The sequence below is a fragment of the Ferrovibrio sp. MS7 genome (assembly GCF_038404985.1).
Classification (GTDB): Bacteria; Pseudomonadota; Alphaproteobacteria; order Ferrovibrionales; family Ferrovibrionaceae; genus Ferrovibrio; species Ferrovibrio plantarum.
Map to the genome: position 1 here is coordinate 168988 of NZ_JBBKBA010000004.1, position 115343 is coordinate 284330.

Annotated in this window: 99 protein-coding genes, 5 tRNA genes and 1 pseudogene (2 of these 105 only partly in view); 41 read left to right on the forward strand and 64 right to left on the reverse strand. The window is 64.5% G+C overall.

Annotation, left to right across the window (positions count from 1 at the left end):
• The 3 genes from V6B08_RS21350 to V6B08_RS21360 form a co-directional block, all read right to left on the reverse strand.
• On the reverse strand, positions 1-408 hold the start of the coding sequence (locus tag V6B08_RS21350) for an LLM class flavin-dependent oxidoreductase (protein ID WP_341984775.1). Its footprint begins 624 nt before the window's first position; only the first 408 of its 1032 coding nucleotides appear in the window; it begins with the start codon at positions 406-408; its stop codon lies off the left edge, out of view.
• Positions 405-1538 (reverse strand): S-methyl thiohydantoin desulfurase family protein, encoded by a 1134-nt coding sequence (locus tag V6B08_RS21355; protein ID WP_341984776.1) that lies wholly within the window; start codon positions 1536-1538, stop codon positions 405-407. The genes V6B08_RS21350 and V6B08_RS21355 overlap by 4 nt, the downstream gene beginning before the upstream one ends.
• Positions 1539-2161: 623 nt before the next feature.
• Positions 2162-2238 (reverse strand) — tRNA-Arg (locus tag V6B08_RS21360).
• Between the two features lie 396 nt (positions 2239-2634).
• Here V6B08_RS21360 and V6B08_RS21365 point away from each other — a divergent pair.
• Positions 2635-3873, forward strand: coding sequence for a hypothetical protein (locus V6B08_RS21365; RefSeq protein ID WP_341984777.1), 1239 nt, complete (start codon positions 2635-2637; stop codon positions 3871-3873).
• 88 nt (positions 3874-3961) lie between these two features.
• Here the strand turns inward: V6B08_RS21365 and V6B08_RS21370 are convergent, their stop codons facing one another.
• On the reverse strand, positions 3962-4684 hold the full coding sequence (locus V6B08_RS21370; RefSeq protein ID WP_341984778.1) for a formylglycine-generating enzyme family protein: 723 nt from the start codon (positions 4682-4684) through the stop codon (positions 3962-3964).
• A 72-nt stretch (positions 4685-4756) separates the two neighbouring features.
• Positions 4757-4831: transfer RNA gene (locus tag V6B08_RS21375), tRNA-Val, on the reverse strand.
• 122 nt (positions 4832-4953) lie between these two features.
• Here V6B08_RS21375 and V6B08_RS21380 point away from each other — a divergent pair.
• Entirely contained in the window at positions 4954-5400 is a 447-nt protein-coding gene (locus tag V6B08_RS21380) for a PAS domain-containing protein (RefSeq protein ID WP_341984779.1), read from the forward strand.
• A 141-nt stretch (positions 5401-5541) separates the two neighbouring features.
• Here V6B08_RS21380 and V6B08_RS21385 read toward each other — a convergent pair whose 3' ends face one another.
• Together V6B08_RS21385 and lon are read right to left on the reverse strand one after the other, a co-directional pair.
• The gene (locus V6B08_RS21385) at positions 5542-5814 is read right to left on the reverse strand and encodes an HU family DNA-binding protein (protein WP_341984781.1); all 273 of its coding nucleotides are present in this window, start codon (positions 5812-5814) and stop codon (positions 5542-5544) included.
• Positions 5815-5857: 43 nt separating this feature from the next.
• Complete coding sequence (lon, locus tag V6B08_RS21390; protein ID WP_341984782.1) at positions 5858-8269, reverse strand: endopeptidase La; 2412 nt, start codon at positions 8267-8269, stop codon at positions 5858-5860.
• A 126-nt stretch (positions 8270-8395) separates the two neighbouring features.
• Here lon and V6B08_RS21395 point away from each other — a divergent pair, with 126 nt between their 5' ends.
• Positions 8396-8701, forward strand: coding sequence for an antibiotic biosynthesis monooxygenase family protein (locus V6B08_RS21395; protein ID WP_341984783.1), 306 nt, complete (start codon positions 8396-8398; stop codon positions 8699-8701).
• 563 nt (positions 8702-9264) lie between these two features.
• Here the strand turns inward: V6B08_RS21395 and clpX are convergent.
• The 5 genes from clpX to V6B08_RS21420 all read right to left on the reverse strand — a co-directional run bounded on the left by clpX (position 9265) and on the right by V6B08_RS21420 (position 13934).
• Positions 9265-10527, reverse strand: a complete 1263-nt coding sequence (gene clpX / locus V6B08_RS21400) for an ATP-dependent Clp protease ATP-binding subunit ClpX (RefSeq protein WP_341984784.1) — start codon at positions 10525-10527, stop codon at positions 9265-9267.
• Between the two features lie 332 nt (positions 10528-10859).
• Positions 10860-11492 (reverse strand): ATP-dependent Clp endopeptidase proteolytic subunit ClpP, encoded by a 633-nt coding sequence (clpP, locus tag V6B08_RS21405; protein WP_341984785.1) that lies wholly within the window; start codon positions 11490-11492, stop codon positions 10860-10862.
• A 114-nt stretch (positions 11493-11606) separates the two neighbouring features.
• Positions 11607-12932: a trigger factor gene (tig, locus tag V6B08_RS21410; RefSeq protein ID WP_341984786.1), complete on the reverse strand. Its 1326-nt coding sequence runs from the start codon at positions 12930-12932 to the stop codon at positions 11607-11609.
• 96 nt (positions 12933-13028) lie between these two features.
• A tRNA-Leu gene (locus tag V6B08_RS21415) sits at positions 13029-13113 on the reverse strand.
• A 116-nt stretch (positions 13114-13229) separates the two neighbouring features.
• On the reverse strand, positions 13230-13934 hold the full coding sequence (locus tag V6B08_RS21420; protein ID WP_341984789.1) for a glycosyltransferase: 705 nt from the start codon (positions 13932-13934) through the stop codon (positions 13230-13232).
• A gap of 127 nt (positions 13935-14061) precedes the next feature.
• Here V6B08_RS21420 and V6B08_RS21425 point away from each other — a divergent pair, with 127 nt between their 5' ends.
• A complete protein-coding gene (locus V6B08_RS21425) occupies positions 14062-15312 on the forward strand; it encodes a SulP family inorganic anion transporter (protein WP_341984790.1) in 1251 nt (416 codons plus the stop codon).
• On the opposite strand, the gene V6B08_RS21430 is transcribed toward V6B08_RS21425, so the two are convergent.
• The 4 genes from V6B08_RS21430 to V6B08_RS21445 are packed head-to-tail and all read right to left on the reverse strand — an operon-like array spanning position 15280 to position 20275.
• The gene (locus V6B08_RS21430) at positions 15280-16710 is read right to left on the reverse strand and encodes an NAD(P)H-hydrate dehydratase (RefSeq protein ID WP_341984792.1); all 1431 of its coding nucleotides are present in this window, start codon (positions 16708-16710) and stop codon (positions 15280-15282) included. The genes V6B08_RS21425 and V6B08_RS21430 overlap by 33 nt on opposite strands.
• Positions 16711-16732: 22 nt before the next feature.
• Positions 16733-18133, reverse strand: a complete 1401-nt coding sequence (locus V6B08_RS21435) for an amidase (RefSeq protein ID WP_341984793.1) — start codon at positions 18131-18133, stop codon at positions 16733-16735.
• The gene (locus V6B08_RS21440; protein ID WP_341984794.1) at positions 18130-19503 is read right to left on the reverse strand and encodes a cytochrome P450; all 1374 of its coding nucleotides are present in this window, start codon (positions 19501-19503) and stop codon (positions 18130-18132) included. Before V6B08_RS21440 ends, V6B08_RS21435 begins: the two co-directional genes overlap by 4 nt.
• Positions 19504-19507: 4 nt before the next feature.
• Positions 19508-20275 (reverse strand): SDR family NAD(P)-dependent oxidoreductase, encoded by a 768-nt coding sequence (locus tag V6B08_RS21445; RefSeq protein ID WP_341984795.1) that lies wholly within the window; start codon positions 20273-20275, stop codon positions 19508-19510.
• A gap of 142 nt (positions 20276-20417) precedes the next feature.
• Here V6B08_RS21445 and V6B08_RS21450 point away from each other — a divergent pair, with 142 nt between their 5' ends.
• The gene (locus V6B08_RS21450; protein ID WP_341984796.1) at positions 20418-21473 is read left to right on the forward strand and encodes an alcohol dehydrogenase; all 1056 of its coding nucleotides are present in this window, start codon (positions 20418-20420) and stop codon (positions 21471-21473) included.
• Positions 21474-21481: 8 nt separating this feature from the next.
• On the opposite strand, the gene V6B08_RS21455 is transcribed toward V6B08_RS21450, so the two are convergent.
• On the reverse strand, positions 21482-22576 hold the full coding sequence (locus tag V6B08_RS21455; protein WP_341984797.1) for an FIST signal transduction protein: 1095 nt from the start codon (positions 22574-22576) through the stop codon (positions 21482-21484).
• Between the two features lie 132 nt (positions 22577-22708).
• On the opposite strand from V6B08_RS21455, the gene V6B08_RS21460 reads away from it, so the two are divergent.
• Complete coding sequence (locus tag V6B08_RS21460; protein WP_341984798.1) at positions 22709-23170, forward strand: DUF2147 domain-containing protein; 462 nt, start codon at positions 22709-22711, stop codon at positions 23168-23170.
• A gap of 95 nt (positions 23171-23265) precedes the next feature.
• Here the strand turns inward: V6B08_RS21460 and V6B08_RS21465 are convergent, their stop codons facing one another.
• Entirely contained in the window at positions 23266-25407 is a 2142-nt protein-coding gene (locus V6B08_RS21465) for an ATP-binding protein (RefSeq protein WP_341984799.1), read from the reverse strand.
• A 124-nt stretch (positions 25408-25531) separates the two neighbouring features.
• On the opposite strand from V6B08_RS21465, the gene V6B08_RS21470 reads away from it, so the two are divergent.
• Positions 25532-28060 (forward strand): ATP-binding protein, encoded by a 2529-nt coding sequence (locus tag V6B08_RS21470; protein ID WP_341984800.1) that lies wholly within the window; start codon positions 25532-25534, stop codon positions 28058-28060.
• 6 nt (positions 28061-28066) lie between these two features.
• On the opposite strand, the gene V6B08_RS21475 is transcribed toward V6B08_RS21470, so the two are convergent.
• The 3 genes from V6B08_RS21475 to V6B08_RS21485 form a co-directional block, all read right to left on the reverse strand.
• Positions 28067-28438 (reverse strand): response regulator, encoded by a 372-nt coding sequence (locus V6B08_RS21475; protein WP_341984802.1) that lies wholly within the window; start codon positions 28436-28438, stop codon positions 28067-28069.
• Positions 28439-28539: 101 nt separating this feature from the next.
• Positions 28540-29103 carry a transcription elongation factor GreB gene (gene greB, locus V6B08_RS21480; RefSeq protein ID WP_341984803.1) on the reverse strand — a complete coding sequence of 188 codons (564 nt, stop codon included), beginning with the start codon at positions 29101-29103 and terminating at the stop codon, positions 28540-28542.
• Positions 29104-29173: 70 nt separating this feature from the next.
• Positions 29174-29250: transfer RNA gene (locus V6B08_RS21485), tRNA-His, on the reverse strand.
• A gap of 145 nt (positions 29251-29395) precedes the next feature.
• Between V6B08_RS21485 and V6B08_RS21490 the strand changes: the two genes are divergently transcribed.
• Positions 29396-29890 carry a hypothetical protein gene (locus V6B08_RS21490; RefSeq protein ID WP_341984805.1) on the forward strand — a complete coding sequence of 165 codons (495 nt, stop codon included), beginning with the start codon at positions 29396-29398 and terminating at the stop codon, positions 29888-29890.
• On the opposite strand, the gene V6B08_RS21495 is transcribed toward V6B08_RS21490, so the two are convergent.
• From V6B08_RS21495 to V6B08_RS21550, 12 genes are all read right to left on the reverse strand, one after another.
• Positions 29874-30671 carry a hypothetical protein gene (locus tag V6B08_RS21495; RefSeq protein WP_341984806.1) on the reverse strand — a complete coding sequence of 266 codons (798 nt, stop codon included), beginning with the start codon at positions 30669-30671 and terminating at the stop codon, positions 29874-29876. The genes V6B08_RS21490 and V6B08_RS21495 overlap by 17 nt on opposite strands.
• Before the next feature lie 3 nt (positions 30672-30674).
• Positions 30675-32360: a hydantoinase B/oxoprolinase family protein gene (locus tag V6B08_RS21500; protein ID WP_341984808.1), complete on the reverse strand. Its 1686-nt coding sequence runs from the start codon at positions 32358-32360 to the stop codon at positions 30675-30677.
• A complete protein-coding gene (locus V6B08_RS21505; RefSeq protein ID WP_341984809.1) occupies positions 32357-34393 on the reverse strand; it encodes a hydantoinase/oxoprolinase family protein in 2037 nt (678 codons plus the stop codon). The genes V6B08_RS21500 and V6B08_RS21505 overlap by 4 nt, the downstream gene beginning before the upstream one ends.
• A gap of 26 nt (positions 34394-34419) precedes the next feature.
• Positions 34420-35121, reverse strand: coding sequence for an ABC transporter ATP-binding protein (locus V6B08_RS21510; RefSeq protein ID WP_341984810.1), 702 nt, complete (start codon positions 35119-35121; stop codon positions 34420-34422).
• Entirely contained in the window at positions 35121-35882 is a 762-nt protein-coding gene (locus tag V6B08_RS21515; protein WP_341984811.1) for an ABC transporter ATP-binding protein, read from the reverse strand. Before V6B08_RS21515 ends, V6B08_RS21510 begins: the two co-directional genes overlap by 1 nt.
• The gene (locus V6B08_RS21520; RefSeq protein ID WP_341984812.1) at positions 35879-37774 is read right to left on the reverse strand and encodes an ABC transporter permease; all 1896 of its coding nucleotides are present in this window, start codon (positions 37772-37774) and stop codon (positions 35879-35881) included. The genes V6B08_RS21515 and V6B08_RS21520 overlap by 4 nt, the downstream gene beginning before the upstream one ends.
• Before the next feature lie 86 nt (positions 37775-37860).
• Positions 37861-39069 carry an ABC transporter substrate-binding protein gene (locus V6B08_RS21525; RefSeq protein ID WP_341984813.1) on the reverse strand — a complete coding sequence of 403 codons (1209 nt, stop codon included), beginning with the start codon at positions 39067-39069 and terminating at the stop codon, positions 37861-37863.
• A 59-nt stretch (positions 39070-39128) separates the two neighbouring features.
• A complete protein-coding gene (locus V6B08_RS21530) occupies positions 39129-39728 on the reverse strand; it encodes an amino acid synthesis family protein (RefSeq protein ID WP_341984814.1) in 600 nt (199 codons plus the stop codon).
• On the reverse strand, positions 39725-40600 hold the full coding sequence (locus tag V6B08_RS21535; protein ID WP_341984816.1) for a UPF0280 family protein: 876 nt from the start codon (positions 40598-40600) through the stop codon (positions 39725-39727). The genes V6B08_RS21530 and V6B08_RS21535 overlap by 4 nt, the downstream gene beginning before the upstream one ends.
• Positions 40597-42048: a 6-hydroxynicotinate reductase gene (locus tag V6B08_RS21540; RefSeq protein WP_341984817.1), complete on the reverse strand. Its 1452-nt coding sequence runs from the start codon at positions 42046-42048 to the stop codon at positions 40597-40599. The genes V6B08_RS21535 and V6B08_RS21540 overlap by 4 nt, the downstream gene beginning before the upstream one ends.
• Positions 42045-44771: a molybdopterin-dependent oxidoreductase gene (locus V6B08_RS21545; RefSeq protein ID WP_341984818.1), complete on the reverse strand. Its 2727-nt coding sequence runs from the start codon at positions 44769-44771 to the stop codon at positions 42045-42047. Before V6B08_RS21545 ends, V6B08_RS21540 begins: the two co-directional genes overlap by 4 nt.
• Before the next feature lie 4 nt (positions 44772-44775).
• Entirely contained in the window at positions 44776-45642 is an 867-nt protein-coding gene (locus V6B08_RS21550; protein ID WP_341984819.1) for an FAD binding domain-containing protein, read from the reverse strand.
• 317 nt (positions 45643-45959) lie between these two features.
• Between V6B08_RS21550 and V6B08_RS21555 the strand changes: the two genes are divergently transcribed.
• Entirely contained in the window at positions 45960-46793 is an 834-nt protein-coding gene (locus V6B08_RS21555) for a ferredoxin--NADP reductase (RefSeq protein ID WP_341984820.1), read from the forward strand.
• Between the two features lie 105 nt (positions 46794-46898).
• Here V6B08_RS21555 and V6B08_RS21560 read toward each other — a convergent pair whose 3' ends face one another.
• The 4 genes from V6B08_RS21560 to V6B08_RS21575 all read right to left on the reverse strand — a co-directional run bounded on the left by V6B08_RS21560 (position 46899) and on the right by V6B08_RS21575 (position 50157).
• The gene (locus tag V6B08_RS21560; protein WP_341984821.1) at positions 46899-47405 is read right to left on the reverse strand and encodes a MarR family winged helix-turn-helix transcriptional regulator; all 507 of its coding nucleotides are present in this window, start codon (positions 47403-47405) and stop codon (positions 46899-46901) included.
• A gap of 153 nt (positions 47406-47558) precedes the next feature.
• Positions 47559-48119 (reverse strand): histidine phosphatase family protein, encoded by a 561-nt coding sequence (locus V6B08_RS21565; protein ID WP_341984822.1) that lies wholly within the window; start codon positions 48117-48119, stop codon positions 47559-47561.
• Between the two features lie 11 nt (positions 48120-48130).
• Positions 48131-48955: an MBL fold metallo-hydrolase gene (locus V6B08_RS21570; RefSeq protein WP_341984823.1), complete on the reverse strand. Its 825-nt coding sequence runs from the start codon at positions 48953-48955 to the stop codon at positions 48131-48133.
• A 32-nt stretch (positions 48956-48987) separates the two neighbouring features.
• On the reverse strand, positions 48988-50157 hold the full coding sequence (locus V6B08_RS21575; RefSeq protein WP_341984824.1) for a M20 aminoacylase family protein: 1170 nt from the start codon (positions 50155-50157) through the stop codon (positions 48988-48990).
• Between the two features lie 197 nt (positions 50158-50354).
• On the opposite strand from V6B08_RS21575, the gene V6B08_RS21580 reads away from it, so the two are divergent.
• From V6B08_RS21580 to V6B08_RS21590, 3 genes are all read left to right on the forward strand, one after another.
• Complete coding sequence (locus tag V6B08_RS21580; protein ID WP_341984825.1) at positions 50355-51965, forward strand: DEAD/DEAH box helicase; 1611 nt, start codon at positions 50355-50357, stop codon at positions 51963-51965.
• 74 nt (positions 51966-52039) lie between these two features.
• Positions 52040-52282: an Lrp/AsnC ligand binding domain-containing protein gene (locus V6B08_RS21585; RefSeq protein ID WP_341984826.1), complete on the forward strand. Its 243-nt coding sequence runs from the start codon at positions 52040-52042 to the stop codon at positions 52280-52282.
• A gap of 18 nt (positions 52283-52300) precedes the next feature.
• Complete coding sequence (locus tag V6B08_RS21590) at positions 52301-53038, forward strand: sulfite exporter TauE/SafE family protein (RefSeq protein ID WP_341984827.1); 738 nt, start codon at positions 52301-52303, stop codon at positions 53036-53038.
• Positions 53039-53045: 7 nt separating this feature from the next.
• Here the strand turns inward: V6B08_RS21590 and V6B08_RS21595 are convergent, their stop codons facing one another.
• Both V6B08_RS21595 and V6B08_RS21600 read right to left on the reverse strand, forming a co-directional pair.
• A complete protein-coding gene (locus V6B08_RS21595) occupies positions 53046-53798 on the reverse strand; it encodes a glycosyltransferase family 2 protein (RefSeq protein WP_341984828.1) in 753 nt (250 codons plus the stop codon).
• An 83-nt stretch (positions 53799-53881) separates the two neighbouring features.
• The gene (locus V6B08_RS21600) at positions 53882-57046 is read right to left on the reverse strand and encodes an Rne/Rng family ribonuclease (protein WP_341984829.1); all 3165 of its coding nucleotides are present in this window, start codon (positions 57044-57046) and stop codon (positions 53882-53884) included.
• Between the two features lie 596 nt (positions 57047-57642).
• Here V6B08_RS21600 and V6B08_RS21605 point away from each other — a divergent pair.
• The 10 genes from V6B08_RS21605 to V6B08_RS21650 all read left to right on the forward strand — a co-directional run bounded on the left by V6B08_RS21605 (position 57643) and on the right by V6B08_RS21650 (position 68148).
• On the forward strand, positions 57643-58812 hold the full coding sequence (locus V6B08_RS21605; protein ID WP_341984830.1) for an N-acetylmuramoyl-L-alanine amidase family protein: 1170 nt from the start codon (positions 57643-57645) through the stop codon (positions 58810-58812).
• Between the two features lie 76 nt (positions 58813-58888).
• On the forward strand, positions 58889-61366 hold the full coding sequence (locus tag V6B08_RS21610) for a penicillin-binding protein 1A (RefSeq protein ID WP_341984831.1): 2478 nt from the start codon (positions 58889-58891) through the stop codon (positions 61364-61366).
• A gap of 109 nt (positions 61367-61475) precedes the next feature.
• Positions 61476-61550, forward strand: a tRNA-Val gene (locus V6B08_RS21615).
• Between the two features lie 148 nt (positions 61551-61698).
• A complete protein-coding gene (locus tag V6B08_RS21620; RefSeq protein WP_341984832.1) occupies positions 61699-62046 on the forward strand; it encodes a type II toxin-antitoxin system Phd/YefM family antitoxin in 348 nt (115 codons plus the stop codon).
• A gap of 10 nt (positions 62047-62056) precedes the next feature.
• Entirely contained in the window at positions 62057-62707 is a 651-nt protein-coding gene (locus tag V6B08_RS21625; RefSeq protein WP_341984833.1) for an ATPase, read from the forward strand.
• A gap of 40 nt (positions 62708-62747) precedes the next feature.
• Entirely contained in the window at positions 62748-62948 is a 201-nt protein-coding gene (locus V6B08_RS21630; RefSeq protein ID WP_341984834.1) for a hypothetical protein, read from the forward strand.
• Positions 62949-63043: 95 nt separating this feature from the next.
• Positions 63044-64081 (forward strand): TRAP transporter substrate-binding protein, encoded by a 1038-nt coding sequence (locus tag V6B08_RS21635; protein WP_341984835.1) that lies wholly within the window; start codon positions 63044-63046, stop codon positions 64079-64081.
• A gap of 101 nt (positions 64082-64182) precedes the next feature.
• Positions 64183-66069, forward strand: a complete 1887-nt coding sequence (locus V6B08_RS21640; protein WP_341984836.1) for a TRAP transporter large permease — start codon at positions 64183-64185, stop codon at positions 66067-66069.
• Between the two features lie 9 nt (positions 66070-66078).
• Positions 66079-67146: a LacI family DNA-binding transcriptional regulator gene (locus tag V6B08_RS21645; protein WP_341984837.1), complete on the forward strand. Its 1068-nt coding sequence runs from the start codon at positions 66079-66081 to the stop codon at positions 67144-67146.
• A 3-nt stretch (positions 67147-67149) separates the two neighbouring features.
• Entirely contained in the window at positions 67150-68148 is a 999-nt protein-coding gene (locus tag V6B08_RS21650; protein ID WP_341984838.1) for an NAD(P)-dependent oxidoreductase, read from the forward strand.
• On the opposite strand, the gene V6B08_RS21655 is transcribed toward V6B08_RS21650, so the two are convergent.
• The 4 genes from V6B08_RS21655 to hutH all read right to left on the reverse strand — a co-directional run bounded on the left by V6B08_RS21655 (position 68145) and on the right by hutH (position 71432).
• Positions 68145-68606 (reverse strand): DUF3237 domain-containing protein, encoded by a 462-nt coding sequence (locus tag V6B08_RS21655; protein ID WP_341984839.1) that lies wholly within the window; start codon positions 68604-68606, stop codon positions 68145-68147. The genes V6B08_RS21650 and V6B08_RS21655 overlap by 4 nt on opposite strands.
• 44 nt (positions 68607-68650) lie before the next feature.
• Complete coding sequence (locus tag V6B08_RS21660; RefSeq protein WP_341984840.1) at positions 68651-69106, reverse strand: PAS domain-containing protein; 456 nt, start codon at positions 69104-69106, stop codon at positions 68651-68653.
• A gap of 198 nt (positions 69107-69304) precedes the next feature.
• The gene (locus V6B08_RS21665) at positions 69305-69826 is read right to left on the reverse strand and encodes a glycoside hydrolase family 108 protein (RefSeq protein WP_341984841.1); all 522 of its coding nucleotides are present in this window, start codon (positions 69824-69826) and stop codon (positions 69305-69307) included.
• A 64-nt stretch (positions 69827-69890) separates the two neighbouring features.
• Complete coding sequence (gene hutH, locus V6B08_RS21670; RefSeq protein ID WP_341984842.1) at positions 69891-71432, reverse strand: histidine ammonia-lyase; 1542 nt, start codon at positions 71430-71432, stop codon at positions 69891-69893.
• Positions 71433-71771: 339 nt separating this feature from the next.
• On the opposite strand from hutH, the gene V6B08_RS21675 reads away from it, so the two are divergent.
• Positions 71772-74219: a methyl-accepting chemotaxis protein gene (locus tag V6B08_RS21675; RefSeq protein ID WP_341984843.1), complete on the forward strand. Its 2448-nt coding sequence runs from the start codon at positions 71772-71774 to the stop codon at positions 74217-74219.
• Positions 74220-74222: 3 nt separating this feature from the next.
• On the opposite strand, the gene V6B08_RS21680 is transcribed toward V6B08_RS21675, so the two are convergent.
• Complete coding sequence (locus V6B08_RS21680) at positions 74223-75623, reverse strand: aspartate ammonia-lyase (RefSeq protein ID WP_341984844.1); 1401 nt, start codon at positions 75621-75623, stop codon at positions 74223-74225.
• A 42-nt stretch (positions 75624-75665) separates the two neighbouring features.
• A complete protein-coding gene (locus V6B08_RS21685; protein WP_341984845.1) occupies positions 75666-76541 on the reverse strand; it encodes an SDR family oxidoreductase in 876 nt (291 codons plus the stop codon).
• Positions 76542-76620: 79 nt separating this feature from the next.
• On the opposite strand from V6B08_RS21685, the gene V6B08_RS21690 reads away from it, so the two are divergent.
• From V6B08_RS21690 to V6B08_RS21710, 5 genes are all read left to right on the forward strand, one after another.
• A complete protein-coding gene (locus tag V6B08_RS21690; protein WP_341984846.1) occupies positions 76621-77394 on the forward strand; it encodes an SDR family oxidoreductase in 774 nt (257 codons plus the stop codon).
• A 155-nt stretch (positions 77395-77549) separates the two neighbouring features.
• Positions 77550-78062 carry a putative pterin-binding protein gene (locus tag V6B08_RS21695; RefSeq protein WP_341984847.1) on the forward strand — a complete coding sequence of 171 codons (513 nt, stop codon included), beginning with the start codon at positions 77550-77552 and terminating at the stop codon, positions 78060-78062.
• A 5-nt stretch (positions 78063-78067) separates the two neighbouring features.
• On the forward strand, positions 78068-79543 hold the full coding sequence (locus tag V6B08_RS21700; protein WP_341984848.1) for a sensor histidine kinase: 1476 nt from the start codon (positions 78068-78070) through the stop codon (positions 79541-79543).
• A gap of 24 nt (positions 79544-79567) precedes the next feature.
• Positions 79568-80581, forward strand: a complete 1014-nt coding sequence (locus tag V6B08_RS21705) for an alpha/beta hydrolase (RefSeq protein WP_341984849.1) — start codon at positions 79568-79570, stop codon at positions 80579-80581.
• The gene (locus V6B08_RS21710) at positions 80578-81045 is read left to right on the forward strand and encodes an HPP family protein (protein WP_341984850.1); all 468 of its coding nucleotides are present in this window, start codon (positions 80578-80580) and stop codon (positions 81043-81045) included. Before V6B08_RS21705 ends, V6B08_RS21710 begins: the two co-directional genes overlap by 4 nt.
• Before the next feature lie 276 nt (positions 81046-81321).
• On the opposite strand, the gene V6B08_RS21715 is transcribed toward V6B08_RS21710, so the two are convergent.
• Positions 81322-81627: a hypothetical protein gene (locus V6B08_RS21715; RefSeq protein ID WP_341984852.1), complete on the reverse strand. Its 306-nt coding sequence runs from the start codon at positions 81625-81627 to the stop codon at positions 81322-81324.
• A gap of 138 nt (positions 81628-81765) precedes the next feature.
• Positions 81766-82548, reverse strand: coding sequence for an HpcH/HpaI aldolase family protein (locus V6B08_RS21720; protein WP_341984853.1), 783 nt, complete (start codon positions 82546-82548; stop codon positions 81766-81768).
• 168 nt (positions 82549-82716) lie between these two features.
• Here V6B08_RS21720 and V6B08_RS21725 point away from each other — a divergent pair, with 168 nt between their 5' ends.
• The 3 genes from V6B08_RS21725 to tkt all read left to right on the forward strand — a co-directional run bounded on the left by V6B08_RS21725 (position 82717) and on the right by tkt (position 87312).
• Complete coding sequence (locus V6B08_RS21725) at positions 82717-83289, forward strand: chemotaxis protein CheW (RefSeq protein WP_341984854.1); 573 nt, start codon at positions 82717-82719, stop codon at positions 83287-83289.
• 216 nt (positions 83290-83505) lie between these two features.
• A complete protein-coding gene (locus V6B08_RS21730) occupies positions 83506-85182 on the forward strand; it encodes a methyl-accepting chemotaxis protein (protein WP_341984855.1) in 1677 nt (558 codons plus the stop codon).
• 114 nt (positions 85183-85296) lie between these two features.
• Positions 85297-87312, forward strand: coding sequence for a transketolase (gene tkt, locus V6B08_RS21735; protein WP_341984856.1), 2016 nt, complete (start codon positions 85297-85299; stop codon positions 87310-87312).
• 137 nt (positions 87313-87449) lie between these two features.
• On the opposite strand, the gene V6B08_RS21740 is transcribed toward tkt, so the two are convergent.
• The 4 genes from V6B08_RS21740 to V6B08_RS21755 are packed head-to-tail and all read right to left on the reverse strand — an operon-like array spanning position 87450 to position 90736.
• Positions 87450-88178 (reverse strand): ABC transporter permease, encoded by a 729-nt coding sequence (locus V6B08_RS21740; protein ID WP_341984857.1) that lies wholly within the window; start codon positions 88176-88178, stop codon positions 87450-87452.
• A 16-nt stretch (positions 88179-88194) separates the two neighbouring features.
• Positions 88195-88947, reverse strand: a complete 753-nt coding sequence (locus tag V6B08_RS21745; protein WP_341984858.1) for an ABC transporter permease — start codon at positions 88945-88947, stop codon at positions 88195-88197.
• Positions 88944-89765, reverse strand: coding sequence for an ABC transporter ATP-binding protein (locus tag V6B08_RS21750; RefSeq protein WP_341984859.1), 822 nt, complete (start codon positions 89763-89765; stop codon positions 88944-88946). Before V6B08_RS21750 ends, V6B08_RS21745 begins: the two co-directional genes overlap by 4 nt.
• Positions 89762-90736: an ABC transporter substrate-binding protein gene (locus tag V6B08_RS21755; protein ID WP_341984860.1), complete on the reverse strand. Its 975-nt coding sequence runs from the start codon at positions 90734-90736 to the stop codon at positions 89762-89764. The genes V6B08_RS21750 and V6B08_RS21755 overlap by 4 nt, the downstream gene beginning before the upstream one ends.
• 271 nt (positions 90737-91007) lie before the next feature.
• Between V6B08_RS21755 and V6B08_RS21760 the strand changes: the two genes are divergently transcribed.
• From V6B08_RS21760 to V6B08_RS21780, 5 genes are all read left to right on the forward strand, one after another.
• On the forward strand, positions 91008-92507 hold the full coding sequence (locus V6B08_RS21760) for a glycosyltransferase family 39 protein (RefSeq protein ID WP_341984861.1): 1500 nt from the start codon (positions 91008-91010) through the stop codon (positions 92505-92507).
• A 111-nt stretch (positions 92508-92618) separates the two neighbouring features.
• Positions 92619-94400 carry an ABC transporter ATP-binding protein gene (locus tag V6B08_RS21765; RefSeq protein WP_341984895.1) on the forward strand — a complete coding sequence of 594 codons (1782 nt, stop codon included), beginning with the start codon at positions 92619-92621 and terminating at the stop codon, positions 94398-94400.
• 6 nt (positions 94401-94406) lie between these two features.
• Positions 94407-95135, forward strand: a complete 729-nt coding sequence (locus V6B08_RS21770; RefSeq protein ID WP_341984862.1) for a lysophospholipid acyltransferase family protein — start codon at positions 94407-94409, stop codon at positions 95133-95135.
• A 2-nt stretch (positions 95136-95137) separates the two neighbouring features.
• Positions 95138-96115 carry a tetraacyldisaccharide 4'-kinase gene (lpxK, locus tag V6B08_RS21775; RefSeq protein WP_341984863.1) on the forward strand — a complete coding sequence of 326 codons (978 nt, stop codon included), beginning with the start codon at positions 95138-95140 and terminating at the stop codon, positions 96113-96115.
• A complete protein-coding gene (locus tag V6B08_RS21780) occupies positions 96108-97004 on the forward strand; it encodes a lysophospholipid acyltransferase family protein (RefSeq protein WP_341984864.1) in 897 nt (298 codons plus the stop codon). Before lpxK ends, V6B08_RS21780 begins: the two co-directional genes overlap by 8 nt.
• On the opposite strand, the pseudogene metH reads toward V6B08_RS21780, so the two are convergent.
• The 4 genes and pseudogenes from metH to V6B08_RS21800 form a co-directional block, all read right to left on the reverse strand.
• A pseudogene (gene metH, locus V6B08_RS21785) lies at positions 97005-99716 on the reverse strand (methionine synthase); the annotation flags it as partial. It abuts the gene before it with no gap.
• Positions 99659-100765 carry a homocysteine S-methyltransferase family protein gene (locus tag V6B08_RS21790; RefSeq protein ID WP_341984865.1) on the reverse strand — a complete coding sequence of 369 codons (1107 nt, stop codon included), beginning with the start codon at positions 100763-100765 and terminating at the stop codon, positions 99659-99661. The pseudogene metH and the gene V6B08_RS21790, both read right to left, overlap by 58 nt.
• Positions 100762-101682, reverse strand: a complete 921-nt coding sequence (gene metF, locus V6B08_RS21795) for a methylenetetrahydrofolate reductase [NAD(P)H] (RefSeq protein ID WP_341984866.1) — start codon at positions 101680-101682, stop codon at positions 100762-100764. Before metF ends, V6B08_RS21790 begins: the two co-directional genes overlap by 4 nt.
• Positions 101679-102671 carry an ArsR/SmtB family transcription factor gene (locus V6B08_RS21800; RefSeq protein ID WP_341984867.1) on the reverse strand — a complete coding sequence of 331 codons (993 nt, stop codon included), beginning with the start codon at positions 102669-102671 and terminating at the stop codon, positions 101679-101681. Before V6B08_RS21800 ends, metF begins: the two co-directional genes overlap by 4 nt.
• Positions 102672-102910: 239 nt before the next feature.
• Between V6B08_RS21800 and V6B08_RS21805 the strand changes: the two genes are divergently transcribed.
• Positions 102911-103498 carry an MlaC/ttg2D family ABC transporter substrate-binding protein gene (locus V6B08_RS21805; RefSeq protein ID WP_341984868.1) on the forward strand — a complete coding sequence of 196 codons (588 nt, stop codon included), beginning with the start codon at positions 102911-102913 and terminating at the stop codon, positions 103496-103498.
• 16 nt (positions 103499-103514) lie between these two features.
• Here V6B08_RS21805 and phoB read toward each other — a convergent pair whose 3' ends face one another.
• The 8 genes from phoB to hutG form a co-directional block, all read right to left on the reverse strand.
• Positions 103515-104234 carry a phosphate regulon transcriptional regulator PhoB gene (gene phoB, locus V6B08_RS21810; protein ID WP_341984869.1) on the reverse strand — a complete coding sequence of 240 codons (720 nt, stop codon included), beginning with the start codon at positions 104232-104234 and terminating at the stop codon, positions 103515-103517.
• Position 104235: 1 nt separating this feature from the next.
• Positions 104236-104955 (reverse strand): phosphate signaling complex protein PhoU, encoded by a 720-nt coding sequence (gene phoU, locus V6B08_RS21815; RefSeq protein ID WP_341984870.1) that lies wholly within the window; start codon positions 104953-104955, stop codon positions 104236-104238.
• Between the two features lie 26 nt (positions 104956-104981).
• Positions 104982-105761 carry a phosphate ABC transporter ATP-binding protein PstB gene (pstB, locus tag V6B08_RS21820; RefSeq protein WP_341984871.1) on the reverse strand — a complete coding sequence of 260 codons (780 nt, stop codon included), beginning with the start codon at positions 105759-105761 and terminating at the stop codon, positions 104982-104984.
• A 57-nt stretch (positions 105762-105818) separates the two neighbouring features.
• On the reverse strand, positions 105819-107147 hold the full coding sequence (gene pstA, locus V6B08_RS21825) for a phosphate ABC transporter permease PstA (protein ID WP_341984872.1): 1329 nt from the start codon (positions 107145-107147) through the stop codon (positions 105819-105821).
• A complete protein-coding gene (gene pstC / locus V6B08_RS21830) occupies positions 107140-108522 on the reverse strand; it encodes a phosphate ABC transporter permease subunit PstC (RefSeq protein ID WP_341984873.1) in 1383 nt (460 codons plus the stop codon). The genes pstA and pstC overlap by 8 nt, the downstream gene beginning before the upstream one ends.
• Positions 108523-108607: 85 nt before the next feature.
• Positions 108608-109651 carry a PstS family phosphate ABC transporter substrate-binding protein gene (locus V6B08_RS21835; RefSeq protein WP_341984874.1) on the reverse strand — a complete coding sequence of 348 codons (1044 nt, stop codon included), beginning with the start codon at positions 109649-109651 and terminating at the stop codon, positions 108608-108610.
• Between the two features lie 183 nt (positions 109652-109834).
• Positions 109835-111241 carry an ATP-binding protein gene (locus V6B08_RS21840; RefSeq protein ID WP_341984875.1) on the reverse strand — a complete coding sequence of 469 codons (1407 nt, stop codon included), beginning with the start codon at positions 111239-111241 and terminating at the stop codon, positions 109835-109837.
• A complete protein-coding gene (hutG, locus tag V6B08_RS21845) occupies positions 111238-112041 on the reverse strand; it encodes an N-formylglutamate deformylase (RefSeq protein WP_341984877.1) in 804 nt (267 codons plus the stop codon). The genes V6B08_RS21840 and hutG overlap by 4 nt, the downstream gene beginning before the upstream one ends.
• 206 nt (positions 112042-112247) lie before the next feature.
• Here hutG and V6B08_RS21850 point away from each other — a divergent pair, with 206 nt between their 5' ends.
• From V6B08_RS21850 to soxZ, 4 genes are all read left to right on the forward strand, one after another.
• Positions 112248-112919 (forward strand): TerC family protein, encoded by a 672-nt coding sequence (locus V6B08_RS21850; RefSeq protein WP_341984878.1) that lies wholly within the window; start codon positions 112248-112250, stop codon positions 112917-112919.
• Between the two features lie 174 nt (positions 112920-113093).
• Positions 113094-113735: a TerC family protein gene (locus V6B08_RS21855; protein ID WP_341984879.1), complete on the forward strand. Its 642-nt coding sequence runs from the start codon at positions 113094-113096 to the stop codon at positions 113733-113735.
• A 90-nt stretch (positions 113736-113825) separates the two neighbouring features.
• Complete coding sequence (locus V6B08_RS21860; RefSeq protein WP_341984880.1) at positions 113826-114287, forward strand: thiosulfate oxidation carrier protein SoxY; 462 nt, start codon at positions 113826-113828, stop codon at positions 114285-114287.
• Between the two features lie 9 nt (positions 114288-114296).
• Entirely contained in the window at positions 114297-114626 is a 330-nt protein-coding gene (gene soxZ, locus V6B08_RS21865) for a thiosulfate oxidation carrier complex protein SoxZ (RefSeq protein ID WP_341984881.1), read from the forward strand.
• A 158-nt stretch (positions 114627-114784) separates the two neighbouring features.
• Here soxZ and V6B08_RS21870 read toward each other — a convergent pair whose 3' ends face one another.
• On the reverse strand, positions 114785-115343 hold the 3' portion of the coding sequence (locus V6B08_RS21870) for a response regulator transcription factor (protein WP_341984882.1). It continues 434 nt past the right edge of the window; only the last 559 of its 993 coding nucleotides appear in the window; its start codon lies off the right edge, out of view — the gene reads right to left on this strand; its stop codon occupies positions 114785-114787.

Below are 115343 nucleotides of genomic sequence, written 5' to 3' on the forward strand. Positions count from 1 at the left end.
GACAACTTCACCCTTGTAGGTAACCTCTTCGCCAGTAGAGAACTGGCGGATAAATTCGATTGCTTCCCGGATCGCGCGGGCGGGTTTGGCGCGCGGGACGCCCATTTCAGTGAACCCCGAAACACCGGCGCCCAGGCCCAGGATGGCACGGCCATGGGAAATGTCATCGAGCGTGTGAATGGCCATGGCGGTGAGAGCCGCATGGCGGGAATACGGATCGGTGACGCACGGACCGATATTGATTTTCTCAGTCTTTGTGGCGATCAGGGTGAGCAGCGAATAGACCTCGCGATAGAAACGCTCGTCGGCAATCCAGACATCGGTGAAGCCGAGCTTCTCTGCTTTGACCGCCAAATCAGAGAGAGTGTGCGGGTCGCTGAGACCTGCCATCAGAAGGCCGAGCGTCACTGTCTTTCCTCCACTGGGACATAATCGATGTCGAAGCCGTAATGCCGGGGGCCATGTGCTGCGACGATCTCGGGAACCCGAAGCTGCTTTGGCGCAGGCGTTGCGATGATGGAAACATCCATGCCTTCCTGGATGTTCGTGTTGGTGTCCGACTCGCCGGTTCGGCTATCATGAATGGTGATGAGGTCGGGGGACGTGGCTTTCACTTCGCCATCGATCCAGAGAATGTGATTCTCGTTTTTCAGCCAGATGCGGGCTTTGCTACCGTTCGGCGCCTCGATGTAGAGGTCGCCATACATGTAACCGTCGCGTGATTCCCAGACTTTCTTGACGATACGGCCAGAATGCAAAATGTAGCCGTTGAGATATTCGGCAATGCGCTTCACCGGATCCTCACCTGCCTGGCGCGCCGCGGAAATGGTGCGGCCGAGGTTCAAGGCACGTGTCAGATTGCCGCCGATGGCATGCTTCTTCAGCGTCCTGCCATCGACAACGAAGGCCGCACGGGCACATTGCGCTTTCATATCGGCCGCCTTCGTGACCGTACTGATGGCCTTGCCCAGGCGTTCGCCCAGCACGCTCGAATTGCAGCCGGTAACGGTCAGCGACATGCCCCAGGGATCGGCATAGGAGGCCGGGGCGAACGGAACGCCAGCGAGCGCGATCAGGTTTTGCGACATCTCTGGAATGGCCTTGCCGGCGCAATCGCAGTCGACCATGTCGATGCCAGCCGCCATGGCCGCAGCCAGCGGCGTGGTGGAGTTGCCAGCGCCCAGCTCGATGGGATAGACGCCTGTGACCGTCTTGCCGAGATGGGCTTCCAGCGTACGGAGGGCCAACACCATCGGCGGGGTCGTCAGTTGCTTGGTGGGGTAGCCGTTGGATACCAGCTGCTCCTCGGTCATCGGTGGGACCGGCGCAATCGAGCCGATACCTGACAGCGAGCAGAAGAGCTCATCGTCGCCAACCGTATCCAGGTCACGCCAGCGAGGGACCACCCCCTTCTCGATCAGGGGCATCAGGGCGTCTCGGCCGGCATCGATACGACCACCGCCGCCGGTGCCGTAAATAGTCAGTCCACTGATGAAATCTTCAACATCCCGGGGGCTGGTAAGTTGTCCGTTGGGCATAGCCTGTCTCTCAAATAGGGACAATGTCTTATATGTAGAGACATTAATCGCGCCAAATTCGAAGAGTCAAGCTGAATGAACGTTAGGTTCCCCTATAACGATGCCCTGCTCCAAAAAAACCAGATCGCTCTTAGCCTGGCCCCCACACTCCATCCTTTGCGCCGCGCAAAACAAGCGCACGCAGCCCGCGCCACCGCTCAAGCCTCGCGCGATCTTTTTGGCAGCGGACATCCCATCCGCCAATAAGCGGGCCGCACCCGTATCGGCCGCTATCGGCAATTCATCCCGTCAGCCGCAGCGAACCTGATCAAGTCTGGCTGGCGCAAACGCGCCGTCAGTCCATCACTGCCCCGCCCAAGAGCGGGGAATTTATGGAACAACTCCCGCTCAAAGAATGAGGCCGCCCGGGGCATCAAGTCATACTTGCAGCAGGGTTTGCGAGGTGGTCGGCGGAGCCGTCAAGGCGTCTTAAGAACGACGCGAAAAGAGGGTGAGCACGCGCCCCGTTTTCGAAAAATTTTTCGGATCGGTCTCGGGATTTTGCGAAAAATCCCAGACAGGCCCCGAGGCCGCCCCGCCACCTCGGCTGAAGGCAGTCAAATAATTGATCAAAAAAGGGAAAATGGCGCGCTCGAAGAGATTCGAACTCCTGACCCCCAGATTCGTAGTCTGGTGCTCTATCCAGCTGAGCTACGAGCGCGTGACGCGGTGTGCCGCGACGGGGCCGGACCCTACTCAAACTCGCCCCCCGATGCAAGCCTCTCGCGGAGAGCTTTCCAGAGGCCCGCAAGTCTCGGATTTTCAAGGAAGAAGGTGCTTGCCTGGGCGATGCGCCTTTCGTTAGTATGCGGGCCAGTCCGTCTCCAGCCTGCAAGCTGGTGGCGAAATGGGGGTTGCCTCAGGATTGAATCGCGGTGGGAGCGCCATTGTCATGGCGGTGCCGCCGCATTACCGGTCCTGAGCAAGCTGTAACGCAAAAACGACTATGAACGTGAGACGGCGCGGCATGTCACATCCTGTTGTTCTCGAGGCCCCTGTTGTTCTCGCAACCGAGATTGGGCGGGCGCCAGCGAAGCCGGTTGCGGCACAGCGTGGCTTGCGCTTGGTTTCCGCCCTCGCTCTGGTCTCGCTGCTTTCCGCCTGCTCCTATGTCACCGATGAATTGTGGCCCTCGCTGACCGGCGAGGAACCGACCGGCCGTCCGCTGGCGACGCAGCAGATCGCGCCTGCCGCAGTTGAGGCCAATCCGCAGCCGACCTTGAGCATGCCGCAGCAGCAGGTGGCGCAGCTTCCTCCCGCCCCCGCCCCGGGTGGCCCGGTGATGGGCAGCACCGGCTATCAGCCGATTGGCGTCACGCCCGGCCAGCCGACCGGCACTTTTGTCGGCCAGAAGGTGCAGCAGATGCGCGCCGAACTGCAGCAACTGCAGCAGGCCGTATCGCAGCGCAGCCAGCAGGTGCAGGCGGTGCGCGGCTCGGCCACCACGAATTCGCAGCGCTACCATGGCACCGTGGCGGCGATTAACACCCGCCTGCAGATGGGCACCACACCGGGCAACCCGATCCTGGTGAACCAGTGGAATCAGGCCCAGGCCGATCTCGACCGCATGGCCACCGATGTGGCGGCGATGAATAGCTTGAGCAATGAAGTCGCCGCCGATTCCGCGATGGCGACCTACCTGCTGCAGGCCACCAAGTCGACCTACTCGATTTCCGGCGCCATCGACGAGGATCACCGCCAGCTTGCCGTGCTTGAGGATGAGACCTCGAAGACCGTGGTGCAGATCGACCGCCTGCTCGGTGAACTCTCCGAGGATGTGGCGCGCCAGACCGCCTATGTCGGCACCGAGCGCGGCAACCTCACCACCGTCGCCACCGCGATCAAGAGCGGCGAGGCCCTCGGCCCGTCGCTCGGCACCCGCGCCTTCGCCGCCGCCACCATGGCCGGTGGTCAGCCGCTTGGCTTCGCCTCGCCTGGCGGCGCGATAAGCGGTGCTGTCACCACCGGTGCGCTGCCGGTGGTTGGCACCGATGGCCGCACGCCGCTGGTGGTGATCCGCTTCGACCGTGCCGATGTGCCCTACCAGCAGGCGCTGTACAACGCCGTGACCAAGGCGCTGGAGCGTCGGCCGCAGGCGCAGTTCGATGTCGTCGCTGTCGCCGCCGGCCAGGGCAATGTCGCCCAGGTGGCGAGCAACCAGAACCAGGCCCGCCGCAATGCTGACCGCGTGGTGCGCAGCCTCGCCGATATGGGCCTGCCGGCCAGCCGCGTGACGGTTTCCGCCGCCGGCAACCCGCAGAGCGCCGCCAACGAGGTTCACGTCCTCGTCCGCTAAACTCCGCGCTTCGGCACTGAAAAAAGAAAAAGCCCGCCATTGGCGGGCTTTTTTTTATGCTCGATCATCGAGGCTCAATCGCCCCTGCTCAATCATAGGCGCAGCGGAAACCGATATAGACGGCATAGAATGACGCCGGCTTCCATTGCATCGCCTCGGCGCGGGTCTGCTCGGCGCCATACCACCAGGAGCCACCGGCCGTGAGGGCTTCCCCGCCCTGCCCGTCATTGCCAACGCCGCGGCGATCCGCGAGCCATTCCCAGGCATTGCCGCCCATGTCGTAAAGACCGTTCACGCCGCGCTTCGATTGCGCCACCGGCCAATGCCGCTGCCGCCCATTGTTCATGCCCTCAGGCGTATCGCCAACGGGATAGACATAGGTGCGGCCAAGTACGAAGCCATCGCCCGGCTCGTCGCGGCTTTCGGTATAGGCGGCCTGTTTCCATTCCGCCGCTGTCGGCAGGCGGCCGCCCTTCGCGTGGCAAAAAGCATCAGCCTCGGCCCAGGTGACATGCACGGCCGGTTCGTTCTCGCCCGCCACCGCACCGAAAGGCTGTGCCCAGGTCCAGCCCGGCCGCCGTGTCCAGCCGCCGGCATATTCGAAGCCGCCGCCCTCAGCTTCGGCCATGCTGCGGCGCTGGCGCGCTGCCATGTAGGCGCGGAAGGCGGCAACCGTGACTTCGGTACGGTCGATGCTGAAACTGCCGATGCGCTGGCGCCCGAACTCGACGGCTTGCTCTGCCCCCTGCGCAGCAGCCGGCAGCATCAACACCGCGATCACGCCCATGACGATGATTTTATGCCGTCGCATCCAAGTCCCCAGCCGCTGTAATCCAGCATGCATGACCGGGAATGGTGGCGAAAAAATGGTAGGCTGCAAGTCTGGTGGGCGGTGAGAGGGTCGAACTCCCGACATCCTCGGTGTAAACGAGGCGCTCTACCACTGAGCTAACCGCCCGCGCTGCAGACGGCCGCTTATAGCAGGCGGCGCCATTGCTGCAAAGGTGCTGGGGCTGCAAAGGTGCCGGGGGCAGCAAAGGTGCTGGCGCGTTGGGGCGAATTCGTCCAAGCTGCGGCCCGATGACCGCACGTGATCTGAGCCTGCTGCCGCCTGACCTGAAAGCCTTCCTGGATCTTTGGGAGAGCAAGCGCCGGGGCCGTGCCATGCCTCAGCGCAGCGACTTCACGGTGGAGGAGTTCACGCCTTGGCTTGGCCGCCTGCATCTGGTGCGGGTGGAAGGCGAGAATGGCGAGGATGGCCGCTATATCGTCTTTGCCACCAGTTCAGCCGAGCGCTATGGCCGCGAGATGACCGGCAAGCTGATGAGCCAGTTCGAACCCGCCGAGATGGCGGAACGAGCCATGGAGGATCATCGCCGCATCCTCAATGCCCGCGGCCCGGTTCATAGCGAGATCAACGACACCTTCGGCCCGATCCTGATGCATTGGAGCCGCCTGGCGGTGCCCTTGAGCGACGACGGGCAGCGGATCGACCGCTACCTGGTGGCGTTGCATTATCATCTCTGAGAATTCCGCCGCCTGGCGCAGCCCGGCACCGGCCTAAAAGCCCCGGGCCCGCGAAACAGCTTTGTCATGCCATCAACGGCAACGGGCAGCGCCATGATGGCACTGCCCGTTGTGTTTCCCGTCGATGAAAGCTGGTGCGGCTTAGCCGACCGCTTCCTTGAGGCTCTTGCCGGCGCGGAACTTGGCCTGACGCGTTGGCGGCAGGTCGATCCTCTCGCCGGTGCGCGGGTTGCGGCCCGGGCTTGCCCGCCGGGTGCCGACGAAGAAGCTGCCGAAGCCGACGATGCGCACCTCTTCACCACGCTTGAGCGATTCCGTGATCAGGTCGAACACGGACTCAACAGCCCGTTCCGCCTGCTCCTTGCTCAAGCCGGTCGCCTCGCGCACTTGCACCATCAGATCCTGCTTATTCACGCCGCCTCCGTTTCCCGTCTAGTTCAGGCCGAAGCCGTTGAGTTCAGTGCTTGATCACGCCGTGCTCGCCTTCGGCCTCCGGCTCCACCGGGGGCCGCTTGTCGAGGTCCTCCGTGTCGGACCATTCGATGGCGGTCAACGGCTGGGTGAGCGCTTCGCGCAACACTTCCTCGCAAGTCGACACCGGCAGGATCTCCAGCCCCTTCTTCACATTGTCGGGGATTTCGACCAGGTCCTTCTCGTTTTCCTTCGGGATCAGCACCTTCTTGATACCGCCGCGATGCGCGGCCAGCAGCTTTTCCTTCAGGCCGCCGATCGGCAGCACGCGGCCGCGCAGCGTCACCTCGCCGGTCATCGCCACGTCCTTGCGCACCGGAATGCCGGTGAGCACCGAAACGATGGAGGTGACCATGGCGACGCCGGCAGACGGGCCGTCCTTCGGCGTGGCGCCTTCCGGCACGTGGATGTGGATGTCGCGGCGGTCGAAGACCGGCGGCTTGACGCCGAAGGCGATGGCCCGGCTGCGCACATAGGAGCGCGCTGCCTGCACCGATTCCTGCATCACTTCGCCGAGCTTGCCGGTGATGGTCATGCGGCCCTTGCCGGGCAGCATCACCGCTTCGATGGTCAGCAGCTCACCGCCCACTTCAGTCCAGGCCAGACCGGTGGTGGTGCCCACCAGATCTTCCAGCTCGGCCTCGCCGTAGCGGAACTTGCGCACGCCGGCATACTTCTCGAGATTCTCCGGCGTCACCTTCACGCTCTTGGCTTCGGTGGAGAGAATCTCCTTCACCGCCTTGCGCGTCAGGTTGGCGATCTCGCGCTCCAGCGAGCGCACCCCGGATTCCCGCGTGTAGTAGCGCACCAGGTCGCGCAGGCCGTCATCCGAGATCGACCACTCGCCCTTCTTCAGGCCGGCTGCCTTGATCTGCTTCTCGATCAGATGCTTCTTCGAGATTTCGATCTTCTCATCCTCGGTGTAGCCGGGGATGCGGATGATCTCCATGCGGTCCAGCAGCGGCTGCGGCATGCGCAGGCTGTTGGCGGTGCAGATGAACATCACGTCCGAGAGATCGTAATCGACTTCCAGGTAATGGTCGTTGAAGCTGTTGTTCTGCTCGGGGTCGAGCACTTCCAGCAGCGCCGAGGACGGATCGCCGCGGAAGTCCTGGCCCATCTTGTCGATCTCGTCGAGCAGGAAGAGCGGATTGGTGCTCTTGGCCTTCTTCATCGACTGCACGATCTTGCCGGGCATCGAGCCGATATAGGTGCGGCGGTGGCCGCGGATCTCGGCCTCGTCGCGCACGCCGCCGAGCGACATGCGCACGAAGTTGCGGCCCGTGGCGCGCGCAATCGACTTGCCAAGCGAGGTCTTGCCGACGCCGGGCGGGCCGACGAGGCAGAGGATCGGGCCCTTCAGTTTCGACGAACGCTGCTGCACCGCCAGGTATTCAAGGATGCGCTCCTTGACCTTCTCCAGGCCATAGTGATCGTCGTTCAGCACGCTCTCGGCGTTCTTCACGTCCTTCTTCACCTTGGTCCGCTTCTGCCACGGGATGGTCAGCATCCAGTCGAGGTAGTTGCGGATCACGGTGGCTTCGGCCGACATCGGGCTCATCGAGCGCAGCTTCTTCAATTCGGCCTGCGCCTTCTCGCGCGCCTCCTTGGTCAGCTTGGTCTGCTTGATGCGGGTTTCGAGTTCGGCCAGCTCGTCGCGGCCATCCTCGCCCTCGCCCAGCTCCTTCTGAATCGCCTTGAGCTGTTCGTTGAGGTAATACTCGCGCTGCGTCTTCTCCATCTGGCGCTTCACGCGCGAGCGGATCTTCTTCTCCACCTGCAGCACGCCGATCTCGCCTTCCATCAGGCCATAGACGCGCTCCAGCCGTTCGATCACGGCAGCGGTTTCCAGCAGCTCCTGCTTCTCGGCGATCTTCACCGTGAGATGCGAGGCGACGGTATCGGCCAGCTTGGAGGAATCCTCGATCTGGTTCAGCGAGACCAGCACTTCCGGCGGGATCTTCCGGTTCAGCTTCACATACTGCTCGAACTGGTTGATCACCGAGCGCACCAGCGCCTCGACCTCGCGCTGCTCGCCCGGCACATCGGGCAGCGGCTCGGCATAAACCTGGAAGAAATCCGGGTTCTCGGCGTATTTCACGATCTTGGCGCGCTGGCCGCCCTCGACCAGCACCTTCACGGTGCCGTCCGGCAGGCGCAGCAATTGCAGCACGGAGGCAATGGTGCCGACGGTGTGGATGTCTTCCGGCTGCGGGTTGTCCTGGCCCGCATTCTTCTGTGCCACCAGCAGGATCTGCTTATCGTCCTTCATCACATCTTCAAGCGCCTTCACCGACTTCTCGCGACCGACAAAAAGCGGCACGATCATGTGCGGGAAAACCACGATGTCGCGGAGCGGCAGAACCGGATAAAGCTGGGCACGGGGGGAAGTGGGCATGCGAAATCTTTTTGCTACTGGGCCGCTGGGGAAATCCCTGCGGCAACCGTTAGTGGGTAAGATGGGAGCTTGCCGTGGTTCCGTCAAGCCATGGTCCCCACACCCCACTTCACCGGACCGTTACTGATGATTCTCGAATCGGCGTTGCTCCACATACGGAGCGGAATGGAATCGGATTTCGAAAAGGCGATGGCAGAGGCCGCGCAGTTCATCCGGCAAGTTCCTGGATTCAAAGGGCTGGAAGTGCGGCGCGGGATCGAACGCCCCGGCACTTACCTGCTGCTGGTGCGCTGGGCCAGCCTGGAAGCGCATACCGTCGGTTTCCGCCAGTCACCACACTACCGCGAGTGGCGCGCCCGATTGCACGGCTATTACGAACCATTCCCCTTGGTGGAACACTGGGCCGAACCGGTGGTGGAGGCAGAGGCGTGAGCCACGGAGATGATGGGAGGAAAATCCTGAAGGGTTGCGCGGCATCGTTGCTAAATCCCTGAAAAGATTGCGCCGCGCGGCTTATTTTTCCTTATTCCTCCTTATTCCTCCTTATTTTTCCTTATCTCGGCTTATTTCTTCTTATTCCACCTTATTCGCGCTTAAGCGTTTGGATCGAATGGGGGAAATTCAGGAACATTATACCGTGAGACCGGCCCAGCGTCAAAACCAAATGGGATTCATTGTACGCGCGCGCGAGTGACGGCCCCTGAACAACATCGTCATGCGCGGGCTTGACCCGGGCATCTCGTGCCGCCTGGCCTGAGATGCGCGGATCAAGTCCGCGCATGACGATAATAAAGTACGCTGGCCACTCCCTCTCCTATCATCCCCGCGAAAGCGGGGATCCCATTGTTTTCAATCCGAAATGGAACCCTCGCTTTCGCGAGGGTGACGAAGAGAAACAGGGAGTGACGGAACACAGAGAGCGTGGGCCTCAAAAACGAAATGCCCGGCTTGTGGCCGGGCATCGCGTGAAGTCTTGGTCAGGGAGAGCCGGGCGTTTAGGCGCCGACATCCTCGCGCTTGCGGTCGGCGTAGATCAGCAGCGGCTTGGCGCGGCCTTCCACGACTTCCGGCGAGATCACCACTTCCTCGACGCCTTCCATGTTCGGCAGGTCGAACATGGTATCGAGCAGGATGCCTTCCATGATCGAGCGCAGGCCGCGGGCGCCGGTCTTGCGCGCAATGGCCTTGCGCGCGACGCCGGCCACGGCCTCGTCGGTGAAGGTGAGGCGCACGTCTTCCATGTCGAACAGGCGCTGATACTGCTTCACCAGCGCGTTCTTCGGCTTGGACAGGATATCAACCAGCGCGCTCTCGTCGAGATCGTGCAGGGTGGCGATTACCGGCAGACGGCCGATGAATTCCGGGATCAGGCCGAACTTGAGCAGGTCATCCGGCTCCACTTCGGCCAGGATGTCGCCGGAGCGGCGCTCGTCCGGGCCGCGCACTTCGGCGCCGAAGCCCATCGAGGTGCCCTTGCCGCGCGCCGAGATGATCTTCTCCAGGCCGGCGAAGGCGCCGCCGCAGATGAACAGGATATTGGTGGTATCGACCTGCAGGAATTCCTGCTGCGGATGCTTGCGGCCGCCCTGCGGCGGCACGGAAGCAACCGTGCCTTCCATGATCTTCAGCAATGCCTGCTGCACGCCCTCGCCCGACACGTCGCGGGTGATCGAGGGGTTGTCGGACTTGCGGCTGATCTTGTCGACTTCGTCGATATAGACGATGCCGCGCTGGGCGCGCTCGACATTATAGTCGGCGGACTGCAGCAGCTTGAGGATGATGTTCTCCACGTCCTCGCCGACATAGCCGGCCTCGGTCAGCGTGGTGGCATCCGCCATGGTGAAGGGCACTTCCAGGATGCGGGCCAGGGTCTGCGCCAGCAGGGTCTTGCCGCAGCCGGTGGGGCCGACGAGCAGGATGTTCGACTTGGCGAGTTCGACATCGTTGCCCTTGGCGCCGTGGCCGATGCGCTTGTAGTGGTTATGCACCGCCACAGCCAGCACCTTCTTGGCCAACGGCTGGCCAATCACGTAATCGTCCAGAACCTTGCAGATTTCCAGCGGCGTCGGCACGCCGTCACGGGTCTTCACCAGCGCGGACTTGTGCTCCTCGCGGATGATATCCATGCAGAGTTCGACGCATTCATCGCAGATAAAAACGGTGGGACCGGCGATGAGCTTGCGCACCTCGTGCTGGCTCTTGCCGCAGAAAGAACAGTAGAGAGTGTTCTTGGAATCGCCGCCGCTGAGCTTGGTCATGCCTACTCCGTCTTCTGGCCGACACCGGACGAACCGGGCCCCGCCCTGCCCGCCGGGAAACACCGACGGGGCTTCATCGAATCACCATAATAAGGAAGCACTTCGCGTCACACAACGCCCGGCTCCGCTGCCGCGCGCCCTACACCAGCCACGATACTAGTCACGGTGGGGTTAGACAGGAATTAACGCGGACCGGCGGAATGGCAATCGGCTGAACTGATCCGTCAAGCCGCCCTGCGGGCAAGCCCGGAATTGCATGCAACCGCCGAATCGGCAGCCATGCCAGCTTGGCGGCAATCTGCCTAATTCCCAGGCTTAAATCCGGGGCCGGCTTACTTCTTGGCGTCGTCCGGCACAACCCGCTTATCGACCACTTCGTCCACGATGCCGAATTCCTTGGCCTGCAGGGCGGTCATGAAATTGTCCCGTTCCATTGCCGCTTCGATCGCGGCGAGCGGCTGGCCGGTATGGCGGGCATAGATATCGTTGAGGCGGGCGCGGAGCTGCAGGATCTCGCGGGCGTGGATTTCGATATCCGCCGCGGCACCCTGATAGCCGCCGGACGGCTGGTGCACCATGATGCGGCTGTTCGGCAGCGAGTAGCGCATGCCCTTCTCGCCGGCGGCGAGCAGCAGCGAGCCCATGGAAGCCGCCTGGCCGATGCACAGCGTCATCACCTTCGGGCGGATATACTGCATGGTGTCGTAGATCGCCAGGCCGGAGGTGACCAGGCCGCCCGGGCTGTTGATATAGAAGGCGATTTCCTTGTTCGGGTTCTCGGCTTCGAGGAACAGCAACTGGGCGGTGATCAGCGAGGCGACCCCGTCATGCACCGGACCGACCAGGAAGATGATGCGCTCTTTCAGCAGGCGGGAATAGATGTCGTAAGCCCGCTCGCCCCGATTGGTCTGTTCGATGACCATCGGAACCAGCGTATTCATGTAGGTGTCGATCATCTTGTCCATAGACGCCTGTCCGGTCGGCTCGCGTTGATTCGAGCTATGTTGCCTGGAGCACAATAGTGGGGCAGCAAACGCCGCTCGGCAACTGCCGCCCCCTATTGTTTAACGCCCCTGGTCTTAACCCTGGGCTTCTTCCGCCGCCTTGGTCAGCTCTTCCTTGCTCACCGGCTTCTCGGTAACCGAGGCCATCTCGACGATGAAGTCGATGACCTTGTCCTCGAAGATCGGGGCGCGCAGGCTGGCGGAAGCTTCCGGGTTCTTCTGGAAGTATTCCATCACCTGGCGTTCCTGGCCCGGGAAACGGCGGGCCTGCTCGATCATCGCCTTGGTGACTTCCTCGGGCTTGACCTCGATATTGTTGCGGCGGCCAACCTCGGAGAGCAGCAGGCCGAGGCGGATACGGCGTTCGGCGATCTTGGTGTATTCCGCCTTCAGCTCGTCCTCGGTCTTCTTCTCTTCCGCCAGCTCGGCCTTGAAGCGCGCCTCATCCGAGGTCACTTCCTTCCAGATCTGGTCGAATTCCAGTTCCACCATGCCCGGCGGCACGTCGAACTGATTGGCTTCAGCGAGCTGGTCGAGCAGGCTGCGCTTCATCTGCAGGCGCGACAGGCCCTTGTATTCCTGGCCCAGGTCGCGCTTCACATTCTCGCGCAGTTCCTGCAGCGAGCCGAGGCCGAAGCGCTTGGCGAATTCATCATCCACGGTGGCCTGCTGGCCGGCCTTGACTTCGCGGATGGTGCAGGCGAATACGGCGGCCTTGCCGGCGAGATCGCTGTTGCCGTAATTCTCCGGGAAGGTGACGTTCACGGTCACCGGCTCGCCCACGGCCTTGCCGATCAACTGATCCTCGAAGCCCGGAATGAAGCTGTTGGAGCCCAGCACCAGCGGATAGTTTTCCGCCGTGCCGCCGTCGAACTTCACGCCGTCCACGCTGCCTGAGAAATCGAGCAGGATCTGGTCGCCCTTCTCGGCGGCGCGCTCGACCTTCTCATAGGTCTTCTGGTTCTCGGCGATCTTGGCGACGAATTCGTCGACCTCGGACTCGCCGATCTCAACCGTCATGCGCTCCAGCTTGATCTGCTTGAAGTCGCCCGGCTCGATCTCCGGCAGCAGCTCGATGGTGAGCGAGCATTCCAGGTCCTTGCCCTCCTCGAAGGAGGTGATCTCGACCTTCGGCTGCATCGCGGGCTTCAGGCCCTTGCCTTCGATCGTATCCTTGAGCGCGGAATTGACCTGCTCTTCCATCGCCTCGCCCAGCAGGGCGCGGCCATACTGCTTCTTGACCAGGGCGGCCGGCGCCTTGCCCGGGCGGAAGCCCGGCATGTTGACGCGCTGGCGAAGCTGCTCGAGCTTCTCGGACACGACGGCATCAAGGGCGGCGGCGTTGATCACCACCTTGTATTCGCGCTTCAGGCCCTGTGCGCTGACTTCCGTAATCTGCATGGTCTCAACACCTGTGGTTCAGAATTCCGTGGCTCTGCGATCCCGGCGGCAGGGCTTACAGGCTGCATTTTTCAGGCAGGCTGTCGGGCCGGCGGGTGGTGCGGGCGGAGGGATTTGAACCCACACGCCTTGCGGCACGGGAACCTAAATCCCGCGTGTCTACCAGTTCCACCACGCCCGCTTCCCCAAGGTCCGGGACCGCGCCGGCTGGGCCGGCACGAGGGCGCAGTCTATAGCATGGGCATAAGCCCCAGGATAGGGCTTTCGGGGCTTTTGCAGCGGCCTTGAGCGAAAAGCTCAACCGCCTGATTTGGCGGGCTTTTTGGCCTTGCTCTGGTCGCAATGGAGCATCGCTTCGCGCTCAGCCAGCCACTCGGCGGCATAGCCGCAGTCGCGGAAGTCGTCATAGAACGGGCCGCCGGACGTGTAATGCAGGTTGCCGACATCGTTGCTGGGCGGGTCATAATCGACCAAGTGGTTCCAGCGATGCGGGATTTCGCCGATCCGGGCGTCGTCCTTGAGCCACTTGAACTGGTGCAGTTCCAGGCCGGTGGCACTGTTGACGTAATCCGGCGTCAGCGCCCGGCATTCGGCGCAGTTGAACAGCATGACGCTGGACCAGTTCTTCTTCTCGTATTTGGTCTGCACCTTTTCGAGGAATTTCACTTCCTCCTTCGGCACATGGTCGTGCTTCACCACCTGCACGGCATAGGCCGGATCGCGCAACGCCCACAGCTTGGCGATGTCGTCCTGGAACAGCATGTCGTCATCCGTGAACAGCGCCCAGCCCTGGAAATCGCACAAACTCGGCACCAGGAAGCGCGAGAAGGAAAAGTCGGTGGATTGCAGCTCATGGCGCGGCCGCGTGTAGATGCCGTCAAGCTGGTTCAGCGCCAGATAGGTGAAGCTGACCGGCTGCGAGGCACGGCTGGCGATGCTGTGGGCGGCCACCGAGGAGGCCACCGGCGCGGAACGGCTGTAACCGAGAAAGACCCTGATCATGGCGCTCATCCTGCGACAAAAAGCCCATACAATTGGTTAAGAATTCCGCTTTCCAAAACCTGGTTTCGGGAGGAAGATGGAAAGTAGTGCGGTAATATCATACCGCCGCTAATATTGAGTTAAGCCCATGCTCGTCCCCAAACTTGTCACCGTGCTGCGCGACGGCTACGGCCTGGCCGCATTGCGCAAGGATGCCTTGAGCGGCCTCACCGTCGCCATCGTCGCCCTGCCGCTCGCCATGGCGATTGCGATTGCCAGCGGCACCACCCCGGACCGGGGCCTGGTCACCGCCATCGTCGCCGGCTTCATCATTTCGGCTTTCGGCGGCAGCCGGCACCAGATCGGCGGCCCCACCGCCGCCTTCGTCATCGTGGTCTATGGCGTGATCCACCAGCATGGCTATGACGGCCTGCTGCTGGCCACCCTGATGGCCGGTGGCCTGCTGCTGCTGGCCGGCCTGTTCCGGCTCGGCAGCCTGATCCGCTTCATCCCCCATCCGGTGATCACCGGCTTCACCGCCGGCATCGCCATCACCATCCTCTCGACCCAGGTGAAGGATTTCTTCGGGCTTCAGATCGCCGAGGTGCCGGCTGATTTCATTGCCAAGCTCGCCGCCTTCATTGCCGCCGCGCCGAGCTTCAGCCCCCTCACCTTCGCCATCGCCGCCCTGTCGCTCGGCATCATCATCGCGCTGCGTCGCTGGCGCCCAACCTGGCCCGGCTTCCTCATCGCCATCACTGTCGCGACCCTGCTGGTGCAGCTTCTGCATCTGCCCGTCGAGAGCATCGAGAGCCGCTTCGGCGCCATTCCCGCCAGTCTGCCGCTGCCGGCCCTGCCGCAGATCAGCGGCGCCCGGCTGCTGGAATTGCTGCCCTCGGCCTTCACCATCGCCCTGCTCGCCGGCATCGAGAGCCTGCTTTCCTGCGTCATCGCCGATGCCATGACCGGACGGCAGCATCGCTCCAATATCGAACTGATCAGCCAGGGCCTGGCCAATATCGCATCTCCCTTGTTTGGTGGTTTGCCCGCCACCGGCGCGCTGGCGCGCACCGCCACCAATATCCGCGCCGGCGCCCATGGCCCGGTTTCCGGCATGCTGCATGCCGTGTTCCTGCTGCTGTTCATGCTGGTGTTTGCGCCACTGGCCGGGCTGTTCCCGCTCGCCGCACTGGCCGCCCTGCTGGTGGTGGTGGCCTGGAACATGAGCGAATGGCACCAGATCAAGCAGACCGCGCGCGGCCCGAAAACCGATTTCGCCGTGCTGCTGATAACGCTGGCGCTGACCGTGCTGCTCGACCTCACCGTTGCCATCGTCGTCGGCACGGCACTGAGCTATGGCCTGAAGCTACTGCCGCAAACGCCGCAGCACCGGGCGTAACGCTTCCGGCAGATCATCGGCGATCAGGCCGGGGCCGCTCTCAGAAGCCGCCGCGCCATGCAGCCACACGGCGGCGCTCGCCGCCATCAGCGGCTTCATGCCCTGGGCCATCAGGCCGGCGCAGAAACCGGCCAGCACATCGCCGGCGCCGGCGGTGGCGAGATCGGGCGGCGCGTTGTCATTGATCACCGCGAAGCCATCGGGCGAGGCAATCACCGTGTCGGCGCCTTTCAGCACCAGCACCGCTTTCGCCCGCGCCGCCGCCTGCCGCGCGCGCGCAAGCTTGTTGGTTTCAGCGGCAATATCGGGAAACAGCCGGGCGAATTCGCCGTCATGCGGGGTGAGCACCGCCGGCCCCTGGATGGCCGCGAACAAAGCCGCCGGGTCGTCGGCGAATACCGAGAGCGCATCGGCATCGAGGACGCAGGCGCGTCTGGTTTTCAGTGCCGCCAGCACCGCCGCGCGGGTCTCGGCATCGGTGCCGTTGCCGGGGCCGAGCAGCAGGGCGTTGCGGCGTGGATCATTCAGGGCGGCGATGAAATCATCGGTGCGCATCAGGGCATCGGGCGGGCCATGCAGCGGATCGGGGCTGGCAATGGTGCAGAGCCCGGCGCCGATGCGCAACGCGCCGCGTGCCGCCAGCCGTGCCGCCCCTGCCTGGCGCCCGCCGCGCACCAGCACATGGCCGCGCGCGTATTTATGGCCATCGAGGCGCGGGCGCGGCAGCACGGCCTGCCAGAGCCCCGGCTCGTTGCGCGCCTGGCGCGGCTTGATGCTGTCCAGCACCCCGGCGGAGATGCCGATATCGGCCAGCGCAATGGCGCCGCAATGCACCCGGCCGGGCAGCAGCAGATGGCCGGGCTTGAGGCGGAAGAAGGTGATGGTGCGGTCAGCACGGATCGCCAGCCCCAGCGGCTTGCCGTCATCGCCATGCAGGCCGCTCGGCAGATCGACCGCCACGATGGGCTTGCCCGACGCATTCGCCGCCGCGATAAGCTGCGCCGCCATGCCTTCCGGCGCACGCGACAGGCCGGCGCCATAGAGCGCGTCGACGATCACGTCGCAGGCCGAGAAATCCGCCTGCTCCGGCGTCAGCACCAGGCCGCGCCATTGCTGCGCCATCGCCGCCGCATCGCCTTTCAGCGCAGCGCGCTCGCCCAGCAGCACCAGCCGCACCGGCCAGCCGGCACGGTCCAGCAGCCGCGCCGCGACGAAACCATCGCCGCCATTGTTGCCAGGCCCGCACAGCACCAGCACCGGGCCGAAGGCATAGTTGAGCCGCACCGCATCGGCCACCGCCGCACCGGCATGCTCCATCAAGGTCAGGCTCGGCACACCGCTGGCAACGGCGAGGCGATCGGCCTCGGCCATTTCCGCAACGGTGAGCAGCGCGCTCATGGCAGTAAGACCGGCATGGCCGTCAGACCGGCGGGCGCTTGGTATGCCAGTCGGTCGCCGCCTGATAGGCGGCACCGGCTTGCAGCACCAGATCATCGCGGTGCATCGGGCCGACGAATTGCAGGCCGACCGGCAGACCACCGGAGGTGAAGCCGCAGGGCACCGAGAGCGCCGGCTGCTGGCTCAGGTTGAACGGATAGGTGAAAGGCGTCCAGGCGGTCCAATAGGCATCGCCCATCGCCTTCGGCGCCAGCCGCCCGGCCTCGAAGGCCGGCACCGCCAGGCTAGGCGTCACCAGCAACGCATATGTCTCATGGAAGCGGCGCATCGTCACGCCAAGCCGTGCCCGTGCCGCCACGGCATCGAGATACTGCGCCATGCCAATCGCCGAGCCACGCCGGAAGGTTTCCTGCAAGCCGGGATCGAGGTCAGCGAAATGCTTCTCAGGCAGCGCCTTGAGCGCGTTATAGGCGCCGGTCCACCAATGGGTGTGGAAGCAATCGGTGGGATCGCCGATATCGGGATCCACTTCCTCGATGATGGCGCCTAGATCGGCCAGCACGCGCACGGCTTCCTTCACCTTTGCTGCCACTTCCGCATCGACGCGGGCAAAGCCGAGCGTCGGGCTGTAGGCGATCTTGAGGCCCTTGATGCCGGCGCCGAGCTTGGCGGTGTAATCCACATCCTCCCAGGGCAGGCTGAACCAGTCGCGCGCATCGGGCCGCGCCAGTTCGCGCAGCATCAGCGCCGCATCTTCCACGCTGCGGGCCATCGGCCCGAGATGCGCCACGGTGCCGAACGGGCTCAACGGCCAGGCCGGCACGCGACCGAACGACGGCTTGAGGCCGGTGATGCCGGCAAAGCCCGCCGGAATGCGGATTGAGCCGCCGCCATCGGTGCCGATGGCAAGCGGACCCAGGCCGGCGGCAACCTGCGCCGAGGCACCGCCGGACGAGCCGCCCGGCGTGGTATCGAGATTCCACGGATTGCGCGTGATGCCGGTGAGCGGTGAATCCGTCACGCCCTTCCAGCCGAATTCCGGCGTCGTGGTCTTGCCGAGCAAAACGCACCCGGCTTCGCGCAGCCGCGCGGTGGCCGGCGCATCGTCGTTCCACGGCTGGTTCGGATCGACGCTTTTCGAGCCGCGCAAGGTCGGCCAGCCCTTGGTGAGGATGATGTCCTTGATCGAGGCCGGCACGCCGTCGATCGGCGACAGCGGCTGCCCGGCGCGGTAGCGGGCCAGCGACGCCTCGGCATCGCGCAAAGCGGCTTCCTCGTCCACCAGATTATAGGCGTTCACCTTCGGGTTGACGCGGCCGATCCGCACCAGCAGCGCGCGGGTCACTTCTACCGGCGACAGCGTGCCCTTGGCATAAGCTTCCGCCATCGCCGCCGCCGAGAGATAACAGATATCGTCGCTCATCGCTTGCTCGCTATCATGGGCAGGCCGGGCTGCGGCCTGAGGGTGATCTTGGCAATCGGTTCGATCTTCGCGCCCGGTACCAGGTCGAAGCGGAAGCGCCGCGCCAGGGTGGCGAGGATCAGCACCGCTTCGGCCATCGCGAAGGCCATGCCGATGCAGATGCGCGGCCCGGCGCCGAATGGCAGGTAGACGAAGCGCGGCCGCGCGGCGGCCTGGGGGGCCGCAAAGTTTTCCGGGTTGAAACGGTCCGGTTCAGCCCAGTAGCGGCGGTGGCGGTGCATCAGCCAGGGCGAGACGATCACCGCCGTACCCTTCGGGATGTCGATACCCATGGCGTGATCGTCCTTGAGCGCCACGCGCGAGGTGCTGTGCGCCGGCGGGTAGAGCCGCATCGCCTCCTCGATCACCATGCGCGTATAGGGCAGCTTCTCGATATCGCCCCAATCGGGATCGCGGCCCGGCAATACACTGTCGATCTCGGCCCACAATTTCGCCTGCACGGCGGCATCCTGGCTCAGCAGATACCAGGCCCAGGCCAGCGCCGTGGCGGTGGTCTCATGTCCGGCGAGGAAGAAGGTCGCCATGTGGTCGCGCACTTCGCGATCATCCATGGCACTGCCGTCCGCTTCGGTATCGCGGGCAGACAGCAACAGGCCGAGCAGGTCGTCACCGGCCGGCTGGCCCTTGGCGATCAGCATGCGGCGGCGTTCGATCAGGCCGTTGATGATGCTGTCCATCTGGCTCAGCGCGGCGCGGCCCTTGGCGGCACCCTGGCGCGGGAACCAGGACGGCAGCCCGAGCAGGTCCGGGATGCTCGGCCGCACCGTCACCTGATAGGCATCCATCGCCGCGCCGACCTGCGACACATCGGAGGCCGGATCGGCGCCGAACATGCTGCGCGCGATGATTTCCAGCGTCACATGCATCATGGCTTCCGCCATGTCGAACCGCTGGCCGCTCTGCAACGCATCGCCAAGCGCGGCGGCGCGTTCGGTCATCAGCGGCGCGAAGGACTGGATGCGCCGCGGCGAAAAAATCGGCGCCATCAGGCGGCGCTGACGCTTCCAGTCCAGCCCCTCGCTGGTCAGCAGGCCATTGCCGAGGCCAGGTTCGAGAATGCGCTGACCAAGCGGATCGCGCACGTAATTCGCCACGTTGTCGAGCATGACATGGCGGATCAGGTCCGGGTGATTGGCCAGCAGCACCCGGCGCATGAACATCTTGTAGTGGATGTAGTCGCGCTCGTAGGCTTCCTCGCTCCAGGCCGCCACCACATTGTCGCGGATGGTGCGGATCACCTTGAACAGATTGCGCCGCTGCAGCGGCTGTGGCTTCACCGGCATGAAGTCTGCGGCATCTACCACGGCCATGGCGTTATCCGAACAACGTGGTGGTCATGCCGCCATCCACCACCAGCAAATGGCCGTTGACATAGCCACCGGCCGGCGAAACCAGATACAGCGCCGAACCGGCCAGTTCCGCCGGCTGACCCCAGCGCCCGACCGGCGTGCGGTTGTTGACGAAGGCGACGAATTCCGGCCGCGCCATCAGTTCGGCATTCAGCTCGGTTTCGAAATAGCCCGGCGCGATGGCATTCACCGTCACGCCCTTCGGCCCGAGTTCGGCGGCCAGCGCCTTGGTGAGGCCGAGGATGCCGTGCTTCGACGCGGTATAGGCCGGGATCGTGGCGCGACCCAGCACCGAGAGGATCGAACCGATATTGACGATGCGGCCATAGCCCTGCTCGGCCATCTTGAGGCCGGCGGCCTGCGACAGCACGAAAGCGGCGGTCAGGTTGGTATCCAGCACCTGGCGCCATTCCTCGAGCTTGTACTCGGCGAGCGGCTTGCGGATATTCATGCCGGCATTGTTGATCAGGATATCGAGATGTCCCTGCTCGGCGGCGATGCGGTCCACCGCCGCCTTGGCGGCTACACTGTCCATCACATCGAAGGCGGCGATGCCGGCCTTGATGCCTTCCTGGCGCAATTCCGCAGCGCGGGCTTCCAGGGTATCGGCATGGCGGCCATTCAGCACCACGCTGGCGCCGGCCTGGCCGAACAGCCGGGCGATCTCGAGGCCGAAACCACGCGAGGCGCCGGTGATCAGCGCCACTTTTCCATCGATCCGAAACGCCTGCACGCCCAGTTCCCCCTAACAGCTTCCCTAACGACTTTTCTAACAGACAGTTTAGCGTTTTGCGCGCTTTACACCAGCGCCCAGCGCTCGCTAGACTCAAGGCCAGTGCTTACCCAGGGTCAAGCAAAAGAGAAGAGGAAACATCGTGCTGCGCAGCTATCAGGTCGCCGAATTCGCCAAGCCGCTGACATTCAGTGAGCGCCCCCTGCCGGAGCCGACCGGCGCCCAGGTGCTGGTGAAGATGGACCGCTGCGGCGTCTGCCACAGCGACCTGCATATCTGGGACGGCTACTGGGACCTCGGCGGCGGCAAGAAGATCATCGCCGCCAATAATGGCAGCCTGCTGCCGCTGACCATGGGCCACGAGATCGTCGGCACCGTGATCGCCAAGGGCCCGGAAGCCACCGGCGTCGAAATCGGCCAGCGCCGCCTGGTGTTTCCCTGGATCGGCTGCGGCGTCTGCGCGGTGTGCAAGGAAGGCGCCGAGCATCTCTGCGCCGGCAAGGCACAGGCGCTGGGCGTGTTCCTCGATGGCGGCTTCGCCAGCCATGTGCTGGTGCCGGCGGCGCATTACCTGCTGGATTACGGCACCCTGGATACCAACCTTGCCTGCACCTATGCCTGCTCCGGCCTCACCGCCTATTCGGCGCTGAAGAAAATCGGCAAGCTGCCCGATGGCCAGAACCTGCTGATCGTCGGCGCCGGAGGTGTCGGCCTCAACGCCATCGCCATGGCCAAGGCGGTGACCGGCCAGGCGCCGATTGTCGCCGACCTCGATCCGGCGAAGCGCGAAGCGGCGCTGAAACTCGGCGCCAAGCAGGCGATTGATCCGCGCGAGGACGGCATCGGCCGCACCGTGATGAAGGCCACCGGCGGCATGGCTGGTGCGGTGGATTTCGCCGGCTCGCCGCAGAGTTTCGATTTCGCCTATGGCCTGCTGCGCAAGGCCGGCCATCTGGTCAGCGTCGGCCTGCTCGGCGGCCAGACCACGCTGTCGCTGCCGCTGCTGGTGATGAAGGGCGTGACGATTTCCGGCTCCTATGTCGGCAGCCTGGAAGAACTGAAGGAACTGCTGGCCCTGGCCCAGGCGCAGCATCTGCCGGCCCTGCCCATCGAGGTGCGGCCGCTGGATGCGGTGAACGGCGCGCTGGAGCAGCTCAAAGCCGGCGGCGTGGTTGGCCGCATTGTTTTGAGCAACTAGAGCTTGCTCTATAGAAACAGCGTCAGCACGCCGGTATAGCCATAGAGGCGCGCGGCGGCAATTTCGCCGCCGCAATACATGCCGAGCAGCGGCAGGCCGGGAAACGCAGCCGCGATGCGCGCCAGTTCACCCGGTTCCTGCACGAACTGGTCCTGGCTGCGTGCCATGCAGGAAAAATAGATCGCGCCGCGCGGCTCGGTACCACCGCAGCGGCGCTTGAGGTCGGCCAGCATACGGTCCATGTCGCGACCCGCGCTCTCGACATCGCGGCGGCAGAAGAACAACTGATCGCCCTCCTCCACCAACGCGCCAATGGCCAGGGCGCCGGCCTGCGGATCGATGCCCATGATGTTGCGCACCAGATAATCCGGGCGATCCGAACCGCCGATCGGCAACGCCACCATCAGGCCTGAGCCGAGCCGGCGCAGATCCTGCATCGAGCGGATATTGAAGGCTTCCTGCAATGCCTCATAGGCCGGGCGGTGATCAAGCTCCAGCAGCATGTTGCCTTCGGCGGCGGTGATGGTGAGTTGCGGGCCGGCCTGGGTGCAGCCCTGGCTCAGGCCCGTGAGGATCGGCTGCGCATCGGAAAACACCACGCCGGAAAGGCCACTCTCCACCAGGCCACCGGCCCATTGCGGCCGCGCCTCGCGCGAGGCCACCAGACCGCCGACCAGATACGCATTCGAGGCCTCGCCGATATCCTGCAGGATTTCCGGCAACGCCGGCACATGCGGATCGGCATGCACGATGCCGAGCCAGCCCGCTGGAATCCGGTTCGCCTGGGTGAATAATTCCGCGCTGCCTTCAGGCACGGTACCGAGCAGGCAGGCAACGGCAGGCTCATCGCAATATTCGCGGCTGCCGGCAGCGATGGAATGACTCACGGCACCGAGCAGATTGCTGATGCCGGTGGCCTCCGTGATGCGACGCAGCACCTGTGGCATCTGCGCGGCGAGATGTTCGGTGACATAGACAAATCCGATATTGGCGCTGTCGCCAACCGGCATCACCTGCAGCAGACTGCCATCCACCGCCATGCGCCAATCCGCCGCCGTGGCGGCACCGAGACGGAATTTGGAACCGATGGCCTGTTCAGTCATGGTGCTGCTCCTGGCATGGCGCCGCTCCTGGTGGAGTGACACCACTATATACTATCGTTTCAGCCCTGGCCCAGCCTTGACGCGAAAAAGTGATTGCGCTCGGATGGCAACAAATCATGCCGGGATGACACCATGCGCCGCCTTCTTCTCCTTGCCGCAGCCCTGCTTTGCCTCGCTTCGGCGCCGGCGGAAGCCGCCGACTTATCCTCGCCGATGGGACGCTGGCGAACGATTGATGATGAAACCGGCAGCGAACGTTCGATTGTCGACATCGCCCTGGTCGGCGGTGAATTGCAGGGCCGCATTGTCAAAATATTTCTGCGCCCGGATGAAAAGCCTGATGCGGTTTGTGACAAATGCGAGGGCGAGCGCAAGGACCAGCCGATCATCGGCATGACCTTCCTCTGGGGCCTGAAGCCGGACGGCAGCAGCAAGACGGAATGGGCCGGCGGCGCCATCCTCGATCCGAAGAACGGCAAGGTCTACAACGCCAAGGCCGCATTGGCGGATAACGGCCAGACGCTCCGTGTGCGTGGCTTTATCGGCACGCCGCTGCTGGGCCGCAGCCAGGTGTGGAAACGCGAAGCCGAGTGAATTGCATGAGATACCCGCATCAAGTGCGGGTATGACGACAATTATTTTTAAGCGTCTTGCCCGGGCCAGCCCATCGGGCATCTCATATCCACCGTTCAACGCGGCCCGAGATAGCCCCATACCGTGGCAAGGAAACGATCCACCTGGATCGGCTTGGTCAGGTAGTCGTTGAAGCCGGCGGACGAACCGCGCTCCAGCGAACGCTTGTCGGCATCGGCGGTAAGCGCGATCACCGGCGTATCAACCAACGATGTGTCGGCACGCAGTTGGCGCAACACCTCGAAGCCATCCATATCCGGCAGGTGAATATCGAGCAGGATCAGATCCGGCCGCTCCTGCTGCGCCATGGTGACACCGTCACTGCCCTTGTCGGCGGTGAGCAGCAGCAGATTCGGCACCGAGGCCAGCATACGCTTCACCAGCAGCACATTGGCCGGATTGTCCTCGATATACAGCACCCGTCCGGTGGTGTTCTGTGCGAAATGCAACGGCCGGGCCGGCAGCGCGGTCATCGGCGGTGGTGGCGCGGTTCGGGCGAAGCGAACCCAGAAACGGCTGCCCTTGCCCGCCTCGCTCTCGAAACCGATATCGCCCTGCATGAATTCCGCCAGGCGCTTGGCGGTGACCAGCCCGATGCCGGTGCCTTCGACCGCGCTGCCCTCGCGCCCCAGCCGGTTGAAGGCCTCGAAGACCTTGCCCTGCTGTTCGATAGGGATGCCAACGCCATCGTCGGCTACATAGAATTCGATACGGCCATCCGGCACCACACGGCAGCCGATCTCGATATGCCCGCCATAGCGGCCATACTTCGCCGCATTGGAAATGAAATTGGTGATGATCTGGTTGAAGCGCGTCAGGTCAATCAGCACATGCGCATTCTCGGGCAGTTGCTTCACCTCGACATTCTGGCCGCGCCCCTCGGCTAATGCCCGCGCGATACGGCTCAGATCGGTGAGCAGGCTATTGGCTTCGATGCTCTCCATCGACAGCGTGACGCGGCCTGCCTCGATCTTGGCCAGATCAAGTACCTGTTCGATCAGTGCCAGCAATTGCCGGCCGCTGCCCTCGATCATGTGGATGAATTCGCGCTGCTGTTCGGTCAGGCTGTCGCGCGTACCCATGGCCAGAAGCTGCGCAAAGCCGAGCACGGAATTGAGCGGCGTGCGCAACTCGTGGCTCATCGAGGCAAGGAAGCTGGACTTGGCAAGATTGGCCGCCTCGGCCTGCTCGCGTGCGACACGAAGCTGTTCCTCGGCATGGCGCTGCTGCGTGATATCCACCACCACGCCATCCCAGATGATCGAATCATCGGGGCCACGGCTGGGGCGGACATAATTGCGCACCCATTTCATCGGGCTGCCATCGGCGGGGTGGATACGGGAGTCCACCGCCAGCGGCCGCAGATTCTGGTCCGCCGCATCAACCTGGGCGAGATAGCGCGCGCGGTCGCCCGGCTCCACCACGGCGGAGAGCAGGTTGGGATCGCGTTTGATCGCCGCCGGCTCCAGGCCGAACAGCGCCTTGGCGCCAGAACCGACGAAGGGATAATGCAGGCTGCCATCCGGCCGCTGTATCCGGCGATAGATCATGCCAGGGAAATTGTCGGAAATACCCTTCAGATGCCGCTCGAGGTCGCGGCGTTGCGCCAGCAGCAGGATGCCGCCGCCGAGGATCAAGGTGCCGATCGCCACTTCCACGGCGAAACCAAAGCCATTTGCGATCAGCAGGCTCTTAGCCAGCGGCGCATCCAGCAGCATCAGCACGAGATAGCTGGTCAGGGCCGCCGGACCGATCAGCAGCGACAGAAAAAGCAGATGGCGGAAACTCGGCCGGGCGCGGCCATCGGCTTCGCGCGCCATATGCCAGATCAGCATGCCAACCAGCGCGGTGATATAGACCGAGACAACGCCACCATAAACACCGACGCCCCCGAGCCAGGCCCGATAGGCGGCGGCGGCCGTGGCCGCGATCAGGCCGGCGATGGGACCGCCGAGCAAGGCGCCGAGGCCGACAGCGACATGGCGCGCATCCCAGACCAGGCCATTGCCCTGGGCCGCCGGCATCTGCATGGAAAGCAAGGCAGCGACGGCGAATATCACACCAAGACATATCGTATGCAGATTGCGGCGGCGCGCCAGACGGCTGGCGGAAAGCGCGTCATGCAGCAAGGCGACGACCAGGAACAGCACAAGTGTGCCGGCGAAGCTGCTGATGCTATCTGAGTGTATCGGCACCATTCCACCAGTATAGAGTGTTGGTTGCCGGCGGCCAATCCGGCTGTTCCATTCATGGTGCGTCCGTTCCCGGAGTATCCTGCGGCCCTGCTTGCCCGGCTGGCGGGTGCGGCGTAGGGTGGCTGCCATGTTGGAGAAACAACACGGACCGGCCACCATTCTGCCGGAACCCAGCCGCTGGGAGCGGCTGTGGCGTGGCGCCGTGCCCACCCTGGTGATCTCCGTGGCGCTGGCTGCCAGCTTCTACGGCCATGCCCTGTTGCGCGACCGCGCCGAGGATCGCGCTACCGCCAATCTGCGCCTCGACACCGCCGCCATGGGCGATGCCCTGGAGGACCGCGCGGCCCGGGCGAAGCATATGTTCCAGGCGGTGACGGCTTTCTTCCACGCATCGCAGACCGTATCGGCGGAAGAATTCGCCAGCTTCGTCACACTGATCCATGCCAGCGGCAATGTGCGCGGCGTGGATTTCATCAGCTACCTGCCGGCAAATCAGATTCGCGCCGGGCAATACGCGCCGCTTTATGCCAATGGCTTCGAACTGCAGCGCCGTATCGACACCGCAACACCGGCGCTGCTGGAAATATGGCGCGAGACCATCGACCGTGCGCTGAGCAACGGCCAGGCCGTCACCATGCTGCCCCTGGGTCTGCCGGCGCAGTCCAATCCACAGCCAAACCAGGGCGTCTTGTGGGCGCGGGCAGTCTCCAGCGGTGAGCAGCCCGGCGAAATCCTCGGCGTGCTGGCGATGCAGGCCGACATCACGCAGATGGCGGCGGAGGCTTTCGAAACCTGGCGGACGCGCCATGGCATCCGGCTTTCGGCGGAAGCCACGGCTGCCATGCCTGCCGTATTCGAGCGCAATCTCGACCGTCCGGCCGAACCACGCCAGCAAGCCGGCGAAACCCTGCAACTGTTCGGCCAGGCCTGGCGGCTTGAAACCTGGGGCCTGCAGCAGAACCGGCTGAGCGGCGACGCATTGCTGGCAAAGCTGGCGCTTGGGCTTGGCGTCATCGTTAGCCTGATCCTGTTCGGTGCGTCTCTGAGCCAGAAGCGCGCCCGCATCCAGGCCGATCAGGCGCGGCGCCGCCTGATCGATGCGCTCGACAGCATGCGCGACGGCTTCGCCGTATTCGACGCCGAAGACCGCCTGCTGCTGTGGAATGGCAAATTCCTCGCCTGCCATCCCTTGACTGCCGGCCATATCCGCATCGGCCTGTATTATGGCGACCTGCTGCGCGAAGGCCTGCGGCTTGGCGAATATGCCGGCATTGACGGCGACAGCGAAGCCTGGCTCAGCGACCGCCTTGCCGCCCGCGCCGCCGAGCGGCCGGAGGAAGTGCATTTGCAGGACGGACGCTGGCTGCGCTGGATGGCCTTCCGCACCTCCGATGGCGGCAGCGCCCTGCTCTGCAGTGACGTGACCGAGGCCAAGCAGCATGAAAACCGGCTGGCCAGCCAGCTCGAAATCCTGGAGCATATGACCGGCGGCGGGCGGCTGAACGATCTGCTCGGCGAAGTGATCGGCTGGCTTGAAGGCAATCTGCCTGGCGCGCTGGCCTCGCTGCACCGCCTGGATGCCAATGGCAAACGCTTTACCTCTTCGGTCTGCGGCCAGATTCCGCCCGATTATGCCAACAGCCTGACTGGAATCGAGATTGGGCCCGACGTCGGCTCCTGCGGCACCGCCGCCTTCCGTCGCGAGATCGTGATCAGCGCTGAAATCGCCAGCGATCCGCTATGGCGCAACTACATTGGTCTTGTCGAACCTTATGGCCTCAAGTCGGTATGGTCAGTACCGATCATGGGCGACAGCGGACAGGTGCATGGCACGCTGGCGGCTTATTTCAAGCAACCGCGGCACCCAAGCGAAAGCGACCTCAAGATCCTGCGCATGGCGGCGACCATGGCGCGACTGGCACTGGAGCGCGAAGCCTATCTGGCCCGGCTGACCAATCTGGCCAAGCTGGAGGCAGTGGACCGTCTCTCCGGCGGCATCGCCCACGACTTCAACAATCTGCTGCAAGTCATCGAACAGAGCACCGCGCTGCTGCGCAAATCGCTGAATGAAGCGCGGCAACGCAATCTTGCCGACATGACCCTGGAAGCAGCCGGCAAGGGCGCGGCGCTGATCAAGCGCCTGCTGGTTTTCGCACGCGGCCAGCCGCTGCAACTCGGCGGCATCGACCTGGCGCAGACCATGCGCGAACTGGAGCCGCTGCTGCGCCAGGCCTGCGGCGATATCGACATCACCTTCGCCCTGGAAGAGAATGTCGGCAGCTCTCATACCGACCGCATCATGCTGGAAAGCGCATTGCTCAATCTGGTGATCAATGCCCGCGACGCGATGCCCGATGGCGGCGCGCTGCGCGTCGCGCTGAAACGGCGTGAATTCGTCACCGCTGATACTGGCCTCGGCCTCTCTCCCGGCAGTTATGCCGCGATCAGCGTCAGCGATACCGGCACCGGCATGGATGCGGAAACCCTGCGCAATGCCGTGGTGCCGTATTTCACCACCAAGCCGGTGGGCAGCGGCAGCGGGCTGGGCTTGAGCATGGCCTATGGTTTTGCCCGCGAGAGCGGTGGTGCCTTGCAGCTCGACAGCCAGCCGGGACAAGGCACGGTAGTGACCTTGTATCTGCCGCTTAAGGCCTAAGATTAGTCAGGGCTTGAGCACTGTTGCCAGGGTATCCACCAGCGTCTCGCCGGTGAACGGCTTGGAAAGCACCGCATCAGCGCCGAAAGTGCTGGCGAATTGCAGGAAATCCTGGTTGCCGCGACGGCCACCGCCAGACATGGCGATCACCCGGATGCCTGGCGCCAGGGCGCGCACGGCGCGGATCAATTCCAGCCCGTCCATGTCCGGCATCAGGATATCGGTGATCACCGCATCAAAATCGCCCTGCTGGCGCAGCAGCTCCACCGCTTTGCGGCCGTCGGCGAAATTTTCCACCATGTGGCCATAGGCTTCCAGCGTCATCCGCAGGCTGCGACAGACGAGTTCGTCATCCTCTACGAGCAGAATGCGAGCCACGTGCGTTTCCCCGAACCAGGCAACTTAAAATCCGCCCTTAAGCTATACCAGCCACCGGGTGTCGGCTAGCGGCTAGAGCATGATGACATCCTATTGATGCCCTAATCATAGCGGATGGCGAGGACTTCCAGGCTTTCGCGGCCCGTGGGCGTGCGCATTTCCACCGTGTCGCCAACCCGCGCCTTCAGCAGCGCGCGGGCCACCGGCGACACCCAGCTTATCTCACCCTGTTCGATCCGTGCTTCATCGACGCCGACGATACGCACCGTGCGTTCCACATCCTGTTCGTCGACATAGGTGACGGTGGCGCCGAAGAAAACCTGGTCGCGGTTCTTCTGCAACGCGGGATCGACCGGCTCGGCGATTTCCAGCCGCTTGAGCAGGAAACGGATGCGGCGGTCGATTTCGCGCAGCCGGCGCTTGCCATAGATGTAATCACCATTCTCCGAGCGGTCGCCATTGCCCGCCGCCCAGGACACCACCTCGACGACCTTGGGTCGTTCCACCGAGCGCAATTGCTTCAGCTCGGCGCGCATGCGCTCCAGGCCTTCCAGCGTGATGTAGTTTTTCGCACCCTTGGGCAGCGCCGGGCCGGCCGCCGCATCGTCTTCGGCGTCGTCGCCGGCGGACTCCCCGTCGGATTCCTTGGTGAAGGCCTTGCTCATGCCGCCGGCTTCCCCTGGCGCCGGGCCGAAACCCGGACGCCTCCGATTCACTTAAGTATTTGAGAAAATTTGGGGCGAGAGACGGGACTTGAACCCGCGACCCCCAGAGCCACAATCTGGTGCTCTAACCAACTGAGCTACTCCCGCCGCAATGGGCGCCTTATTAAACAAGGCCTTGGCCCAGGTCAAGGCCAGCGGGGCGACAACCGCGTGGATTGTGTAAGTTGTTGTTCTAGCAGTGCGAGCGGGTGATTTTCTTGCTCTGGGGGCGGGAACCCGCCAGAATTCCCGCATGACGGAATTCTGGCTGATCCTCGCCGCGCTGCTCATTGGCATCCCCGGCGCCCTCTTCATCGTGATGCAAATCAACGCCGCCCATCGCCGCCAGGTCATGGCCTATGAGTGGAACTCGGCCGAAGTGATCCGGCGCGGGCAACGCCTGGACCAGCTCGAAAAGCTGACCAAGGACGCGCAGAAGAAGATCGCGGAGCTGACCAAGGAGAATTTCGAGCTGCGCGCCCAGGTCGCCAAGCTGGAACGCCTGGCCACCGCCGCGATCCAGGCCCCCGCCCCCGACGACAAGACCTTCAGCGTCGCGGTGTTCAACCAGGAAGTCCGCCGTGCCCATATGATGGGCCAGAAGCACCGCAACCTCGACGATAAATGGGCCGAGATCAATTACGAGGACGTGAGCGCCGCCAACGAGGACGCGGTGCGCAAGAAGATGCTGCGCAAATATCCGCCGGAGCGCGGCTTCGTGATCGAGAGCGTTACGCTGAAACGCTGAGATCGCTGCTGGCGAAGACGCGCAATTCCAACGCGGCCTGATTATCGATCTCGCCGAGCGGTGCCAGGTTCCAGCCCCATTCCTTCTCCGCCACCGGCGGCGTGATGTCGAACAAAGCCGATTCCGACATCACCACCTCGCCGGCACGATTGCGGAAGATGCGGCGCTGCTCGCTGACCAGACCGACCCGGCAATCGAGTTGCCGCAAGCCGGCGAGATGTGCCGCAACAATGCGGCGGCCATAAGCCTGGCGGGTGGCGAAGGACTGCCCTGCCCGCTCCAGCTTCTCCAGCGGCAGCAACGGCAGTTGCGATAGCAGATTGAGCGACAGTACCAGACCCGGCTTGTCCGCATCCAAACCCAGCAGCGCAGCAGGCTGCGGCTCGGGCAGCGGCTTGCCTACGCGCCATTCAAGCATCATGGGCGCCAGGCCGGAAACATCGAACAGCCGCGCCTCGACATTGGGATAGCGCTTCAGCCGCCAGAGCTGCATCGGCAGCCAGGCGATATCGGCCAGCAGCACGCGGTCGAATTTCGCAGCCAAGGCGGCGAGCGGCAGGTCGTCCAGCAGCCCGGCGCCGAGCACCCAGGCGGTGCCGCCCTGTGGTTGGCCTGCCAGCAGGCTTTCGACGAAGGCGCGGGTTTCGGCATGATGCGGCGCCCAGGCCTTGGCGCAGCGGCGCGAGCGCGACCACAGGCCAACCTGGGCGCGGCCATAGCCCAGCCGCCGCGCCGCCGGCTCGCAGCGCACCAGACTATTGAGCAGCAATTCCGCCAGCATGGCTTATTCGGCAGCGGCCCGCCGCCCGAACCGCGCCACGGCCTGCTCGCGCGTGTAATAGCCGCGCGCGATATCGCGCTCGATGGCAGCGGCATCGCGGGCGGCCGGATCGCCATAGCCGCCGCCACCTGGCGTGGAGACACGCACGCGGTCGCCGACCTTGATGGCGATATCCTGATCCTTGGAAAGATGCGGCGGCACATATTTGCCGCTGTTGTCGCGCTCGATCAACACGGTGTTGAGGCCGCCATCCTCGCCGCCCAGCACGCCACGCGGCCCCGTCCGGCCATGGTCCATCACCATCGATGCCCGCGCCTCGCCGCGCCGCAGCCGGATGGTGTAATTGACGCCGAAGCCACCACGATACTTGCCGGCACCGCCCGAGCCTTCATGCAGCGAGTATTCCTCGAACAGCACCGGGTAATACTGCTCCATCACCTCGATCGGCGTGGTCTTGGAAATGCCGATGGTGGAACAGCCGTTGCTGATGCCATCACCGCCATGCCAGCCGCCATAGCCGCCGCCGGAAATCACATACATGACATAGGAACGATTGCGCGCCGGATCGAAACCGCCGAGCGCGAGATTGCCGGATGTGCCGGCGGGAGCCGCGAACAGCTTATCCGGCATCGCCTGCACCAGCGCATTGAACACCGCCTCCGCGATGCGCTGGCTGACTTCCGCCGCGCAGCCCGAAACCGGGCGCGGATACTTGGCATAGAGGAAGGTGCCTTCCGGATCCTTGATCTTCAGCGGCTCGAAGGTGCCGGCATTGATCGGCACATCGGGGAAGATATGCTTCACCGCCAGATAGACCGACGACTTGGTGGTGGCCAGCACCGAATTCATCGGCCCCTTGCAGGGCGGGCTGGACCCGGTCATGTCGAAGTGCAGTTCGTCGCCCTGCTTGGTCACGGCCATCTCGATATGCAGCGGCTCGTCCACCACGCCATCGGAATCAACCACCGCCGAACCGCGATAGACGCCATCGGGAATGGCGCGGATGCGGGCGCGCATCTGCTGCGAGGCGCGCGCCTTCAATTCGGTAATCGCCGCTTCCACCGTGTCGGCGCCATAGCGGTCGAGCAAAGCGGTCAGCCGTTTTTCGCCAATCGAGAGGGCCGCGGCCTGGGCCTTGATGTCGCCGATGCGCTGATCGGCGATGCGGATATTGCTGAGGATGATGGACAGGATTTCCTCATCCAGCACACCCTGCTTGTAGAGCTTCACCGGCGGCAGCCGCAGTCCTTCCTGCTCCACTTCGGTGGCATTGGCCGAGAAGCCGCCCGGCACCATGCCGCCGGTATCCGGCCAATGGCCGGTATTGGCCAGCCAGGAAAACAGCTTGCCACGATAGAAGAACGGCTTGACGAATTTCACATCCATCAGATGCGTGCCGCCGAGATACGGATCGTTGACGATATAGATATCGCCAGGCTGCGGGCTGCGCGCCCGCTCGATCACGGCTTGCGTCGAGAATTGCATGGTGCCGACGAAAACCGGCAGGCCGAGATCGCCCTGGGCAATCAGTTCGCCAGTATCGCGGTGATAGATGCCATCGGAACGGTCCAGCGCTTCCGAGATCACCGGCGAGAAGGCCGCGCGGCAGAAGGCCAGATCCATCTCGTTGCAGACCTGCTGCAAGCCGTTCTGGATCACGACAAGAGTTACGGGATCGAGCTTTGTCATGGCGTCACCGAAACGATCAGATTGCCGAGAGCATCGACATGCACGCTGTTGCCAGGATCGATCACCACCGTGGTGTCGAGTTGTTCGCAAATTGCCGGGCCGGCGAAAGTCACCCCGCGCGGCAGGCGTTCGCGGTCATAGACCGGCGTATCCTGCCAGCCGCCGGCATCATACCACACCTTGCGCATGCCCTTGCGGGCACCGGCAACATCGGCGGCGGGCGCTGCCGCCAGCAGGCGATCCAGCGTCAATTGCGGGCGGCGGCCGATCACGGCGGTATGCAGGTTCACCAGTTGGGCGCGGATTTCTGGCAGTTCGACCTCGAAACGCTGCCAATAGGCGGCCTCGAACGCGGCCTGCAATTCCGCCGGGGTGATATCAAGGCTCGGCACTGGCACGGTGAGCAGATGGCTCTGGCCCTGGAACTGCATGTCGGCGGTATGCAGCACCTGGATTTCCTCCACCGCCACGCCGTCGCGGGCGATGGTGTCGCGGCCTTCCTGGATCTGCTGCTGCAACACGGTTTTCACCAAGCCCGGATCCAGGGCGGCAACCGGCCGGTTCACCGTGCGCACATAATCATGGCGCAGATCGGCGACGACGCAGCCCAGCGCATTGGTGATGCCCGGCCGCGCCGGGATCAGCAGTTTCGGGATGCCGAGTTCGAGCGCCAGGGCTGCAGCATGCAACGGCCCGGCGCCACCGAAGGCAAACAGCGCGAAGTCGCGCGGATCATGGCCACGGCTCAAAGATACCATGCGGATGGCATTGGCCATCTTGTCGTTGGCGATGCGCAACACCGCCGCCGCCGCTCCCTCTGCGTCGAGCCCCAGCGGCTTGCCCAAGCCAGCCATGGCGGCGCGCACGTCATCCAGCGAGACTTTGTTATCGACCGAGAGCAGGCCATCGGGATTGAGCCGGCCGAGCACCAGGTTGGCATCGGTGATGGTGGGCCGCGTGCCGCCACGCCCGTAGCAGATCGGCCCGGGCCGCGCGCCGGCACTTTCCGGGCCGACCTGCAACATGCCGGCCTCGTTGATGAAGGCGAGCGAGCCGCCACCGGCGCCGATGGTATGCACATCCACCATCGGCACATGGATCGGCATGGCATATTCGAGTTCAAGCTCGGAGGAGACCTGCGGAACGCCATCCTGAATCAAACCGACATCCGACGAGGTGCCGCCCATATCGTAGGTGATGACATTCGGCAGCCCGGCGGCGCGCGCCGTGTAGGCAGCGGCCATGACACCGGAAGCCGGCCCGGACATCACGGTATTCACGGCGGCCTCGGCGACAATGCTGGCGGCGATGGTACCGCCATTGCCCTGCATCACCAGCAGATCGCGCCCGAAGCCGCGATTTTTCAGTTCGCCATCCAGGCGCTGCATGTAGCGATGCAGCACCGGCTGCACGCTGGCATTGACGCAGGCGGTGGTGCCGCGCTCATACTCGCGGTATTCGGAGAGCAATTCATGGCCGGCGGTGACATAGCCGTTCGGCCACTCTTCGGCGGCGATTTCCAGCGCGCGCTTCTCGTGACTCTGGTTGATGTAGCTGTGCAGGAAATGGATCACCAGGGCTTCGCAACCGGCGTCTTTCAAGGTGACTACGGCGGCGCGGAACGCGGCTTCATCCAGCGGCACCACGACATTGCCATCGGCATCCATGCGTTCGGGCACTTCCAGGCGCCACTGGCGCGGCACCAGAGGCTCGAAACTGCCGGTGAGGCCATAGGGCGTCGGGCGCGTGCGGCGGCCCAATTCCAGGCTGTCGCGGAAGCCTTGCGTGGTGATCAGGCCAACCTTCGCCACCTTGCGCTCGAGCAGCGCATTGGTGGTGGTGGTGGTGCCATGGACGATGGTGGCGGTATCGGCCAGCGCGATGCCGGCCTTGTCCAATGCTGCCAGCACGCCGAAGGCCTGGTTCTCTACCGTGGTCGGCACTTTCGCCAGCGACACCAGGCCGCGCTCCGGCTCAATGCCGATCAGGTCGGTGAAGGTGCCGCCCACATCGATGCCGACGGTCCAGGCCATGCCGCTACTCCTCAGACGGAAAGAAACTAGACGGAAAGATACTGTTCGCGCACGGCGGCATCCTGCGAGAGTGCCGCCATGGTACCCTGGTAGCGGATGCGGCCCTTCTCGATGATATAGGCGCGATCCGCCACCAACTGGGCGAAATGCAGGTTCTGTTCAGACAGCAGCACCGTGAGGCCCTCGGCCTTGAGCTGCAGGATGGTCTTGGCCATCTGCTCGACGATCACCGGCGCCAGGCCTTCGGAGGGTTCATCCAGCAGGATCAGGCGTGGATTGCCCATCAGCGTGCGCGCAATGGTGAGCATCTGCTGCTCGCCACCCGACATGCGGCCGCCCGGGCGGTCCTTCATGCGGCCGAGATTGGGGAAGAGTTCAAACAGCCGCTCCGGCGTCCAGGTCGGTGTATCGCTGCGCGGCGCCTGGCGGCCGATATCGAGGTTCTCCATCACGGTGAGATCCGTGAAGATGCGGCGCTCCTCGGGCACATAGCCCAAGCCCAGTTGCGCGATGCGGTGCGGCGGCAGATGGTCGATGCGCTTGCCCTCGAAACTGATCTCGCCGCTTTGCGCCGCCACCAGGCCGATCACCGATTTCATCGTGGTGGATTTGCCCGCACCATTGCGGCCCAGCAGCACCACCACTTCGCCGCGCTGCGCCTCCAGCGCCAGATCGGCCAGGATATGCGCCCGGCCGTAGAAGGTGTTCAGCCCGCTCACGCTCAGCATCAGTGGGCCTCCGCGAATGTGGCGCCGGAGCCGAGATAGACCGCCTGCACTTCCGGGTTGGCACGTACTTCCGCCGGGCTGCCCTCGGCGATCAGCTTGCCGCGGTTGAGCACGATGATGCGGTCGGCCTGGGCGAACACCACGTCCATGTCATGCTCGGTGAACAGCACGGCGATGCCATCCTTGCGCGCAACACGGGCGGTGAGATCCATCAGCGCCAGGCGCTCGTTCGGCGCCATGCCGGCCGTCGGTTCGTCCATCAGCAGCAAGGTCGGCTGATTGGCGAGCGCCACAGCCAGTTCGACGCGCTTCAGGTCGCCATAGGCCAGGATGCCGCAGGGCCGTTCGGCCTGGTCGGTCATGCCGACGCGGTCGAGCAAGGCCATCGCTTCGTCGCGGTAGAGCGCATTGGCCGGCCGCCACAGGCTCATCAGCCGCTTGTTGAACGACAGCAGCGCCATCTGCACATTCTCGCGCACGGTCATGGAATTGAACGTGGCGGTGATCTGGAAGGTGCGGCCAACGCCCAGCCGCCAGATATCGCGCGGCGCCATGCCGATCAGGCTCTGGCCATGCAGCTTCACCTCGCCGCTATCGGGCTTGAGCTGGCCATTCAGCATGTTGAAGCAGGTGCTTTTGCCGGCACCATTGGGGCCGATCAGTGCCAGCAATTCGCCAGCGGCGACGTCGAAGCGCACATCCTGCACCGCCTGCACGCCGCCGAACGATTTATGCAGGCCAAGAACCGTGAGCACCGTCATGGCACGGCCTCCGCCTGGGGCTTGAGCCTTGCGGCAGCCAGTTTCAGGAAGCCGGCAATGCCCATCGGGAAGGCCAGCACGATCACCAGGATGGTGAGGCCGAGAATGGCCCGCCAGTATTCCGTATTGCGCGCGATGGTATCCTGCAGCCAGGTGAACACCGCCGCCCCCGCCACCGGACCGGTAAGCGTCTGCACGCCGCCGAGCAGCACCATGACGAGGCCATCCACCGAGCGCGGCACCGCGAGAGTCTCGGGCGAGATCGAGCCCTTGGAGAAGGCGAACAGCCCGCCGGCCAGGCCGGCGAAAATACCGGCCAGTACGAAGCCGAACCATTGGAAGCGGCGGACGTCAATACCGATGGCATCGGCGCGCAGCGGCGAGTCACGCCCGGCCCGCAGCGCATAGCCGAAGGGCGCATGCACCACGCGCCACAGGAACAGAATACCAGCGATGCAGAGCGTGAGCGCGAAAGCGTAGAACAAGGTCTTGTTCTTCAGCCAGTCGGATGGCCACAGCCCGATCAGGCCGTTGGAGCCGCCGGTGAAGGCATCCCACTGATAGACCACCGACCAGGCGATCTGGGCGAAGGCCAGGGTCAGCATCGCCAGATAGACGCCGGACAGCCGCACGCAGAACCAGCCGAACACCAGCGCACCGAGGCCGCCAGCCAGCGGCCCGGCGAACAAGGCCACTTCCATCGGCAGTTTCAGTTTCAGGAAAGCCAAAGCCGCGCCATAGCAGCCGAGGCCGAAATACGCGGCATGGCCGAAACTCACCATGCCGGCCGGGCCCATGAGGAAATGCAGCGTGACGGCGAACAGCGCGAAGACCGCGATATCGATCAGCAGCACCAGCAGGTAGCCATCGCCCTTGAGCGGCAGCAGGCCGAGCAGCACGACGCAGCCAAGCACGGCGAGCCAGAAGGTCTGGTTCAGCGGATAGAGCGGCGGCTCGACCATGAAGGCGCCGCGTTGCGCGCCCTGCTGCTTGCCGAGCAGGCCCCAGGGCCGCACCACCAGCACGATGGCCATGATGACGAATTCCACCACCAGGGTGAACTTGCTGAACGAAAAGACGGTGCCGAAGATGGTGACATCGCCAATCCCAATGCAGAAGGCCTTGGCCTGGGCAATGAGAAGCGCCGCCAGGAAGGCGCCGCCGATCGAGCCCATGCCGCCGACCACGACGACGACGAAGGCATCCGAGATCACGCTGATATCCAGCATGAGCTGTGCCGGCTCGCGGGGGAGCTGCAACGCGCCGCCTAGGCCGGCGAGGAAGGCACCGAGGAAGAACACGCCGGTGAACAGGCCGCTCTGGTTGACGCCGAGCGCGCCGACCATCTCGCGGTCCTGGGTGGCAGCGCGCACCAAGCGGCCCCAGCGCGTGCGGTTCATCAGCAGCCACAGCAGGCCCAGCACCACCGGGCCGATGATGATAAGGAACAGGTCATATTCCGGGAAACGCTTGCCCATGATCTGGACCGCGCCGCGCAGGCCGGCGGCACGCGGGCCGACCAGATCCTCGGCGCCCCAGATATAGAGCGCGGCGTCCTTGATCACGAGCACCAGCGCGAAAGTGGCAAGCAACTGGAACAGTTCGGGCGCGCGGTAGATGCGGCGCAGCACCAGTACCTCGATCACCACGCCGATCAGGCCGACGCCGATGGCAGCCGCCACCACGCCGCCCCAGAAGCCGAACAACGTCGAGCGGCCGAGATACTCCACGAATGTGTAGGCGAGATAGACGCCCAGCATGTAGAGCGAGCCATGGGCGAAATTCACGATCCGGCTGACGCCGAAGATGATCGACAGGCCGGCGGCGACCAGGAACAGCGACGAGGCGCCGGCAAGGCCATTCATGAACTGGATGACGATATTGGCGAGCAAGGCCGCTTTCCGGTCTGGCTAGAGAGGTGGGAGATCCCCCGCCCCGGATCGCGCCGGGGCGGGAGACAGCATAAGCAGCAGTTTACTTACTCAGCCGGGCGCAGCTTGGCGACATCGGCATCCGAGGGCAGGAACTTGGCACCATCGGCATAGTACCAGTCGGTCATGATGCCCTTGCCATCCTTGAGGCCGATCTTGCCGACATAGGCGCCCATGGTGGACTGGTTGTCCTGCGGACGATAGGTGATGTCACCCAGCGGGGTCGAATGGGTCAGGCCCTTCATCGCCGCCACCAGCTTTTCCATGTCGAGCGTGTTGGCCTTCTTCAGCACCGCGACAGCCGACTGCACCGTGGCGTAGCCGACAATGGAGCCGAGGCGCGGATAATCGTTGAACTTCTTCTGATAGGCGTCGGCGAAGGCCTTATGCTCCGGCGTGTTAATCGCATACCAGGGATAGCCGGTGACCCACCAGCCGACCGGCGCCTCGTCCTTCAGCGGATCGAGATATTCCGGCTCGCCGGCGAGCAGGTTGAACACCGAGACATTCTTGAACAGGTCGCGGGTCTGGCCTTCGCGCACGAACTTGGCGAGGTCGGGGCCGAACAGCGAGGAGAAGATCGCGTCGGGCTTGGCGGCGGCGATGGCATCGGCAACCGCGCCGGCCTCGATGCGGCCCAGCGGCGGCGCCTGTTCGACGACGAATTCCACATCCGGCTGCGCCGCCTTGATCAACTGCTTGAAGGCCGCGGTGGCCGACTGGCCGTATTCGTAGTTCGGATAGACGATGGCCCAGCGCTTCTTCTTCAGCTTGGCCGCTTCCGGCACCAGCATGGCGGTCTGCATGTAGGTGGAGGCACGCAGGCGGTAGGTATACTTGTTACCCTGGTCCCAGACGATCTTGTCGGTGAGCGGCTCGGCGGCGATGAAGAGAACCTTCTTCTCCTTGGCGAAGCTGGCAACAGCCAGGCCGACATTGGAGGGGAAGGTGCCGATCAGGAAGGCAACTTTCTCGCGCGTCACCAGTTCCTCGGCGATGCGCACGGCGTCGCCGGGATTGCCGTTATCGTCGCGGCTGACGATCTCGATCTTCTTGCCCATGACGCCGCCGGCGGCATTGGCCTGCTCGACAGCCAGTTCCCAGCCCTTCTTGTAGGGCTCGAGGAAGGCGGCGAAATTCTTGTAGGAATTCATCTCGCCGATCTTGATCGTGTCCTGCGCCTGCGCCGGGGCGGTGAGGCCGGCAAGGCCGAGGCCGATGATGGCCGAGGTAAGCAACCAGGTCCTGCGGTTCATGTGTTTTTCTCCTTGGTTGATACGCGTGTGGGGTTGACGTTCGTGTAACGGAAGAAACGCTAACGCAAGCCGTCCTCGCCCTTGATCTCATGCGCCTGCAGGCCACCAACACGGTGATGCAGGCGTGGCCCGGTGGCCATGGCGATGACGTAAACCAGTTCATTGGCGCGCGGCGCATCCGGCACGCGCAGTTCGAAGGCATCGAAATGGCTGCGCACATAGGCGGCGTTGACGTGGTGCAGCGGCACGTCGATGCTGGCGCCCATGCCGCCGACCTTGGTGACGCTGGGCACGATGGCCTTGGTATCGCCGCCATTCGGGCCGCCGAGCGCGCCGCGCATGCCATAGCCGCCCGGCACATGCCACAGCGCGCCATGCTCCATCTCGCCGGCTTCGCCGATGATGCTGCCCTTGCCGTAGGATTCGATCCGCTTCGGATCGCCGCCCAGCACATTGATCAAGCGCTGCGACATTTCCAGGCCGAGCGGCTTCAATTCATCCATGAACGGCATGATGTCTGGCTCATAGCGACCAGCAAAGGGGTTGCGCAGCACAACAGCAATGCCGGCACGCAGCAGCGGCTTCTCCGGGCGCGGTCCGCCTTCATGGAAGGCTTCCTCAACACTCAGGTAAAACTTACGCACATCCACGCGACTCATGCCACACCCCCTGCCCTATCGACCAGCATTGCCTCTCCGCCCACCACGTGGGTTTCGCCTTGCAGCGAAAGATAGGCCGCCTGGACCAGGCCCTTGCGTTTCAGATCATGCGCCACCGCGGCGCCGGACGACAAGGCTTCAAGTACCAGTGCAATCGGCAGCGTACTTACATTCTCGGTGACCAGCAGATCGCCGAGATCGGAATCCGGTTGCAAATCGGATGCCACGCGCCGCGTGATTGCCGGATGCTCAGCATTCACCGCATTGGCGATGACAGTGGCGGCGGCATCGGCTTCCGACGCGCTGCGGGCCAGCACTGTCACCGCATCGGCGATGCCACGCGAGAAGGAGCGGCCGCGCCAGCCCGAGGTGGCAATGCCACGACAAGGCGTGCTGGCGCGGATTTCAGCACGCGCATCGATATGCGGCTGATCGACATTGCCCACCACGCCGGCAGTGAAGCTCTCATTGCCTTCCAGCAGCAAAGCAATATCGCCACCATTATTCACATAAGCCTTGCGCAAACCGGGTGCGGCGGCCATGACGGCGATGATCTCTTCCGCTACCGAGCCGGCCACCGCCGCCATCGGCGTGATGAACATGCTACGATGCGGCCAGCAGGCAGCGGCCATGCGCCGCGCCACCCTGCCGCGCAGCAACGGATGCGCGTCGCCCAGCGGCTGGCGCAGCAGCGGCAATTCCGCCACCAGCTCATCCAGGATGGTCTGGAAGCGCGCCCAGGCATTGGTATAGGCGGCCTGCTCGGCATCGGCTGTGCCGAACGCCTCGATCACCAGATCGATCGGGCCATGCTGCAGATGCAGGCGCCTGCCCTGCCCGGATTGCAGCCATGCCGCCTGCGGTCCGGTCATGTAGTGCCGCCTTGATTAAGGCGGGTCAGGCGCGGCTCGCGCAGCACGTCCTCCAACCGCACCACATGATCCATATGACCACCGAGGGCCGCGTAATCCTCGCGCGTCATGGTGAACTCAATCGGCGCGACCAGGGCCGGCGTTGGCACATAGCCGAAGGAATTATCCGGCATCGCCAGCACATCCACCATGTAGGTGATGCCACCGCCGGGCCAGACAAAAACCGGTGCGCCGCCGGAGGTGACGCGGGTGAGCCGGTCCTTCACGCTGATGGTCAACCGCACCGGATTCTCGGTGACGCCGGCACGCAAGGAACCGCCGGCACCAGCCATGAACAGCACGGTGCAGAGCGACGGCTCGCAATTCTCCGCGATACGCTCCACCACCTTGGTGATCGGCGCCGGCATCTCGGCCGGCTGCGGCTTCAACTGCTCGTCCAGTACATACCAGGCGCTATGTTCGCCGGTGGTGGAAACCATCAGCAGCTTCATGCCCGGCCAGGCGGTCTTGGCGTCGATGCTTTCGATGATCTCCAGCGGATCGGAGACATTGGTGCCGCCCCAGCCCAGGCCCGGTTCAGCGACCTGGAAATAGCGGCCCGGCGTGGATTTGCGGCCCCGCACACGGATGCCGGCGGGGCGCATGTCGAGGAAACGGCCGGCCTGATGTTCGGTCAGCACGCCGGTGATGTGGTCGTCGACCACGATCACCTCATCGGCATGGCCATGCCATTGCTTGGCGAAAATCCCGATAGTGGCCGAACCGCAGCCAACCCGCATGCGCTGCTCCGGCGTGCCGTTGACAATCGGCGCATGGCCGGCCTGCAGCACCACTTCCGAGCCGCCATCAATGGTTACCGTCACCGCCTGCTTGTTGGCAAGCTTCAGCATCGCATCGCAGGTGGTGGTGCCTTCCTTCTTGCTGCCGCCGGTGAGGTGATGCACGCCGCCCAACGAAAGCATCTGCGAGCCGTATTCCATGGTGGTGACATGGCCGATGGCCTCGCCATTCACCCGCACCGCCGCCTGCTCCGGCCCGAGATAGCGGTCGGTGTCGATTTTCACCTTGAGGCCGCAATAGCTGAAGATGCCTTCCGTCACCACCGTCACCATATCGACGCCCTGGTGTTCGGAGGCAACGATGAAGGGCGCCGGCTTGTAATCGGGATAGGTGGTGCCGGCGCCGATGCCGGTGACAAAGGCAGGCAATGGTGCCGGTGCCATCATCTGGCCGTCCCAGGCTTCGCTGCCGGCGAGGAATGGCACCACGTTGCGGCCCGCGCTTGCCGCCTGCTCGGTCACCACCAGCGGATCGACGCGGGTCAGCACGCCCTCCACATTGGCATAGCGGTCGCAGGCGCCGGTCTTGCCGATACGGATGCGGCACAGCACCGGACAGGCATCGCAGCGGACAAGGTCCGAGCCCTTCGGCGTGGCGAGTTCGTTCATTCCGCCGCCTCCTTCTGCCTGGTCAGGGCGCGCAGCCGGTGCGGCAGCAGCGGCACCTGGGTGACGCGCACGCCCACCGCATCGCGCACCGCGCCGAGAATGGCCGGCGCGGTCGGCACCAGGCCAGGTTCGCCGACACCCTTGGCGCCATAGGGGCCAAGCGGCTCGGCATCCTCGATCAGCAGCACCTCGATCTGCGGCATGTCGCCGACCGTGGGGATGAGATAATCGTGCAAATTCTCGCTGCGGCCGGGGATATATTCCTCCATCAGCGCCAGGCCCAAGCCTTGCGCGATGCCGCCGTGGATCTGGCCTTCCACCTGCTGCGGGTTGATGGCGCGGCCGACATCATGCGCCGCCACCATGCGCAGCACCTTCACCTTGCCGAGTTCGGGATCGACCTCGACCAGCGCGATCTGCGCCGCGAAGGCATAGGTGGCATAGGGAATACCCTGGCCATTGGCATCCAGCGGCGTGGTCGGCGGATCGAAACGGCCCTCACCCAGCAGCACATCTTCGCCGGCAACACGCGGCAACGTATCCAGCGCCACGCGGTGCGTGGTGCCGCCATCCTCGATCAGGAGTTTGCTGCCCTCGAAGCGGAACACGGCCTTCTCGCCGGCATTGACCAGGCGCAGGATCTGGCTGCGCAGGTCGAGGCCGGCATATTCCGCCGCCTTGCCGGAAACGAAGGTCTGGCGCGAGGCCGAGGTCTTGCCGGCATCGGCGGTGCGGTCGGTATCGCCGGTGATGAGGTCGAACAGCGCCATCGGCGCCCCCACCGCATCGGCGGTGATCTGCGTCATGATGGTGTTGGAGCCCTGGCCGACATCGAGCGCACCGTTATAGAGCGTGAAGCGGCCATCGGCGCGCAACGCCACGCGCATAATGGAGGGATTCGACATCGAGGTGTTGCCGATACCGTACCACATGCAGCCGATGCCGACGCCGCGCTTCAGCCCCTTGCGCCGGGCGTTGAACCGTTGCACCTCGTCCTGCATCGCGCGCCAATGCGGCGCCAATGCATCGAGGCAGGCCGGCAAGCCGGCGGAATGTTCCAGCACCTGGCCGGTGGCCGTGGCCTGGCCGGCGCGCAAGGCATTGCGGCGGCGGATTTCCAGGCGGTCGATGCCGAGTTTTTCGGCCAGATCATCCAGCAACGCCTCATGCGCGATGGCAGCCTGCGGCACGCCGAAGCCTCGGAAGGCGCCCGATGGCGGCGCGTTGGTGAAAAAGGCGCGGCCCCAGTTATGCACATGCGGCACATGATACGGCCCGGTGGCATGCACCGGCACGCGGTTCGCCACCGTGGGGCCCCAGCTCGCATAGGCGCCGGTATCGAAATCGGCCTTGGTTTCCACCGCGACCAGAACCCCGTCCTTGTCGCAGCCGAATTTCGCTGTAATCGTCGCCGGGTGGCGCTTGGTGGAAGCCGCCATGCTCTCGGGTCGCGTATAGACGCAAGCCACCGGACGTTCCAGCAGCCAGGCGGCCAGCGCGATCAACGGCTGCACCGAAAGATCGAGCTTGCCGCCGAAGCCGCCGCCGCAGGCAGTCGGCACCACGCGGATCGCATCCAGCGGCATTTTCATCACGCCGGCAATCTCGTCACGGTCCATGTAGGGCGTCTGCGTCGTGGCATGCACCTCGATGCGGTTGCCGACGCGCCGCGCCCAGCCGGCTTCCGGCTCGATATAGGCATGCTCGACAAAGGCGGTCTGGAACACATCGCTGGCAACGGCTGCGCAAGACGCGAAGCCGGCGGCGATATCACCCTTGATCACGCCGCCCTGCAGCAGCAGGTTGCCGGGCTTTTCCGCCTGCACCAGTTTGGCGCCCGTGGCGCTGGCAACCTTCACGCCATGCAACGGTTCTTCCACGGCATAGGTCAGCGGCAGCTCGGCCTCGCGCACTGCTTCGACCGCCGCGCGGCTACCGACCAGCGCGATTACCGCCTCGCCGCGATAGCGCACCAGGCCATCGGCCAGCACCGGCTGGTCCTTGATATCGGGATAGATGCCATAGCCGTTGCGCGGCACATCGGCGGCGGTGAGCACGCGCACCAGGCCTGCGTATTTTTGCAGCAGCGGCGCGGTATCGCCGAGCTTGAAAGTGGCGCGGTGATGCGGGCTGCGGATGATGCGCAGCCAGAGCGCATCATCCGGAATCGAATCTGCGCCGTATTTCTCAGCGCCATCCACCTTAGCCTGGCCATCCACCTTGACGCTGCGGGCCCCCACGGCCTTGCCGGCCTCGGGTGCCACGGGCAGCGGCTGGTGCCGCGCGGCATCCAGCACGGCTTCGACGATCTTCTGGTAGCCGGTGCAGCGGCAGAGCACGCCGCCCAGCGCATCCTGCACGTCCTCGCGGCTGGGGCGGCCATTGCCGGCCAGCAGGTCTGTGGCGGCCAGCAGCATGCCGGGCGTGCAGATGCCGCATTGCGCGGCACCATGGCGCAGGAAGGATTGCTGCAGGCGGGAGAGTGCACCATGCGCCTTGAGGCCTTCCACCGTGATCACCAGCTTGCCTTCGGCCTGGGCTGCCGGCGTGAGGCAGGCGCAAACCTGCTTGCCATCCAGCATCACGGTGCAGGCGCCGCAATCGCCGGCATTGCAGCCGATCTTGGTGCCGGTGAGGCCGAAATCATCGCGCAGCACATCGGCCAGTCGCTTCACCGGCGAACCGGTATAGTCCTTGGCGGTTCCGTTCACGACCAGGCGCATTGCGTCACCCCTGCTGCTTGGCCAGCGCGGCAAGCGCGCGGCGGGTGATGGTGAGGGCCGCCTCGCGGCGATAGGCGGCGTCGGCGCGCAGATCGTCGATCGGGCTGAGTTGCTCGAAATATTTTGGCTTCGCCTTATGCGCCAGGCCGGCATTGATGCGGCGGCCGATCAGTTCGGCCTCCAGATAGGTGAGCCGCTGCGCCACCGCCGAGCAGGCACCGACCGCCACCGAGGCACCATGCACGATGCCGGCGGATTCCTCGATCACCACGCCGACCATGGCAATCGAGATCACCAGATATTTGCGCGCGCCGAGCTTCATGAAGATGCTGCGCGTCGGGTTCTTCGATTTCGGAATCAGGATCGCGGTGAGCAATTCGCCCGGTTCCAGCCGGGTCTGGCGGTTGCCGGCGATGAAATCGCCCAAGGCCAGTTCGCGCAGCCGGCCACGGCGCTGCAATTCCACCCGCGCCCGCATCGCCAGCAGCATCGGCACGCCATCGGCGGCCGGCGAGGCATTGCAGAGATTGCCGGCGATGGTGCCGGCATTCTGGATCTGGGTGCCGCCAATCTCGCGCGCTGCCTGGCGCAGGCCGTCGAATAGCGGCGGCAGGCTGGCCTCGGCAATGTCGCTCCAGGTGGTGGTGGCGCCGAGCCGCCAGTAGTCGGGCAATTCCTGGATGCCACGCAATTCGGGGATGGCGGTGATGTCGATGAGGTCGTCGTCCAGCGCACGGCCGACCCGGGCCGGGTAATAATCCGTGCCGCCGGCCAGAATCAGCGGCGCCTGGATCACCGACGACTGGCCAGCGGTGGCGCCAAGAAGCTCCAGCGCCTCGCTCAGGCTCGCAGGACGTGCATACGACGCCATTCCGATTGGGACCCCCACCCGCTCGTGAACCTCATTTGTGTACATATGATGCTGCCGTGTGATTTCAAAAAAAGCAACGTCAAAAAAGCGGCAGTTGTGGCTCAAAGCCTGGGCAGGTCGAAAACCGCGTGTCCGGCAATCAACACTATTAAAATGCATTAATTGGGTATTGCTTAAATCTTAGTGGACAATATGTTTGCCCCCGATGCGTACCCCAGATATTTGCGCTGGACGGTCGGGCTGGATAATTGTAAGTGTACATATGAATTTGGTCCCTGCCATTCCCTGCGCCTCTCCCGGATCGTGAAGCCAGAACCATGACTGCCTCTCCTGTTGCCGATACCGCTGCCCCCTCCACCCATCCGGCGCTCAAGCCGGGCGGCAATCTGCGCGAGGAGACGGTGACCTATGTGCATCACTGGACCGACACGCTCTTCACCTTCCGCACCACGCGCGAGCCGAGCTTCCGCTTCATCAACGGCCAGTTCGCGATGATCGGCCTGATCGTCGACAACAAGCCGCTGCTGCGCGCCTACAGCATGGTGAGTTCGAACCACGAGGACTTCCTCGAATTCTTTTCGATCAAGGTGCAGAACGGCCCGCTCACCTCGCGGCTGCAGCATCTCAAGGTCGGCGACCGCATCATCGTCAACCGCAAGCCGACCGGCACGCTGCTGCAGGACAATCTGGTGCCGGGCAAGCATCTCTACCTGCTCGCCACCGGCACTGGCCTGGCGCCGTTCATGAGCATCATCAAGGACCCGGAAGCCTACGAGCGCTATGACAAGGTGATCCTGGTGCATGGCACCCGCACCGTCGGCGAACTGGCTTACCAGGACTACATCACGCGCGAATTGCTGGAACACGAATTCCTCGGCGAAATGGCGCGCGATAAGCTGATCTACTATCCCACCGTGACCCGCGAAGCCTATCGCAACCAGGGCCGCGTCACCGATCTGATCAGCAGCGGCAAGCTGTTCCAGGATATCGGTCTGCCGCCCCTGGATATCGCACAGGACCGCGTCATGCTCTGCGGCAGCCCGGACATGCTGCGCGACATGCGCGCCTATCTCGATGAACGCAAATGGGAAGAAGGCTCCACCACCGGCGCCGGCCATTACGTGATCGAGAAGGCCTTCGTCGAGCAGTAAGGCTGCTGGCTTGCCATTGCCGTCACCCTCGCGCAGGCGAGGGTCCCATTTCGCATGAAAAATGGGATTCTCGCTTTCGCGAGAATGACGCGGCTTCTGATCCCGTCAGGTAATCCGCTTCAGCAGGGCGAGAAGCTGCTGCTGCTCGGCGGCGGAGAGCGGACCCAGCGTGATCTGTGTCACCTTGGGGCCGTTCTGCACCAGGCCTTCCACCAGGGCGCGGCCAGCCGGCGTCAGGCTGAGATAGCGGCGGCGCTTGTCGCTCTTGTCCGGCCGGTGCGCGATCAGCTTGCGCGTCGCCAGGCGGCGGATCACGCCCTGGATCGTCGCCGGGTCCATCGCCGTGAGGCGGCCAAGATGATTCTGCGACAACTCGCCGGCCTCATACAGCTTCACCAGCGCGGCATATTGCGTCGGCGTTACCTGGGCATCGCCGATGGTGCCGATGAAGATGGCAGTAGCGCGCTGGTGGGCGCGGCGGATCAGATGCCCCACCTGCTCTTCCAGCACATAGCCCGTCGGCACAGCAAGCGCAGCCTCGGTCGCCGCCGCGCCGTTCTGCGGCGTGGTGCGGGTCTCGGGTATCGCTGCGGTGGCCTTGCTTTTCGGCACGGTGCGGTTTCAATCCTCAGGAGCCATCAGATGGCGGCAGTCAGGCGGCGCGAGACTAGCGGCATTCAGCTACCGCCGCCAAGCCATTCGCACCAAGATTCGTGGGAATGCGGAAATTATACAATATACCAGCGTAATAAGCGGACTGCCGGCTTACAGCACCTGAGTCGATGCTTCCGCGCCGCGCTCCAGCAGCTTCAACGAGCCATCGCCGTTTTCGAACACGGTACAGGAGCAATGCGCCGGCTGGAACAGCACCAGGCGATCATCCTTGAGCGCCGCGCCCATGGCGGCATTGATCACCATGAAATGCGTGAAAATGACAATATCGCTGCGGCAAGAGAGCAGCGAGCCGACCACGCCCTGGCGCCAGGCACGCAGGATGCCGGGCTGATCGGCATAGCGCTGCGCCGCGATCCGCTTCAGCCATGGGCCACGCGCGGCCAGGCCCTGCATGGCGATTTCCGGCGGCGTCGGCACTTCCGACACGGCAGCGGAGATTTCGGCAACGCTGCCCCAGCGGTTGGCCAAAGGGGCTGCGGTTTCCTGCGCCCGCTGCAGCGGCGAACTCAGCACCGGCAACGGCCCCAGGGCTTCGAGCTTCAGCGCCAGATCGACGGCGCTTTCGCGGCCTTCATCGGAGAGGCCGGGGTCTTCGGCTTCGGCGAAATTCGCTGCCGCCTTGGCATGCCGCACGAGATAGAGCTTGGCCATCGCCGCTGATCCTAGAGCAGGTTGATGCGCATGTTTTCGCGCGCCACCAGCGCGCCGGACCACATCTGGCGCGCATCGGCTTCCAGACGCTCCATGAATGCATCTTCATGATCGGGATCGTGATGGAAGATCGCAAGCTGCTTCACCCGCGCCGCCAGGCAGAGTCGCACGCCTTCTTGCCAGGTGGAATGGCCCCAGCCGACATGGTTTTCGAATTCGCGGTCGGTATAGGTGCTGTCGTAAATCACCAAGTCGGCGCCTTCGATCAGCCCCAGGATATTCTGGTCCGGCTTGCCCGGCACATGCTCGGTATCGGTAACGTAGCACATCGACTTGCCGCCATATTCGACGCGGTAGCCGGTGGCACCATCGGGATGATTGAGCGGCGCGGTGCGCACACTGATGCCGTCACCGAGCGAGAAGCGGTCACCGGCACGGAAATCCTGGAACACAAATTCGGCGCCCATCTTCTCCAGCGGCACCGGGAAGAACGGCTCCGCCATCTGCGAGCGGAACACGCGTTCGATGCCGCCACGATCGGCGACATGGCCGGCGCGGACGACGAAGCGGCTGTTCTTGCGGAAGGCCGGCGAGAAAAACGGGAAGCCGTTGATATGGTCCCAATGGGTGTGCGAGAGCATCAAATCGGCACTGCTGTCGCCGCGGCGCAGCATCCAGTGGCCGAGATTGCGGATGCCGGTGCCGGCATCGAAGATCAGGATGCGGCCGCCGATCTTCACCTCAACGCAGGAGGTATTGCCGCCGAAGGCAATATGGCGCGGCGACGGCGTCGCGATGCTGCCGCGCACCCCCCAGAATTTCACCTTGAAGCCCATGCGTCTCCCCTCCGCTGGGTGTCCGGCTGATATCAGGCTGCCGGCAAAGCCATCTCCACCAGCCGCGCCCAGTAGCTGGCACCGATGGTAAGGGCTTCGTCGTTGAAATCATAATGCGGGTTGTGAATCATGCAGCTACCCTCGCCCGCGCCGTTGCCGATCCAGACATAGGAACCCGGCTTCTCGCGCAGCATCCAGGCGAAGTCTTCCGCACCCATGCTGGGCGCCAGGTTGCGTAACACATTGTCCTGGCCGACCACGGCAGCGGCGGCGCGTGCCGCCAGTTCGGTTTCATCGGCCGTGTTGATGGTGGGCGGATAGCGGCGCTGGTAATCCAGTTCGGCCACCGCGCCATGGGTGGCGGCGATGCCGGTGACGATCTGGCGCAAACGTGATTCGATCAGGTCCTGAACCTGCGGCGAGAAGGCGCGCGCGGTGCCCGAGAGCGTCGCCTCTTCCGGGATCACATTGGTGGTGTGGCCGGCATTGAACTGGCAGATGCTGACCACGGCCGGCTGCAGCGGATCGACATTGCGGCCGACGATATGCTGCACCGCCAGCACGATCTCGGCGCCGATCGCCACCGGATCGATGCCCTGGTGCGGGTAGGCGCCATGGGCGCCCTTGCCGCGGATCTTGATCCAGAACATGTCGGCGGAGGCCATCATCGGGCCGACGCGCACGGCAAACTTGCCGATGTCGTAGCCCGGCATATTGTGCATGCCAAATACGGACTCGCAGGGGAACAGGCGGAACAGACCATCGTCCACCATCACCTTGCCGCCGGCCAGATTCTCCTCCGCCGGCTGGAAGATGAAATGCACGATGCCGTCGAACTTGCGCGAATTGGCCAGATACTGCGCGGCGCCGAGCAGCATGGTGGTGTGGCCGTCATGGCCGCAGCCATGCATCTTGCCCTGATAGGTGGACTTGTGCGCGAAGTCGTTCAGTTCATGCAGGTCCAGCGCATCCATGTCGGCGCGCAAGCCGATGGCGCGGTTGCCGCTGCCGGCCTTCAGCGTGCCGACCACGCCGGTCTTGGCCAGGCCGCGATGCACCTCGATGCCGAAGCTCTTGAGCTTCTCGGCCACGATGTCGGCGGTGCGGTGTTCCTCGAAAGCAGTTTCGGGATGGGCATGCAGGTCGCGGCGCCAGGCCGTGAGGTCTTGCTTGCGGGCCACGATTTCATCAATCAACTGCATCTCGATCACCCTGCTGGCGCCTTGCTGGAGGCGCGGTAATTATTGCTTGTTTGCCGACACTAACCGATTGATTTTGCTGTTTCCAGGGCCTCCAACAGGGATTGACTCAAGGGCATCCGTGTGGTCTTGTCCGGGCCGCAGCAGGGCCGGTTTGCGCTTCGCCCGGCCCTCCCGCTCCCCTAAACACGCGGAAATCCATGGATTTTAATAGTCTAGGCTTAAGCGAGCCGGTGCAGAAGGCCGTTGCCGATGCGGGCTACGTGCAGCCGACCCCGATTCAGGCGCAGGCCATCCCGATCGTTTTGACCGGTCGCGACGTGCTCGGCACCGCCCAGACCGGCACTGGCAAGACCGCCGGCTTCACCCTGCCGCTGATCGACATCCTGGCCGGTGGCCGGGTCCGCGCCCGCATGCCGCGCGCGCTGATCCTGGAGCCGACCCGCGAGCTGGCCGACCAGGTGGCCAGCAGCTTCGCCACCTATGGCAAGTATTCCAACCTGTCGATGGCTTTGCTGATCGGCGGTGTGAACTACACCGACCAGGAAAAGCTGCTCGACCGTGGCGTCGACGTGCTGATCGCCACGCCGGGCCGCCTGCTCGACCATTTCGAGCGCGGCAAGGTGATGCTCACCGGCGTGCAGGTCTTTGTCATCGACGAAGCCGACCGCATGCTCGACATGGGCTTCATGCCCGATGTCGAAAAGATCGGCTCGAAGCTGCCGCCGCTGCGCCAGACGCTGTTCTTCTCCGCCACCATGCCGCCCGAGATGCGCAAGCTGGCCGACAAGTTCCTGAGCAATCCGAAGGAAATTGCCGTCGCGCGGCAATCGACCACCGCCGAGACCGTCACACAAGGGCTGGTCTATGTCGGCCACATGCTGAAGCGCGAGGCCTTGCGCAGTCTGATCCGCGCCGAGCAGGTGAAGAACGCCATCATCTTTTGCAACCGCAAGCGCGATGTGGACATGCTGGCCAAGTCGCTGCAGAAGCATGGCTTCGATGCCCGCCCGCTGCATGGCGACATGGACCAGGGCACCCGCACCGCGACGCTGGAAAAGTTCAAGCGCAACGAGATCGCCCTGCTGGTCGCCTCCGACGTTGCGGCGCGCGGCCTTGATGTGCAGGGCCTGTCGCATGTGTTCAATTTCGACGTGCCGACGCATCCGGAAGACTATGTACATCGCATCGGCCGGACCGGCCGCGCCGGCATGGAAGGCCGCGCCTACACGCTGGCGACCGACGAGGACGCCAAGTATGTGCGCGCCATCCAGCAACTGATCAACCGCGACATCCCGGTGGTGGAACTGACCGGCTTCGAAGCCGGCAAGACCGAAGCCGCTGAGGGCGAGGCGCCGCGTGAGGGTGGCCGTGAAGGTGGCCGCGAGCGCGGTGGCCGTGGACGCGAGCGAGGCCGCGACCGGGATCGGGGACGTGGCCGCGACCGGGGCCGCAACCGTGAGCGGGAAGCCGCGCCGGAAGCCGCCGCTGAAACCGCTGAGCAGCCAGGTCAGGAACAGCCGCAGCAGGAAGCCCGCGCAGTTCGCGAGGAGCGCCAGCCGCGTGAAGACCGTCCGCGCCAGGCCCGCGAACCCCGCCAGCCGCGCGAGGAACGCCAGCCCCGTGAAGAGCGGGCGCCGCGCGAAGACCGGCAACCTCGGGAAGATCGGGCCAAGGCCGAGCGCCAGAAACCCGAGCGCAACCGCAACCGCCATGACCGCGAGGATGGCCGCGACCCGCCGGTGGTGGGCATGGGCGACCATGTGCCGGATTTCCTGCGCCGGCCGGTACGCAAGGCCCAGCGCGGCTGATACACTGCCCCTCTGACATGCTGGCCGCGTTAAAGCCAGCGGTAAGTTGAGGCCAGCAGCAAGCGGAGCCGGTGATGCAGACGATCTTCGTGATGGTGAAGTGCGAACTGGGCCATGCCTATGACGTGGCGGCCCAGGCGGTGGAGACCATCGAGCAGGTTTCCGAGGTCCACTCGGTATCCGGCCAGTATGACCTGATGATGAAGTGCTACCTCCCCGATGGCGAGGATATCGGCCATTTCGTGGTCCATAAGCTGCAGACCATTCCGCGCGTGAAGGACACCTTCACCATCATCACCTTCAAGGCTTTCTCCTAATCCACCGCGTTCCGCAGCATGGCTGAGTCCGTCATCGGCTACGGCTTCGTGCTGCTGGTCGGCCTGCTGGCTGGCGGCATCAGCGGCATTGTCGGCTTCGGCTCCTCGATCATGCTGATGCCGGTGCTGGTCTACCAGTTCGGGCCGAAAGCCGCCGTGCCGATCATGGCGATCACCGCACTGGCGGCCAATCTTTCGCGCATCCTGCTGTGGTGGCGCGAAATCGACTGGCGTGCCTTCGCTGCCTACACAATCACCGCCGCACCCGCCGCAGCCCTCGGCGCCCGCACCCTGGTGGCCTTGCCGGGCTTCTGGGTCGATATCGCACTCGGCTGCTTCTTCATCCTGATGGTGCCGCTGCGCCACTGGCTGGCTTCGCGCGGCTTCAGGCTGACGCTGTGGCAACTGGCGCTGGCCGGGATTCCCATCGGCTACCTCACCGGCGTGGTGGTCTCCACCGGACCGATCAGCGTGCCCGTGTTTCTCGGCATCGGCTTGGTGAAAGGTGCCTTCCTGGCCACCGAGGCGGCCGGCTCGCTTGGCGTCTATATCGCCAAGGCGGCGGTGTTCCAGGCCTTTGGCGCGCTGCCCTGGGAGATCGTGCTGCAGGGCCTGATCGCCGGCGGCGCGGTAATGGCCGGCAGCTTCCTCGGCAAGCGCTTCGTACTCAGCCTCTCGCCCGATACCTTCCGCTATTTGATGGATGCGGTGATGGTGTTTGCCGGCGGCTTCATGCTGTGGAACGCCTTTTCCTGACCTGGTGTCAGATGGTTCCGTCGCGCTGCTGGCGCCGGATCATCTTGCGCAGCAGCGGGCCGCCCCAATAGCTGACGCCGGAAGCGGTTTCCATGTAATTCGCCTGATCTTCGTTCATCTCCGTCGGATCGATATACCAGTCGAGATGACGCGCCCAATAGGGCGGATAGCTGCGGAATGCCGGCCGCAGCCGCTCGAACGGCAGCCCGGCGCGATACAGCGCGAAGGTGGTATCGACAACGGCCTTGACCAGCTTCACCTCGCCGCCGCGCCACGGAAAGCGGCGCGTCCGATGCTTCCAGAATTTGTGCCAGTGCCGGCTTACCACTTCTCCCTTGAGCGGGTAGCTGTCGGGGATGTCGTCCATGCGCAGCATCGGCCCGACGACATCGACCTCCGCCGACGCCGCCAGGATGGCGTCATAGAGGTCAAGCATGTCAGCGCCCGCCGGATCGAGTTCGATGTCCGGGTCTGTCACCACATAATTCTCCGGGGCACGATCGGCGAAATACGCCGCCACGGTATCGGCAACCGAGTTGAGGTCATCCTGCTGCGTCGCCTTCTTGCCGGTGCGCAGCACGCGCACACCTTCGGCGACAAGCTGGTCGTAATAGTCGAGCAGCGGCTGATAGGTCGAACCGTTGTCGTGGATTACGATCTCCAGCGGCCGCGCCAGTCGGCGGAAAGACGCAAGGCCACGTCGCAACACGCCAAGGCGGTTGTAGCTGATGATGAAGATCGGGGTCGGCGGCGGGCTCATCCACGCCAGCCTATAGCGCAATCCTTAATAAAAAAGGGCGCGGTCAAGCCGCGCCCTTTCCTTGTTCGGGATCGCTGGATCGCTTAGCGCGACCACCAGCCCTTCTTCGGCGCCGGCGGCTCGGCCGGCTTGTCCTGGTTGCCATCGGCCGTGACCACCACGGTCTCGAATACCGGGCCGGTATGCACCGGCGCGGCCGGCACCGGCTTCACGGTTTCGGCCAGGGTTTCGGCTGGCGCTTCGGGCGCTGATACCGGAGCCGGGGCAACCGGCTCGGCCGGCTTCTCAGCCACCGGTGCCGGCGCAGCGACCGGCGCCGGGGCCGGCACGGCAACAGGCTTCGGCGGCGGCGGTTCGTCCAGGTCGATATCCAGCATCGGGCCGCCATCGAGCATGGCGCCAATGGCTGCGGGGGTCAGGAAATCGCCACTCGGCTGCGCGGCATAGTCGCGGTCGCGGCGCGGACGGTCATCCTGGCGCGGCTGCTGCGGCTGCTGACCGCCCTCGGCGCCACCTTCCTCACGGCGACGGCGGCGACCGCCACGGCGGCCACGGCGGCGGCGGCGGGCTTCGCCCTCACCGCCCTGGCCCTCGTTCTGGCCGCCATTCTGGTCGTTGGCTTCGCTGCCCTCGGCCTCTTCGCCTTCCTCGTCTTCGCCAGACTCATCGCCCTCGGCGCCATCGGCAGCAGCGGCAAAACCTTCGCCATCCTGCGGCACGGCTTCGGCGGCGGCACCTTCGCCGCGCGCTTCATCACCCCGGCCTTCTTCACCATTGCGGCCACCACGACGGCGACGACGGCGGCGGCGGCGGCGGCCATTGCCCTCGCCATTGCTTTCCTCGGCGCCGGCGGCTTCCGCTTCGCCCTCGCCTTCGCCCTCGATCAGCTCGGCATCATCCTCGGCCTCGCCTTCCTGGTCGATGAGGGCGAATTCCTCGTTGGCATTGGCATAGCTGCTCTGCTGCGTGATCGGACGCGGCGATTCGCTGCGCTGGGTCATCTCGGGCCGCAGCACCTCGCCCGGCTGGCGCGGCTTGCTGCGTTCGATCTTGTAGTCCGGCGGCACCAGGGACGGATCGGCGGCCACCACGATGCGCATGACATAGCGGCGCTCGATATCCGAGACGCGCTCGCGCTTGTGGTTCAGCAGGTAGATCGCCACTTCGGTCGGCACCGACACGATGATCTCGCCGGCGCGGTCGCGGATACCTTCCTCCTCGATGGCGCGCAGCACCTGCAACGCCGTGCTCTCGGTGGAACGCACATAGCCGCGGCCCTGGCAGTGCGGGCAGGGCATGGTCGAGCTTTCGATCAGGCTCGGCCGCAGGCGCTGGCGCGACATTTCGAGCAAGCCAAAGCCGGAAATGCGGCCCACCTGGATGCGGGCGCGGTCGCCGCGCAGGCATTCCTTGAGGCGCTGCTCCACCTTGCGGATGTTGCGGCTGTCCTCCATGTCGATGAAGTCGATCACCACCAGGCCGGCGAGGTCGCGCAGGCGCAACTGGCGGGCGATCTCTTCTGCCGCTTCCAGATTGGTCTTGTAGGCGGTCTCCTCGATATTGTGCTCGCGCGTCGACTTGCCCGAGTTGATATCGATCGAGACCAGCGCCTCGGTGGGATTGATCACGATGTAGCCGCCGGAGCGGAGCTGCACCGTCGGCGTGAACATGCTGTCGAGCTGCTGCTCCACCTGATAGCGGTGGAACAGTGGGATCTTGTCCTGATACGGGCGCACGCGCTCGGCATGGCTCGGCATCAGCATTTCCATGAAGTCGCGCGCCGCCTCGAAGCCCTGCGCGCCTTCCACCAGCACCTCGTCGATGTCATTCGAGTAGAGGTCGCGGATCGAACGCTTGATCAGATCGGCTTCTTCGTAGATCAGCGTCGGTGCGGTGCTTTCCAGCGTGCGCTCGCGGATGCTGTCCCAGGTACGCAGCAGGTATTCGAAATCGCGCTTGATCTCCGGCTTGGAGCGCTCCATGCCGGCGGTGCGCACGATCACACCCATGCCAACCGGAATATCCAATTCGCTGGTGATCGACTTGAGGCGCTTGCGGTCGGCGGGCGAGGAAATCTTGCGGCTGATGCCGCCGCCGCGCGCCGTGTTCGGCATCAGCACGCAATAGCGGCCAGCCAGCGACAGATAGGTGGTCAGCGCCGCGCCCTTGTTGCCGCGCTCTTCCTTCACCACCTGCACCAGCATGATCTGCCGGCGCTTGATCACTTCCTGAATCTTGTAGCGGCGCGAGAAATGCGTGCGGCGCGGACGGCGCACTTCCTCGTCGTGGCGGCCTTCGCCACCATTTTCATCCTGGCGGATTTCGCCGGCGGGCTCATCATGGCGGCCTTCGCCGCCGGACTCGCCGTTGCCTTCGTCATGGCGCTGCTCATCATTGCGGGCGTCGGCTTCAACAGCCTCGGCAGGCGCAGCGTCCTGGGCCTCGGCGACCGGCGCTACTGCCGCAGCTTCGGCAGCCGGCGCGGCTTCGAGAGCGGGCGCCTCAACGGCAGCAGCTCCGGCAACCGGTGCTTCCGCACCAGGGGCCGCAGCCGGGGCCGGCGGAATTTCCATTTCCACCGGAGCGCTGACTTCCGGCGCGGCCGCTTCGGCGCGCGACGGCACATTCCAGTAGGACGGGCCGGCAATCGGCTCGGCTTTGTCGTCGTCGCTCAAACCCGGACGCGCGGGGGTGATTTCCTCCACCGCGTCGTAGTCGCCCTCCACCGTCTCGATGGTGTCGATGGCATCATCGCCATGCTCGTTATCATCGAGATGGGCATCGTCGAGATGATCGTCGCCAAGGCCCTCTTCGCCTTCGGCAGCCTGGGCCTGCTCGTCCAGCGGCGCACCGCCTTCGGCATTGCGCGCCGGCTGGCCGCCACGATGACGGCGGCGACGACGGCGACGGCGTTCCTCGGCTTCGAATTCCTCATCCTCGGCCTGGGCGGCGCGCGCCTCTTCCTCGGCCTGCTGCTCAAGCAGGGCCTGACGGTCGGCGATCGGAATCTGGTAGTAGTCCGGATGGATTTCGCCGAAGGCCAGGAAGCCGTGGCGGTTGCCGCCATATTCGACGAAAGCGGCCTGCAGCGAGGGCTCAACGCGGGTCACCCGCGCCAGATAAATATTACCCTTCAATACCTGCTTGGTGGAGGTCTCGTAATCGAATTCCTCGAGACGGGTCCCCTTCACCACCACGACCCGGGTTTCCTCCAGGTGGGTGGCATCAATCAACATACGCATGCCCATGGGCACAATTCCCTGCGGCGCAGCGCTGCCCGTGCGAATAACAGACGGCGGGCGCCTTTGCTTTTCGAAGCCAGCCCCACCCGAGCGTCCGGGGGTGAGCCATGCACCGGCGGCTGCCGCCTGCTTCGGCCTGTCCTCTTATTGCCAGTGTGGCTTGAGGACTGGGCCGTGGGCGCGACGGGCGCCGCATTGCCGATCCGGGGCGCTCCAGCCGGCCGACCAGCATTTACTGCCAGGTCCGGCCCGAGCGCTCGCCGTATGATCGGCTCACCGGCGTTGCCGCCGGCTGGTGCCGCCACCAGAAATCCGGTGGCCGCTCCGAGGGTTCATACAGATCCGTACTGTCTTGAGCGCGAGGGCCGAGGCCGCCTCGCCCGCAGCCGCCACTCCTTTGGGCAGGCCGTAATTTTGGGCGATCAGGCTCACGATCCGCGCGCCGCCCCTCCGCACCGGTCTAATGAATAGGCTGGACGAAGCAGGCTGACTCGGATATTCGCGGTTGCGAAAGTAGCCTCTTTACCGACACAGGGACAAGAGCTTTCTTGACGGGGCTTTTACAGGGGCGCGACATTATCCGCAAAGCACTGATTTTTCTCATGTTTTTGTGCGGTCTCGGCCCTGCCGAGGCAATGGCGCAGGCTGTTGCCCGGGTGGAGCGGGTGGATCTCAGCCTGAATGCCGGCCTCACCCGCCTGGTGCTGGAGGCCGACCGGCCCCTGAACGCCTTGCTGCTGAACGAGCCGGGCGGCCTCGACCTGACCCTGAAACTGGAACAGGCGGTGTTCGCCGCCGGCCCGGCGCAGCGGCTGGCCGCCGGCGTGGTGGAGCGGCTGGACCTGCCGGCGAGCAACGAGCGTGCCGACCGGCTGCGCTTCAGCCTGCTGGATGGCGCCGTGGTCGACCGCGCCTTTGCCCTGCCGCCCCAGGGCGGCCGGGGCCACCGCCTGGTGATCGACCTGCTGCCGGCCGACCCCGCCGCCTTCGTCGCCGCCTTCGCCCAGCCGGTATTGCTGCCCGCCACCATCGTGCCGGTGGCCCCCGCGCCGGCCTCGCCACAAGCCCCCCCGGGCCGCGACAGCCGCAAGCTGATCGTGCTCGATCCCGGCCATGGCGGCCATGATCCCGGCGCCATCTCGGCCTCCGGGCGCTACGAGAAGGAGCTGACCCTGGCGGTGGCCCAGGCGCTGGCCCGCAAGCTGCGCGCCACCGGGCGCTACCGGGTAGCCCTGACCCGCGAGCGCGACCAAGCAGTGAAGCTGATGGACCGGGTGGAATTCGCCCGCCGCCGCGAGGCCGACCTGTTCCTGTCGATCCACGCCGACAGCCTGGCCGCCGACCGCGCCACCCGGGGTGCCAGCATCTATACCCGCGCCGAGGATGCCACCGACCGCGAGGCCGAGGCCCTGGCTTTGCGGGAAAACCGCGCCGATCAATTGGCCGACAGCAGTGCCGCCGGCGATGTGGATGATGTGGTGGCGATCCTGATGGATCTGGCCAGCCGCGATACCCGGCGCCTATCGGGCCGCTTTGCCGGGCTGCTCGCCGCGTCCCTGGCCGAGCGCATCCCGCTGCGCCGTAACGGTATGCGGGCGGCGAATTTCCGCGTACTGGCGGCACCGGACATCCCTTCGGTGCTGCTGGAACTGGGCTATCTGTCGAATCCGGGCGACGAGGCGCTGCTTTTCTCCGAAACCGGCCGGGCACAACTTGCGGACGCAGTGGCGGAAGCCATTGACCGTTATTTCAACGCCGCATCGCTGCCATAATCGGTCTGTACAGAAGGCGCTGGCGGGTCTATGAACCGGCGCCTCCCTTTTCTGCCCCAGGCGGTCCGACATCCCGATGCGGTTGCTGCGTTACTTCTTCGCCCTGCTCTTCCTGGCCCTGCTCGGCAGCCTTGCCGCCGCCGCCGCCGGCCTCTACGGCCTGTGGTATTATGGCCGCGACCTGCCCGACTACCAGCAGCTTGCCAATTACCAGCCGCCGGTAACCACCCGCGTGCATGCCGGCGATGGCCGCCTGATCGCCGAATTCGCCCGCGAGCGCCGCCTGTTCGTGCCGATGACGGCAATGCCGAATACGGTAATTCAGGCCTTCCTCTCCGCCGAGGACAAGAATTTCTACAGCCATGTCGGCATCGACCCGGTGGGCATCGCGCGGGCCGTGGTGCAGAACGTGTTGAACGTGGCGCAGAACCGCCGCCCGGTCGGCGCTTCCACCATCACGCAGCAGGTGGCGAAGAACTTCCTGCTCGGCAATGAAGTCTCGCTGAGCCGCAAGGCCAAGGAAGCGATCCTCGCCTTCCGCATCGAGCGCGCCTTCCCGAAGGACAAGATCCTCGAGCTCTATCTCAACGAAATCTATCTCGGCGCCGGCGCCTATGGCGTTGCCGCTGCCGCGCTGACCTATTTCGACAAGTCGCTCTACGACCTCACCATCGCTGAAGCCGCCTATCTCGCCGGCCTGCCCAAGGCGCCGAGCAGCTATCATCCGACGCGGCAGAATGATCGCGCCAAGGCCCGCCGCGACTATGTGATCGACCGCATGCTGGAAGATGCCGTGATCACCCGCGAGGAAGCCAAGCAGGCCCGCGATACGCCGCTGGTGGCACTGACCCGGCCGGAAACCGAATTCGCCCGCGCCGACTGGTTCGCCGAGGAAGTGCGCCGCTCGCTGGCGCAGCGTTATGGCGACAAGGGCCTCTATGAAGGCGGCCTCTCGGTTCGTGCCACGATGGACCCTGTGCTCCAGGCAGCGGGCGAGAAGGCTTTGCGCGATGGCCTTGTCGCCTATGACCGCCGTGCGGGTGGCTGGCGCGGCCCGCTGGCGAAACTGCCCGCCGGCACCGACTGGCGCCTGCGTATCACCGGCCTGCTGCAGCAGCCGGGCACCATCCCGATGGGCGCCATCCTGCCGCCCTGGCGCATCGCCACGGTCATCTCTGTCACCAACGAAGCCGCCGAGATCGGCTTCGGCGATGGCAGTACGGGCCGCATCGCCTATGCCGATCTGCGCTGGGCACGGCCCAAACTCGATACCAGCAACGGCAACACCCACGCGGTACAGCTCGGCCCGGTGCCGAAGAGTGCTGCGGATGTGCTGCAACCCGGCGACGTGATCATCGCCGATCCGCTGCCGGGCCAGAAGGATGCCTATGCGCTGCGGCAGATCCCGGAAGTGGGCGGCGCCCTGGTGGCGATGGACCCGCATACCGGCCGCGTGCTGGCCCTGGTCGGCGGCTTCGATTTCAAGGTCAGCCAGTTCAACCGCGCGACGCAAGCGATGCGCCAGCCCGGCTCCAGCTTCAAGCCCTTTGTCTATGCCGCCGCCCTGGATAACGGCTTCACGCCCTCGAGCCTGGTACTGGACGCGCCCTTCGTGCTCGACCAGGGCCCCGGCCTGCCGCTGTGGAAGCCTGGCAACTACACGCGCGAATTCTACGGCCCGTCGACTCTGCGCGTCGGCATCGAGAAGTCGCGCAACCTGATGACCGTGCGCCTGGCGCAGGCCATCGGCATGGAAAAGGTTGTCGCCTATGCCAAGCGCTTCGGCATCGTCGACGACATGCCGAATGTGCTCTCCATGTCGCTGGGAGCTGGCGAAACCACGCTGATGAAGCTGACCACGGCTTACGCCGAACTGGTGAATGGCGGCCGCAAGATTGCGCCGACGCTGATCGACAAGGTGCAGGATCGCCAGGGCCGCACCATCTTCCGCCATGATACGCGGCCCTGCGATGCCTGCCGCCCGCTGGCCTTCGAGGGCCAGGCCGAGCCGGCTTTGCCCGATACACGCGAGAGCGTGCTCGATCCGGTGACCGCCTATCAGATGGTCTCGATGCTGGAAGGCGTGGTGCAGCGTGGCACCGGCGTGCGGCTGCGCGATCTCGGCAAGCCGGTGGCGGGCAAGACCGGCACCAGCAACGACAGCTTCGACACCTGGTTCATGGGCTTCAGCCCCGATCTCGCGGTCGGCGTCTTCGTCGGCTACGACACGCCGCGCGACCTCGGCAAGCGCGAGACCGGCGCCTCGGTGGCGGTGCCGGTGTGGCGCGACTTCATGGCCGAGGCGCTGAAGACCCGCCCCGGCATCCAGTTCCGCGTGCCGCCCGGCGTGCGCCTGGTGCGGGTGCAGGCCGATACCGGGCTCCCCGCCCAACCCGGCGACCGCGGCGTGATCCTGGAAGCCTTCCGCCCTGGCACCGAGCCGACCGGCGAACGCAACGTGCTGGACGGTTCGCTGTATGAGCGCGAGGCGATCAGCGGGGCCGGCGGCAGTGCCGGCGCGGCGCCCACGGCGGGCACCGGCGGGCTGTATTAAGCGCCGCACATCGAGGCGCCGAGGCCGCTTGACAGGACCCGCCCCGGCCCTTAGAAACCCCTTCGCCCGACGGCCCGGTTCATCCGGCGCCGGACGCGGCAATCCTGGCGGGCGGTTAGCTCAGCGGTAGAGCACAGCATTCACATTGCTGGGGTCGCAGGTTCAATCCCTGCACCGCCCACCATCGAATTTCCCGGAAAATTAGGTGATTTCGTTTTTGGCGCCAGCAACCGCCTCAGGGTCCGTTTGCCCGGAAAATAATAGCTAAATTATACAAAATGTATAAAATACCCAATAATTACGTGACTTTTTTCAAATCACGAGAGGCCCAGATGCTGACCTCCCTGCCCGACCTCGACTCCCTGCCGAGCCAGACCGCCACGCAGGTGAAGAACAAGTGGAGCGAAACCGTGCGCATGGTTCAGCGCAACGGAAGCGTTGCCGTGACCAATCATGCAACGGTCGAGATGGTGCTGGTGGCTGCCGAGACCTATCAGCGGATGGCGGCGGAGATTGAACAGCTCAAGGCGCGCGAGGCCGGCAAGCTCGATGAACTAAGCCGGCGCTTCGATGCCAATCTGGCAAGCCTGCAACAGCCGCAGGCCGCCGACCGGGTATCGAACCTGTTCGCCGCCAAGGGCAAACTGACAGCGCGACCAAAGGCCGGCGGCTCCTACTGAGAAAGCGTTGATGCCCGCGACGCGCCCCTTCATCCTGGTGCTGGCCGGCGTCAACGGCGCCGGCAAAAGCTCGGTCGGCGGCGCCCTGCTGCAACAGCATGGCTTGGCCTGGTTCAATCCTGATCGCTACGCGCGCAGCCTGGTCGAGGAACTGCACCTCACGCAGGATGAAGCCGACAGCCGCGCCTGGCTGCATAGCCGTGAGTTGCTGGAACGCGCCATCTCAGAGGACAGCAATCATGCCTTCGAGACGACACTGGGCGGCAATACTTTCGCCGCACTGCTGCTCCGGGCCTGCCAGAGTCATGACGTGATGATCCTGTTCTGCGGCCTTGCCTCGGTGGAACAGCATATCGCCCGCGTCCGCCTGCGCGTTGCCCATGGCGGCCACGATATTCCCGAACAGCGTATCCGCGAACGCTGGACAACGGCGCGCAGCAACCTGATCCGCCTGCTGCCGCAACTCGCACGGCTGCAAGTTTTCGACAACAGCGCCGAAGCGGCCCCCGGCGAAGAGGTTCCCGACCCGGTACTCGTGCTGGAGATGGCGGCTGGCCGCCTCACCTTCCCGCAGCACGACGACATTGCAACGCTCAGCGCCACGCCCGACTGGGCCAAGCCGATCCTGCAGGCGGCCATTGAATTGCAGACCGGGCGCTAAGTTCGGAACAAAACACCACGTGGTGCGTTGTCTCTCCGTCATGCCAAAAAATCAGCCGCCACCACACCAGCCACCCACGCGCCCGAAGCGCCGCCGTATCGATAGCGATGATACGGTTGCCATCGCCGCCGACGATTCCTTCCCCGCCAGCGATCCGCCGGCCTGGACCAATCTGTCGGTTGGCGACAAACCCAAATCCACCAAGCCTTCAACCAAGCCCGAACAGCCCAAGCGTTCCTGAACGGTCTTGACGCGCTCCGCCCGATAGGCTAATAAAACGATTTAGTAAAACGTTTTACCAAAAACAACAAAACCTTTCGGGAAGGAAACATCACCATGCGCCACAAGCCGCAGCTCTCTCGCCGCGCGTTCCTTGGAACAACCGCCGGCCTCGCCGCCGCCGCCACTTTCGCCACGCCCGCCATCGTGCAGGCGCAGGCACCGATCGCCTTCCGCGTCTCGTCCTCGATGCCGGTGGACCCGAACGCAGCGCATTACATCTGGTTCGAGGAATTCCAGAAGCGGCTCAAGGCCAAGGTTGGCGACCGCATCCGGCTGGACTATTTCCCCAACGGCCAGCTCGGCAAGGAAGCCGACGTGGTGCAGCAGGTGATCATCGGTTCCGTGGACATGATGATCACCGGTTCCTCGATCTGGGCCACCGCCGTGCCGGAAATCGGCATGCTCGATCTCGGCTTCCTGTTCGATGACTACGTGCATGGCGCCAAGGCGCTGGATGCCGGGCTGGGCGATGCGCTGGCCAACCTGATGATGGACCGCAAGGGCGTCGGCGTGCTCGGTTGGGGCTTCCATTTCGGCGCCCGCAGCGTCTACACCCGCACAAAGGCCGCCGACCTCAACGGCCTCAAGAGCGTGAAGCTGCGTGTGCTGCCCGCCCCGGCCTTCATCGAGACCTTCAAGCTGATGGGCGCGGTGCCGACGCCAATGCCGATCAACGAACTCTACACCGGCCTGCAGACCGGCGTGGTGGATGGCTTCGAGCATGACGCCGCCACCGTGCTGTCGAACCGCTTCTACGAAGTGACCAAGTTCTGCCTGCAGACCGACCACCTGTTCAGCCCGATGACCGCCAGCGTCGGCAAGCGCGGCCTGGCCAAGGTGCCGAACGACCTGAAGGACGCCTTCCACACCGCCGCCCGCGAGGCGACCATCGCCGAGCGCGCGGTGGCCGACAGCAAGGCCAAGGAAGCGATCAAGGAACTGGAAAAGCTCGGCGTCAGCTTCACCCCCTTCCCCGCCGCCGACCGCAAGGCCATCGGCAAGCAGATGTCGGATAAGCTCTACGCCCAATTCGCCGAGCAGTATCCGGCCACCAAGCCGCTGTTCGAGATCATCGCCAAGGCGCGCGCTTAAGCGCGCCCACGCGGCTATAATCCGGGCCGGCCTGCCACATACAGGCTCAGGCCGGCCCGGCAACTAAAAAACACACAGGAACACCGGGTGGGGAACGTATCATGGCGGGGATGACCAGTAACGCGGCGGAAGCACCGCTGCTCTATGCGCGCTACGGCGCCATCGGTGCCGGCCTGCGCCGTCTGCTCGGCTTCCTCGACTATGCCGCCGGCATCGCCCTGGCGGTCGACGTGCTGGTGGTATTCGCCTCGGTGATCTTCCGCTACTTCCTGCATGATCCGGTCGATTGGGCCGAGGAAGTGGCGCGCGCGCTGATGGTGCTGCTGGTCTTCTTCGGCGCCGGCACCGCGCTCGGCCGCGGCCAGCATGCCGGCATCGAGGTGCTGCACCGCCAGTTCCCGGTCACCTGGCATAGCATGCTCAGCCATATCAACCGCTGGATCGTAGCCGGCGTTGCCACGGCTCTGTTCATCACCTCGGTGGCGCTGGCGATGGAAAGCCACGACCAGACCACGCCGCTCGGCCTGCCGCATGGCATCTATGCCTATCCGGTGGTGTTCGGCAGCCTGTGCATGACCCTGTTCGCCTGGGCCAACGCCCTGGATGGCGACCGCACCCAGGTCTTGCAGAGCTTCATCGGCTGCGCCCTGGTGGTCGCGGCAGTCTATGTCTGGAACCACCTGCTGCCGCAAGCCGCAGTCACGCCGCTGCTGCTGCTGCTGTTCGGCTTCCTGCTCAGCGTCATCGTCGGCGTGCCGATTGCCTTCGCGCTTGCCTTCGGCTCGCTGGTCTATTTCCTTGCCGATCCGTCGCTGCCAATGGTGATCTATTCGCAGCAGGTGGCGGCCGGTGCCGACCATTTTGTGCTGCTGGCGATCCCGTTCTTCGTGCTGGCCGGCATCGCCATGGAAGTGAACGGCATGTCGGCCCGGCTGATCGGCCTGCTGCTGCACCTGATGGGCCGCCTGCGCGGCGGCATCAACCTGATCATCATTGCCTCCACCGCCATCTTCTCCGGCATCTCCGGCTCCAAGCTGGCGGATATCGCGGCGGTGAGCGGTATCATCATGCCGGCCGTGCGCCGCAGCCGCCAGGATCCTAACGAAGCCGCCGGCCTGCTCGCCTGCACGGCTGTAATGGCGGAAACCATCCCGCCCTGCGTCAACATGATCATCTTCGCCTTCGTCGCCAATATCTCGGTGGCGGGCCTGTTCATGGCCGGCCTGATCCCGGCAATCTTCCTCGCCCTGCTGCTCGCCGCCGTGGCGATCTGGTTCGGCGGCAAAGTCGACCCGCAGCATCTGCGCACCCATGAGCATTCGATGACGCAGCTTGTCGTCGGCTCGATCATCTCGCTGGTGATGATCCTGATGATCGGGCGCGGCGTGATGGCCGGCATCGCCACCTCCACCGAAATTTCCGCCTTCGCCGTGGTCTATGCCCTGGTGATCGGCGGCGCCGCCTTCCGCGAACTGACCTGGAAGGCGACGGTGAAGCTGTTCGTGCATTCCGCCACCATGTCGGGCAGCATCCTGTTCATCGTCGCTGCCGCTTCCGGCTTCGCCTATGCGCTCACCATCGAGCAGATCCCGACCATGATCACCCAGGTGATGGTGGATTTCGGCCATCAGTATGGCAGCGTCATGTTCGTGCTGTTGGCCACCGTGGTGATGGTATTCTTCGGCGCCGTGCTGGAAGGCGCACCGGCGCTGATCATCTTCGGCCCGCTGCTCACCCCCATCGCGGCGCAGCTCGGCGTCAACCCGCTGCATTTCGGCACCGTGATGGTGGTGGCGATGGGCCTCGGCCTGTTCGCGCCGCCGGTTGGGCTCGGGCTTTTCGCCACCTGCGCCATGACCGGCACGCGGGTCGAGGATGTCGCCCGGCCGATGGCGAAATATCTCGCCATCCTGGTGGTCGGCATCGTTATACTGGTGCTGTTCCCGGTCGTGTCCCTCTGGCTGCCGAATCGTCTCGGCATCAACTGATAAAAGCGCATGTCCACCATCAATGACGTCGCCAGGCTCGCCGGAGTTTCGATCTCCACCGTCAGCAATGTGCTGAACGGCCGCACCGACCGCATGAGCCGCGAGACATTGCAGCGGGTGGAGCGGGCGGTGAGCGAACTCGGCTTCCAGCCGAACCGCACCGCGCGTCAGCTCAAGACCGGCCGCGTGCAGTTGCTTGGCCTGCTGGTGCCCTCCATGGGCAATCCCAGCTACGGGCTGCTGGCACGCGAGATCGAGGGCGAATCCTGGCGCCGGCACGGCTATCGCGTCATCGTCGCCAACACCTACCGCAAACCCGAGCATGAACGCGCCTTCATCGACGACCTGTGGTCGCAGGGCGTGCGCGGCGTGATCGTGATTTCCTCGCTTGCCGACGAAAGCCATTTCGAGGCGCCGATCCAGCGCGGCATGGTGGCGGTGAGCTACGACAGCCATGCGCGGCGCGACCGCGAGCCGATCCTCGACTATGTCTCCGCCGACAATGCCGCCGGCGCGGCACTGGCGGTGGAATACCTGGTGTCCCGGGGGCATCGCCGCATTGCCTTCGTCACGCCATCGGCCTGGACCTTCAGCCGCGCCGAAAAGCGCGATGGCTTCATGGCCGCTGCCAAGAAGGCCGGCATCAAGGGCGTGGTGATCGAGGGCAGCACCGGCTCGAGCTATGTGGACGAGGAAATGGCCGAGTTGGGCCAAAGCCTGGCGGCGCCGCTGGCCCGGCATCCGGAACAGCCGACCGCCGCCGTGGCGATCAACGACATGATGGCCATCGGCCTGACGGCGGGCCTGCGCGAACAAGGCCTCAGCGTGCCGCAGGATATGTCGGTGGTGGGCATGGACGGCATCCCGCTCGGCGCCTATACCGCGCCACGCCTCACCACCATCAAGCTGCCGCTGCCGGAACTGGCCCGCACCATGGTGGACCGCATCATGCTGCGGCTGGCCGAACCGCAGACGCCGCCCGGCGAATTCCGTTTCTCATCTTCCCTGCTGGTGCGCGATTCCGTGGCGCCGCCGCGTGCCGCCGCGAAGCTGGTGCGCAAGAGTGCAAAGAGTTAGGCCATGCGTATCCTGCTGACCCATACCCCCGCCGCGCGCCGCAATTATTACGGCGATGCCGCGTTGAGCGCGCTGCGCCAACACGGCGAGGTGTTGCTGCATGAAGGCGATGTGCCGCTGACCACGGCTGAACTGATCGAGCGCGCCCAGGGTTGCGACGTGATCGTTTCCGACCGCCAGACGCCCGGCGAGGCCGCCGTGTTCGCCGCCCTGCCCGATCTCGTTGCCTTCCTGCGTTGCGCCATGGATATCCGCACCATCGACCTCGCGGCGGCAAGCAAGGCCGGCGTGCTGGTGACGCGCGCCACCGCCGGCTTCATCGATTCCGTGGCGGAACTCGCCATCGGCCTGATGGTGGATCTGGCGCGCGGGGTGAGCGACGCAGTGCGCGCCTATCGTGCCGGCGAGCCGCCGGCCATCCGCATGGGCGTGCAGCTATCCGCTTCCAGCCTCGGCATCATCGGCTATGGCGCCATCGGCCGCCGCCTCGCCCACCTGGCCCGCGCACTCGGCATGCAGGTACTGGCCAGCGACCCCTATCAGCGCATTGAGGATCCGGGCGTGCGGCAGGTGGCGCTGGATGTGCTGCTCAGCAGCGCGCGTTTCGTCGTCTGCCTGGCGCCGGCCAATGCCGAAACCGAGAAGCTGATGCATGCCGGGCGCTTCGCCGCCATGGCGAAGGGCAGCTATTTCATCAATCTGGCGCGCGGCGAACTGGTGGATGAAGCAGCGTTGCGCGAGGCGCTCGAGAGCGGCCATCTCGCCGGTGCGGCGATGGATGTCGGCCGCGCAGCGGACCAGATGCCGACACCGTCCCTGGCTGCCCTGCCCGGAATGATCGCCACGCCGCATATCGGCGGCCTGACGCCGGAAGCCGTGGCGCATCAGGCCTTCGATACCGTGGCCCAGGTGGCGGCACTCGCCGCCGGCAGGCTGCCGCCCGGCGCGGTCAATGCCGCCGAGGCGCATCGCCTCGCCCGGCTGGGGATCAAGGCGGCCTAAAGCAGCTCGAACACCCGGTAGATCGGCCCGCCCGGCTGGCGGTCGCCATAGCCGACAGCAAGAATGGCATTCAGCCAGGCATATTGCGGCGCGCCGGTCTCGAAGCTCAGCACGATGCGCATGTAGTAATCCTTGGCATCGACCACTTCGCCACGGTCGATGCGCGCCAGCACCTCAGCCGGCCCCGCCCGCATCCCCTGGTATTGCAGATAGATCAGCGCGCCATCATCGGTTTCGAGCGTGGTGCGCACATCCATCCGCGTGACGCCATCGGGGCGACGCAGCAGCCAGTCTGCGCCATCCAGGAAGCGGCCGGAAAGGCGTGGCCCCTTGAATATGCCGCCTTCCACCGGTGCGATGCGGCGCCGGCCCAATGGCGTGTCGCCGATATCGCGCGGCTTGCCGACATTCAGCCGCGCCTCGAACAACAGACGCGCCGCCAGCATTTCCTGATCCATTGCCTGCCTCCGCATACCACAAAGCAGCAGCAAGCCTATCAACACTAGGCCAGGGGCACCACGATCAGCTTGGCGACGCAATCCCGGTCCTTGTCGCGCAGCGGCAGGATCAGACGTTCGGTGGTGAGGAATTCGCGGTCAGGGCCCATGAAGGGCGTCTGCGTGACACTGGCTTGGCGGCTGGTCACGGCCTCATCCATGTAGCGGTGCACCAGGCGGATCATCTCGGTATCGCCGAGATCGTCGACATGCTTGCCGGTGGGGTCGAAACCGAAGCGCGCCACCACTTCGGTACCGACCACGCGATAGCGGTAGCGCCGGCAATAGCGGCCCTTCGGCGTCTCGACAACATCGAGCAGGATTACCCACGGCAGCACGGCAGCGCCCATGCCCCGGGGATCAAGATCCTCGCGGCATGGCAGCGTACCATCCGAGCCAATCTTGCTCGCCCAATAGTCATGCGGCCGGACTAACCGGGCATCGTGGAGACCAGGAAGCACTTTGCCTCGCCAGTGAATGTGGCTAATTACGCTGGCATATGGGGGCAAATGACACGGAAAGCAATCGGATTTGCACCACTGCGGCAACTTGTCCGCCGGCACTACACCATGAAGGGAATAAGTTGCGCCGCGCTTGCCGAAATCATCTCAGAGATTGCGCCTGAACGCACGATTGCGCAGGGTTACGCCACCATGCCGTTATGCCTGGATGATGGCGGCCTGCTGTGACACAGCGAATAGCCGTCGCGACCAGCCGAGGCCGAAACTGGCTGCAGCCGAAAGCCCATAGTTATAGGCGTTGCGCTGCGCCAGCATCTCCACCACCACGGCGCCCGGCTGCTTCGCCGCCACTGCCGCCAGGGTCTGCGGCCCGATCACGCCATCGGGCGTGGCTCCCGCCGCCATTTGCAGCCAGCGCGCCGCATTGCGCACGCCGGCATTCACTGCGCTGTCGAAGGCTACCAGGGCCACCGGCGCCGGCAGGCTGTCGCCCTGCAACTTGTTCCAGTAGTCGCGGCGGTAGATCGCCTCGGCGTCGGCTAGGGTCAGGTTGGGAATGTCGAGGTCTGGATAGGCCTTAGCCGAGATGCCGAACTTGGTACCCTTGAGCTGGCCCTGATTGGGTGCGCCGCCGGTCCAGTTGCCAGGGTCGTTCGGGTTGTCGGTGTAGCCGCCCTCCACCCCGATCACGAAGCTGAAGCAATCGTCGAACACCGCCATCGCATGCCCCCTGTTCCAATGGAAGGCATCATAGCAGAAAACACCCTTATTGCGCGATCAATGTTTAAATAGACACCATAAGATTATATACCCAGGCCCTGAATACGCCCTGCTGCACCAGGGTGCTGGCAGCAGTGATGTCGGGGGCGAAAAAGCGGTCCTGGTCATAAGCCGGCACCGCCTGGCGGATCAGCGCATGCGCCGCCTCCAGCCGCTCAGAACTTTGCAGCGGGCGATGGAATTCGATGCCCTGGGCGGCGGCAAGCAATTCGATGCCGACGATGCCGGCGGTGTTTTCCGCCATGGTCAGCAGCCGCCGCGCGCCATGGGTGGCCATGGAGACATGGTCTTCCTGGTTCGCCGAGGTGGGCAGTGAGTCGACACTGGCCGGGTGGCTCAACTGCTTGTTCTCGGAGGCCAGCGCGGCTGCGGTGACATGCGCGATCATGAAGCCGGAATTCAAGCCTGGCTCGGCCACCAGGAAGGCCGGCAGGCCGCTGAGCGTCGGATCGGTGAGCAAGGCAATGCGGCGTTCCGACAGCGCGCCGATCTCGGCAATCGCCAGCGCCAGGATATCAGCAGCGAAGGCCACCGGCTCGGCATGGAAGTTGCCGCCCGAGAGGACATCGCCGCCATGGGGATCATTGGCATCGGGAAACAGCAGCGGGTTGTCGGTGACGGCATTGGCTTCGCGCTCGAGCGTCGCGGCCGCCTGGCGCAGCAGGTCCAGCGCCGCGCCCATCACCTGCGGCTGGCAGCGCAGCGAATACGGATCCTGCACCCGGCTGCAATCCAGATGCGATTCCCGGATGCGGCTGCCCTGCAGATGCGCCAGATACCAGGCCGCGGTATCGCGCTGGCCGGGCTGGCCGCGCAATTCATGGATGCGCGGATCGAACGGTGCATCGCTGCCCTTGGCGGCTTCCAGCGACAGCAGGCCGGCGACCATGGCGGCGGCGAACACATCCTCGGCGGCGAACAGGCCGAGCAAGGCCAGGGCGGTGGAAACCTGCGTGCCGTTGAGCAGCGCCAAGCCTTCCTTCGGCGCCAGTTCCAGCGGCGCCAGACCGGCCGCCGACAACGCTTCCGTTGCCGGCATGACACGGCCCTGGTAGCGCACCTCGCCGACACCGATCACCGCCGCCGTCATATGCGCCAGCGGCGCCAGGTCGCCCGAGGCGCCCACCGAGCCCTTGGCCGGGATACAGGGCAGCAGGCCGAGATTGGCGAAATCCAGCAATCGCTGGATCACCTCCCAGCGCACGCCGGAATGACCGCGCGCCAGGCTGGCGGCCTTAAGCGCCAGGATCAGCCGCACGGCATTGTCTGCCAGCAGCGGGCCGGTGCCAACGGCATGGGAAAGCACCAGGTTGCGCTGCAATTCGGCCAGCTTGTCGTTCGGAATGGCGGCCTGGGCGAGCTTGCCGAAACCGGTGTTGATGCCATAGGCGACGCGGCCCTCGGCGATGATCTTCGCCACCAGGGCGACCGAAGCCTCGACGCCGGCGCGCGCTTCCGGCTTGAGCGCAAGATGCGGCGCCTCGCCCGCAATGCGCCGCCAGTCACTCAGTTTCACCCGGCCCGGCTCAAGCACTAAGTCCGCCATGCCAGTCTCCTCAAATCTGCCCGTCCAGCAATATGCTAGACATGTATAGACAGCCTAGGAACGAGGCCCGGCAGCGTCAAGCGGAGAATGCGGGCAGCGCGTTATGGCCGCATTCCAACAGCATTATCCGGGCAAGAAACTTGCGGTTGCCGCCATGCAATTGCCGCCATTCTGGGCAGCACCGCCGCTTCCATGGGCAGGCAGCACCCTTCATCACTTTGTCGCATTCCACTGCTTCCCCTGATAACGCCTACGCGCCTATGCTGACCGCACGCTGAACTTGCAGCCCGGGGCCATAGGTGCAGCGCATTACGAGCAGAGCCGTATTGAGGGGAAGTCATGTCAACCAGCGCCTTGTCCAACACCAGCATCGGTGGCCGAATCAATCTCGGCTTCGGCATTGTCATCCTGCTGCTCATCGTGGTGGCCGGTACCGGCCTCTACGGTGCCAACAATGCCAGCAACCTGTTCGATTCCTATGACAATGCCTCGGATGCCACCCGCGCCGTGTTCCGCACCGAGCGCGATGTGATCGATATCAGCCGCAATGTGCTGCTCTACACCGACCGCGACAGTGAGGATGGCCTCAACAAGGCCCGTGCCCTGATCAAATCAGTGCCGGAAACCCTGAAAGCGGCGGAAGCGGTATCAAACGCCAAGGACCGCCAGCAGCTCGCCGCGATCCGCGACCAGGTGGACAAGTATGGCGCCGTGCTTGAGGAAGTGGTGAAGGCGCGCGCCGACTATAACGCGATCTTCGCCCGCGAGACCGTGCCGGCCTCGACCAAGCTGCGCCAGATCCTGCCCAAGCTGGTCGACGAAGCCGAGGCGCGCGGCGATTACCAGACCGCCCATCTTGCCACGCGGGTCAACGAGACCCTCGGCAGCATCGGCTCCACCGCCTATCAGTTCCTTTACCGCCCGAAGCCGGAATTGCTGACGCGCACCATGCAGCTCACCAATCAGGTGACCGGCGATGCCGCAATGCTGACCGACCGCCTCAGCCTGGTTTCCAGGGGCGACGTGGCGGACGACATCACCAACGCCACCAAGACCTATGCCGGCAGCCTGGTGCAGGTGATGACCATCATCGGCAAGATCGGTACCGACATGCAGAACCGCATGACTCAGCATGCCTCGGCCGCTATCGAAGTCAGCGTCGCGCTGGCCAAGGAACGCAGCGCCGCGCTGGACGACGACGAAGCCACCATGCACCGCACTCTCGAGGCGACTCTGGTCGTCATCGCACTGGCCGCGCCTGTCGCGCTGGTGGCTGCCGTGGTATTCGCGCTGCTGATCGGCCGCTCGATCCGCCAGCCGGTGCTCAAGCTCACCGAGACAATGGACCAGCTAGCCACCGGCGATTACAGCGCGGTGGTAGCCGGCCTGGAGCGCAAGGACGAGCTTGGCCGCATGGCGCAGTCGGTGCAGGTGTTCAAGAAGAATGGTGAGGATAATGAGCGGCTGCGCCAGCAGGTCGAGCAGGAGCGCCAGCAGCGCGAACGCGACCGCGCCGAGCAGGAAGCCGAACTTGATCGCTCGGTCGGCATGGTGGTGACGGCAGCAGTGGCCGGCGACCTGACCAAGCGCATCGACAGCAGCAACCTCGATGGCGTGATGAAGGGCTTGGCCGATGGCATCAACAACCTCGTCGGCAGCGTTTCGGCGGCTGTCGAGGAAGTTGGCCAGGTGCTGGCCGGCATGGCCGGCGGCGACCTCAAGCGGCGGGTGCGCGGCGAGTATCGCGGCGTGTTCGGTACATTGAAGGACAATGTCAACACCACGCTGGAACAGCTTTCCGGCACCGTGCGTGGCATCGCCGATGGCGCCGCCATGGTCAGCGAAGCCTCGGCGGAAATCTCGTCCGGCAGCCAGGATCTGGCGCAGCGTACCGAATCCCAGGCCGCCAGCATCGAGGAAACGGCGGCGAGCATGCACGAGATCACCGCCACGGTGCGCCAGAATGCCGACAATGCTCAGGCCGCCAACCAGCTCAGCCAGGCGGCGCGCGATGCCGCCGACAAGGGCGGCAGCGTGATGCAGGACGTGGTCAGCGCCATGAGCGGCATCGAAGGTTCGAGCCAAAAGATCGTCGAGATCGTGGCACTGATCGACGAGATCGCCTTCCAGACCAACCTGCTGGCGCTGAATGCCAGCGTGGAAGCGGCACGCGCCGGCGAGGCCGGCAAGGGCTTTGCCGTGGTGGCGCAGGAAGTGCGCGCCCTGGCTCAGCGTTCAGCCAGTGCGTCCAAGGACATCAAGGCGCTGATCGCGGAATCCAACAGCCAGGTAAAGACCGGCGCCAGCCTGGTGAACCAGGCCGGCACGGCGCTCGGCGAAATCGTCAATGCGGTGAAGAAAGTCACCGACATCGTCGCCGAAATCGCCGCCGCCAGCCGCGAGCAGGCCACCGGCCTGGATCAGATCAACACCGCTGTTGCCAGCATGGATGAAATGACCCAGCGCAACGGCGCGCTGGTGGAAGAAACGTCCGCCTCGGCGCAGAGCTTGAGCAATCAGGCCAGCGAACTGGCGCGTCTGGTCGCCTTCTTCCAGATCGAAGGTGGCGGCACGCCGCGCGCTGCCAAGCCGGCGGTGGCGGCCAAGCCGGTGGTAGAAACCAAGGCAGCGCCGGTCGCCAAGCCTGTTGCGGCAGCACCTGCCGCATCAGCGCCCAAGCCCGTGGCAAAGCCTGCCGAGCCAAAGCCGGCGCCGAAGCCGGTGGCCAGGCCGGCCCCCGCGCCCGTTGCCGCCGGTGGCGACGACGACGACTGGAAGGAGTTCTGAGGCCTAGCGCTTGCGGGGCTGCGTCATGCCGGCAAGATCGAGGATGGTATCGATCTGGGCGGCATCGACCCAGCCTTTCTCCAGCACAAGGTCGCGCACGGTGCGGCCGGTTTTCAACGCTTCCTTGGCCAAGGCCGCCGCCCGCTCGTAGCCGATATAGGGATTGAGCGCCGTGACCAGGCCAATGCTGGCCTCGACATGACGGCGGCAATAATCCTCATTCGCGGTGATGCCGGCGACGCAGAGTTCGGTGAGCGTGCGTGCTGCGCGCACCAGCAATTGCAGCGAATGCATCACGTTATGCACGATCAGCGGCTCCATCACATTAAGCTGGAGCTGGCCGGCCTCGGCCGCCATGGTCACTGCCATGTCGTTGCCGATCACCTGGAAACAGACCTGGTTGACCACTTCCGGGATCACCGGGTTGACCTTGCCCGGCATGATGGATGAGCCGGGCTGCATCGGCGGCAGGTTGATTTCGTTGAGGCCGCCGCGCGGGCCGGATGACAGCAGCCGCAGATCATTGGCGATCTTCGAGAGCTTCACCGCCACACGCTTCAGCATGCCGGAATAGAGCACGAAGGCGCCCATATCCCAGCTTGCCTCGATCAGGTTCGCTGCGCGCACCATGGGCAGGCCGGAGACCCGCGCCAATTCGCCGATCGCCAACGCGGAATAATCCGGATCGGTGTTGATGCCGGTGCCGACCGCCGTGCCGCCGAGATTCACTTCATGGAACAGCCGCACGGTCTCGTTGCCGCGCGCCACATCCTCCTCGATATTGATCGCGAAGGCCTCGAATTCCTGGCCCAGGGTCATCGGCACCGCATCCTGCAACTGGGTGCGGCCAAGCTTGACGATGGCCGAGAAATCCTCGCCGCGCTTGCGGAATTCGGCCGCCAGCGCCTGCAGCGCATCGGAAAGCTCGGCATGGCTCAGCAAAGTGGCGAGCCGGACCGCCGTGGGATAGGCATCGTTGGTCGATTGCGAGAGATTCACATCGTCATTCGGGTGCAGATGCGCGTAGTCGCCGCGCTGATGCCCCATGAGTTCTAGACCGCGATTGGCCACCACCTCGTTGACGTTCATGTTGGTGGAAGTGCCGGCGCCGCCCTGGAACACATCAATCGTGAACCATTCATGCAGCCGGCCGCCGATCAGTTCGTCGCAGGCCGCGGCAATGGCGGCATTCTTCTCCGGCGGCAGGTAGCCGAGCTTGGTATTGGCGGCAGCGGCGGCCTTCTTCACCATGCCGAAGGCGCGGATCAGGTTCGGATAGTGATTGAGGCCGATGCCGGAGATGCGGAAATTGTCGATCGCCCGCCGGGTCTGGATGCCGTAATAGGCCGCTGCCGGAATCGCCATCTCGCCGAGCGAGTCATGCTCGAGCCGCGTGTCAGTCATCGTACTCTCCTGAGGCGGCGCACCGCCACAGGAGGTGACGGTTCAGACGGTGCGCTGCGATTTGTCCTTGGCGTTTGTTGCCTCGATGGCGGCGCGGATCTCGACCCAGTCATTGTCCGACAATTCCAGCAGGTTGCCGAAGCCGCCGGCTGAATTGAGCCACTGACCGCCATCAATGGCGATCACCTCGCCGTTAATATAGCTCACTTCATCGGCCATCAGGAAGGCCGCGAAATTTGCAAGTTCAGGCAATTCGCCGACGCGGCGCATCGGAATCGAGTCCATCATGCGTTTTTCCAGCGCCGGGGTCGGCGCCAGGCGCTTGGTCATGCCCTCGGTGGGGAATGGCCCCGGCGCAATGGCATTGAGACGAATGCCCTTCGGCCCCCATTCCACAGCCAGGCTCTGGGTCATTGCGGCGATGCCGGCCTTCGACATTGCCGACGGCACCACGAAGGCCGAGCCGGTCCAGACCCAGGAGGTGACGATGGAGATGACGCTGGCCTTGTGCCCGGCCGGAACCCAGCGCTTGCCACAGGCCTGGGTGACATAGAAGCTGCCATGGAACACGATATTGGCGATGGCATCGAAACCGCGCGGGCTCATTTTCTCGGTCTGGGCGATGAAATTGCCCGCCGCGTTGTTCACCAGGCCATCCAGCGGCCCATCGCGCCAGATATTCTCGATCATCTCGTCGACCGCCTGGGCGACGCGGATGTCGCAGGCCATGAAATGCACCTGGCCGCCGGTCGCGGCACTCAGCTCCATCGCCGCCTCGCGCAACACCGCCTCGCGCCGGCCGCAGATATAAACCACCGCGCCAAGTTCGAGGAAACGCTTCGCCATGGCCTTGCCGAGCCCGGTGCCGCCGCCGGTGATGAGGATGCGCTTGTCTTTAAGCAAATCGGTGCGGAACATGATGCCTCCCTGGCCTTTGTCGATTGGATTTTGTTGTATGCGCAAACTATACTGACGGCAGAAAATGGGAGGAAGCCTCATGGAGCTTGAGCTGGGTGGCAAAGTCGCCATCGTCACCGGTGCCAGCAAGGGCATCGGCCGCGCCATCGCCGAGGAACTGGCGGCAGAGGGCATGAAGCTGGTGCTGGCGGCGCGCTCTGCCGACCTGCTGCAGGACCTGGCCGGCAAGCTCAACCGCGAATGCCTGGTGCAGGCCATTGATCTGCGCACGAACGATGCTGCCGCCGCCCTGGTGCAGGCGGCGGTCAGCCGCTTCGGCCGCATCGACCTGCTGGTGAACAATGCCGGCGCCACCAAGCGCGGCGACTTCCTCACGCTCACCGACGATGACTGGGCCGATGGCTACGCGCTGAAATTCTTTGGTGCCATGCGCCTGACCCGCGCTGCCTGGCCGCATCTCAAGGCCAGCCAGGGCGGCGTGGTGAACATCATCGGCGTCGGTGGCCGCACCGGCAGCGCCGAATTCGCCATTGGCGGCTCGGTGAATGCAGCAGGGATGAACCTGACCAAGGTACTGGCCGACCGTGGCGTGCTGGAAGGTGTGCGGGTGAATGCGATCAACCCGGGCAGCATTGCCACCGACCGGCTGAAGGTGCGCATCACCTCCTTCGCCAAGGAGCAGGGCATCACGGAGGCCGAGGCGGCGCAGCGCATGCCGCGCGCCATGGGCGTCGCACGCTTCGGCGAGCCGATGGAAATCGCCAAGGCCGTGGCCTTCCTCGCCTCGCCTGCCGCCGCCTATATCAACGGCGCGATCCTGGATGTCGATGGCGGCCTGACCCGGACTTTATGATCCAGCCTGCGCTGTGATCTGACCGGTCATTCCCGCCAAGGATGTAAGCTGCGGCATCAGGTCCGGGTCGCGGACATTTCCTTGCGGCTGCAATATCCGGTAGTATGGTGGACGCCATGTGGACAAGCGTTCCTATCCGCCATTTTCCGGCGCTATTGCTGCTCGTTCTGCTCGCCCTGCCCGGCTTCGGCCTCGGCAGTGTGGCGGCGCAGGATCTGGCGCAGCCCGGCGGACCGGTTATCCTTACGATTTCCGGCGCCATTCAGCGCGGTAACAGCCGCGATGCCCAGGGCAATATTGTGGCGAATTTTGATTTAAAGATGCTCGAGGCGCTGGGGGAAACCGGCTTCAGCACCGCCACCCCCTGGCACAAGGGCGTGGTGCGCTTCGATGGCGTGCCCGGCAAAGCCTTAATGGAAACAGTGGGGGCCAAGCCTGACGGCATCGTCCAGGCGGTGGCACTGAACGACTATGCCTCGTCGGTTCCGGTGGCGGATTTCCTGCAGCGCGGCCTGATCGTGGCGCTGAAGCTGGATGGCGCCTACATGACCATCCGCGACAAGGGGCCGCTTTTCATCATCTATCCGTTCGACAGCCAGTCCGAGCTGCGCCAAGAGACCTACTATACCCGGTCCGTCTGGCAGTTGCGCCGACTGGACATCCGCTAAACGCGATGCCTGGCACCGAGCCGCTCCTCAGTTCCGCCGTCGCCGAACGCGGCAGCCTGCTTGGCACCACGCGGCGCTTCGTGTTCGGCTTCGCGGCGGTGTTCGCTATCGCCATCATCGCGATCTCCTCCTATCTCTATTTCCAGCACCGCGAATTCACCCGCGTGATGCGGCAGAATGTGATCTTCGAGGCAACGCAGCTTCGCGCCGAATTCCTCGCCTTCGATGCCGCGGTGGCGGAAATCCTGGCTGGCACGCCGGAGCGCGCGCGCAATCAGGCGCAGGTCCGCTACGACATCATTCTGGCCCGCCTTGCCGCCATCGAGCAGGGCCGCAGCGCCGAGGTCTATCTTGGCGATCAGGAACTGGCGCCGAATTTCGCGAGCCTAGCCAGCGAGATCCGGCTATGGGAAGGCAGCGTAACCCGCTTCACTTCCGGCGATGATGCCGCCGGCTACAGCCTGTTGCAGCAGCTCGCCGCTGCGGCGCCGCGCTTCGGTTCGTTCACGGCGCGGGCGAATACCCTCACCCAGATCCGCATTGCCGATACCAACCGGCGCCTGGAGCATCTCTATATCCTGCTGATCGGCCTGCTGGTGACTGGTGCCGTGATCGTGGCGGTGATCTCGCGCCTGCTGCTGCGCCAGGCGGCAGCCACCGATGCGGCCCATCGCCATCTCGCAGCCCTGGCGCGCGATCTGGAGGCGGCCAGGCGCCAGGCGGAAGCGGCAAACCGCGCCAAGTCCAGCTTCCTCGCTTCGATGAGCCATGAATTGCGCACGCCGCTGAATGCCGTGATCGGCTTTGCCGACATCATGCATCAGGGCCTGTTCGGGCCGCTCGGCAATGCGCGCTACGACGAATATGTCAGCTCGATCCAGCAGAGTGGTCAGCACCTGCTCAGCCTGATCAACGACATCCTGGACATGTCGCGCATCGAGGCCGGGCGTGTCGAACTGAACGAAGACCGCATCGATGTCAGCATGGTGCTGGAGGATTGCCTCGATCTGGTGGCGGTGCAGGCGCGGGCCAAGAATGTGCGGGTGGATTTCCCTCGCGGCCAGAGCGATGGCGCGCTATGGGCCGACGAGCGGGCGATGCGCCAGATGGTGCTGAACCTGTTGTCCAACGCCGTGAAGTTTACCGCCGAGGGCGGGAGCGTGACCGTGCAGCATGGCACCGCTGCGGATGGCTGGTATGAAATCAGCATCACCGATACCGGCATTGGCATGGCGGAGAATGAAGTCGCCCGCGTGTTCGAGCCTTTCGCACGCGGCGGCAGCCAGCTAGTACGGCAGCAATATGATGGCACCGGCCTCGGCCTGCCGATCACGCGACGGCTGGTGGAACTGCATGGCGGACGCATCCAGCTCAAGAGCCAGATCGGCGCCGGCACCACCGCCTTGCTGCGCTTCCCGCCCGAACGGATCAGCCGCGTTGCCGATTTCGGTGCCATCCTGTCCACGCCTGGCAACGATTGACCCAATAATGACGTGCCTGTTTGGATGACGCGTTTTCTGGTTGCCATGCTGCTGGTGCTGGGACTGGCTGCCTGCGCCCCGCGCCTGCAGTCCTCCACTATACCGCCGGGCACGCAACCGGCGCCGACGGCCCTGCTGGAAAAGGACTGGCGTGCAGCTGACGGCAGCCTGCTGCCGCTCACTCGCTGGCTGCCGCCAGCACCGCGCGAAACCAGGGCGGTGCTGATCGCGCTGCATGGCTTCAACGATTATGGCAATGCTTTCGCCGAGCCGGCAGCCTGGTGGGCCTCCGAGCACGGCATCGCCACCTATGCGCCGGATCAGCGCGGCTTCGGCCGCTCCGCCAATACCGGGCTGTGGGCCGGCGGCGACCGCATGCGCAGCGACCTGCGCGAATTGACATCACTGCTGCGGCAACGCCATCCCGGCCTGCCGGTCTTCTGGCTCGGCGAAAGCATGGGCGCGGCGGTGACGCTGAGTGCCTTGGCTGAAGATGGCGCTAGCAGCCCACCCGATGGTGCCATCCTGGTGGCGCCTGCCGTGTGGGGCCGTGCCACCATGCCGCTGAGCTACCGCGTCACCCTCAGCATCATGAGCCACACCCTGCCCTGGCTGACTCTGACCGGCCGCGGCCTCGGCATCCAGGCTTCCGACAATATCCAGATGCTGCGCCGTCTCGGCGCCGATCCGCTGGTGATCAAGGCCACCCGCGTCGATGCGGTTTATGGCCTGGTCGGCCTGATGGACGAAGCGCTGGCCGCCGGGCCCAGGCTTGGGCATGCGCCGCCGCTGCTGTTGCTCTATGGCGCCAAGGATGAAGTGATCCGCCGTGAACCCGTCGAGCGTTTCGTCGCCAGCCTCAATGGCCGCCGCCGCATCGTGCTCTACGATACCGGCTGGCACATGCTGCTGCGCGATTTGCAGGGCCAGCGGGTGTGGCGCGATGTCGCGGCCTGGGTCGCTGATCGAAATGCTCCCTTGCCCTCGGGCCGCGAAACCTTCACGCTGCCGCTATTCGCTAAGGAACGGGGTGAATGAAGCGAACGGCCTGGGCTGAAGCTCTATGGATTCTGATCGGCATGGTGCCAGTACTCGGCCTCATTCTGATGCTGATCGACGCCGAACATGGCCTCGCCCTCACCTCGCTGGGCAGCACCGCTGTGCTGCTATTCTGCTTTCCCGAACATGAAGGCCTGCGCCCCAGCGTGGTACTCATCACGCATCTGGCCGGCGCCCTGATCGGCTTCGGCCTGCTCTATAGCGTCGGCAGCCATGGCTGGAGCATGGCGCTGGGCGTGGCGCTGATCGCGGTGCTGATGAAGGCAACGGACATGATGCACCCGCCGGCCGGCGCCAATCCGCTGATCGTGCTGAATGTGAAGCCCGGCCTCGGCTTCCTGCTAGACCCCCTGCTGCTGGCGCTGGGGATCGTGATGCTGGGGGTTTTCCTGTGGAGCAGGCTGCGGCCCGGTTCGTCCTGGCCGTCACGCTGGGGCCTTTAGCGACCGCTAGAGCGTTTCCTCTTCATATTGAACCAGCTGCGTTGCGTCTGGAGGCGGTAGGCCGCTAGGAGAGGTGCGCAGCAGGTACCGGGGGTACCTGCAAGCGCGTCGACGACGCGGATGCCGCCTCCAGACGTAACCCCTTTGGGGCCGGGCGCTTTTGCGTTTTGAGCGCGTCGCCCGGCTTGGCCGTAGCCCCACTACGCCCTGCGCCGGGCTCCTCCTCAAAACGCAAAAGCGCCACGGCGCAGCGATTCAATATGAAGAGGAAACGCTCTAGGCCAGCCAGAACATTCTATTAATATCGAGCGGCGACATGCGGCGGCCATTGCCGCTGCCGTCATAGGTCACCGGCGCATCGCGGAATTCGCGGATGCGATCAGGATTGGCATTGTCGGAGCGCTGCTCGCGGGTGATCACCGACACGATGCGCAGCATCGTCTGCAGATTGACCTCGACGCCGGCCGCGGCACCGTCGGTGACGCGGGCGATTTTCGACGTGGCGACAGCCCCTATCGGCGCATCAAGCGTGGCGCGGTAGATCGGGCTGGTCGGCAGGATCGGTGTAATGGTATCGGCCATAATGCGTTAAGTATAACGCCAGGAGCCGCCGGGCCAACCGCTTTCTTTGGTTAATCGCGGAAAAGCGGGAAATCCGCCACCAATTCCACCGCCGGTGGCTGCCAAAAGGCCGAGCCGCCGGCGATGCTATGGTTAATCTCAGCCTTCGAGATGGCTGCGGAAGCGGCGCACGATGTCGCGCGTCGCCTTGGTCAGCAGGCCCTGATCGACACCGACGGCGACGAAGGTGAAGCCGGCATCGAAGTAGCGCTTCGCGTCTTCCTCGTTCGGCGCCAGGATGCCAGCCGGCTTGCCGGCGGCCTTGCACAATTCCAGCGCCTTCATGATTGCCGCCTGGGCTTCCGGATGCGCCGCATTGCCGAGATGGCCGACATCGGCGGAAAGATCGGCCGGGCCGATGAAGATGCCGTCAACGCCATCCTGCTTGGCGATGGCCGGGATGCGGTTCACGGCGGCCAGTGTCTCCACCTGCACCAGCACACCCAGTTCCTCCTCGACGCGCTTGTGGTAATCCGCCACCAGGCCATAGCGGTTGGCACGCTGCGACATCGACACGCCGCGGATACCCTTGGGCGGATAGCGCGTCGCCGAAACGGCGGCGGCGGCTTCGTTTTCATCCTGCACGAAGGGCAGGATCAGGTTCGGCGCACCGATATCGAGGAAACGCTTGATCAGGATCGGATCATTCCAGGCCGGGCGGACCACCGGCGTGGCGGTGTTGGCATCGATCTGCATCGCCTGCAACTGCTGCAGCACCATCGGCAGTTCATTCGGCGAATGCTCCGTATCCAGCACCACCCAGTCGAAACCAGCCGTGGCGATGATCTCGGCAGCGATATTGGAGCACAGCATGCTCCACAAGCCGATCTGCGGGCGGCCCTCGGCCAGCGCCTTCTTGAAGGCATTGCGGGGTATCTGCATGGCGTTTCCTCCGGGTCGTTCATTAACGGGGCCGGCTGTCATGCCAACCGTTAATATGTGCTTATGGGCCGCCTGGGTTGCAGAAAGGCGACGAAAAAGTCTTAACCAGGGCGGCGGGCTTTTGCTACAGTCTGGCCACGATATTCCCTCCGATAGGAGACTCAAATCATGGATCAGCTTCCCGCCACGCGGAGCCAGGCCGGACAGCAGCGCGGCCTTTCGGTCGGGCGCAGCGGCCAGGCCGGTGACAACCTGCACAGCGCCAAGGATTACCTCACCTTTGCCATTGACACCCAGGTCTACGGCATCGATATCCTGAGTGTGCGCGAGATCCGCGCCTGGACCGACGTGACCAACCTGCCGAACACACCGGAATTCGTGCGCGGCATCATCAATCTGCGCGGCACCATCGTGCCGATCTATGATCTGCGCGTCCGCCTCGGCGGCGGCACCACCAAGCCGACCCGCATGCATGTGGTGATCGTGGTGGTGGCGGCGAACGGCACCTTCGGCCTGCTGGTCGATAGCGTGTCGGATATCCTCTCGATCGAGGATCGGGAATTGCAGGCGGTGCCGGAGACCGATGCGTCCTCCGACTACCGTTTCCTCGCCGCCATCGCGGCGCGCGAGGAGCGCATGGTGTCGATCATCGACCTCGACAGCCTGGTCACCGGCCAGGCCGCGGCGCAGTTGCAGAGCATCGCGTCGCAGCCCGCTCCCGCCGCCATCGGTGTGCAATAGCACCTCAAGCCGCGCAACGATCAGTACACCGATAGCTGATCTGTATACGCACCTCATTCGCCGCTAATTAGTCGCGAAACGAGGTGCGTATTAACTTTCGCTATTGTTAGCGATTGCTCACTCGACCTATAAGAAGTGGTAGCGTAACTGGCAGTACCCGATCCGAGGAGAAGGTCAATGCTGTTCTCGCGCTTATCACTAAACACGAAATCCTTGTTGCTGGCCGTTCTGATTGTACTCGCGTTCCTCGGTCTGTACCTGACGGATCAGTATTTCCCAGGCAGCACCAACTTCGCCTTGTTGGCAACAGCCGTCGTCCTGATTGCACTGTCCACACTGCTGCTGCGCGATATCGCGGCACCGCTGCAGGGCTTGAGCGCGACACTGCAAAGCTTGGCCGAAGGACATGCGGTGGAAGCCATCGCCGGCCAGGGCCGCGGCGACGAGATCGGCGCTATAGCCGCTGCAGCGACCGCCTTGCGCGACAGCCAGCTTGCCGCGACCCGCATCGAAAGCGCGCTGACCGGCACCACCACGAATGTAATGATCGCCGATGCCGAAAACCGCATCGTCTACTGCAACACCGCCGTGATTGCGCTGCTGCGCAATGCCGCCGCCGATATCCGCAAGGATCTGCCGCATTTCGATCCCGATGCCCTGGTCGGCAACAAGATCGATGTGTTCCACAAGAATCCGGCGCATCAGCGCGGCCTGCTGGAGAAACTCGCCAGCACCTATCGCACCAGCATCACGGTGGGCGGCCGCCGCTTCACCCTGATTGCCAATCCGGTGCTGAATCGTCAGGGCGCGCGGCTCGGCACCGTGGTGGAATGGTCCGATGTCACCGAGCAGTTGCGGCTGGAAAGCGAAGTGATCGCCGCCATCGCCATGGCCAGCGACAAGGGCTTTGCCGAACGCATGGACCTCACCGGCAAGAGCGGCTTCCTGCGCCAGCTTGGCGAGGCGGTGAACACACTCTCGGATAAATGCCAGGGCATGACCCGCGATATCGCCGCCACCATGGAAGCGATGGCGCGCGGCGACCTCAGCCGCCGCGTCGAAGGCGACTATCCCGGCATCTTCGGAGAATTGCGCGACGGCGCCAACGAGACGCTGGAGAAATTGCGCGACGTGGTGTCGCGAATCACGTCCAGCGCCACCCAGGTGCGCGATGCCTCGGCGGAAATTTCCGCCGGCAGCCAGGATCTGGCGCAGCGCACCGAGGCCCAGGCCGCGGCGCTTGAGGAAACCGCCGCCTCGATGCATGAAGTCACCACCACGGTGCGGCAGAATGCCGAGAATGCCCAGGCCGCCAGCAATCTGAGCCGGGATGCCCGCGATACCGCCGAAAAGGGCGGCGATGTGGCGCAGCAGGCGGTGGCCGCCGTGAGCCGCATCGAGGAAAGCGCGCGCAAGATCGGCGACATCGTGGCGCTGATCGACGAGATCGCGTTCCAGACCAACCTGCTGGCGCTGAATGCTTCCGTGGAAGCCGCCCGCGCCGGCGAGGCCGGCAAGGGCTTTGCCGTGGTGGCGCAGGAAGTGCGCGCCCTGGCCCAGCGCTCGGCCAACGCCTCGAAGGACATCAAGGCGCTGATCAGCGAGTCCAATGCCCAGGTGAAAAGCGGCGCCGGTTTGGTGCAGCAGGCCGGCGCCTCGCTCACCGAGATTGTCGGCGCGGTGAAGAAGGTGGCCGATATCGTCGCCGAGATCGCCATGGCCTCGTCGGAACAGTCGCGCGGCCTTGATGAAGTGAATACGGCCATCGGCAACATGGACGAGATGACCCAGCGCAATGGCGCCATGGTGGAGCAGACCACCGCCTCGGCGCAGCAGATGGCCAGCCTGGGCCAGACACTCTCGGAAATCGTTGGTTATTTCCGGCTTAAGTAATTGATTCTACTGAATGGGGGCTGGCCGGAGGGGTATTCGGCGGGTTGACGTGCAGGGCTTTGCCCGGCATCTTCCCGCCGCCATTCCTGAAAATATGCCGGATTCCCCAATACCATGACGCAGGCCGCGACCGTCGCCGTTCCCCCGCACGCCCTTCCCGCCAGCCATGCCGACATGGCCAATGCCATCCGGGCACTCTCCATGGATGCCGTGCAGGCGGCGAATTCCGGCCATCCCGGCATGCCGATGGGCATGGCCGATGTGGCGACGGTGCTGTTCACCCGCTTCCTGAAAGTCGATCCGGCCCGGCCCTCCTGGCCGAACCGCGACCGCTTCATCCTTTCCGCCGGCCATGGCTCGATGCTGCTCTACTCGCTGCTGCATCTCACCGGCTACAAGGACATGACGCTGGAGGAGTTGAAGAACTTCCGCCAGATCGGCAGCCGCACCGCCGGCCATCCCGAATTCGGCCATGCCGATGGCATAGAGACCACCACCGGCCCGCTGGGCCAGGGCATTGCCAATGCGGTCGGCTTCGCACTGGCCGAGCGGCTGCTCAACGCCCGCTTCGGCGATGCCGTGGTCGATCACTTCACCTATGTGATCGCCGGCGACGGTTGCCTGATGGAAGGCATCAGCCACGAAGCCATCTCGCTGGCCGGCCATCTCAAGCTGAACAAGCTGATCGTGCTGTTCGACGACAACGGCATTTCCATCGACGGCCCGACCTCGCTGTCGGTGAGCGACGACCAGCTCGCGCGCTTCAAGGCGTCCGGCTGGAACACCGCCGCTGTCGATGGCCATGATGCGGAAGCGGTTGCCGCCGCTATTGCCGCCGCGCAGAAGAGCGACAAGCCGACCATGATCGCCTGCAAGACGGTGATCGGCTTCGGCGCGCCGAAGAAGGCTGGCACCTCCGGCGTGCATGGCTCGCCGCTCGGCCCCGACGAGATCAAGGGCGCGCGCGAAAAGCTCGGCTGGCCCTATGCGCCGTTCGAGATTCCGGCCCCGATCCTCAACGCCTGGCGCCAGGCTGGCAGCAATGGCGCGGCATTCTCCGCAGCCTGGGACAAGGCCTTCGCCACGCTGCCCGCTGCCGACCGCGCCGAATTCGAGCGCCGCATGACGGGCGACCTGCCGGCCGAGTATGACGCCACGATCAAGGCCTATATCGCCAAGCTGGTGGCCGACAAGCCGAAATGGGCGACCCGCAAGTCGTCACAGATGGCGCTGGAAGCGATCAACCCGGTGGTGCCGGAAGCCATCGGCGGCTCCGCCGACCTCACCGGCTCGAACAACACCAAGACCGCCGGCCTCGATCCGGTGAAGCCCGGCGACTTCAAGGGCCGCTACATCTATTACGGCGTGCGCGAGCATGGCATGGCGGCGGCGATGAACGGCCTGGCGCTGCATGGCGGCGTCATCCCCTATGGCGGCACCTTCCTGGTGTTCAGCGACTATTGCCGCAATTCGATCCGTCTCTCGGCTCTGATGGGCCAGCGCGTGATCTATGTCATGACGCATGACTCGATCGGCCTCGGCGAAGACGGCCCGACGCATCAGCCCGTCGAACACACAGCCTCGCTGCGTGCCATCCCCAACCTGCTGGTGCTGCGCCCGGCCGACGCGGTGGAAACCGCCGAAGCCTGGGATATCGCGCTGCGCTCGAAGGACCGCCCCGCCCTGCTCTGCCTGACCCGGCAGGACCTCACCGCCGTGCGCGTCACTGAAACGGCTGAGAATCTCTCGGCCAAGGGCGGTTATGAGCTGCGCGCGGCGGAAGGCACCGCGAAAGTCACCCTGCTCGCCACCGGTTCGGAAATCTCCATCGCCATGGCGGCGCGCGACCTGCTGCAGCAGCAAGGCATCGGCACCCGCGTGGTGTCGCTGCCTTGTTTCGAGCTGTTCGACGAGCAGCCGGAAGCCTACCGCAAGGCCGTGCTCGGCCCGGGCACGGTGCGCATCGCCATCGAGGCCGGTGTGCGCCAGGGCTGGGATGCCTATATCGGCGATAACGGTGCCTTCATCGGCATGAAGGGCTTCGGCGCTTCGGGTCCGTTCGAGAAGCTCTATCAGCATTTCGGCATCACGCCGGAAGCCGTGGTGGCGGCCGCCAAGGCACGGCTGTAAGGGCGCAGCTCTTTCCCTACAAGGCGTCATCCTCGGACTTGATCCGAGGATCTCGTGCCGGCATGGCAAAGCAACCGATGTCATGCTCGAGGAGATGCCCGGATCAAGTCCGGGCATGACGATGTCGGGGCGCGTCCCTACCGGTGCAGCCTGCGGTCCAGCGCCAGCAACCCGGCGCTGACCGTGACGGCGAAGGCGAAGAGTATCAACGCGATGGCCATGATCATGCGCACATCGTTGATGCTGATCGCGTTCATCAGCAGGAACCCTAAGCCGCGCTGGGAGGCGAACATCTCGCCCAGCAGCACGCCGAGCAGGGTGAGCGAAAAGCCGATACGCTGGCCGGAAACGATCTCCGGCAGGGCGGCGGGAAGCAGCACGGTGCGCGCGGCGGTGAACGGATCCAGCCGTAATGTTTTGGCGGTGCGGATATAGACAGGGCGGATATTGCGCACGGCATTGAGCGTGAAGATCGTCACCGGGATGATGCCGTGCAGCGCGCCGAATGCCACTTTGGCCGAAAGCCCGAGGCCGAACAGCAGCAGCACCAGCGGGTAGAGCGTCACCTTTGGCAGGGCATAGAGGCCGACCAGCACCGGCTCCATCACCTGCCCGCTGGGCTTATGCGCGCCAAGCATGATGCCCAGCGCCAGGCCGCCCAGCGAAGCAATCAGCAGCGAATAGCCGAGCGCCCGAAGCGATTCCCAGAGATGCGGATAGAAGTTGCTGCGCCCCAGCAGGGTGACGGCGAAGCGTACCGTCTCCGCCGGGCTGGTCAGCGCCTCGTCGCCGGCCCACCAATGCATGCCCTGCCAGAATACCAGCACGGCAAGCGCCAGCAGCAGGAAGTCCGTAACCTTGCGCATTATCTGCCGCTCCGCATCATCTGCCACCCCGGCGCGCGATCAGGCGCTGTTCCCAGACATGCAGCACGGCGTTGATACTGCCGACCAGCAGCAGGATGAACAGCATCAGCGCATACATCGTGCGGTTATCGAAATTGTTGTAGGCATAGGCAATGGAATAGCCCAGGCCACCGCCCGAGAGGATGAATTCCGACGCGATCACGCCGATGAAGCTATAGGCCACCGAAAGCTTCACGCCGGTGAACAGATGCGGCAGGGCGGAGGGCAGCTTGATGCGCAGCGCCACGCTGAGCGGCGGCATATGATGCAGGCGCGCGGTTTTCAGCAACACCGGCGGAATGCGATCGAGGCCATTGAGCGTACTCACGATCATTGCCACGACGCCAAAAAGAAAGCCGATGACGATGATCGGCAGGCGGTTGAGGCCGAAGATGACAATGAAGATCGGATAGAACACGAAGAACGGCACCGCGTACCAGGTGGCGAGCAACGGATCGAGCACGCGGCGCAGCCGCGGCAGGCTGTGAATCACCACGCCAAGCGCGAAGCCGACCGAGACGCAGAGCAGGAAGGCGATGCCGACATTGCCGAGCGTGGCGGCGATATCGTTGTTGAGCTTGCCGATGCGCAGCAGACGCCACAGATTCTGCGCCATTTCGCTCGGCGGAATCATCGTCGCCTTCTTGATCCAGGCCAGCCGGCAGGCAAGCTCCAGCAGTCCGACCAGGCCGGCGATCAGCAGCAGCCGGATCCAGCCCAAGCGGCTCACTGCCTGCCCCCGCTGCCGCCACCCATGACTTTCAGCGATTCAGCGCGCAGATGCGACCATAGCCGCGCCGTGAGCGCACCGAAACCGGCCTCGGAAACCAACGTACTGTCGCGCTCGCGCGGCCAGTTGGTTTCCACCAGGTCGATGAAACGGCCGGGCCTGGCCGACATCACGCCAACGCGGTCGGCCAGCATGGCGGCTTCATCCAGCGCATGGGTGATCAGCAGCACCGTGGCGCCAGTCTCGCGCCACAGCCGCAGCAATTCATCGCCCATCAGCAGCCTTGTTTGCTGGTCCAGCGCACCGAAGGGCTCGTCCAGCAGGATCAGGCGCGGCTGCATCACCAGGGTGCGGGCGATGCAGACACGCTGACGCATGCCGCCGGAAAGCTGCGCCGGATGGGCTTTGCTGAAATCCTTCAGCCCCATGAAGGCCAGGGCATACTCGACGCGCCGCGCGATCTCGGCGGCATCGACGCCCTGACGCCGCAGGCCGAAGGCGACGTTATCGGCGACGCTGAGCCAGGGAAACGAGGCATCCTCCTGGAACACCACGCCGACACCATCCGGCACACTGTCGCCAATCGGCTGGCCCTCGAACCGCGCCACGCCTTCGCTGGGCCGGGCAAGGCCAGCCAGCACATCGAGCAGCGTGGACTTGCCGCAGCCCGATGGCCCGACCACGGCGAAGAATTCGCCGCGCTTCAGGGTGAGGTCAATCGGCCCCAGCGCATGCACCGGCGGCTGGCCGCCGATGGCCGGATAGACGCGGGTGACGCCGGCGAGTTCCGCCGCCAGTGCCGCGATGCTTGCGTTCACGAGGGCTTGCGCAGGTCAGCCGGCAGGAAAGAGGTATCCACCAGCTTCGACCAATCCACTGGGCCATCCACCTCGCCGATGATGCGCAGGCCTTCCACCATGCGGTCCATGGCGGCGAGGTCGATATCGCCCTTGCCCCAATAGCCGACCGCGATCATGTTGCGCACCGCCTTTTCGCCCAGCGGCGTGTCGAGGTTATAGGCCTTGGCGAAGATCGCACCGGCCTCGGCTGGATTGGCATTGAGGAAATCCACGCCCTTGCGGCGGCCCTCGATGATCGCTTTCAGCTTGGCCGGCTGCTGCTTGATGAAATCCGCCGTGGTGATGCCGACCGTTTGCGTGAGGTTCGGCAACTCCTTCGAGAGTTCAAACACCGGGCGGTATTTGTCCGACGAACGGCTCCAGATCGGATCCATGGTCGGGGCCGCGACCACGGCGCCCTGGCCGAGCGCGGTGAGGCCGGCACCAATCGAGCCGGTGGAGATGCGCTCCACCTTATCGAGCGCCACGCCATTCTTGGTCAGCACCATGATGCTGAGCATGTCGGTAACGGATTTCGGGCTGGTATAGGCGATCTTCTTGCCGACCAGATCCTTCACCGACTTGATTGGGCTGTCAGGCGTCGTCACCCACAGGATGTCGGCCACCGACACGGCGCCGGCATTCACGATCTTGATCGGCAGGCCTTCCTTGGCCGCCGCCACCGCCGCCGCCAGGCTCACCTCGCCATAAGGCAGGCCGCCGGCCAGCACATTGCGCACCGTGGTGCCGCCGCCCTTGGAGGTCAGGATGCCGGTGATATCGACGCCGGCCTGCTTGAAGAAACCTTTCTCCATCGCCACCGCATACGGCGCGCCATACATCAGCGCGCCCCAATGGGTAACGCTGATCTCTTCCGCCTTGGCGGCGGGCGCGGCAAAACCGAGCGCGACGACGGCAACTGCAAAGGCCTTCACTGCCTTGATGAACATGCCCAACTCCTCCCGTTTATTTTTGTCTGCAAAGCATAGCGGAGCGCGCGAGCGGGCGGCAAGCAATCGGTTGCAGTGGCAAATATGCCGGAAGATGCGGCTGGAAACCTCCCCGCAACCACCGGGAAATATTGTATAAAAAAATTATATATTTCCTGGAAAACAGCAAAAAAATATTTGCCTCCAGACCAAGCACCCGCCTAATGAGAAATATCAGCCAGGGTGATCTCCCCAGCCAACACATTCATTCGCGAAGCCTGTTCCTTCTGGGATGCTGCACCGTAATCACCCCCTCCTCATTGCCGGCCTGATCCTGCTGCAAACCACGAGTTGGGTGCTGGTGCCGTATCTCACGCTGCCGAACGCACCGCTGGATGTGATCGAAGGCGCGGTCTGGGGCCGGCAATTCGAACTCGGCTATCACAAGGGGCCGCCGCTTTTCGCCTGGGCGCTCGGCTTCGGCCTGCAATTGCTGCCCGGTTCGATGCTGCCCGCGCTTTTGCTGAGCCAGGTATCGCTCGGGCTTGCCTATTGGGCGGTGTGGCGCGTGGCACGGCGGCTTTATGGCACCGATGATGCGCTGATCGTGCTGTTGCTGATGACCACGATCTATTTCTATGGCTTCCCCAGCCCCGAGTTCAATCCGATCATCCTGCAGATGGCCTTTTCCGCCATTGCCGGTTCCTTCTTCTACACCGCCTTGCGCGACGACCGGCTGCGCGACTGGGTGATCGTCGGCATCGCCGCCGGGCTTGGCCTGCTGACGCGCTACTCCACCGCCATGTATCTGGTGGCCATGGCCGCTTTCGTGCTGCTGCAGCCGCAGGCACGGCTTTGCCTTAAGCGTCCTGGCCCTTATCTGGCAGCATTACTGGCAGTGCTGATCATGCTGCCGCATCTCTACTGGCTGCAGAACAGCAACTACGTCACCTTCGCCTATGTCGACCAGCGCGCCGGCTTTTCCAGCGGCTGGAACCGCCTGCTGCTGCCGGTGCATTTCATCGGCAGCCAGTTCCTGGCCTTGCTGCCGCCGCTGGTGCTGCTGCTGATCGGCATAGGCGCACGCGCCGAACCGGTTGCGGTGCCGGCCAGCAAGATCACCAGCTTCGACCGCTGGTTCGTCATCGCCATCGCGCTCGGCCCGGTGCTGCTGGTGGTGGTGCTGGCGCTGATCATGGGTCGCACGCCGCGCGCCATGTGGGGCGCACCACTGTGGATCTTCGTCACCCTGCTGGTGCCGCTGCTGTTCAGCGATAAGATTTCCGCCGCCGGGCGGCGCTGGATCGCCCGCGCCTGGCCGCTCGCCTTCCTGCTGCCGCTGGCCCTCTATGCCAGCGCCATGGTGGTGGGGCCGCAGATGATGAACCGCAACAAGCGCGTTCATTTCCCTGGTCGTGAACTGGCCCGCGTGGTGACGGAAACCTGGCGGCAGGAAACCGGCCAGCCGCTCCGCTTCGTTGCCGGGCAGATGTGGCTCAGCGGCAATGTGGTGTTCTATTCGAGCGACCGGCCGCAAAGCTTCACGGCCGCCAGTTCTGTCGCCGCGCCCTGGATCGACCGAACCCGGCTGCGGCAATGCGGCGCCATGCTGCTCTGGCCGGCATCGCAGGATGAAGACGAGATTCCGCGCAATCTCGCAGCCGCCTTTCCCGAGGCACGCCTGCTGCCGCCGTTGGTGCTCAAGCCGCCAGCCAATGCGTTGCAGCATCTGCCATTCCGCTTCGGCTGGGCAATTGCCGCACCGACTGGCGCCTGCCCGGAACGCCCCTAGAACAACAGCCCTGCCGCGACCCTGGGGGCGGTGGCGGGCAAGGGCCGCCCATGCTATAGCCTGCTGGCCCATGCAAACCCTCATCCCCTTGCCCGCACGCGCTTTTCGGTGATGCCCCTGCCCGCCACCTCCGTTCCCGCCACCACCACGCCACCCAGTTCCTGGATGCTGGTGCGCCGGCTGCTGGCCGAGCATGTGCGGCCGCATCTCGGCACCCTGGTGATCGCGGCGCTGAGCATGGCGGTGGTGGCCGCTGCCACCGCCGGCAATGCCTGGCTGCTGAAACCGATTCTGGACGGCCTGTTCGGCCAGGGCAATCCCGACTGGCTCTACCTGATCCCGGCTATGGTGATCGGCGTGGCGGTGATCAAGGGCTTCGCCGGCTATCTCGAAGGCTCGCTGATGGGTGGCTTCGGCGAGCGCATCATCGCCGATACCCAGGTGCGCATGTATGCCAAGCTGATGCATGCCGATCTCGCCTGGCTTCACCAGGTGCATTCCGGCAAGCTGATCGCCAGTTTTCTCTACGATGCGCATCTGCTGCGCGAAGCGGTGGGCAAGGCGCTGACCGGCATCGTCAAGGACAGCCTCAGCCTGTTCTTCCTCGCCGTGGTCATGTTCATGCAGTACTGGCAGCTCTCGCTGATCGTCTGCGTGGTGTTTCCGCTAGTGGCGATCTTCTCGCGCCGGCTGGGCAAGAAGACGCGCAAGGGCTCGAAGCGCAGCCAGGAAGAAACCGGCAAGCTGACCACCATCCTGAGCGAGACCTTCGATGGCGCCCGCATGGTCAAGGCCTATGGCATGGAGGAGCGCGAAACCGAGCGCGCCCGGCAATCGGTGGAGCAGCGCCTCACCCATGCCATGCGCGTGATCCGCGCCCGCGCCGCCGCTTCGCCTTCCACCGAGGCGCTCGGCGGCATCGCCATCGGCCTTGTCGCCTTCATCGGCGGCCAGCAGATCATCGCGGGCACCACCACACCCGGCACATTGGGCAGCTTCATCGCCGCCGTGCTGATGGCCTACCAACCGCTGAAATCGCTGTCCACGCTCAATGTCTCGCTGCAGGAAGGCCTCGCCGCCGCAGAGCGTGTCTTCGCCGTACTCGACCAGGAAGCCACCATCCGCGATGCAGCGGATGCCAAGACCCTGACCGTGCAGGGCGGCGAAATCCGCTTTCAACAAGTCAGCTTCGCCTACGACCCCGAGCATCCGGCTCTGCGCGACGTGACCCTGCAGGTGCCGGCGGGCAAGAAGGCGGCTTTGGTCGGTGCCTCCGGCGCCGGCAAATCGACGATCCTGAACCTGATCCCGCGTTTCTATGATGCCAGCGCCGGCCAGGTGCTGATCGACGGCCAGGATGTGCGCGGCGTGACGCTTGGCAGCCTGCGCGGCAGCATCGCCCTGGTGAGCCAGGAACTCACCCTGTTCGACGATACCGTGCGCGCCAACATCGCCTATGGCCGCGCTGGTGCCACCCAGGCCGAGATCGAGGCCGCGGCAAGCGCGGCAGCGGCGCATGATTTCATTAAGGCTCTGCCGCAGGGCTACGATACCCTGGTGGGCGAGAATGGCGTGCGGCTTTCCGGCGGCCAGCGCCAGCGTATCGCCATCGCCCGCGCCATGCTGCGCGATGCGCCGATCCTGCTGCTGGACGAAGCCACCTCCGCACTCGACAGCGAAAGCGAACGCCTGGTCCAGGAGGCGCTGCGCCGGCTGATGCGGGGCCGCACCACGCTGGTGATCGCGCATCGCCTCTCCACCGTGATCGATGCCGATATCATCTTCGTGCTTGAGCGCGGCCAACTGGTGGAACAGGGCAGCCATGCCGAGTTGCTCGGCAAAGGCGGCGTCTATGCGCGGCTCTATGCCACGCAATTCGCCGCCGGGGCCTGATCGCCGATGTCGCCGCTGAAGCGCCTGCTGCGCAGCCGCGCCGCGGTGCGCCTCGCCGCCAATACCATTGCGCTCTATGTCCGCCTGGTGCGCGCCACCTCGCGCTGGCAGACCATCGGCGCTGAATACCCGCAAGCCCATTGGGACCAGCGCAAGCCCTGCGTCGTGGCCTTCTGGCATGGCCGCCTGCTGATGCTGCCGACCGCCTGGTATGACAGCCCGATCACCATGCATATGCTGATCTCGCAGCATCGCGACGGCGAACTGATCGCCCGCACCATGGACCCCTTCGGCATCGCCACAGTGCGTGGCTCCACGGCCAATCCAAAAAAGGCCGAGAAAGACAAGGGTGGCCGCGCCGCCCTGCGCACCCTGCTCGGCCTGTTGAAGGATGGCAACGCCATCGGCATCACCCCGGATGGCCCGCGCGGCCCGCGCATGCAGGCAAGCCCTGGCGTGATCGCCGCCGCACGGCTCGCCAAGGTACCGATCCTGCCGATCACCTATTCGGCACGGCGGCGCAAGCTGTTCAATACCTGGGACCGTTTCCTGCTGCCCACTCTGTTCACCAGCGGCGTTACCATCTGGGGTGAACCCATCGACGTGTTCAGCAACAGCGAGGAAAGCCTGGAACAGGCCACCCTGCGCGTGGAAGCAGCACTCAACGCCATCACGGCGGAAGCCGACCGGCTTTGCGGTCATGCGCCGGTGGAGCCGGCGCCGCGGGGCGACTAGCCATGCCGCGCACGCCCGATTTCTGGTCCGCCGGCACCACCTCGTCGCTGCCCGCCCTGCTGTCGCCGCTGGCCCTGCTTTATGGCCTTGGCAACCGCCTCAACCGCGCCATGGCACGGCCGCAGGAAGTGGCGGTGCCGGTGATCTCGGTCGGCAATCTGGTGGCGGGCGGCGCCGGCAAGACGCCTACCGCCATCGCGCTGGCAACCAGGCTGAAGGCCATGGGCTATACCCCCGGCATGGTCAGCCGTGGCTATGGCGGCAGTGAAGCCGGCCCGCTGCGCGTCGATGCGTCGCTGCATGATGCGGCGCGCGTCGGCGACGAAGCCCTGCTGCTGGCCTGCGCGGCGCCGACCTGGATCGGTCGCGACCGGCCCGAAGCAGCCCGCGCCGCCTGCCGCGCCGGCTGCGACATCCTGCTGGCCGATGACGCGCATCAGACCTATGCGCTGGAGCGCGATATCAACCTGCTGGTGGTGGATGCCGCCCAGGGCTTCGGCAATGGCAGCCTGATTCCTGCCGGCCCCTTGCGCGAAAGCATCGCGGAGGGCCTGGCCCGCACCGATGCGGTGATCCTGATCGGGGAGCCTGTGCGGCCCTTCGATTTCGGTGACCTGCCGGTTTTCGCCGCTGCATTGCGGCCCCTGGCGGAAGATGCCGCGAAGCTCAAGGATGAGCGCGTGCTGGCCTTCGCCGGCATCGGCCGGCCGGAGAAATTCTTCAGCACGCTGGAAAGCATCGGCGCCCATGTCGCCGAGCGCCAGGCCTTCCCCGATCATGGCACGTATGATGCCGATACAGTGATGCGCCTGGTGGAACGCGCCGTGGCGCTGAAGGCCCAGGCCGTCACCACCGAGAAGGATTTGATGCGGCTGCCGCAGGAAGCCCGCGCCATGGTACAGGTGCTGCGCGTCGAACTGACGTTCCAGGCGCCGCAGCAGCTCGAAGCCTTCATCGCCAAGGCACTGACCAATGCCTAAAATCCTGGGCATCGAAACGCGGGCGGAGCCGCATGAATATGTGGCTGCTTTCGGCGCACGCTTCGGTATCGCGCTGTTTGGCTGCCTGCCGCTGGATATGGCTTCCGCGCTCGGTGGCTGGATCGGGCGCAAGATCGGTCCCCGCGTGCGGGCGCACCGCATTGCCGCGCGGCAGATGCAAAAGGCCCTGCCGCATCTGGATGAAGCCGCCCGCGAGCAGGCGCTGCTCGGCATGTGGGACAATCTCGGCCGCGTCATCGCCGAATACCCGCATCTGCCGAAATTGCGGCTCGGCGACCGGGTTGAACTGGTCGGCGCGGAACATATCGACGCTGTGCGCGAGTCCGGCAAGGCCGCGATCTTCTTCTCGGCGCATTACGGCAATTGGGAACTCATCGGCCTCACCAGCACGCAATGCGGCCTGCCGCTGACCCTGGTCTACCGCGCCGCCAACAACCCGTTGACCGAGGAATTGCTGCAAAACCTGCGGGCACGGGCCAGCGATGCACGCCACGTGCCGAAGGGCGTGCGGGCGGCGCGCGCGCTGCTGCAGGCTTTGATGAACAATGAGTCGCTCGGCATGCTGGTGGACCAGAAGCTGAATTCCGGCATCAGCGTGCCGTTCTTCGGCCTGCCGGCGATGACCGCGCCGGCCATCGCCGAACTGGCCTTGCGCCAGCGTTGCCCGGTGCTCGGCGCCCGTGTCGAGCGCCTCGGCAGCGCGCATTTCCGCGTTACCGTGGAGCCGCCCTTCTTCCTCGAGCCGAGCGGCGAGCGCGAAGCCGATGTGGTGGCCGGCCTGGCCAAAGTGCATGCCACGCTGGAACGCTGGATCCGGGAACGCCCGGATCACTGGTTCTGGGTACACAAGCGTTGGCCGAAGGAATAACTATTCCGCCGCTTCCGAGCGTGCCGGATCATAGGCCAGGTTCGGCGCCAGCCAGCGTTCCATGACATCCAGCGGCATCTGCTTGCGGTTGGCGTAATCCGCCACCTGGTCGCGCTGGATGCGGCCGACACCGAAATAGCGCGCCTCGGGATGGCTGAAATACCAGCCGCTCACCGCCGCCGAAGGCCACATGGCGAAGCTCTCGGTGAGCGTGATGCCGGCCTTGCTCGTCGCATCCAGCAGCTTGAACAGGGTCGCCTTCTCGGTATGGTCCGGGCAGGCCGGATAGCCGGGCGCCGGGCGGATGCCGCGATATTTCTCAGCAATCAGCTCGTCGTTGCTCAGGGTTTCCGCCGCCGCGTAGCCCCAGAATTCCTTGCGCACGCGCTCATGCAGGCGCTCGGCGAAGGCTTCCGCCAGGCGGTCGGCCAAGGCCTGGGCCATGATGCCGGAATAATCGTCCTGCTTGGCGGTGAATTCGCGCTTGATCCATTCGTCCAGCCCGATGCCGGCAGTGCAGGCAAAGGCGCCGACATAGTCGGCCGCAGCGCCAACCGGTGCGACATAATCGGCGAGGCAGAAATTCGCCCGGTCGCCATCGCGCTTCATCTGCTGGCGCAGCATGTGCAGCCGCGCCACTTCCGCCTTGCGGCTGTCGTCAGTGAACAGGCTGATATCGTCGTGATTGATGCTGTTGGCCGGCCAGAAGCCGATCACGGCGGCAGCGCGGATCGGCTTTTCCTCCACCATGCGCTTGAGCAGGGCTTGCGCATCCTTGAACAGGTTGCTCGCCGCCTCGCCCACCACATTGTCGGTGAGGATATCGGGATAGCGGCCGCGCAATTCCCAGGAGGAGAAGAACGGCGTCCAGTCGATGCGCTCGACCAGTTCGGCAATCGGGTAATCCTCGAACACCTTTAGGCCGAGGAAACCGGGCTTCGGCGGCTGATAGCCGCTCCAGTCCAGTTTCATGCCATTGGCGCGCGCCTCGGCAATGCTCTGGCGCGGGCCGGCATTGCGTTCGCGGGAATGAATCTCGCGGATATTGGCATATTCTCTGGCAATCTCGGCATTGTATTGCTCGGCATCGTTGGCCGAGACCAGCTTGCCGGCAACGCCGACGGCGCGCGATGCATCGGTCACATACACCACCGGGCCGGTATAGTTCGGCGCGATCTTCACCGCCGTATGCACCTTCGACGTGGTGGCACCGCCGATCATCAGCGGCAGGCGCAAACCCTCGCGCTGCATCTCGCTGGCGACATAGCACATCTCATCCAGGCTCGGGGTGATCAGGCCGCTGAGGCCGATGATATCGGCGCCCTGCTTCTTGGCTTCATCCAGGATGCGGGCGCAGGGCACCATGACACCGAGATCGATGACTTCGTAATTGTTGCACTGGAGCACGACGCCGACGATGTTCTTGCCGATATCGTGGACATCGCCCTTCACAGTCGCCATCAGCACCTTGCCGTTGGTCTTGGCCGGGCCGGAGGCTTTCTCGGCTTCGATGAAAGGCAGCAGGTAGGCCACCGCCTTCTTCATCACGCGCGCCGACTTCACCACCTGCGGCAGGAACATCTTGCCCTGGCCGAACAGGTCGCCGACGATATTCATGCCGTCCATCAGCGGACCTTCGATGACCTCGAGCGGCCGGGCGACGGTATGGCGTGCTTCCTCCGTATCTTCGTCGATGAAATCGGTGATGCCCTGCACCAGGGCATGGGCCAGTCGCTCGCGCACCGGCTTCTCGCGCCAGGCGAGATCGGCTTCCTGCTTCCTGGCACCGGCCTTGTAGCTTTCGGCCACTTCCAGCAGCCGCTCGGTGGCATCCGGGCGGCGGTTGAGGATCACGTCCTCGACGCGCTCGCGCAGATCGGCGGGAATATCTTCATAGACCGGCAACTGGCCGGCATTGACGATACCCATATCCATGCCGGCCTTGATGCCGTGATACAGGAACACCGCATGCATGGTCTCGCGCAGGCGTTCGTTGCCACGGAAGGAAAAGCTGACATTCGAGACGCCGCCGGAGATATGCACATGCGGCAGGTTGGCACGCACGCGCTTGGCGGCCTCGAAGAATTCGACGGCGTAGTTGTTATGCTCTTCGATGCCGGTGGCGACCGCGAAGATGTTGAGATCGAAGATGATGTCTTCCGGCGCGAAACCGACCTTCTCGGTCAGCAGCTTGTAGGCGCGGGCGCAGATTTCATATTTGCGATCGGCGGTATCAGCCTGGCCCTGCTCGTCGAAGGCCATGACCACCACGGCGGCGCCATAGCGCAGCACCTTGCGCGCCTGGGCGAAGAACTGTGCCTCGCCTTCCTTCAGGCTGATCGAATTCACCACCGCCTTGCCCTGCACGCATTGCAGGCCGGCCTCGATCACTTCCCATTTGGAGGAATCGATCATCAGCGGCACGCGGCTGATATCCGGCTCGGAGGCGATCAGGTTGAGATACTTCACCATCGCCGCCTTGGAATCGAGCATGCCCTCGTCCATGTTGACGTCGATGATCTGGGCGCCGTTCTCCACCTGCTGGCGCGCGATGGCGAGTGCCTCATCGTATTCGCCGGCCAGGATCAGCTTGCGGAACTTGGCCGAACCGGTGACGTTGGTGCGCTCACCAACATTGATGAAAACGGGAAGGCTCATGCTGCGGGCACCGCGAAAGGTTCTAGGCCAGAAAGGCGGAGCTGGCGGGGGATGGCGGGGATCGAGCGTGGCTTGACGCCGCGCACGCTGTCGGCGATGGCGCGGATATGATCCGGTGTGGTGCCGCAGCAGCCGCCGACGATATTCACCAGGCCATGCTCGGCCCATTCGCGCAGATGGCCGGCGGTGGTATGCGGCTCCTCGTCATATTCGCCAAACTGGTTCGGCAGGCCGGCATTGGGATAGGCACTGACCTTGACATCGGCAACACGTGCCAGTTCGGCGACATAGGGCCGCATCTGCTCGGCGCCGAAGGCGCAGTTGAGGCCGATGGAGAACGGCTTGGCATGGCGCAGCGAATTCCAGAACGCCTCCGCCGTCTGGCCCGACAGCGTACGGCCGGAAAGATCAGTGATGGTGCCGGAGATCATCACCGGCCATTCCTCACCCAGTTCGTCGAACAACTCGTAGACGGCGAACACCGCCGCCTTGGCATTCAACGTGTCAAAAATGGTTTCGATCAGCAGGATGTCGGCGCCGCCGACCAGCAGGCCGAGCGCCTGGGCGCGGTAGGCATCGCGCAGTTCATCGAAGGTGATGTTGCGGAATTCCGGCCGGTTCACATCCGGCGACAGCGACGCGGTGCGGTTGGTCGGCCCGATGGCGCCGGCAACGAAGCGCGGGCGCGACGGATCGGCGGCGGTGGCGATATCGGCGGCCTGGCGCGCCAGCTTGGCGCCTTCCACGTTGATCTCGTCGACGGCGGATTCAAGGTGATAATCGGCCTGGCTGATCCAGGTGCCGCTGAAGGTGTTGGTCTCGATGATATCGGCGCCGGCATCGAGATATTCGGCATGCACCGCCAGGATCACATCCGGGCGGGTCATGTTGAGCAGGTCGTGATTGCCCTTGAGGTCGCTGTTGGCGCCGGCGAAGCGGGTACCACGGTAATCCTGCTCCTGCAGCTTGCGCCGCTGCAGCATGGTGCCCATGGCGCCATCCAGCACCAGGATGCGCTCGCCAGCGGACTTGTAGAGCGCCGCGCGCCGCGCCAGACGCGCCGGCTTGGCGGCGGCCAGTATCTGCTTCGCGTTCTCGATCATGCCGCACTCCCGGCGACCGCAGCCGCCTGCTGGTTGGGCCGCACGCCGAGGATATGGCAGATGGCATAGGTCAGGTCGGCGCGGTTCAGCGTGTAGAAATGGAATTCGTCGATGCCGGCGGCCTGCAGGCGGCGGCATTGCTCGGCGGCGATATGCGCCGCCACCATGCGGCGGGTCTCGGCATCATCGTCCAGGCCATCGAACATATCGGCCAGCCAGGCCGGCACGGAAGCGCCGCAGGCCGCCGAGAAACGCACCACCTGGCGGAAATTCGTCACCGGCAGGATGCCCGGCACGATCGGCACACTGATGCCGGCGGAACGGGCGCGGTCGAGGAAGCGCAGGAAAGTCTCGGTATCGAAGAAATACTGCGACACCAGGCGCGTGGCGCCGGCATCCACCTTGCGCTTCAGGTAATCCAGTTCCAGGCGCGGCGCGGTGCCATCGGGATGACCTTCCGGGTAGCAGCCGACGCTGATCTCGAAATCCGCCACCTTGCGCAGGCCGGCCACCAGATCGGTGGAATTGGCATAGCCCTGGGGATGCGCGGTGAAGCCTTTGGAGCCTTCCGGCGGATCGCCGCGCAGTGCCACGATATGCTTGATGCCCGCCGCCCAGTAATGCTGCGCCACCTCGTTCACCTCGTCGCGCGAGGCGCCGACGCAGGTGAGATGCGCCGCCGGCTTGAGATGGGTTTCCTGGCGGATGCGCACCACGGTGGCGTGCGTCCGTTCGCGGGTGGAACCGCCGGCGCCGTAGGTGACCGAGACGAAGCGCGGATTGAGCGGCGCCAGCCGGGTCACGCTGCGCCACAGGCTCTCTTCCATCTCCGGCGTCTTCGGCGGGAAGAATTCGAACGAGACCTTCAGCGGGCCGGTGCGGCGGGCGGAGGCGGCGATGGCGTCAAGCTGGATCATGCGGCGACTATCTTCTTCACGGGTGAAAGTGTGGCACTGGCGCGGCGGGTGGCGCGCCAGACATGCACGGTGAGCGGCTGGCCCGGCAGGGCGATCGGCTGGCCCGGCTCCAGCCCGGCGGCGATGCACCATTGCCGCACTTCGGCATCGGAGAAGCCAAGGCGGCGATGGGCATGGTCCTTGCGCAGGAATTCCAGGTCATGCGGCGCGAAATCCACCACGATGAGTTGCCCGCCCGGACGCAGCACGCGGGCAGCCTCAGTGATCGCCTTGGCCGGCTCGTCGGCATAATGCAGCACCTGATGCACAATGGCGGCATCGAAGCTCTGCGCCGGCAGCGGCAGGTTATACATATCGGCCTGGCGCACCTGGGCATTGCGGATGCCGGCGCGCTCCAGGTTGGTGCGCGCCACGGCCAGCATTTCGCGACTCAGGTCGACACCGATGGCGCGCTCGAAATGCGGCGCCAGCACTTCCAGCAGCCGGCCGGTGCCGGTGCCGATATCCAGCAGATCGGCCACCTTGTGCCCGGCGATCAGGCTGGCCACCGCCGTTTCCACCTGCTGCTCGTCGACATAGAGCGAGCGAATCTGCGACCAACGCGGGGCATTGTCGCGGAAATAGGCTTCCGCCGCATCGGCGCGGGCCCGCTTCACCGCCAGCAGCCGCTCTGCATCGCGCGACAGCGTGGCGTCGCCGGACGGCAGCAAAGCCGTCACCGCCCGCACCAGCGGGGCGCCGCTGAGGCGCTCGCCGACGCGGTAGAAGGCCCAGGTGCCTTCCGGTACCCGCTCCAGCAAGCCGGCCTCGCAGAGTAGCTTGAGATGGCGGGAAACCCGTGGCTGGCTCTGGCCCAGAATCTGGGTCAGTTCCGTCACCGTCAGTTCCGCCTGGCCGCACAAAGCCAGCAGCCGCAACCGGGTTGGCTCGGCGGCGGCGCGCAAAGCGGCCATCAGGGTATCGAGGTTCAGGCTGACTTCGGCGTTCATGATGAGCGATACATAAACATATCTTTATATTTTTGTATAGGGTTTTGTGTGGAAACGTGCCTGCCGCCACGAAAATGACATCCCAGGGGGGTTTGGATATGCCCTAGCGATGCATTATAAACGGGCGGTCGACTTCTGAATCGCCCCGAAAGACCTTTCCAGATAGGACTTTAACGACGATGTCGCGCCTGCTTGCCCTGCCCCGTCTTTCTGCCGCTCCTACCCTGCGGGTCCGGCCAATGCTTGCCGCCTTCGTGTTGCTGGCCGGCCTGAGCTTCGCCAATCCGCAGGCTGGCCGCGCGGCCGAAGCCGATGCCTTCATCCGCACCGTCGGTACCGAGACCCTGGAAGTGCTGGCCGCCCGCTCCGCCGATACCGCCAAGCGCGAGGCGCTGGTGCGCGACCTGCTGGAAAAGCATCTCGACCTCGAAGGCGTCAGCCGCTTCTGCCTCGGCCGCTATGGCCGCCAGCTCAGCGACGGCCAGGCCAAGGAATATGACGGCCTGTTCGTGGATTACATGGTGAAGGTCTATTCCGGCCTGCTGGCCCAGTATGACGGCCAGACGCTCAGCGTGCAGGACGGCGTCAACCGCGACAATGAAGCGACCCAGATCGTGCTATCGCAGATCAACCGCAAGAGCGGTCCGCCGATCCGCGTCGAGTGGAAAGTGATCAACAAAGGCGGCGTGCCGAAAGTCACCGACGTAATCATCGAAGGCGTCAGCATGGCCTTCACGCAGCGTCAGCAGTTCGAATCGGTGCTGCAGAACAACGGCGGCAAGATGGACGCCCTGTTCACGGCGATGCGCCGCCAGATCAGCCGTTAAAAACTAGAGAAGAAACTCAGCCGGCATTAGCCGGCTGAGCGGTCAGTTCCAGGGCATAGCCGGCGGAACGGACGGTGCGGATCACATCATCCTCGCCTTCGCCGTTCAGCGCCTTGCGCAGGCGGCGGATATGCACGTCGACAGTGCGCTGTTCGACATAGATGTCACGACCCCAGACTGAATCGAGCAACTGATCGCGGCTCAGCACGCGGCCGGGATGCTCCAGGAAAAAGCGCAACAGGCGGAACTCGGTCGGCCCAAGATGCACTTCGCGGCCGTTGCGCGTCACCTTATGGGTGGCGATATCCATCACCAGGCCGCCATAGGTCAGCACTTCCTCGGCCAGTGCCGGGCGGATGCGGCGCAGCACGGCGCGAATCCGCGCCAGCAATTCGCTGGGGCTGAACGGCTTGGCAATGTAGTCATCGGCGCCGGCATCCAGGCCGCGCACCCGGTCGGCTTCCTCGCCCCGCGCCGTCAGCATGATGATCGGCACGTTGCGGGCATTAGGATCGCGGCGCAACTGGCGGCAGACTTCCAGGCCGGACAGCCTGGGCAGCATCCAGTCGAGCAGGATCAGGTCAGGCATATGCTCCGCAACCCGCAGCAATGCCTGCTCGCCATCCACAGCCTCATCGACGATGTAGTTCTCTTTCTCGAGGTTGTAGCGCAGCAAAGCCAGCAGCGCCGCCTCATCTTCGATAACCAGAACCCGCGGCTTCACGGCCACGCCCATGTTACTCTCCCGCCTTGTCAACCACTGCGAAACTGGTCTGATCGCCCTTCGGGCGCTCATCCTTCAGCATCTCGCCCTTCACCGCGTAATGGATCAGCTCGGCGATATTGGTGGTATGGTCGCCGATGCGCTCGATATTCTTGGCGATGAACAGCAGATGCGTGCAGGCCGTGATCGAACGCGGGTCTTCCATCATGTAGGTCAGCAACTCGCGGAACAGGCTGTTGTACATGTCGTCGACTTCCTCGTCGCGCAGCCAGACCGCATCGGCCTTGGCGGCATCGTCCGAGATATAGGCATCCAGCGTGTCCTTGATCATGGACTGCACCATGGCAGCCATGCGCGGCACCACGCTGACCGGGCGCACGATCGGCGACTGGTTCAGCACCATGGAACGCTTGGCGACATTCTTGGCGTAGTCGCCGATGCGCTCAAGTTCCGAGGAGATGCGCAAAGCCGAGACGATGATGCGCAGATCGATAGCCATCGGCTGGCGCAAAGCCAGCAGATTGATGGCGAATTCATCAAGCTGGGTGCGCAGCGCGTCGATCTTGGCATCGGCCTTCACCACATCGGTGGCAAGGTCTGAGTCGCGCTTGGCAACGGCATTAACCGCAGCGGCAAGCTGCGATTCCGCCAGGCCGCCCATCTGCACGACAAGCGTGCCGAGCTTTTTCAGGTCCTGATCGTAGGCCTTTACGGTATGGCTGGCATTGGTCATCAGATCCTCTTTTCCCTAAACTGGCCTCAGCCGAAACGGCCCGTGATATAGCCTTGCGTGCGTTCGTCGCTCGGATTGGTGAAGATCGTCTTGGTATCGCCGGATTCCACCAGGATGCCGAGATGGAAGAAGGCGGTCCGCTGTGACACGCGGGCAGCCTGCTGCATCGAGTGGGTGACGATGACGATGGTATAGTTCTGGCGCAGTTCGTCGATCAGTTCCTCGATATGCGCGGTGGCAATCGGGTCGAGCGCCGAGCAGGGCTCATCCATCAGGATCACTTCCGGCGACACCGCCAGCGCGCGGGCGATGCAGAGGCGCTGCTGCTGGCCGCCCGAGAGGCCGGTGCCGGCTTCCGCCAGGCGGTCGCCAACTTCCTTCCACAGGCCGGCCTGCTTCAGGCTCTTCTCGACGATCAGGTCGAGTTCGTCCTTGTTCTCGGCCAGGCCGTGGATGCGCGGACCGTAAGCGACGTTCTCGTAGATCGACTTCGGGAACGGGTTCGGCTTCTGAAACACCATGCCGACGCGGGCGCGGAGCTGCACCACGTCCACCTTGGCATCATAGATATCCAGGGTATCGAGCTTGATGTCGCCTTCGACGCGGCAGCCGCGCACGGTGTCGTTCATGCGGTTCAGCGACCGCAGGAAAGTGGACTTGCCGCAGCCCGACGGGCCGATCAGCGCCGTGACGGCATTGGCTTCGATATCGAGATCGATTTCCTTGAGCGCCTGCTTCTCGCCATAGAAGACGTTGACCTTGCGGGCCGCCATCTTCACATCGTGGGCGTGTTGACCATTCTGCATGGGAGACTTTCCTGGACCTAGGTTTGTTACCAGTGGAGGGCGTTACCAGCGAGGGTTCTACCAGCGGCGCTCGAACTTCTTGCGCAGCAGGATGGCAGCGAGGTTCATCAGCAGCAGGAAGACCAGCAGCACGATAATCGCGGCCGAGGTCTTCTCGACGAAGCCACGTTCGGCACTATCCGCCCACATGAAAATCTGCACCGGCAGCACGGTGGCGGCATCCACCGGCGTGGCGGGGATATCGACGATGAAGGCGACCATGCCGATCATCAGCAACGGCGCGGTCTCACCCAGCGCATGCGCCATGGCGATGATGGTGCCGGTAAGGATGCCGGGCATCGCCAGCGGCAGCACATGATGCAGCACCGCCTGCAGCGGCGAAGCACCAAGGCCGAGAGCGGCCTGGCGGATCGAGGGTGGCACGGCGCGCAAAGCGGCGCGCGCCGCAATAATGATCACCGGCAGGCTCATCAGCGCCAGCACCAGGCCGCCGATCAGCGGCGCCGAGCGCGGCATGCCGAAGAAACCGATGAACACCGCGAGGCCGAGCAGACCATAGACGATCGACGGCACGGCAGCGAGGTTGTTGATGTTGACCTCGATGATCTCGGTCCAGCGGTTCTTTGGCGCGAATTCCTCGAGATAGATCGCCGCCATGATGCCGAGCGGGAAAGCCACGATCAGCGTCACCAGCAGGGTGTAGAAGGAACCGACCACGCCGCCCCACACGCCGACCAGTTCCGGCTCGCGGCTATCGGCCGCTGTGAAGAAGCGCTTATTGAATTGCAGTTCCAGATCGCCGCTCGCCTTCAGCGCCTCGATCCACTGCACCTGGGCGTCCTTGATCTTGCGCTCGCCCTCGGCGGCCTTGGTATCCACCTGGCCCTTGACGAACATGTCGACATCGGAGGACAGCGGCAACCAAACCTTGCGGGTGGTGCCGATGATGCTGGGATCGGCCACCACCATGCGGCCAAGCTGCGCTTCGGCACCGGCGCTGATCATGCCCTGAAGCTGGCGGCGCTGGGTGCGGCTCTGCGCCTCGGGGAAACGGTTCTGCAGCGAAGCCAGGATCAAGCCGCCGTAATTGCCCTGCATCAGCTTGCGCGGATCGGTGGTGCCGGCCGGCGCAATCTGGTCCGGCGTGAACTGGATCTCAAGCTGCACATGGCCCTGGCGAAAAGCCGTGAAGCCGTTGCTCAGGATGGTGAACAGCAGGATCGCCAGTGCGGCGAGCGAGAAGATGATGGCGCATAGACCGATCATCCTGAAGCGGCGCTCGGCAGCGTAGCGGGCCTTCAGCCGCTTGGTCGCGGCTTCGGTCATATGCAGACCGGTGCCGTCAGCCTGGCGCATTGCAGCGTTCTCCACGGCCATATCAGTCATATTGCTCTCGATATTTCTTGACGATGCGAAGTGCCGCGATGTTGAGCGACAGGGTGACAATGAACAGCACCAGCCCGAGCGCGAAGGCGGCCAGTGTCTTCGGGCTGTCGAATTCCTGGTCGCCGACCAGCAGGGCGGCGATATGCACGGTAACGGTGCTCACCGCCGCCAGCGGGTTGGCGGTGATATTGGCGGCAAGGCCGGCGGCCATCACCACGATCATGGTTTCGCCCAGCGCGCGGCTGAAGGCGAGAATCACGGAGGCCGCGATGCCGGGCAAGGCAGCCGGCAGGATGACGCGCTTGATGGTCTCCGACTTGGTCGCACCAAGGCCGTAGGAACCATCGCGCAAACTCTGCGGCACGGCGTTGATCACGTCATCCGACAGCGAAGAGACGAAGGGAATGATCATGATGCCCATCACCAGGCCGGCGGCGAGCGCGGATTGCGACGCCACTTGCAGGCCGATGCTTTCGCCGACGCGCTGCACGAAGGGCGCCACGGTCAGCGCGGCAAAGAAGCCGTAGACCACGGTGGGAATGCCGGCCAGCACTTCCAGCGCCGGCTTGACCCAGGCGCGCATATTCTGCGGCGCGTATTCCGCCATGTAGACGGCGCTCATCAGGCCGATTGGCACCGCCACCAGCATGGCGATCAGCGCGATCAGCAGCGTGCCGGCAAACAGTGGCACCGCGCCGAAGGCACCCGAGGAGCCAACCTGATCGGCACGGATCGCCATCTGCGGCGACCAGGTGAGGCCGAACAGGAATTCGAAGGCATTGACCTTGGCGAAGAAGCGGGCCGCCTCGAAGACCAGCGACAGCACGATGCCGATGGTTGTGAACACGGCCAGCGTGGAGGCGGCGATCAGCAGCCAGTTGGCGACACGCTCGACCTGGTTGCGGGCGCGGAAATCAGGATTGATATGGCGCAGGCCGATGATCATGCCGCCGATCAGCAGGCAGAGGCTGAGCACCCAGAGCGCGGCATCGCCGGTCTGGCGCAGGCTGATGTAATGCTCGGCGATCGGACGCAACAGCGGATCGGCGCTATCCATCGGCACCAGGCCATAGGCGATGTTGCGCACATTCGACATGGTGAGCGAAAGCTGGTCAGCGCGCTGGCCGGCGAGTTCCGGCGGCAACGCCGCCTGCACCAGCATGCGCACCACCGCATCCTCGGCGGCGATCCAGGAAAGGAAGAGAATGGCGGCCGGCAGGCCGCACCAGATCACGACATGCCAGCCATAGAAAGTCGGCAGGCTGTGCAGGTTACTGCCGCGTCCCCCCGCGCCAGCCAGCGCCCGGCGCCGCCCCAGCATATAGCCAAGAATGGTCAGAACCAGCAGGACCGCGAACAAGAACGATATCGACATGGGCCCCCCAGCGGCACCAGCAAACGGGAAACGCTTTTACTTGGGAAAAGCCGGCGGCCGGTTGCCCGACCGCCGGTACTTGGAATTACATCGCCAGGTTGGTCAGACCAAGAACCTGCGAGCGCACGGTGTCGATCTCAGGCTTCGGCATCGCCACGAGGCCCTTCTTCTCGAGGTAGCCATTGGCAGCCATCGAGCGGTCGCTGACATACTCGGCCAGGAATTCCTTCATGCCCGGCACGACGCCGATATGGGCCTTCTTGATGTAGACGAACAGCGGACGCGACACCGGGTACTTGCCCGACGAGATGGTCTCGAACTCGGCTTCGACACCATCGACGGCCACGTCCTGCAGCTTGTCGCCATTCTCTTCAAGGAAGGAATAGCCGAACACGCCCATCAGGCCGGTGGCGCCGGAGGCCAGACGCTGAACGATCAGGTTGTCGTTCTCGCCGGCTTCGATGAAGGCACCGTCTTCACGGATCTTGGCGCAGGCAGTGGCCTTGGCCTTGGCATCCGCAATGGCGTTCACTTCCGGGAACTTCTTGCAGCCCTGGTCCATCACCAGTTCGACGAAGCTGTCGCGGGTGCCCGAGGTCGGCGGCGGCCCCATCACTTCGATCTTCCAATCCGGCAGGCTGGCATTGATCTGCTTCCAGGTCTTGTAGGGGTTCGGCGCGAGCTGGCCGTTCACCGGCACCTGGGCGGCGAGCGCGAGCCAGATTTCCTCACGCTTCAGGCTGATCTTGTTGCCGCCCTTCTTCATGGCGACCGCGATGCCGTCGAAGCCGACCTTCATCTCGACGATGTCCTTCACGCCGTTGGCGGCGCACTGCTCAAACTCCGCCTTGGTCATGCGGCGCGAGGCATTGGTCATGTCGGGATGCTGGGTGCCGACGCCGGCGCAGAACAGCTTCATGCCGCCGCCGGTACCGGTGCTTTCCACGATCGGCGCCTTGAAGCCACCGGACTGTGAGAAGCGCTCGGCCACGGTGGTGGTGAAGGGATAGACGGTCGACGAGCCGACGATGCGGATCTGGTCGCGGGCAGCCTGGGCGGAAGCCTGGCCAGCCAGACCGAGCGACGCCGCGGAAGCGATCGCTGCGAGGAGGAGAGTCTGCTTGATCACGATGGAACCTCTCAGTGTGCATGGCACGATGCCGGGCACCGCGCCTCTCTTGCCAGCGCCCCGGGCCGCATTGCCCGCTTGGCTGACGGCGCGGACCCTAGCGAGGGGCAGTGACATAGATGTGACTCTATTGTTTCAGGTGTATGACAATCGCCGACGGCTTATTCAAAGGGATAGAAAAATTTATCGAACAATAGGCAAACGTATGATGAATATTGAGCCTTTCCCGACCTCAGACTCAATGACAAGCCTGCCACGATGACGGCTGATGATGTGCTTCACGATGGCTAGCCCGAGGCCGGTGCCGCCGAGTTCCCGGCTGCGGGCCGAGTCGACTCGATAGAAGCGCTCCGTGAGGCGGGGCAGATGCTGTTTCGGGATGCCCTCACCCTCGTCTTCCACCGCCACTTCCAGGCCCAGTTCGTCGTGACGACGCAGGCTGACCGTGACATGGCTGCCTGGCCGGCCATATTTCACCGCGTTGTCGATCAGGTTCTGGAACACCTGCGCCAGTTCATCGCGGGCGCCCAGCGCCGGCGCCACGGCATCGTCGAGTTCCAGCTTGATGGTGACACCCTTGGCTTCCGCCTGCGGCTGCAATCCCTCGGCCAGGTCGCGCAGCAGCGGCTGCAACGCCACCGCGTCGCGCGGCCGGTCATGCTCACGCATCTCGATCTGCGACAGTGACAACAGATCGTTGATCAGCCGCGCCATGCGTGCCGCCTGGTCGCGCATGATGCCGAGGAAACGCAGCCGTGCCGGCTCGTCGTCGCGCGCCGGTCCCAGCAGCGTCTCGATGAAACCGACCAGGCTGGCCAGCGGGGTGCGCAACTCATGGCTGGCATTGGCGACAAAATCCGCCCGCATGCGCTCGGCCTTCTGCAGCGCGGTGATGTCATGCAGAGCCAGCACGGCGGCCATTTCCGGCCGCGCGCCTTCGCCCGAGGGCAAGGCCGCGACGCGCAGCGAGAAGCTGCGGCCCTCCGCCGTCGGCAGCGAGAAATCCGCCGCCACCAGCGCCGCCTGCCCGGCCAGCACGCCATCGGCGGCATCCAGCACGGAAGGATGGCGCAAGGCCAGCGACAGATCCTGACCGACGATCTCGTTGCCGAATAGCGTGCGGGCGGCATGGTTGGCGCGGATCACACGGCGGCCGGGATCCAGCACCAGCAGCGGATCGGGCAGCGCATTGAGGATGGCATCGGCGGTGGTCGACTGCACCGCCACCTGGCCCTGTTCGTTCAGCAGATGCCGGCGCAGGCGCTCCACGGTGGCATCCAGTTCGCCCAGCATGGTCCAGGCATCCCAGCTCGACGGCGTGCGCGGTTCATCGCCCAGGATGCCTTCGGCGCGATCCAGGGCGCGGCGCACGGTGCGCGAATGCCACCAGGAAAACGCCATGTAGAGCAGCAGGGCCGGCAGGCCGATCAGCACGGCTTCGCGGGCGCTCAAGGCATGGCGCATCACCGCCACCGCCAACACCACCAGCAACGGCAGGCAGAGCAAGGCCGAGAGCCCGAGCCAGCGCGTCACCGGCAGGCGGTTGCCCGGCTGCCGCCCCTGCGGCGTCGCTGCGCCGCCGTCGCTCATGCTGGCCGCCAGGCGAGCAAGGCCTGCACCAGGCCGCGCAGCAGCTTGATCAAGGCGGCGGCGCGGGCCGGATCGTAGGGATTGGGCCGCGCCTCATCGAGATAGCTGATCTCCGCCAGTTCCAATTGCAGCGCATGCAGGCCGCTTTGCGGCTGGCCGAAATGCCGCGTGATGAAACCGCCCTTGAAACGGCCGTTATGCACATGGCTGAAAGCCGCATCGCGCTGCAAGGCACGATACGCCGCATCTGCCAGATCGGGCGCGCAACTGCGGCCTTCATTGGTGCCGAGATTGAGATCCGGCAGCCGGCCTTCGAAGAAACGCGGCACCACGCTGGGAATGCTGTGCGCATCGAGCAGCACGGCATAGCCATGCCGCGCCTTGATCGCCGCCAGTTCCGCTGTCAGGCGGTCATGATAAGGCTGCCAGTAGAGCCGGCGCCGCTCCGCCATCTCAGGCGTGGACACTGTGCTGCCATCGAGATAGATCGCTTCATTGCCGAAAGTGCGGCTGGGGCAGAGTTCGGTATTGTCGGCACCGGGATAGAGCGGCTTGCCTTCCGGATCACGGTTGAGATCGACGACATAGCGCGACTGCGTCGCCGCCATCAGGCCGGCGCCGAGCGCCGGCGCGAAATCGTAAAGCTTCTCCACATGCCAGTCGGTATCGGGCAGCGCCAGCGCCGCCGGCGTCAGCCGCGCCCGCAGGGCATCGGGCAGGCCGGTGCCGCAATGGGGCACATTGATCAGCAGCGGTGAGCTGCCGGGCGTGAAGGTATAGAGCGGCGCCATCTCAGACATAGTGTGTTGCGGGCATGACGAGTCGGGTTCCTCAAAGCTCTTTCCTAACAAAGCGCCATGACAGCGCCAAGGCCAAGATATAAAACCACAATAAACTTATAACTGACTGATAAACTTATAAAATATCAATAAACCGGGTTTTTATCGCAAAGTTACCTGCCTATTGTGCGCACCGTTTCCGCCACAACGCATTTGGAACGTCGCTTATGGATCTTTCGCTTTTCGGCCTCTCGCTCTCCGGCGCCGAACTCGGCGCCTTCTTCGAAGTCGTCATGATCAATATCGTGCTGTCGGGCGACAATGCCATTGTCATCGCCCTGGCGGTAAGTGGCCTGCCGGAAGAACAGCGCAACAAGGGCATCTTCTGGGGCATCATCGGCGCCACCGTGCTGCGCCTGATGTTCACCGCGGTGGCGGTGCAACTCATGGCCGTGATCGGCCTGATCCTGATCGGCGGCCTGGCGCTGTTCTGGGTGGCCTGGAAGATGGGCGTCGAACTGCGCGAGCAGGATGAGGAAGAAGACGACCCCACGCATCCGCACCACGAGCAGAAGACCATACGCCAGGCGATCATGCAGATTGTGATTGCCGACGTCTCGATGTCGCTGGACAACGTGCTGGCGGTGGCCGGTGCGGCGCGCCAGCATCCCTACATCCTGACCTTCGGCTTGGTGCTTTCCATCGCGCTGACGGCGATAGCCTCCAACCTGATTGCCCGCCTGCTCGACCGCTACCGCTTCCTTGGCTATATCGGCGTCGCCATCATCTGCTACGTGGCCTTTGAAATGGTGTGGGATGGCGGCATCCAGGTGCTGGCTGCCACGCATCTGGATGAAACCCTGCATATCACCCTGCCCCAGGGCCACCAGAGCAACTGACCCACCAGAACCACTGACCCACCTGCCCCGGCCCGAATCCTTCGGCCGGGGCGTATTTTTGTGCATTGCGGGATATTTCCGGGGTAGCAGCAGCCCGCTCCATCCGGGAAATGTTGTTTATGGGGGCTTAATTATATATACCCCGTTTATCGTGATTTAAGGGCAAAGCACATCATGGAATTCACTCTCTTTGGCATGCATGTCGGGCCGTCGGAAATCTCGGCCTTCCTGCAGGTAATCCTGATCGACGTGATCCTGTCCGGCGACAATGCCATCGTCATCGGCATGGCCGTGGCCGGCCTGCCGAAGGAACAGCGCGGCAAGATCATCGTTTACGGCATTCTCGCCGCCACCCTGCTCCGCATCATGTTCGCCGCCGTGGCGGTGCAGCTCCTTACCGTGATCGGCCTGATGCTGGCTGGCGGCCTGCTGCTCGCCTGGGTGAGCTGGAAGATGTGGCGCGAATTGCGCCTGCATGCCAAGGGCGCCGAAAGCGAGATCGACGACGCCAACACCAAGCCGGCGCCGAAAACCCGGCGCGAGGCGATCATGCAGATCGTCATGGCCGACGTGTCGATGTCGCTGGATAACGTGCTGGCGGTGGCTGGTGCGGCGCGCGAGCATCCCTACATCCTCGGCTTCGGCCTGGTGCTCTCCATCGCCCTGATGGCGGTGGCCTCCAAGCTGATCGCCCGTCTGCTCGACCGCTACCACTGGATTGCCTATATCGGCCTGCTGATCATCGTCTATGTCGCCCTGCGCATGATCTACGATGGCGGCATCCAGGTATACGACGCCGTCGCGGCGATGAAGTAGCCGAACGCCAGCCCCGCTTTGGGCCACGCTGGACTATCGCCCCACCGGCGCTATAACCGGTGGGGTGATGGTTCGCCCCAGGAGACACCCATGCGCCGCGCGCAATCTGGATTAAGCCGCCGGCAAGCCGTGGCCACCCTTGGCCTGGGCGGCCTTGCCGTCAGCCTGCTGCCGCGCGATGCCACGGCAGCGGTGGAAGATGCCCGCCGCCTGCTCGGCAGCCTGATCAAGACCCAGCCCAAGCCCGGCAAGGTTTCGATCAAGACCAACGACATCGCCGAGAATGGCAACACCGTGCCGGTGACGGTGAGCGTCGAAAGCCCGATGACGGCGGCCGACCATGTGCGCGCCATCCATGTCATCTCGGACGGCAACCCGGCACCCGGCGTCGCCAGCTTCCACCTCACGCCGGCCTCCGGCAAGGCCGAGGTGTATTTCCGCATGCGCATGGCGCAGACGCAGAACCTCATCGCGGTGGCGGAACTGAACGATGGCTCGGCCTGGATCGTGTCGCGCGAAGTCCGCGTCACCATCGGCGGCTGCGCCAGCTAGGGGATGACGATGAGCCTGGATGTCAAACCCCGCGTCCGCGTGCCGCAGACGGCCAAGAAGGACGACGTGGTGGAAATCAAGACGCTGCTGTCGCATCCGATGGAATCCGGCCAGCGCCGCGATGCCGGCGGCCAGCTTGTGCCGCGCAAGATCATCAACAGCTTCGTCTGCCGTTATAATGGCAAGACCGTGTTCGAAGCCAAGTTCGAACCCGCCATCGCCGCCAATCCGGCGCTGAACTTCTTCGTCAAATGCACGGAGTCCGGCAAGCTGGATTTCGCCTGGACCGACGACGACGGCAATCTCTACACCACCACCCAGGCAATCACCGTCACCTGAGGCTGGGGGCTCCCGCCACGTCATGATCGGCGCAGGCCGACCATCCACGCGTTCTTTTTTATCTACAGTCAATCAAACAAAAAAAACGTGGATGGTACGCCTCCGCGTACCATGACGGCTTTTGCCGTGAGAGCCGGCGCGCATTATGCAGCCAAAAGCTAGCCGCGCGAGGAAAGCGCCGCGGCATTGGCGGTGCGCGCCGCCTGCCGGGTGCGGAAACGCTCGACGGCGCTGGCTACTTCCTGCGCCAGCACACTCGCCTGCTTGTCCGGATTGAAGAAAGCCAGCACCGCTTCCGCCAGAGTTTGCAGCAGATCGAGCTGCTTGCTGTTCTCGGGCTGAGCAATCGTCTGGCTGGAGGCTATCTGCCGCGCGGTGCTGAGCAGCGGATCGCACAGCTTGGCGACATGGGTGAGTTCGGTATCGAGCACGCGGCGGCCGATATCCTGCGTCGACTCGATCAGGTCGCCGAGCAGCGCGCGAACGCCATCATCCACCTTGCCCTGGCGATAGGCCGGCACCACCTGCTGTGCCACGAAAGCGATGCGGAAGGCCGATTGCCGCAGGCGCAATGTCTGCACCTGGGCCTGCGCCGCGGCGAAAGCCTGCTGCGCCGCCTGGGCATCGATCTCCTCGCCATGCAGCTTGGCGCGCAGCGGGTTTGGCACGGTGATCAGCGGAATGATGCTGCTGCCGCGATCCACTGCCTTGCGCCGG

Coding starts and splice junctions, on each gene's coding strand:
- V6B08_RS21510 (WP_341984810.1), bottom strand. CDS start 35,121: ATGCTGAGCGTGAGCGGGCTGAACACCTTCTACGGCCGGGCGCATATC.
- V6B08_RS21595 (WP_341984828.1), bottom strand. CDS start 53,798: ATGAGCCCGCCGCCGACCCCGATCTTCATCATCAGCTACAACCGCCTT.
- V6B08_RS21860 (WP_341984880.1), top strand. CDS start 113,826: ATGCGCCGCGCGCAATCTGGATTAAGCCGCCGGCAAGCCGTGGCCACC.
- V6B08_RS21625 (WP_341984833.1), top strand. CDS start 62,057: ATGCCCGCGACGCGCCCCTTCATCCTGGTGCTGGCCGGCGTCAACGGC.
- V6B08_RS21680 (WP_341984844.1), bottom strand. CDS start 75,623: ATGACTGACACGCGGCTCGAGCATGACTCGCTCGGCGAGATGGCGATT.
- V6B08_RS21765 (WP_341984895.1), top strand. CDS start 92,619: ATGCCCCTGCCCGCCACCTCCGTTCCCGCCACCACCACGCCACCCAGT.
- V6B08_RS21505 (WP_341984809.1), bottom strand. CDS start 34,393: ATGGCCTGGACCGTCGGCATCGATGTGGGCGGCACCTTCACCGACCTG.
- V6B08_RS21495 (WP_341984806.1), bottom strand. CDS start 30,671: ATGCTGGCGGAATTGCTGCTCAATAGTCTGGTGCGCTGCGAGCCGGCG.
- V6B08_RS21575 (WP_341984824.1), bottom strand. CDS start 50,157: ATGCAGTTGATTGATGAAATCGTGGCCCGCAAGCAAGACCTCACGGCC.
- V6B08_RS21710 (WP_341984850.1), top strand. CDS start 80,578: ATGAAGCGAACGGCCTGGGCTGAAGCTCTATGGATTCTGATCGGCATG.
- lpxK (WP_341984863.1), top strand. CDS start 95,138: ATGCCGCGCACGCCCGATTTCTGGTCCGCCGGCACCACCTCGTCGCTG.
- V6B08_RS21460 (WP_341984798.1), top strand. CDS start 22,709: ATGCGCCGCCTTCTTCTCCTTGCCGCAGCCCTGCTTTGCCTCGCTTCG.
- V6B08_RS21760 (WP_341984861.1), top strand. CDS start 91,008: ATGCTGCACCGTAATCACCCCCTCCTCATTGCCGGCCTGATCCTGCTG.
- V6B08_RS21580 (WP_341984825.1), top strand. CDS start 50,355: ATGGATTTTAATAGTCTAGGCTTAAGCGAGCCGGTGCAGAAGGCCGTT.
- V6B08_RS21770 (WP_341984862.1), top strand. CDS start 94,407: ATGTCGCCGCTGAAGCGCCTGCTGCGCAGCCGCGCCGCGGTGCGCCTC.
- metF (WP_341984866.1), bottom strand. CDS start 101,682: ATGATCCAGCTTGACGCCATCGCCGCCTCCGCCCGCCGCACCGGCCCG.
- lon (WP_341984782.1), bottom strand. CDS start 8,269: ATGCCCACTTCCCCCCGTGCCCAGCTTTATCCGGTTCTGCCGCTCCGC.
- V6B08_RS21805 (WP_341984868.1), top strand. CDS start 102,911: ATGCTTGCCGCCTTCGTGTTGCTGGCCGGCCTGAGCTTCGCCAATCCG.
- V6B08_RS21420 (WP_341984789.1), bottom strand. CDS start 13,934: ATGATCAGGGTCTTTCTCGGTTACAGCCGTTCCGCGCCGGTGGCCTCC.
- V6B08_RS21525 (WP_341984813.1), bottom strand. CDS start 39,069: ATGAACCGCAGGACCTGGTTGCTTACCTCGGCCATCATCGGCCTCGGC.
- tig (WP_341984786.1), bottom strand. CDS start 12,932: ATGCAGATTACGGAAGTCAGCGCACAGGGCCTGAAGCGCGAATACAAG.
- V6B08_RS21550 (WP_341984819.1), bottom strand. CDS start 45,642: ATGGCGTCGTATGCACGTCCTGCGAGCCTGAGCGAGGCGCTGGAGCTT.
- V6B08_RS21740 (WP_341984857.1), bottom strand. CDS start 88,178: ATGCGCAAGGTTACGGACTTCCTGCTGCTGGCGCTTGCCGTGCTGGTA.
- V6B08_RS21535 (WP_341984816.1), bottom strand. CDS start 40,600: ATGACCGGACCGCAGGCGGCATGGCTGCAATCCGGGCAGGGCAGGCGC.
- V6B08_RS21470 (WP_341984800.1), top strand. CDS start 25,532: ATGTTGGAGAAACAACACGGACCGGCCACCATTCTGCCGGAACCCAGC.
- V6B08_RS21545 (WP_341984818.1), bottom strand. CDS start 44,771: ATGCGCCTGGTCGTGAACGGAACCGCCAAGGACTATACCGGTTCGCCG.
- V6B08_RS21655 (WP_341984839.1), bottom strand. CDS start 68,606: ATGGATCAGGAAATGCTGGCGGCGCGTCTGTTGTTCGAGGCGCGGCTG.
- clpP (WP_341984785.1), bottom strand. CDS start 11,492: ATGGACAAGATGATCGACACCTACATGAATACGCTGGTTCCGATGGTC.
- V6B08_RS21555 (WP_341984820.1), top strand. CDS start 45,960: ATGACTGCCTCTCCTGTTGCCGATACCGCTGCCCCCTCCACCCATCCG.
- V6B08_RS21685 (WP_341984845.1), bottom strand. CDS start 76,541: ATGTTCCGCACCGATTTGCTTAAAGACAAGCGCATCCTCATCACCGGC.
- V6B08_RS21515 (WP_341984811.1), bottom strand. CDS start 35,882: ATGACGGTGCTCACGGTTCTTGGCCTGCATAAATCGTTCGGCGGCGTG.
- phoB (WP_341984869.1), bottom strand. CDS start 104,234: ATGGGCGTGGCCGTGAAGCCGCGGGTTCTGGTTATCGAAGATGAGGCG.
- V6B08_RS21500 (WP_341984808.1), bottom strand. CDS start 32,360: ATGACAAAGCTCGATCCCGTAACTCTTGTCGTGATCCAGAACGGCTTG.
- V6B08_RS21490 (WP_341984805.1), top strand. CDS start 29,396: ATGACGGAATTCTGGCTGATCCTCGCCGCGCTGCTCATTGGCATCCCC.
- V6B08_RS21690 (WP_341984846.1), top strand. CDS start 76,621: ATGGAGCTTGAGCTGGGTGGCAAAGTCGCCATCGTCACCGGTGCCAGC.
- V6B08_RS21800 (WP_341984867.1), bottom strand. CDS start 102,671: ATGAACGCCGAAGTCAGCCTGAACCTCGATACCCTGATGGCCGCTTTG.
- V6B08_RS21530 (WP_341984814.1), bottom strand. CDS start 39,728: ATGAGTCGCGTGGATGTGCGTAAGTTTTACCTGAGTGTTGAGGAAGCC.
- V6B08_RS21565 (WP_341984822.1), bottom strand. CDS start 48,119: ATGGCCAAGCTCTATCTCGTGCGGCATGCCAAGGCGGCAGCGAATTTC.
- pstC (WP_341984873.1), bottom strand. CDS start 108,522: ATGTCGATATCGTTCTTGTTCGCGGTCCTGCTGGTTCTGACCATTCTT.
- V6B08_RS21465 (WP_341984799.1), bottom strand. CDS start 25,407: ATGGTGCCGATACACTCAGATAGCATCAGCAGCTTCGCCGGCACACTT.
- V6B08_RS21850 (WP_341984878.1), top strand. CDS start 112,248: ATGGATCTTTCGCTTTTCGGCCTCTCGCTCTCCGGCGCCGAACTCGGC.
- V6B08_RS21430 (WP_341984792.1), bottom strand. CDS start 16,710: ATGAGCGCGCTGCTCACCGTTGCGGAAATGGCCGAGGCCGATCGCCTC.
- hutG (WP_341984877.1), bottom strand. CDS start 112,041: ATGTCTGAGATGGCGCCGCTCTATACCTTCACGCCCGGCAGCTCACCG.
- V6B08_RS21610 (WP_341984831.1), top strand. CDS start 58,889: ATGCGGTTGCTGCGTTACTTCTTCGCCCTGCTCTTCCTGGCCCTGCTC.
- V6B08_RS21355 (WP_341984776.1), bottom strand. CDS start 1,538: ATGCCCAACGGACAACTTACCAGCCCCCGGGATGTTGAAGATTTCATC.
- V6B08_RS21455 (WP_341984797.1), bottom strand. CDS start 22,576: ATGACTGAACAGGCCATCGGTTCCAAATTCCGTCTCGGTGCCGCCACG.
- V6B08_RS21725 (WP_341984854.1), top strand. CDS start 82,717: ATGGATCAGCTTCCCGCCACGCGGAGCCAGGCCGGACAGCAGCGCGGC.
- V6B08_RS21635 (WP_341984835.1), top strand. CDS start 63,044: ATGCGCCACAAGCCGCAGCTCTCTCGCCGCGCGTTCCTTGGAACAACC.
- V6B08_RS21780 (WP_341984864.1), top strand. CDS start 96,108: ATGCCTAAAATCCTGGGCATCGAAACGCGGGCGGAGCCGCATGAATAT.
- V6B08_RS21755 (WP_341984860.1), bottom strand. CDS start 90,736: ATGTTCATCAAGGCAGTGAAGGCCTTTGCAGTTGCCGTCGTCGCGCTC.
- V6B08_RS21840 (WP_341984875.1), bottom strand. CDS start 111,241: ATGAGCGACGGCGGCGCAGCGACGCCGCAGGGGCGGCAGCCGGGCAAC.
- V6B08_RS21630 (WP_341984834.1), top strand. CDS start 62,748: ATGCCAAAAAATCAGCCGCCACCACACCAGCCACCCACGCGCCCGAAG.
- V6B08_RS21855 (WP_341984879.1), top strand. CDS start 113,094: ATGGAATTCACTCTCTTTGGCATGCATGTCGGGCCGTCGGAAATCTCG.
- clpX (WP_341984784.1), bottom strand. CDS start 10,527: ATGACCAAGCTCAGCGGCGGCGATTCCAAGAACACTCTCTACTGTTCT.
- V6B08_RS21380 (WP_341984779.1), top strand. CDS start 4,954: ATGACCGCACGTGATCTGAGCCTGCTGCCGCCTGACCTGAAAGCCTTC.
- hutH (WP_341984842.1), bottom strand. CDS start 71,432: ATGGCGGACTTAGTGCTTGAGCCGGGCCGGGTGAAACTGAGTGACTGG.
- soxZ (WP_341984881.1), top strand. CDS start 114,297: ATGAGCCTGGATGTCAAACCCCGCGTCCGCGTGCCGCAGACGGCCAAG.
- V6B08_RS21585 (WP_341984826.1), top strand. CDS start 52,040: ATGCAGACGATCTTCGTGATGGTGAAGTGCGAACTGGGCCATGCCTAT.
- V6B08_RS21700 (WP_341984848.1), top strand. CDS start 78,068: ATGCCTGGCACCGAGCCGCTCCTCAGTTCCGCCGTCGCCGAACGCGGC.
- V6B08_RS21600 (WP_341984829.1), bottom strand. CDS start 57,046: ATGGGCATGCGTATGTTGATTGATGCCACCCACCTGGAGGAAACCCGG.
- V6B08_RS21650 (WP_341984838.1), top strand. CDS start 67,150: ATGCGTATCCTGCTGACCCATACCCCCGCCGCGCGCCGCAATTATTAC.
- V6B08_RS21665 (WP_341984841.1), bottom strand. CDS start 69,826: ATGGCGGTGTTCGACGATTGCTTCAGCTTCGTGATCGGGGTGGAGGGC.
- greB (WP_341984803.1), bottom strand. CDS start 29,103: ATGAGCAAGGCCTTCACCAAGGAATCCGACGGGGAGTCCGCCGGCGAC.
- tkt (WP_341984856.1), top strand. CDS start 85,297: ATGACGCAGGCCGCGACCGTCGCCGTTCCCCCGCACGCCCTTCCCGCC.
- V6B08_RS21395 (WP_341984783.1), top strand. CDS start 8,396: ATGATTCTCGAATCGGCGTTGCTCCACATACGGAGCGGAATGGAATCG.
- V6B08_RS21705 (WP_341984849.1), top strand. CDS start 79,568: ATGACGCGTTTTCTGGTTGCCATGCTGCTGGTGCTGGGACTGGCTGCC.
- phoU (WP_341984870.1), bottom strand. CDS start 104,955: ATGACCAATGCCAGCCATACCGTAAAGGCCTACGATCAGGACCTGAAA.
- V6B08_RS21425 (WP_341984790.1), top strand. CDS start 14,062: ATGCTCGTCCCCAAACTTGTCACCGTGCTGCGCGACGGCTACGGCCTG.
- V6B08_RS21675 (WP_341984843.1), top strand. CDS start 71,772: ATGTCAACCAGCGCCTTGTCCAACACCAGCATCGGTGGCCGAATCAAT.
- pstA (WP_341984872.1), bottom strand. CDS start 107,147: ATGACTGATATGGCCGTGGAGAACGCTGCAATGCGCCAGGCTGACGGC.
- V6B08_RS21715 (WP_341984852.1), bottom strand. CDS start 81,627: ATGGCCGATACCATTACACCGATCCTGCCGACCAGCCCGATCTACCGC.
- V6B08_RS21435 (WP_341984793.1), bottom strand. CDS start 18,133: ATGAGCGACGATATCTGTTATCTCTCGGCGGCGGCGATGGCGGAAGCT.
- V6B08_RS21540 (WP_341984817.1), bottom strand. CDS start 42,048: ATGAACGAACTCGCCACGCCGAAGGGCTCGGACCTTGTCCGCTGCGAT.
- V6B08_RS21640 (WP_341984836.1), top strand. CDS start 64,183: ATGGCGGGGATGACCAGTAACGCGGCGGAAGCACCGCTGCTCTATGCG.
- V6B08_RS21620 (WP_341984832.1), top strand. CDS start 61,699: ATGCTGACCTCCCTGCCCGACCTCGACTCCCTGCCGAGCCAGACCGCC.
- V6B08_RS21720 (WP_341984853.1), bottom strand. CDS start 82,548: ATGCAGATACCCCGCAATGCCTTCAAGAAGGCGCTGGCCGAGGGCCGC.
- V6B08_RS21440 (WP_341984794.1), bottom strand. CDS start 19,503: ATGGCCGTGGTAGATGCCGCAGACTTCATGCCGGTGAAGCCACAGCCG.
- V6B08_RS21370 (WP_341984778.1), bottom strand. CDS start 4,684: ATGCGACGGCATAAAATCATCGTCATGGGCGTGATCGCGGTGTTGATG.
- V6B08_RS21790 (WP_341984865.1), bottom strand. CDS start 100,765: ATGATCGAGAACGCGAAGCAGATACTGGCCGCCGCCAAGCCGGCGCGT.
- V6B08_RS21590 (WP_341984827.1), top strand. CDS start 52,301: ATGGCTGAGTCCGTCATCGGCTACGGCTTCGTGCTGCTGGTCGGCCTG.
- V6B08_RS21645 (WP_341984837.1), top strand. CDS start 66,079: ATGTCCACCATCAATGACGTCGCCAGGCTCGCCGGAGTTTCGATCTCC.
- pstB (WP_341984871.1), bottom strand. CDS start 105,761: ATGCAGAATGGTCAACACGCCCACGATGTGAAGATGGCGGCCCGCAAG.
- V6B08_RS21605 (WP_341984830.1), top strand. CDS start 57,643: ATGTTTTTGTGCGGTCTCGGCCCTGCCGAGGCAATGGCGCAGGCTGTT.
- V6B08_RS21570 (WP_341984823.1), bottom strand. CDS start 48,955: ATGGGCTTCAAGGTGAAATTCTGGGGGGTGCGCGGCAGCATCGCGACG.